This window comes from Abditibacteriota bacterium, assembly GCA_017552965.1.
Classification (GTDB): Bacteria; Armatimonadota; UBA5829; order UBA5829; family UBA5829; genus RGIG7931.
Genome location: JAFZNQ010000009.1, coordinates 173014 through 288356 on the forward strand (window position 1 = coordinate 173014; position 115343 = coordinate 288356).

The 115343-nt window shown below is 58.1% G+C and carries 88 protein-coding genes and 2 tRNA genes (2 of these 90 only partly in view); 31 read left to right on the plus strand and 59 right to left on the minus strand.

Annotation, left to right across the window (positions count from 1 at the left end; all coding sequences use genetic code 11):
* The 10 genes from IK083_01745 to IK083_01790 all read left to right on the plus strand — a co-directional run.
* A protein-coding gene (locus IK083_01745; protein MBR4748282.1) for an RNA polymerase sigma factor crosses the window boundary here: on the plus strand, positions 1-405 show its 3' portion. The gene continues 141 nt to the left of window position 1, outside the view; only the last 405 of its 546 coding nucleotides appear in the window; the start codon falls outside the window, past its left edge; it ends in the stop codon at positions 403-405.
* Positions 402-797 carry a zf-HC2 domain-containing protein gene (locus IK083_01750; protein MBR4748283.1) on the plus strand — a complete coding sequence of 132 codons (396 nt, stop codon included), beginning with the start codon at positions 402-404 and terminating at the stop codon, positions 795-797. Before IK083_01745 ends, IK083_01750 begins: the two co-directional genes overlap by 4 nt.
* 28 nt (positions 798-825) lie before the next feature.
* Entirely contained in the window at positions 826-1305 is a 480-nt protein-coding gene (locus tag IK083_01755; GenBank protein ID MBR4748284.1) for a hypothetical protein, read from the plus strand.
* Positions 1302-1871 (plus strand): Spy/CpxP family protein refolding chaperone, encoded by a 570-nt coding sequence (locus IK083_01760; GenBank protein MBR4748285.1) that lies wholly within the window; start codon positions 1302-1304, stop codon positions 1869-1871. The genes IK083_01755 and IK083_01760 overlap by 4 nt, the downstream gene beginning before the upstream one ends.
* A gap of 12 nt (positions 1872-1883) precedes the next feature.
* Positions 1884-2807 (plus strand): Spy/CpxP family protein refolding chaperone, encoded by a 924-nt coding sequence (locus IK083_01765; GenBank protein ID MBR4748286.1) that lies wholly within the window; start codon positions 1884-1886, stop codon positions 2805-2807.
* A gap of 98 nt (positions 2808-2905) precedes the next feature.
* Positions 2906-4642 carry an ankyrin repeat domain-containing protein gene (locus tag IK083_01770; protein ID MBR4748287.1) on the plus strand — a complete coding sequence of 579 codons (1737 nt, stop codon included), beginning with the start codon at positions 2906-2908 and terminating at the stop codon, positions 4640-4642.
* A gap of 137 nt (positions 4643-4779) precedes the next feature.
* Positions 4780-5001, plus strand: a complete 222-nt coding sequence (locus IK083_01775) for a DUF1858 domain-containing protein (protein ID MBR4748288.1) — start codon at positions 4780-4782, stop codon at positions 4999-5001.
* The gene (gene def / locus IK083_01780; protein MBR4748289.1) at positions 4988-5476 is read left to right on the plus strand and encodes a peptide deformylase; all 489 of its coding nucleotides are present in this window, start codon (positions 4988-4990) and stop codon (positions 5474-5476) included. Before IK083_01775 ends, def begins: the two co-directional genes overlap by 14 nt.
* Positions 5473-6381 carry a methionyl-tRNA formyltransferase gene (gene fmt, locus IK083_01785; protein MBR4748290.1) on the plus strand — a complete coding sequence of 303 codons (909 nt, stop codon included), beginning with the start codon at positions 5473-5475 and terminating at the stop codon, positions 6379-6381. The genes def and fmt overlap by 4 nt, the downstream gene beginning before the upstream one ends.
* Positions 6382-6420: 39 nt before the next feature.
* Positions 6421-7674, plus strand: a complete 1254-nt coding sequence (locus tag IK083_01790; GenBank protein ID MBR4748291.1) for an alkaline phosphatase — start codon at positions 6421-6423, stop codon at positions 7672-7674.
* 54 nt (positions 7675-7728) lie between these two features.
* On the opposite strand, the gene IK083_01795 is transcribed toward IK083_01790, so the two are convergent.
* From IK083_01795 to IK083_01845, 11 genes are all read right to left on the minus strand, one after another.
* Complete coding sequence (locus IK083_01795; protein MBR4748292.1) at positions 7729-8928, minus strand: hypothetical protein; 1200 nt, start codon at positions 8926-8928, stop codon at positions 7729-7731.
* Entirely contained in the window at positions 8929-9627 is a 699-nt protein-coding gene (locus IK083_01800; protein ID MBR4748293.1) for an HAD family hydrolase, read from the minus strand.
* Complete coding sequence (locus tag IK083_01805; protein MBR4748294.1) at positions 9615-10022, minus strand: dCMP deaminase family protein; 408 nt, start codon at positions 10020-10022, stop codon at positions 9615-9617. Before IK083_01805 ends, IK083_01800 begins: the two co-directional genes overlap by 13 nt.
* Before the next feature lie 31 nt (positions 10023-10053).
* On the minus strand, positions 10054-11178 hold the full coding sequence (locus IK083_01810) for an aminopeptidase (GenBank protein ID MBR4748295.1): 1125 nt from the start codon (positions 11176-11178) through the stop codon (positions 10054-10056).
* A gap of 93 nt (positions 11179-11271) precedes the next feature.
* Positions 11272-12921 (minus strand): alkaline phosphatase family protein, encoded by a 1650-nt coding sequence (locus IK083_01815; GenBank protein MBR4748296.1) that lies wholly within the window; start codon positions 12919-12921, stop codon positions 11272-11274.
* A gap of 26 nt (positions 12922-12947) precedes the next feature.
* Positions 12948-14921 carry a glycoside hydrolase family 127 protein gene (locus IK083_01820; GenBank protein ID MBR4748297.1) on the minus strand — a complete coding sequence of 658 codons (1974 nt, stop codon included), beginning with the start codon at positions 14919-14921 and terminating at the stop codon, positions 12948-12950.
* A gap of 234 nt (positions 14922-15155) precedes the next feature.
* Positions 15156-15959, minus strand: a complete 804-nt coding sequence (locus IK083_01825; protein ID MBR4748298.1) for a DUF1559 domain-containing protein — start codon at positions 15957-15959, stop codon at positions 15156-15158.
* 185 nt (positions 15960-16144) lie between these two features.
* Positions 16145-16501, minus strand: a complete 357-nt coding sequence (locus tag IK083_01830; protein MBR4748299.1) for a 6-carboxytetrahydropterin synthase — start codon at positions 16499-16501, stop codon at positions 16145-16147.
* Positions 16501-17766 (minus strand): diphosphate--fructose-6-phosphate 1-phosphotransferase, encoded by a 1266-nt coding sequence (locus IK083_01835; GenBank protein MBR4748300.1) that lies wholly within the window; start codon positions 17764-17766, stop codon positions 16501-16503. The genes IK083_01830 and IK083_01835 overlap by 1 nt, the downstream gene beginning before the upstream one ends.
* A 16-nt stretch (positions 17767-17782) precedes the next feature.
* A complete protein-coding gene (locus IK083_01840) occupies positions 17783-19936 on the minus strand; it encodes a hypothetical protein (protein MBR4748301.1) in 2154 nt (717 codons plus the stop codon).
* Positions 19933-21015 carry an LptF/LptG family permease gene (locus IK083_01845; protein ID MBR4748302.1) on the minus strand — a complete coding sequence of 361 codons (1083 nt, stop codon included), beginning with the start codon at positions 21013-21015 and terminating at the stop codon, positions 19933-19935. The genes IK083_01840 and IK083_01845 overlap by 4 nt, the downstream gene beginning before the upstream one ends.
* A 252-nt stretch (positions 21016-21267) precedes the next feature.
* Between IK083_01845 and IK083_01850 the strand changes: the two genes are divergently transcribed.
* The 10 genes from IK083_01850 (at position 21268) to IK083_01895 (ending at position 33873) form a co-directional block, all read left to right on the plus strand.
* Entirely contained in the window at positions 21268-21996 is a 729-nt protein-coding gene (locus IK083_01850) for a DeoR/GlpR transcriptional regulator (GenBank protein MBR4748303.1), read from the plus strand.
* Between the two features lie 159 nt (positions 21997-22155).
* Positions 22156-24324, plus strand: coding sequence for a hypothetical protein (locus IK083_01855; protein ID MBR4748304.1), 2169 nt, complete (start codon positions 22156-22158; stop codon positions 24322-24324).
* Positions 24325-24462: 138 nt separating this feature from the next.
* A complete protein-coding gene (gene rpsO, locus IK083_01860; GenBank protein MBR4748305.1) occupies positions 24463-24741 on the plus strand; it encodes a 30S ribosomal protein S15 in 279 nt (92 codons plus the stop codon).
* Positions 24742-24756: 15 nt separating this feature from the next.
* Entirely contained in the window at positions 24757-26949 is a 2193-nt protein-coding gene (locus IK083_01865; GenBank protein MBR4748306.1) for a polyribonucleotide nucleotidyltransferase, read from the plus strand.
* 35 nt (positions 26950-26984) lie between these two features.
* Positions 26985-27869, plus strand: a complete 885-nt coding sequence (locus IK083_01870) for an HAD family hydrolase (GenBank protein ID MBR4748307.1) — start codon at positions 26985-26987, stop codon at positions 27867-27869.
* A gap of 31 nt (positions 27870-27900) precedes the next feature.
* Positions 27901-28983: a hypothetical protein gene (locus tag IK083_01875; GenBank protein MBR4748308.1), complete on the plus strand. Its 1083-nt coding sequence runs from the start codon at positions 27901-27903 to the stop codon at positions 28981-28983.
* Positions 28976-29992 carry a carbohydrate kinase gene (locus IK083_01880; GenBank protein MBR4748309.1) on the plus strand — a complete coding sequence of 339 codons (1017 nt, stop codon included), beginning with the start codon at positions 28976-28978 and terminating at the stop codon, positions 29990-29992. Before IK083_01875 ends, IK083_01880 begins: the two co-directional genes overlap by 8 nt.
* 109 nt (positions 29993-30101) lie before the next feature.
* The gene (locus IK083_01885) at positions 30102-31055 is read left to right on the plus strand and encodes a hypothetical protein (protein MBR4748310.1); all 954 of its coding nucleotides are present in this window, start codon (positions 30102-30104) and stop codon (positions 31053-31055) included.
* 168 nt (positions 31056-31223) lie between these two features.
* Complete coding sequence (gene nrdR, locus IK083_01890) at positions 31224-31682, plus strand: transcriptional repressor NrdR (protein ID MBR4748311.1); 459 nt, start codon at positions 31224-31226, stop codon at positions 31680-31682.
* Positions 31672-33873: a vitamin B12-dependent ribonucleotide reductase gene (locus IK083_01895; protein MBR4748312.1), complete on the plus strand. Its 2202-nt coding sequence runs from the start codon at positions 31672-31674 to the stop codon at positions 33871-33873. Before nrdR ends, IK083_01895 begins: the two co-directional genes overlap by 11 nt.
* A gap of 73 nt (positions 33874-33946) precedes the next feature.
* Here IK083_01895 and IK083_01900 read toward each other — a convergent pair whose 3' ends face one another.
* From IK083_01900 to IK083_02010, 23 genes are all read right to left on the minus strand, one after another.
* A complete protein-coding gene (locus IK083_01900; GenBank protein ID MBR4748313.1) occupies positions 33947-35992 on the minus strand; it encodes a hypothetical protein in 2046 nt (681 codons plus the stop codon).
* Between the two features lie 173 nt (positions 35993-36165).
* Positions 36166-36654, minus strand: coding sequence for a hypothetical protein (locus IK083_01905; protein ID MBR4748314.1), 489 nt, complete (start codon positions 36652-36654; stop codon positions 36166-36168).
* An 82-nt stretch (positions 36655-36736) separates the two neighbouring features.
* Positions 36737-38023 (minus strand): leucine-rich repeat domain-containing protein, encoded by a 1287-nt coding sequence (locus IK083_01910; GenBank protein ID MBR4748315.1) that lies wholly within the window; start codon positions 38021-38023, stop codon positions 36737-36739.
* A gap of 1279 nt (positions 38024-39302) precedes the next feature.
* On the minus strand, positions 39303-39779 hold the full coding sequence (locus tag IK083_01915) for an HAD hydrolase family protein (protein ID MBR4748316.1): 477 nt from the start codon (positions 39777-39779) through the stop codon (positions 39303-39305).
* A complete protein-coding gene (locus IK083_01920; protein MBR4748317.1) occupies positions 39769-40425 on the minus strand; it encodes a DedA family protein in 657 nt (218 codons plus the stop codon). Before IK083_01920 ends, IK083_01915 begins: the two co-directional genes overlap by 11 nt.
* A gap of 8 nt (positions 40426-40433) precedes the next feature.
* The gene (locus tag IK083_01925; protein ID MBR4748318.1) at positions 40434-41273 is read right to left on the minus strand and encodes a YihY/virulence factor BrkB family protein; all 840 of its coding nucleotides are present in this window, start codon (positions 41271-41273) and stop codon (positions 40434-40436) included.
* On the minus strand, positions 41270-42682 hold the full coding sequence (locus IK083_01930) for a radical SAM protein (GenBank protein MBR4748319.1): 1413 nt from the start codon (positions 42680-42682) through the stop codon (positions 41270-41272). Before IK083_01930 ends, IK083_01925 begins: the two co-directional genes overlap by 4 nt.
* A gap of 69 nt (positions 42683-42751) precedes the next feature.
* On the minus strand, positions 42752-43012 hold the full coding sequence (locus tag IK083_01935) for a 30S ribosomal protein S20 (protein ID MBR4748320.1): 261 nt from the start codon (positions 43010-43012) through the stop codon (positions 42752-42754).
* Positions 43013-43099: 87 nt separating this feature from the next.
* Entirely contained in the window at positions 43100-45460 is a 2361-nt protein-coding gene (locus IK083_01940) for a hypothetical protein (GenBank protein ID MBR4748321.1), read from the minus strand.
* 55 nt (positions 45461-45515) lie between these two features.
* The gene (locus IK083_01945) at positions 45516-46646 is read right to left on the minus strand and encodes a SpoIID/LytB domain-containing protein (protein MBR4748322.1); all 1131 of its coding nucleotides are present in this window, start codon (positions 46644-46646) and stop codon (positions 45516-45518) included.
* Position 46647: 1 nt separating this feature from the next.
* A complete protein-coding gene (locus IK083_01950) occupies positions 46648-47922 on the minus strand; it encodes a DUF2088 domain-containing protein (GenBank protein ID MBR4748323.1) in 1275 nt (424 codons plus the stop codon).
* A gap of 57 nt (positions 47923-47979) precedes the next feature.
* Entirely contained in the window at positions 47980-49794 is a 1815-nt protein-coding gene (locus IK083_01955; GenBank protein MBR4748324.1) for a histone-lysine N-methyltransferase, read from the minus strand.
* A 73-nt stretch (positions 49795-49867) separates the two neighbouring features.
* A complete protein-coding gene (mutL, locus tag IK083_01960) occupies positions 49868-51718 on the minus strand; it encodes a DNA mismatch repair endonuclease MutL (GenBank protein ID MBR4748325.1) in 1851 nt (616 codons plus the stop codon).
* Complete coding sequence (gene mutS, locus IK083_01965) at positions 51705-54290, minus strand: DNA mismatch repair protein MutS (protein MBR4748326.1); 2586 nt, start codon at positions 54288-54290, stop codon at positions 51705-51707. The genes mutL and mutS overlap by 14 nt, the downstream gene beginning before the upstream one ends.
* A gap of 17 nt (positions 54291-54307) precedes the next feature.
* Positions 54308-55627: a tRNA (N6-isopentenyl adenosine(37)-C2)-methylthiotransferase MiaB gene (miaB, locus tag IK083_01970; protein ID MBR4748327.1), complete on the minus strand. Its 1320-nt coding sequence runs from the start codon at positions 55625-55627 to the stop codon at positions 54308-54310.
* A 6-nt stretch (positions 55628-55633) separates the two neighbouring features.
* Positions 55634-57148: a tetratricopeptide repeat protein gene (locus tag IK083_01975; GenBank protein MBR4748328.1), complete on the minus strand. Its 1515-nt coding sequence runs from the start codon at positions 57146-57148 to the stop codon at positions 55634-55636.
* Between the two features lie 5 nt (positions 57149-57153).
* On the minus strand, positions 57154-58359 hold the full coding sequence (locus IK083_01980; GenBank protein ID MBR4748329.1) for a hypothetical protein: 1206 nt from the start codon (positions 58357-58359) through the stop codon (positions 57154-57156).
* The gene (gene ruvB / locus IK083_01985; GenBank protein ID MBR4748330.1) at positions 58352-59419 is read right to left on the minus strand and encodes a Holliday junction branch migration DNA helicase RuvB; all 1068 of its coding nucleotides are present in this window, start codon (positions 59417-59419) and stop codon (positions 58352-58354) included. Before ruvB ends, IK083_01980 begins: the two co-directional genes overlap by 8 nt.
* A gap of 13 nt (positions 59420-59432) precedes the next feature.
* A complete protein-coding gene (gene ruvA / locus IK083_01990; protein MBR4748331.1) occupies positions 59433-60029 on the minus strand; it encodes a Holliday junction branch migration protein RuvA in 597 nt (198 codons plus the stop codon).
* Between the two features lie 23 nt (positions 60030-60052).
* Positions 60053-60922, minus strand: coding sequence for an ATP phosphoribosyltransferase (locus IK083_01995; GenBank protein ID MBR4748332.1), 870 nt, complete (start codon positions 60920-60922; stop codon positions 60053-60055).
* 2 nt (positions 60923-60924) lie between these two features.
* Positions 60925-62955, minus strand: coding sequence for a ribonuclease III (gene rnc, locus IK083_02000; GenBank protein ID MBR4748333.1), 2031 nt, complete (start codon positions 62953-62955; stop codon positions 60925-60927).
* The gene (locus IK083_02005) at positions 62955-64154 is read right to left on the minus strand and encodes a pyridoxal phosphate-dependent aminotransferase (GenBank protein MBR4748334.1); all 1200 of its coding nucleotides are present in this window, start codon (positions 64152-64154) and stop codon (positions 62955-62957) included. Before IK083_02005 ends, rnc begins: the two co-directional genes overlap by 1 nt.
* Positions 64155-64291: 137 nt before the next feature.
* Positions 64292-66094 carry a hypothetical protein gene (locus tag IK083_02010; GenBank protein ID MBR4748335.1) on the minus strand — a complete coding sequence of 601 codons (1803 nt, stop codon included), beginning with the start codon at positions 66092-66094 and terminating at the stop codon, positions 64292-64294.
* 153 nt (positions 66095-66247) lie between these two features.
* On the opposite strand from IK083_02010, the gene IK083_02015 reads away from it, so the two are divergent.
* The 5 genes from IK083_02015 (at position 66248) to IK083_02035 (ending at position 70240) form a co-directional block, all read left to right on the plus strand.
* Positions 66248-67360: a DegT/DnrJ/EryC1/StrS family aminotransferase gene (locus tag IK083_02015; GenBank protein ID MBR4748336.1), complete on the plus strand. Its 1113-nt coding sequence runs from the start codon at positions 66248-66250 to the stop codon at positions 67358-67360.
* Positions 67361-67395: 35 nt separating this feature from the next.
* Complete coding sequence (locus tag IK083_02020) at positions 67396-68661, plus strand: NTP transferase domain-containing protein (GenBank protein ID MBR4748337.1); 1266 nt, start codon at positions 67396-67398, stop codon at positions 68659-68661.
* 12 nt (positions 68662-68673) lie between these two features.
* Complete coding sequence (hisA, locus tag IK083_02025; protein MBR4748338.1) at positions 68674-69384, plus strand: 1-(5-phosphoribosyl)-5-[(5-phosphoribosylamino)methylideneamino]imidazole-4-carboxamide isomerase; 711 nt, start codon at positions 68674-68676, stop codon at positions 69382-69384.
* Complete coding sequence (locus IK083_02030; GenBank protein ID MBR4748339.1) at positions 69375-70100, plus strand: hypothetical protein; 726 nt, start codon at positions 69375-69377, stop codon at positions 70098-70100. The genes hisA and IK083_02030 overlap by 10 nt, the downstream gene beginning before the upstream one ends.
* A 57-nt stretch (positions 70101-70157) precedes the next feature.
* Positions 70158-70240: transfer RNA gene (locus tag IK083_02035), tRNA-Leu, on the plus strand.
* 45 nt (positions 70241-70285) lie between these two features.
* Here IK083_02035 and IK083_02040 read toward each other — a convergent pair.
* The 4 genes from IK083_02040 to IK083_02055 form a co-directional block, all read right to left on the minus strand.
* Positions 70286-70855 (minus strand): hypothetical protein, encoded by a 570-nt coding sequence (locus tag IK083_02040; GenBank protein MBR4748340.1) that lies wholly within the window; start codon positions 70853-70855, stop codon positions 70286-70288.
* 53 nt (positions 70856-70908) lie between these two features.
* Positions 70909-72078 (minus strand): acyl-CoA dehydrogenase family protein, encoded by a 1170-nt coding sequence (locus IK083_02045; protein MBR4748341.1) that lies wholly within the window; start codon positions 72076-72078, stop codon positions 70909-70911.
* Positions 72079-72156: 78 nt separating this feature from the next.
* Positions 72157-74487 carry a beta-galactosidase gene (locus tag IK083_02050; GenBank protein ID MBR4748342.1) on the minus strand — a complete coding sequence of 777 codons (2331 nt, stop codon included), beginning with the start codon at positions 74485-74487 and terminating at the stop codon, positions 72157-72159.
* A gap of 47 nt (positions 74488-74534) precedes the next feature.
* Positions 74535-76454 (minus strand): hypothetical protein, encoded by a 1920-nt coding sequence (locus IK083_02055; GenBank protein ID MBR4748343.1) that lies wholly within the window; start codon positions 76452-76454, stop codon positions 74535-74537.
* A 120-nt stretch (positions 76455-76574) separates the two neighbouring features.
* Here IK083_02055 and IK083_02060 point away from each other — a divergent pair, with 120 nt between their 5' ends.
* Together IK083_02060 and uvrA are read left to right on the plus strand one after the other, a co-directional pair.
* Positions 76575-79043 (plus strand): hypothetical protein, encoded by a 2469-nt coding sequence (locus IK083_02060; protein ID MBR4748344.1) that lies wholly within the window; start codon positions 76575-76577, stop codon positions 79041-79043.
* Positions 79044-79047: 4 nt separating this feature from the next.
* Positions 79048-81876 carry an excinuclease ABC subunit UvrA gene (gene uvrA / locus IK083_02065; protein MBR4748345.1) on the plus strand — a complete coding sequence of 943 codons (2829 nt, stop codon included), beginning with the start codon at positions 79048-79050 and terminating at the stop codon, positions 81874-81876.
* A gap of 47 nt (positions 81877-81923) precedes the next feature.
* Here uvrA and IK083_02070 read toward each other — a convergent pair whose 3' ends face one another.
* The 8 genes from IK083_02070 to IK083_02105 form a co-directional block, all read right to left on the minus strand.
* On the minus strand, positions 81924-83123 hold the full coding sequence (locus IK083_02070; GenBank protein ID MBR4748346.1) for an acetylornithine transaminase: 1200 nt from the start codon (positions 83121-83123) through the stop codon (positions 81924-81926).
* A 1-nt stretch (position 83124) separates the two neighbouring features.
* Complete coding sequence (argB, locus tag IK083_02075; protein MBR4748347.1) at positions 83125-83988, minus strand: acetylglutamate kinase; 864 nt, start codon at positions 83986-83988, stop codon at positions 83125-83127.
* Between the two features lie 71 nt (positions 83989-84059).
* Entirely contained in the window at positions 84060-85841 is a 1782-nt protein-coding gene (locus tag IK083_02080) for a family 10 glycosylhydrolase (protein ID MBR4748348.1), read from the minus strand.
* Between the two features lie 10 nt (positions 85842-85851).
* A complete protein-coding gene (locus tag IK083_02085) occupies positions 85852-87177 on the minus strand; it encodes a sugar ABC transporter substrate-binding protein (GenBank protein MBR4748349.1) in 1326 nt (441 codons plus the stop codon).
* A gap of 60 nt (positions 87178-87237) precedes the next feature.
* A complete protein-coding gene (locus tag IK083_02090; GenBank protein MBR4748350.1) occupies positions 87238-88470 on the minus strand; it encodes a mannitol dehydrogenase in 1233 nt (410 codons plus the stop codon).
* 33 nt (positions 88471-88503) lie between these two features.
* Positions 88504-89748 carry a PHP domain-containing protein gene (locus IK083_02095; GenBank protein MBR4748351.1) on the minus strand — a complete coding sequence of 415 codons (1245 nt, stop codon included), beginning with the start codon at positions 89746-89748 and terminating at the stop codon, positions 88504-88506.
* A 51-nt stretch (positions 89749-89799) separates the two neighbouring features.
* A complete protein-coding gene (locus IK083_02100) occupies positions 89800-90927 on the minus strand; it encodes a GGDEF domain-containing protein (protein MBR4748352.1) in 1128 nt (375 codons plus the stop codon).
* A 132-nt stretch (positions 90928-91059) separates the two neighbouring features.
* Positions 91060-91147: transfer RNA gene (locus IK083_02105), tRNA-Ser, on the minus strand.
* A gap of 191 nt (positions 91148-91338) precedes the next feature.
* Between IK083_02105 and IK083_02110 the strand changes: the two genes are divergently transcribed.
* From IK083_02110 to IK083_02125, 4 genes are all read left to right on the plus strand, one after another.
* Positions 91339-92937: an alkaline phosphatase family protein gene (locus tag IK083_02110; protein ID MBR4748353.1), complete on the plus strand. Its 1599-nt coding sequence runs from the start codon at positions 91339-91341 to the stop codon at positions 92935-92937.
* A 155-nt stretch (positions 92938-93092) separates the two neighbouring features.
* On the plus strand, positions 93093-96062 hold the full coding sequence (locus IK083_02115) for a response regulator (protein MBR4748354.1): 2970 nt from the start codon (positions 93093-93095) through the stop codon (positions 96060-96062).
* A 32-nt stretch (positions 96063-96094) separates the two neighbouring features.
* Entirely contained in the window at positions 96095-98926 is a 2832-nt protein-coding gene (locus IK083_02120) for an amino acid permease (protein MBR4748355.1), read from the plus strand.
* A gap of 72 nt (positions 98927-98998) precedes the next feature.
* On the plus strand, positions 98999-99919 hold the full coding sequence (locus tag IK083_02125) for a hypothetical protein (GenBank protein MBR4748356.1): 921 nt from the start codon (positions 98999-99001) through the stop codon (positions 99917-99919).
* Positions 99920-99976: 57 nt separating this feature from the next.
* Here IK083_02125 and IK083_02130 read toward each other — a convergent pair whose 3' ends face one another.
* From IK083_02130 to IK083_02190, 13 genes are all read right to left on the minus strand, one after another.
* Positions 99977-100885, minus strand: coding sequence for a hypothetical protein (locus IK083_02130; GenBank protein MBR4748357.1), 909 nt, complete (start codon positions 100883-100885; stop codon positions 99977-99979).
* Positions 100886-100945: 60 nt separating this feature from the next.
* Positions 100946-102178, minus strand: a complete 1233-nt coding sequence (locus IK083_02135; protein ID MBR4748358.1) for an acetate kinase — start codon at positions 102176-102178, stop codon at positions 100946-100948.
* 9 nt (positions 102179-102187) lie between these two features.
* The gene (gene pta / locus IK083_02140) at positions 102188-103192 is read right to left on the minus strand and encodes a phosphate acetyltransferase (GenBank protein MBR4748359.1); all 1005 of its coding nucleotides are present in this window, start codon (positions 103190-103192) and stop codon (positions 102188-102190) included.
* Between the two features lie 45 nt (positions 103193-103237).
* A complete protein-coding gene (locus tag IK083_02145) occupies positions 103238-103912 on the minus strand; it encodes a hypothetical protein (GenBank protein MBR4748360.1) in 675 nt (224 codons plus the stop codon).
* Positions 103913-103922: 10 nt separating this feature from the next.
* The gene (coaD, locus tag IK083_02150; GenBank protein ID MBR4748361.1) at positions 103923-104405 is read right to left on the minus strand and encodes a pantetheine-phosphate adenylyltransferase; all 483 of its coding nucleotides are present in this window, start codon (positions 104403-104405) and stop codon (positions 103923-103925) included.
* Between the two features lie 71 nt (positions 104406-104476).
* A complete protein-coding gene (locus IK083_02155) occupies positions 104477-105925 on the minus strand; it encodes a hypothetical protein (GenBank protein ID MBR4748362.1) in 1449 nt (482 codons plus the stop codon).
* A 57-nt stretch (positions 105926-105982) separates the two neighbouring features.
* A complete protein-coding gene (gene carB / locus IK083_02160) occupies positions 105983-109213 on the minus strand; it encodes a carbamoyl-phosphate synthase large subunit (GenBank protein ID MBR4748363.1) in 3231 nt (1076 codons plus the stop codon).
* A 1-nt stretch (position 109214) separates the two neighbouring features.
* Positions 109215-110186: a hypothetical protein gene (locus tag IK083_02165; protein ID MBR4748364.1), complete on the minus strand. Its 972-nt coding sequence runs from the start codon at positions 110184-110186 to the stop codon at positions 109215-109217.
* Positions 110187-110235: 49 nt separating this feature from the next.
* Entirely contained in the window at positions 110236-110712 is a 477-nt protein-coding gene (locus tag IK083_02170) for a GtrA family protein (protein ID MBR4748365.1), read from the minus strand.
* Between the two features lie 81 nt (positions 110713-110793).
* Positions 110794-111339, minus strand: coding sequence for an aminoacyl-tRNA hydrolase (locus IK083_02175; GenBank protein MBR4748366.1), 546 nt, complete (start codon positions 111337-111339; stop codon positions 110794-110796).
* A gap of 47 nt (positions 111340-111386) precedes the next feature.
* On the minus strand, positions 111387-112178 hold the full coding sequence (locus IK083_02180) for a sugar phosphate isomerase/epimerase (protein ID MBR4748367.1): 792 nt from the start codon (positions 112176-112178) through the stop codon (positions 111387-111389).
* Positions 112179-112282: 104 nt separating this feature from the next.
* Positions 112283-114118 carry a U32 family peptidase gene (locus IK083_02185; protein MBR4748368.1) on the minus strand — a complete coding sequence of 612 codons (1836 nt, stop codon included), beginning with the start codon at positions 114116-114118 and terminating at the stop codon, positions 112283-112285.
* Positions 114115-115343 carry the 3' portion of an MFS transporter gene (locus IK083_02190; protein ID MBR4748369.1) on the minus strand. It continues 37 nt past the right edge of the window, so only the last 1229 of its 1266 coding nucleotides appear in the window; the start codon falls outside the window, past its right edge; its stop codon occupies positions 114115-114117. The genes IK083_02185 and IK083_02190 overlap by 4 nt, the downstream gene beginning before the upstream one ends.

Sequence of the window (115343 nt, forward strand, 5' to 3'; positions counted from 1 at the left end):
GACGTGGTCATCGAGACCTTCGTCAGACTGTACGGCGGAGACTTGAGGATCAGACAAGATTTTTCTTCCTATTTTTACAGGATGGTGGTGAACAACTCCCTGAGCTACATGCGCAGACAACGGAGTCACGCGCCTCTGACAGACGACATATCGCCGGACCGGCAGCACAGCTCGGACCCCATGCATATGGCTCTGAAAAACGAAGCGGAAGAAGAAGCCCGCCGGGCCCTGGATGCTCTGCCCGACTCACAAAAAATGGCTTTTATTTTGATAAAATACGAAGGTTTGAGCTACAGGGAAGCGTCTTCTATTATGAAGGTCTCGGAAAAGGCTGTTGACTCACTCATGTCAAGAGCCAGGGCAGGTCTGAAAAAATATTTTGACAAAAAGGAGGACAAGCCATGAAATGCAGGTATTCAAGGCTCCTGGGACGCTATGCGGACAGAGAGCTGAAGCAGGCAGAGTACGACGCCATGACCCGGCATATAGAGAGCTGCGACGAATGCAGAGAGCTGCTCTCCGACATACTGCGCGCAGACAGTCTGGCAGCGGCGCTGACCACAGAGCCCTGCAGCGTGTCCTTCGCCGACCTGCAGCCGAGACTGAGACGGACGCCGTCCTTTCCCGTGCCCCGCTGGGGCATAGTAGCGGCGTCTTTGGTGATGCTGTCTCTGGGGATCGTGTTCGGCGCGGAGCTGTCAGACGTGAACTCGGGCGACACCGACACCAGCTACGTGTTGCTGGCCTCCGACAGGACGGCAAACAGCGGCTTTGTGTACAACTTCAGCGAGGAATAAGGCTATGTTCTGGAAATGGACTTCACTGGTGCTTTTTCTCATAATCATACTGATATGCTCGTGCATAGCCGGCCACTTTTTCAGGTTTGCCCGCTACAGGCATCACAGGCAAAAGCCTCTGGAGACCTTTGCTGCGGACTACTCTCTCACTGACAGCCAAAAGGCTGCCTACGAAAAGCTGGTCCGCCAGCACCGCAAGGTCCTGGAAGACAATTTCGTCAAGCTGGATGAGCTGCAGAAAAAGCTGGACGCCGAGACCGGCAGTTTTGCCGACAGAGAAAAGACCAAAAAGGTCAACCGGGAGATCACTCTCATAGAGCAGGCCAACAGGGACGCGTCCGTGGACCTCTTCTACGACATTTACGAGCTGCTGGACGACTCCCAGAAGGCCAGAATGAAAGCCAGGTTCAAAGAAAGAGCCCGCAAATTCGGGCACAAAAGGTTCAGACCGGGCCCTCCGGGACCCATGAGAAAATTTGACAAACCAAAAGAGGAGAAACGACCATGAAAAAACTTGTTTTGCTGTTGGTGCTGACTCTGTGCGCCTGCGTGGTGTTCGGAGCGACCACCACAAAAAAGAGCGCTCCTGCCCCCAAGAAGAGCGCCCCGGCAGCCACTGCGAAGAAGGCTCCCGGACCCCGGGGTATGGGTATGCCGGGGCTCAGCGACCCCAATATCCAGAAGCAGCTGAATCTCACCGCTGACCAGAAGAAGAAGCTTGCTGCCATTGACAAGAAATACCAGCCCAAGCTGGATGCCGCAGCCAAGAACATGCCCAGACCCAAGATGAACGGCAACAAGCCGGATATGTCCAAAAAGCCCACCCAGGCCGAGATGGACAAGATGCGCAAGAGCTTCGAGGCCATGGGCAAGCTGCGCAAGGAATACGTGACCGAATGCGAAAAGGTGCTGACCAAGGCTCAGAAGACCAAGTACGACCAGATCAAGCAAAAGCGCTTTGAGGAGATGGCTAAGAAGTTCGGCATGCCCACCGGCCGCGTTATGGGCGGACCCGGTGGACCCGGCGCCCCCAAACAGACCCAGCCCGTCAAGCCCAAGACGAGCAAGAAATAGGAGATGAGGATGATGAAAAAACTGTTTATCTTTGCGCTGTGCCTTATGGTCATGGCTGCAGCAGCCTTTGCTCAGGAAGGCGGTATGAGAGGCCCCGGCGGAGGACGCCAGGGCGGTATGAGAGGCCCGGGTGGTCCCGGCATGGGTCCCGGCGGCCCCGGTATGATGGGCGGCATGATGGCCGGAGGCATGATGAACCCCATGATGATGATGGGCAATCAGGGCTTTGACTTCGACAAGTCCTATCTGAAGCTCAAGGAAGAAGAAGTCAAAAAGGTGGACGCCCTCATAGCCAAATACAACAAAGCCCAGCAGGAAGCCTTTGAAGCCATGAGAAAACAAATGGAAGAAGCCCGCGCAAACGGCACGGGTCAGCCCGGCGCTCCCCGCGGGAACGGCTATAATCCCCAAGCCCAGAGAGAAGCTTTTGAGAAAGAGCTGAAGGCTCTCCTCACCAAGGAGCAGGGAGCCAGATACGACAATCTCTTGCTCAAAAACAGATTCTTTATGCAAATCGGCGTTTACAATCCTATGTCCAAGACCAGACTCGAAGACAAGCTGAATCTCACCGAAGAGCAGGACACCAAGATCGACGCCCTTCTCACTAAGTTCCAAAAGCCCACAGCCGAGATCGAAAAAGAAGGCCGCTCTCTCATGGAGAGTATGCGAAATACACAGGACAGAGAAGGCATGATGGCGAAGATGCAGCAGCTGAACGAGAAGTCCGCCAAAAATCTCACGGAGTTTGAAACGGAATACAAGACCCTTTTGACCTCCGAGCAGATCAACGCCTTCAATCAGTATGCCAAGTCTCTGCAGGAAGAGATCAGAAAGATGATGGAAGAGCGCCGGCCCGCCGGCGGTGACAGACGCCCCGGAGGCGGCGAGCGCCGACCGGGAGGCGGACAGCGCCAGAATGCGGACAACGCCGCATAATAGCTTGGCCGGATCTCTGTTTGAGATCCGGCTTTTTTTGTGGCATATCCCGGCAAAAGGTGCTATAATATAATTACCATATCTTTCGGGAGAGCTTTATGAAACGCCTTATTGTCCTCGTCATCCTTGTATTTGCGGCCTGCATCGCTTTTGCCCAGGCCCCGGCCGACACAGCTCCTCCCGAAGCTCCCGCCGACACTCCCTCCGAAACCCCCGCAGCTCCCGAAGAGCCCCTCAAGCCGGAGGATATGAAGGTCATTCTCTTCAACGCAGTCATGGACGGCGATCTGACCCACGTACAGCAGCTGATGAACAAAAAGGCGCCGGTGAATATCACCGACTCCAGCGGCTTCAGCCCCCTCCATTATTCTGTGTGCTTCAAAGACCTGGCCATCACCAAGCTGCTCATCAACAACAAGGCCAATCTGGACGCAAGGGATATAGAGGGCTATACTCCCATATATTACGCCGCCGAGAACGGCAGCGCAGAGATATTCAATCTGCTCCTCAAGAGAGGAGCGAGCACTGCCCCCACCGAAAAGACCAGCCTCCTGCATATGGCTGCCTACGGAGGCAACACGGATATCATCCGGGCCCTGCTGGACAAGCAGCTGAGCCCCACTGCCCGGGACAGCCAGGAGCTGCTGCCCATAGATTATGCGGCAGCCAGAAACAATGACGACGCTGTGCTGCTGCTGGCAGACCACATGCCCGAGGAAGCCATCAGCCTCAACACCCTTCTGCCGCTGCTGGTCGGCGAAAACAAAAAGGTGCTCCACGGCCTCTTTGCCAAAGTCGCAGACAAGGACCGCTTCAATTCGGAGCTGGATAGTCCCGCCAGGATAGTAGCCCACTACTCCACCGCCGACATGCTCTCCTTTCTGGAAGAAGAAGGCGTCAGCGTGACCTGGGTGTCTCCCTCCGGCAACAGCGCCCTGTTTGAAGCCGCTCTGGCCGGCAATATGGAGGTATTGAAGCTCCTCATCGATAAGGGCATGGACGTCAACTGCGTCCTCACGGACACAGGCTTTACCCCTATCATGACAGCCTGCTGCGCCGGCAACTCGGATATAGTCAAATATCTTGCCGAAAAGGGAGCCCGTCTGGACATGCCCTCCGCCAAAGGCACCTATCTGATACATGAGGCAGCCTTCAGAGGCAACCTGGAGCTGGTCATATTTTTCACAGACCGGCAGCAGGACGTGAATATGCCCGACTCCCGGGGTGTCACTCCCCTTTTTCACGCTCTGGACGCCAATCAGCCCGGCGTAGTGAGCTGGCTGCTGGAGCACGGGGCTGACCCCCGGCACAAGACCATGAACGGAGATACGGCGCTGCACTATGCCGCTCTGGCGGACAACGAGGCTCTGTTCAAGCAGATCATCCCTCTCACGGCCGGCTACGCCAACTTGCAGGACAAGGATGGAGTCACGCCGCTGATGTATGCCGCCATGACGGGCAACATGCCCGTGGTAAGGGCTCTCCTGGCTTTGGGCGCAAAGCCGGACGCCAGGGACGCCGAGGGCAACACGCTGCTGCACTTCGCGGTCCTGTCCAACAAGCCCGAGTCTGTCCGTCTGCTTTTGGAAAAGGGCGTCAACCCGGATACCCCCAACAGTCGTGGCGAGCTCCCTCTGGATATTGCGGAGAAGAACAAGTACGGCGACGTCATCGCCGTGCTGAAGCCTGCGCCGCCCGAGCAGGAGGCTGCTCCCGACACCCCAGAGGGTGACAGCCCTGCTGCCGAGGCTCCTCTTCCGGCCGAAGCCCCCGCCGCGCCCGGGCAGACGGCAGAACCAGCAGCCCCTTCCGAGACAGCTCCACCGAAGTCCTGATAACTGTTACGCCGCATATTTCCCCGATGGCGGGCCCGGTCCCGTCCTCTTTGTACGAGGGACCCGATCTCCAGGCGCTCTTTATAAATAGTGTAATATATGGTATAATAATCATAGTGTTTGTCCAAGGAGACCCCATGAACTACGTTGACAGCGATTCACTGATCTGCACCGTGCTGCAGGACTACCCCGAGACCGAGGCTGTGTTTGCAAAGCACGGCATGCACTGCCGCGACTGCATGGGCGCCACCGAAGGCACCATCAAGGACGGCGCTCTGATGCACAGCGTGTGCCTTGCAGAATTTCTGGCAGAGCTCAATAAAACCATAAAGGACAATATCAACAATGGCGATTCTTGACATAGTCAAATACGGCGACGACAGGCTGAGACAAAAATGCGAGCCCGTCACCGAGTTTGACGATAGCCTGAAGCAGCTCATCTCCGACATGGCCGACACCCTTCACGCAGCCAGGGGCATTGGTCTGGCCGCCCCTCAGGTGGGGGTCCTGAAGAGACTGTTCATATACGATCTGGGCGAAGATTCCGACGGCTGTCACGCCCTTATCAATCCCAGGATCATCAAAAAGACCGGCGCCGACACCTATTACGAAGGCTGCCTGTCGGTTCCGGGTCTTCAGGGCGAGGTGGAAAGAGCCTGCAAGGTAGTCATCACGGGCATCAACGAAGACGGTCAGCCCGTGAGGATCAAGGCCCACGACCTGCTGGCCCGCTGTTTTCAGCATGAGACCGACCATCTGGACGGAGTAGTCTTTATGGACATAGCCATCCCCGACACCATAGAGCCGGTGGACCTGGAAGACAAGGACAAATGAACGTAGTCTTCGCAGGCACCTCCGACTTTGCTCTGACCATCCTCAGAGGACTTGCGGATGCAGGTCACAGGATACTGTGCGTCATATGCCAGCCGGACAAGCCAAAGGGCCGCAAAAAGCTGCTGACCGTATGCCCTGTCAAGGAGTATGCTCTGGAGCGCAGTCTCCCGCTGCTGCAGCCCGAAAGGATATCCGACCCGGACAGCGTGAAGGAGATATTTCTTTTTGCGGCAGACGTCTTTGTGGTAGCCGCATACGGTCAGAAGATACCTTCTTCCCTTTTGCATTTTGCTCCTCTCGGAGCGGTCAACGTCCACGGCTCGCTGCTGCCGCAGCTGAGAGGCGCAGCGCCCATACAGAGAGCCATTATGAACGGACTGAAGACCACCGGGGTCACCACCATGCTCATGAATGAAGGCATGGACACGGGAGACATGCTCCTCAGGGCAGAGACTCCCATATATGACCATGACACCTACGGCAGCCTGTCCGGGAGACTCTCGGATATGGGCTCGGCGCTGCTCCTGGAGACCCTCGCGGGGCTTGCAGACGGCAGCATCCTGCCCGAGAGACAGGACGACAGCCTCTCTACCAAGGCGCCCTCCATCAAAAAAGAAGACACTCTGGCAGACTTCTCCCGGTCCGCCCGGGAGGTGTATGATCTCATCAGAGGTCTCAGTCCTTCCCCCTGCGCCAGAGGGATACTGGCGGGGACGGAGGTCAGGCTATTGGAAGCCCGTATCCCGGAAGAGGATCTGTCATTTGATACTCCGGGAGAGATAGTTTCCGCAGGCAAGGAAGGCATCAGGGTGGCCTGCGGCCGGGGCTCCGTCCTCATTACCAGACTGCAGCCCGCCGGGGGCAAGGTCATGGACGCCGGCGCCTTCGCCAACAGATTTCACTAAGCAATAAGGCTATACGCCATAACGAATAAGGAGCAAGCAATGTTTAAAAAAATCCTTCTGACCCTTGCGGTCTTAGCCATGACAGCGGCATGTTTTGCCGAAAAGAATGTCATCCTCATAGTCAGCGACGGCACCGGCATCAACGCTATCAGCATGTATGAGCAATTCGTGGGACACGACTCCATCATGCGGTCCTTCCCCACCCGGATGTTCTGCACTACTTATTCCCACGGTCTGGACTTTGACTCCTCCAAAGCCTGGAAGGATGCGGACGCTCAGATACCCGACATGGAAGACTACCTCAGAGCCTGCACCGACTCTGCTGCCTCTGCCACTGCCATCAACAGCGGCAGAAAGACCTACAACGGCCACGTCAATCTTTTCAGCGGCCTTGTCAACTATGACACCGTGGCGCTGGCAGCCAAGAGAGCCGGCTACAGGGTAGCCGACGTGACCACCGTCAGCTGGGCGGACGCCACTCCCGCAGGCGTCAGCTCCCACAGTATAGCCAGAGGCAGTTGGAACCCCATTTCCCACGAGCTGCTCTCCAACAGGATCAACGACGTGCTGGGCGGCGGAGGCAACCCCTGGTATCACACAGACGGCACCAAAAAGGAAGACCCTTCCTACAACGTGATATCCAAGGAAGACTGGGACGATGTGTCCAACGGCATCACCCGCTACAAGCTCCTGGAAAACAGGGAAGACATCCAGGCTCTGGCCAATGACAGGAAGGCCAAGGGCTTCTACGTGTTTTCTCCCAAGTGCTCCGGCGATATGCCCATTGCAGAGCACGTGCCCACCACTGCCGAGATGGCCATAGCCACCCTGAACGTCCTGAAGAACAACAGCGGCAAGGACGGCAAGGGCTTCTTCTTCATGCTGGAAGAGGGACGTCCCGACCATGCCAACCACGCCAACAACGGCGAGAACAACGTGGCTTTCATCAACGCCCTTGACGACGCTGTCCGCGCCATAGTCGCCTGGGTAAACAAGAACTCCAACTGGAAGGACACCATGCTCATCGTCACCGCAGACCATGAGACAGGCGGCATCAGGAACAGCGACAAGACCTATTTCATCACCTCCAACGGAGCCGGCAATATGCCCAACTATGAATACACCACCGGCGGACACACCAACACCCCCGTCCCCTTCTTCGTAAAGGGCGGCACCCCCGGACTCTACAATCAGTTCGTCCGCGGCGTTGACCCCGTGCTGGGCAAGTATATAGACAATACCGACATCTCCAAGGGCATCGAGGAATTCATGCACCTGAGGATGCTGAAGTAACCAAAACGACAAAAAAGGCAGGCGGATAGCCTGCCTTATTTTTTGCCTGAGCTGCTATTTGATCCACATACAGGGCCGTACTCCGTTGGAATCAAAGTGCACGGTGAAGCCGTTGGCGAACACGTCGCCCGCTTCGTTTACGTATACTGCGTTCTTGCTGCTGGCTCCGGGAGACCTGAGCCACCAGCGGCAGTATTCCCCTTCCCTGTAGATGTGCCGGGTCTTGGCGTAGGCCGTGGGCTTGCAGGCTCTTTGTTCGTAGCCCGCAAAGTATTTCTCCGCCTCGTCTCTGCTCAACAGGAATATTTTGTCCAGAGTATCAAAGCCTCCCCATACCGGGGGATCTCCGGCGCTGTTATTGTTGTTCACTTCTGTCTCCGCTATACGGGCCTTTTCGGCGGCATCGAAGGCCTCTTCAAAGAAAGCCCCGTTCAGCCAGCTTCTCAGAGTACATTTTTCCCAGGTGATATCCTCGTAGGTCTTGTTGTAGGGGGCGCAGTCAAGAGCCTGCTCGCTGATAACGAGCAGCTTGCCGTCCCGGGCGTCCAGTACGCGCCAGACGATCTCTTCGCCATGATAAAGCCCCAGCCTGATCCTGTCGCCGGGTCCTGAGGCAGCGGCGCCTGCGCCGGCCTCTGTCTTTCGCTCCTCTTTGGAAAAATGCCCTCTGGGGCCTCCCACGTTCACAAAGCCGGAATTGAAATTCCTGTAGAGAGACTTGTAGTCCTCTATCCTGTGCCACTTCTTGATGTAGCCCTCGGGCAGCTCGTCCCTGATCTCCACGTCATCCCAGCCTCTCACAAGAGGATACGAATAATAGGGATACTCTTCGGGCACGCCGGACACGTACACCACCTTAACGGGCTTCCGTTCCATCCGGGCCAGATACACCCGATGCATGCCGTCGTTGAGGATATTCACGGCGCTGCCGTCGGCCTCCCGGGACAGCTCCACTACCGGCGGCAGCACGTCTATCTGGTCTTCGCAGTCGTCCCGCCATATGGACACGTAGCCGTCCAGGTCAAACAGGTCTATCCCATGCTTCTCCAGAGCCCACTCCAGCTCTCTTGCCCGCAGCACGTTCTCAGCGAGCACGTATCTCTGGGCCGGCGCTATCAGGTCTGTGTGCATCCTCTCCAGAGTGATGTCACACCCTTCATAACATTTCACCTCGGGTCTTTTCAGCATGCTGACCCTGCGCATGTTGGCCATGAGCTCTTCTCGGGAATGTCTCTCTATTTTGATGATATTCATTTATCTCTCCTTATATATAGTATCCAATAATTTGTCGTCGGCCAGCTCCGCGAGAGCGCCTATGGTGACGTCCGGCGCCGGCTTGACCCGGTTGATCACGTCTATCACGTCCCGGCTCTCCTTTTCCGGCCGCCGCAGCAGCCAGCAGGTCTTCATGCCCATAGCTATGGCCGGCTCTATATCGTGGGAATAGGTGTCTCCCACCATGAGTATACGCCCCGGCTCTTCTCCCAGCTCTTTGCACACCAGGGAGAAATTGTGGGGGTCGGGCTTTTTGCAGCCCGTGAGAAAGCTGAGGACCCTCACGGGAGCCAGCCGCTCTATATCGGGCAGAGCCCGCTTGACTCCCTCGTAATAGGGGCGCCATATGTCGGACAGAAGGGCGAGCTTCACGCTGCGCTCCGCAAAAAACCGGAGGACCAGAGAAGACCCACCCAATTCCTCGCAGGCGGTGAACTGGCTGCGCCACAGCCGCTCCGTCTCCTGCCGCGCTTCCTCGGAAAAGACGACGCCCAGCTCCTTTTCCAGCCGGTCAACGAGAGCGTCGCTGCCGGAAAAATCGTGGCACATGATGATGTTGCTCACCGCTCTGTGGTCTTGAGTGCCCACAAGGGCGGCGATATGCTTGGCCGGGGCTACGGGCGGACCTTCCACCAGCGTGGCCCCTATATCAAAGACCACAGCCCTTAAGCCTTCCATTCCTCCACCTTTATGCCCTGAGACTCAAGGAGACTGATGCCGTCATTTTTGGTGTCGCTGTCCCTGCGGAATACTACTCTCTTTATGCCAGAAGCGGCTATGAGCTTGGCGCAGGTCAGGCATATGTTGGCGTTCACGTATATGGTGGCGCCGTCAAGGGCCAGGCCTCTCTTGGCGCACTGGGTAATGGCATTCTGCTCCGCATGGACGCAGATCTTGTAATCCTCATCATGCTGAGCATCCTTTTTGCATATGCCGGTGTCGGAGCAGTGCTCCATGCCGGACAGCACGCCGTTGTAGCCGTGGGACAGTATCCTGCGGTCCATGGTGATGACAGCCCCCACCCTTTTTCTCAGGCAGGTGGACCGACGGGCAATGATGTCCACTATATCCATATAGGTCTCGTCAAAGGTGGGCCGCTTCAAGTCAGAACTCCTTTGCGAAGGCGTCGGGATTCAGAGGCTGCAGATAATCGGGGACAAAGAGACCGTCCCTGCGGATGAGCTCGTCGTCAAACCATATCTCGCCGCCGCCGTATTCCGGGGTCTGTATCATGACCAGATCCCAGTGAACCAGCGAATCGTTGCCGTTGGGGGCGTCTTCGTAGGCTCTCCCCGGGGTCAGGTGTATGGACCCGGAGATCTTTTCGTCAAAAAGTATGTCCCTCATGGGCTTTTTGATAAAGGGATTGACCCCCAGAGAAAACTCGCCGAAATACCTGGCGCCGGGATCCTTGTCCAGTATGAAGTTGATGCCGTCCGGGTCGGAGCCCGTGGCGTCAACGATCCTGCCGTCCCTGATCTCAAAGCGCACGTGGTCAAACTCCTTGCCCTCGTAGCAGGTAGGCGCATTGTAGCGGATGACACCGTTTACGGAGTCTCTGACGGGGGCGGTGAACACTTCTCCGTCCGGTATGTTTCTGTCTCCGAAGCAGCTGACTGCGGGTATGCCCTTGATGCTGAAGGAGAGATCCGTCTCGCCGGGCCCCACCAGGCGCACCTTGTCCGCCTTGTCCATCCGCTGACGCAGCACCTCCTCGGCCTCTGCAAGCCTGGCATAATCAAGGGTGCACACGTCGAAATAAAAGTCTTCAAAGGCTTCCGTGCTCATGCCGGCTCTCTGGGCCATGGAGGGAGTAGGCCACCGGAGGACCACCCATTTGGTGTTGTTGACCCTCTCGTTCTGGACGTCGCTGCCATAATACTTGGCCACTATGGTCTTCTTGTCGTTGGGCACATCCGACCCTTCCTGGTCGTTGTCGGCGCCCCGTATGGCTATAAAGCAGTCCATCTGCTTCATCATGGCCAGGTCGGCCTCTCTGAGGAGCTCCATCCTTTCCTTTGAGGCCACCAGAGCCAGCTGCCTGTTGATGCGTCCGTTGGTCAGGTGATGAAAGGGGATGCCTCCCGCCCTGACCACCTGCCGGATCAGCTCGCAGTCCATCTCGGGCTCTATGGCCTGAGTGGATATATACACCTTTTCGCCGGGCTTGACGCTGACGGAATAGTTTACCAGCAGCTCTGCCAGCCTGCTCATTCTGGGATCAGTCATTTCACACACTCCGCTATGATATACATATTGATTATACCACAAAAAGGCCCTCGCAATCAAAAAAAACGGCCCCCGCAGGGGCCGGTAAGGGCATCACCTTTGCCTGTAGTATTCCCCGAGCCTTGACACTTCTTCAGAGCTCAGAGCTCCGTCAAACACCAGCAGATCGTCTGCCAGAAAATCCATGGAGGAGATGGTCTTTCGCGAGCCGTCGCAGCCTATGGTAAAGGGCAGACCCGAGTCAAAGGACACATCCCTCAGAGCGGCGCTCAGGGTATCGGCGCCCACTTCTTCAAAGTTGATATAGGCCCTCACGACGCCCTGCTCCCTGTCGGCGGCTATGATGACGTTGGTCCAGCGGCCGGGGAAATCATAGGGCATGGTGTACATATAGTCGCATCTGGCGTCGCTGCCGTTGCCCAGATTGAATTTGAAGGCCCCCAGGCTGGCCACTATAAAGCCGGTGTTGAAGCCGCTGCGCCAGTCCTTGTTGCCGAATATGGTAGGCTGGTTCACGCCGTAATCCCTGGCATTGAGCCACATGGACACGGAAAAGCTGTCCTTGCCAAAGGTCAATTCCGGCACGGAGACAAAGTTCTTGACGTTCACCCACAGGGCCTTGCCGAACATGCCGTCCCCGTATTTTTCCTCGCCGTTAAATTCTGCCTTATAGCTCCCGGCCAGAGGCTCCAGAGAGCCGTCAAAGCAGAAGGCCGAGCGCAGCTTTGACCGGTCGATATAATTGTACAGGCCCTCCGGGGAGTCGGCGGCGGGAGTAGCGAGAGACTTGTGCTTTTTGGGCTTTTGCTCCGCTTTTCTGGCATGAGGCTTGGGGTATTCCTCAAAGAGGCCGTCGGGCAGAAAGGCGTCCCACAGGGGATTGCCCTTGATACCCAGAGCATAGCACACCACGGCGGGCAGGTCTCTGGTATATATGTGCCCCAGGTCGGAGCCCTTGATGACCGTCTTCCCTTTCACGCCGAAAAACACAAAGGTTTCCTCGTCCGTAAATCCTCCGTGTCCTCCGTTCTTCACGCCTCCGTGGTCGGTGGTGATCAGTATGAGGGTGTCGTCGGCTATACCGGCGTCCTCCACTGCCGCGACCACTCTGCCCACGTAGCCGTCCATGGCCCGGACGGCCTCATAGTAGGGCTCGTTCAGATAGCCGCCTGCATGGCCCATGTGGTCCGGATTGCCAAAATAGACGAAGGTAAATACGGGCTTGTGCTCCTTGATAAAGGCCTCGGCCACTTTGCAGACGTCGGCTTCTTTGTCGCAGCTCGTGTTAAACTTCTCTACGCCAGGCAGGTCGTCCACCACTGATTTGTTCAGGGACGGCCAGTCCACAAAGGAGCCCATGACCGTGCCGGGAAAGGCCTTATCCACCAGAGCGAACACTGTGGGATACTTGTCGCCCATGGCGTAGGCCCGGGAGTCTATGTTGTGGTTGCCCACCTTGTGATAATAGGGCAGCACGCCGGTGAAGATGCTGGTCCAGTTTTCTCCGCTGATGGTGGGCTTCACGGCTTCTGCCCGGCAGGTAGAAGCGCCGCCGTCCACGAACAGGCGGTCTATATTGGGAGTGTCCGTATTCAGGTGAAAGGCTCCCAGACCGTCCACGCCTATAAACACCACGTGCTTATAGACAAAGTGCTTTTTCTCGGAGCCGGGATTAGCCTTGTCATAGGCCGCAAGACAGACCGAGCAGGCTATGAACAATATGATGCATATCAGTTTATTCATGGTCCTTATTCCTTGTGCTTAGAGCGTCATTTTTCCCTGTTGGCCAGATTGGGCACGTAGGTCACCCTGAGATTGGTGCAGCCGTGAGGCACCATGGTCACCATACGGGGAGTTTCCTCGGCCAGATGAAAGCTCCATTCTTCATAATTGCGGAACTGCCAGCAGCCTCTGCCTCCCGCGGCGTCGGTGCGGTACATGGGCACCTCCAGTACCACAGGCGGGTTTTCCCACACGTAGCCCTCCGCAGGCTTTTCCACCACCTTTATATCGCCGACCCTGGTTTTCTCGTCCAGCGCGTAGGCCCAAGGAGACCATTCGCCCAGGTTGGCAAAGTCGGGTCTGGCCTCATACCAGGGCCAGGTGTCCGTCTCGGGAGTGATCTTCAGGCCGGGATAGGTGTTCCAGGCAGCGGGCACGTCGATAGCGTAGACGATGGGTCCTCTCTCCACACACAGAGGATATCGCCGGGCCGTATAACGGTCGTCCACTCGGCTGATCTTTATCTTCATGGGGAATCTGAGGCTGATGAGGCTCCCTTCTCTGATATCGCCCTTCAGAGCGGCAAAGCCGGCGCCTGTCTTTTCGAGCTTTACCTTCTTGCCGTCCAGCTTCACCGAGGGAGCGGAGCACCACTCGGGGATGCGCAGATATATCCTGTCCGCAGAGCCCCGGGTGACCCTGATATCCACCGTGTCGCGGAAGGGATAGAGAGTGTCCACCTCAAAGTCCAGCTTCGGACTCTTGACGGAGGCGGGGCCGTAGCAGGTGAGATAGAGACAGCCCTCAGCGTCCTCATACACCATATCCCGCACGAATTCCGGCACGGCGCTCACTGCCTTGGTATTGCAGCAGGCCACGTAGAACACAGGTGCAAAGGCTCCCTTGTCCGGCACGTCGCCGTATTTGGAGGAGTCTCTGGTAGCGTAAAGCTGATTGGGAGCCACGTTGTACTGCACTCCCTTTTCGTCCTTGAGCCTGGCGCCCTGGATGCCGTTGAAGAGACAGCGCTCTATGTGGTCTGCCCAGGAAGCGTCGCCGGTGGCGGCTATGAGCCAGGAATAGGAATGGTTGTAGGTCATGAGGTTGCAGTATTCGCTCTCCAGCACCGAGCCCACGGGGCTCAGGAGCTCGCAGGAGGCGGAGGGAGCGCCTGTCTTCTGCACCTGCTTTTTGAGAGCCTTTACGAAGCCGTTAACGGAGGCCTTCCTGTATTCCTCGTTGCCGTTGACGCAGTATATGATGGCGGGATGCTTGGTGTCCTCTCCGTAGGCCACGGAATGCATGGAGCCGAAGATGAATTCGTCGGACAGCATCTGGGACACCCTGTTGCGATGCCGGGAATTGTTATTAAGCCATTCCTGCCAGTCTTCCGCCAGCTTCAGGAGCCGGGCGTCCCCGGTGTAGGCGTATACCACGCACAGTGATTCTATGATGGTAGGACCGGCGTAGTCGGTTTTTACGTCTTTGAATTTGTCGCAAAACCACAGAAGGCCCTTGTGCACGGCCTCCAATACGTCCTTCCTGCCGGTGGCCTCATAGTAGGACAGCAGGGCTCTGTAGCACCAGTTGGCGCTCCAGGGATTGTAGTCCACCATACGGTCCGTATCCTTGCCGTAGCCCCCCAGATAACCGTCGGGCTCCTGGTTGGCCAGCACCGCGTTCACCCACTTATCCGCCTTGGCTATGAGCTCGGGATCGTCCAGGGTAAAGGCCAGCTCCACCAGGCCCATCCAGTAGGTGCCGGATATCTCCGCAGACCACCCGGCAGCAAAGGTGGGATCATCGGGAGCAGCGTGATGAGGCAGCTGGTAAAAGCGGCCGTGATCCACAAAGGGCCGGGCTATCATGTCGGGCTCCAGCTCGTCCAGATGTCCTCCCATCCCTTCCTTGCTCCTCTCCAGCTGGTCCCTGATCCAGCCCCGGGCGGTCACACTGCCCAAAGGCAGCTTGGAAAGAGAATTGTAGGTTTTGATCTTGGAATATTCCCTTGAAATATTCATGCAAAAAACAGGCAGACATAAAAGCGTCAACAGCGCGGCGCACAAAAGCATTTTATACATTGCATCTCCTTCTATAAGATTTTCAACATTCTATTTATATTTTAGCAAAAAGCCTGTCCGGTGTAAACAGGGCAGGCTTAACACAAAAACGATAAGCAGTTTTCGGACAAACAGATCTTATCCGGTCCGCAAATCATTAACTTCTTCTATGTCTAAATCGGTTATTTATATCTTTTATCTGTTTGTATCTTTGGCTTCCAAACTGAAATAACCGACGTTATCATTATGAGCAGGCATACCGGTATCCCATCCCCTGTATGGCTGCCACGTAGCATATCCGCCCTGGGGACATGCATTTGACATTTTGCGCCAAACCTTGCTCAAGGGAGTTGCCGTTACATGTCCGTCTGTAAATATACATACGATTTTATCCTGTGGAGCCCAAAGACCCGTATAACCCGAATCCGAATATGTTTCCGTGTCATGAAAAGGAAAAGCCTCAAACAACATAACAAAATCCGCCGGATATTTTACCGTATTAATAGGACAAGGTGTACCTACGTACGGATTCGTTCCCGCACTTGTCCAAAAGATAGGGATGCGAAGGTTAAAATCACAATACCGCAATACTTTATCCAGCGCAAACGCTTTATCGCCTTGCGCATCGGAAGGGCATATCCACAAAGATCTGTTTTTTATATAGACGTCAAGCAGAGCCCTGAAAGAGTATTTTTGGATAAATTCCTTATAATTATTGTTTCCGGCCCATGGATTTGCCCATGCGCCATACCAGGCCTCTGTGGCATCTGGCGGAAGCCCATATGAATTCGCCGCTTCGTAACTCATCGCGGGAAAACATTCGTCCCAGTCGCTCGCATATAAAAACATTGCTGTTCCTATCTGTTTTGCATTGCTGATACACTGAGTCTGACGGGCTTTTTCTCTCGCCTGAGCAAAAACGGGAAACAATATAGCGGCAAGAATAGCGATGATCGCAATAACCACCAACAGTTCAATAAGAGTGAATCCTTTTTTCATGTTAGTCTCCTAGTAAGAATCTCTATTGAATTTGGGGCGAACTCCCAAATCCATCTTGATTATACTTCAGAAAAAAAAAAATGCAAACTATTGTCTAACGACGGTTTCAAAAAAAAGCCTGTCTCCGTGAAGGAGACAGGCGTAAACAAGTCTTTTCGGTCCCGGAGCCCTTTGACGGACGGCATTCATTCATAGTAGGTAGCGCAGGTGGTAGCAGACTCCCATACCGATACCGACCAGAGCTCAGGCACCTCTCTCTTAATACTGTCGTAGATATACCTGGCAATGTTTTCTGCCGTGGGATTCTTTTCCTTAAAAGCCTCCAGGTCATTGAGACAGGTGTGGTCCAAATAGTCCATGGTCCCGGCGGCGATACGCTTGGCCTCCACGAAGTCAAAGGATATCCCTGTATCGTCCTGGCTGTCCAGCTTGAATACGAGACCGGTTTTATAGCTGTGTCCGTGGAGACTGCTGCAGGGACCGTTGTAGCCCCTCAGATAATGGGCTGCGTTGAAATGCTGTTCTATATATATTTCGTACATCAGCTTAACTCGTACTCTTCCAGTTTTTTCTCCGCAAACACAGGCCTCAGGCGGGCAAAGCGCATCAGGCCGCCCACAATGGGCACGCTGACAAAATCATCGCCCATGAGAGGTCTGGCGTATTCCACAAAGCCGTCGGTCACGTCGCAGCGCGAGGGCGCTATCCACTCCCTGGGGAATTGCTTTTCGGAATTGGCCGCCTTTGACAGCAGCATATGGGTGTAACGCACCCGGTAGCCGGGACCCGGCTCCCTCACCAGAGAAGACATATAGCCGGTGCCCAGAGAGACTGCGTTTTCCACGGCCCTGACTCCCAGCTCTTCCGCCTCCTTCAGGTCCACAGTGGAGGCGTTGATGATGCTGTTGCGCTGATCGTTGCCCGGCACCTGACATCTGGCCATGCCCCTTACCGGGAGCCCCGCGTCGTTGAGATAATTGATCACTTCCTGGGCCACAGTGGTCCTGGAGGCAGAGAACTCCACGTGGCCAAAGGCGTCCCGGGCCTTGCCCACGTCGGTGATATCCATGCCCTCGTTGACCACGGCCACCACTCTGCCGTGCTGTCTGAGGCCGTCGTTCACCCTGTCGGCCAGCTCCGGGAGGGTCAGGCCGCTCTCTGCCAGATATATCTGCAGAGAAAACCGTCTTTCGGGGTCGGCCAGCCTGGCGGCGGCTCCGATAAAACCTATGCTCCGGCCCATGGCCTGAGCCACTATCACCGGATCGCAGGTGGAGGAGCCCACGTTCTCTTCGTTGAGACACTGTATATAATGGGCCCAGTATTTGGCGCAGGAGCCGTAGCCCGGTGTGTGGTCTATCTCTTCAAAGGTGCCTATGTCGTTGTCTATGGTCTTGGGCACTCCTGAGCACACCAGCTCCATGCCCTGCTCCCGGGCCAGCAGGCTGATCTTGTTGGCCGTATCCATGGAGTCATTGCCCCCTATGTAGAAAAACCAGCCTATGCCGTGGGCTCTCAGCACCTGCAGGATGCGGTCAAAATCTCTCTTGTTGTCATCCTTCAGCTTGTAGCGGCAGGTGCCTATGGCGCCGGCGGCGGGAGTGGTCCTCAGGAGCTCCAGCTCCTCCCTGTCCTGACAGGAGAGGTCCAGCAGTTCCTCAGTGAGTATGCCCTCAACTCCGTGCCAGGCACCGTACACCCGGCCAAACCTGCCTGGAAAAGCCTCGACGCCTCTCAGGATACCCAGGAGCGAAGCGTTTATGACGGGAGAAGGTCCTCCCGACTGGGCGATAAGTACGTTGTTCATGTTGTCCCCTTTCGAGCTAAAAATTCAGAGTGCCGACCCCTGTATCTATACCCGTGCCGTTGAGTCCGGCGGCAAAATCGTCGGCAGGCGGAAAGATGTCCAGCTTCACCGAGAGCATAAAGCTCTCGTCCGAATAGCTGCCGGTCTGCTTTCTGTACAAAAAAGACACGTCGTAGCAGTGATATCTCCGGGTCAGCTCCCCTATGATATAATCCAGCTCCTTTTCGTAGCCGTCATAGCTGAGATAGGCTCTGAGCCTCCAGCTCTTTCCCAGAGACAGGTCCCCGAGAGCCTTGACGCCGGTGAGCTTTTTGGACAGAGCGTTGTAATGGGCTCCCAGACTGAGGGTGCTGTCCTTGCCCATGGTCACCTGCCCTATGATGGTCTTGAGCCGGGACCTGTCGGGGCTGTAAGAGGCCGCCAGATACGCGGACAGACTGTCGGAGGGAGCATATTTGATCTTGGCGTTCACGTCCAGCCAGTCCCGGCCGGCGGAAGCAAAATCATAGCCTCCGAACACCTCGCAGTAGAGAGGAGCCAGATCGTATATCCATCTCAGATTGAGATAATTGTAGCGGCTGATGTAGTCCGAAGACACAGGAGAATACCCACGGGGCTGCTGATACCTGTAGTCCAGCCTCCACTTGTTGGGTCCGGCGCCCAGGTTGTAATACACGTTGCCCCCCAGAGAATATTTGGCCATATCGGAGGCGTAATACAGCTGTCTGTAGCGGGCGTTGGCGGAAATATAAGAGTCTGCGCCCAGGTCTATCCGATAATCAGGGAGCCCCGCCTCAAAGAGGATCCGGTCTGTAGTACTGCCCTCCGGCAGCTTCAATCTGGAATAGCCTGCCACCAGGTCCAGCCCGTAGCTGCCGGTGATGCCCAGCCGGGCCGTATCGGAGGACAGTATGAGCTCGGGCCTTTTTTCCGTGCCCCGGTAGCCCGAGCCGGACAGCTCGTCATACAGGAGAGCCCCCAGAGACCAGTCCACAGGCTGCTCGCTGCCCTCCAAAGTGAGCTTTGAGGTCACCAGCTCCCGCCGGTAGGCAGTATAGCTGAAATCGGAATAGCTCACGGTGCCAGCAAATTTCATGCGGGAGCTGAGTTTGTGCTTCAGGGAAAGAGTCACCAGATCGTTTTCGGTCTTGTATCCAGTGTCCGATATGATCCTGGACCAGTCCAGCAAAGCGTCGGTGGCCGTGGTCTTGTAGCCCAGCCGGGCAGACATAAAATATCTTTTTACGTCGTCTCTGCCCTTGTAGGCAGTGTTTCTGCCCTCGAGGGAAGCGTTGAAATAGAGAGGTCCCTTTTCCCCGGTGTGCCTGAAGTTGAAGGTGGAATAGTTGCCTTCGCCGAAGGTGTTTATGATGTGATAGACGCCGGCCTGGCCCTTCACGTTGCCTCCTGAGTTGCCGTAGTCCTGACGGACCCCCAGTCCGAAGCCCTTTTTGGACATGACGTCAAAGAGCAGGAGCCCGTAATAGCGCTCGCTGCGGGGATTGTAGGGATAGGCCAGCTTGGCAAACCAGCCCTCCGTGTCCGAAAAACCGGTCCTGGGGGTGGCTCTTGGGTCGTCGTAGCGGTCGTCAAGAGGCACGCTCACGTAGGGCAGAGTCATCACGTGACGCCCCCTCCAGAAAAAGGCGGCCGACTTCAGCACTATGCGGCGGCCGGGATATACGGTCATCTCCCTGCACTGCAGGAGGTAGTGGGGCTCGCCGCTGTCACAGCCTGTAAAGGATGCTCCGCCGGCGGTATACACGCCTCCCGCCCGGGAGAGAGAGCCGGACTTCACGAAGACGGGAGCAGCCAGAGTCCCCTTTGTCCCGGCAGGCAGCAGCGTCAGACTGCCCGCTCCGCTCCTGATGTCTCCCGTGTTCATATTCACGGTGACAGAATCCCCGGAGCCCTCAAAGCTGTCGGAGGTCACCTGCAGATCTTCCCAAAAAGAGGCGTCTCCCGAAGCGTAGTCCACGTGGCCCTTGCCGGAGGTGATGACCATATCCCTTATGCCGGCCTTTACGTCTCCTTCCAGATAGGCCTCCCGGGGACGGGCTCCGTCATACAGGATGTCTATGCTGCCGGCTGACAGCTCCACCTTTTCCGCCGCAAGGGCGCCGGCTGACAGCCACAGAGCGCAAAGGATCACAGCAAGGATGGCTTTCATCTGTTCACCACCGCCATCAGGATCGTTCCGCACACGCCGAAGCATATGACTATGCTCCAGCCTGCCAGATAGGGATCTATCCCTCCGGTCTGTCCCAGCACCCGGGCAAACCACATGATATTCCAATAGACGAAAAACACTGCTATGCCGGCCACCAGAGAGTTGCCGGCGCTTTTTTGAGGGAGCATGAGGCACAGAGGGGCAAGACACAGCAATATGGCCAGAGAGGACAGAGGCAGCGCCTGCTTGAAGGCGTATTCCAGCTCTGCGTCTCCCGGCTTGATGCCGGCCTTTTTGAGCTCTCTCACCTTGTCCCGGAGCTGGAGACAGCTGTAGGAAGCGTTGTCCCTGCGGGAGCCCACGAGAGAGGCGAATACGGAGGTATCTATCTGCAGCTCCATAGTCTCAAAGGCTATGGCCGCGCCGGGAAGCCCGTTGTCGTCAAACATATAGCTGCAGCCGTTCCTGAGAGTCCACACTCCCCGGTCGCCGGTGGCGGAGGAGGCGGTGACGAGAGCGGGATAATCGCCGGAGCGGTCCAGGGAAAACAGCATGACCCGGTGATAGACTATGACGCCGTCTCTGCGCTCTATGTTGGCCACTCTGATGCAATAATCACCTGACTTGACGAATATGTCGGGCTCGATGGGCAGATCTCCGGGCACGGAATATATACGCTTCATGATGCTGTCCGCCGCAGACTCCGATCTGACCACGGCATATTCCTGAAAGGCGTACCCCAGGACCGTAAGTATGACGCCGAAGCACAGAGCCGCCCGGAGTATCCTGCCGGGACGGATGCCGCCTATGCCGATGGCGGTGAGCTCGTTTTCCCTGGCCAGCCTGCCCAGTCCCATGCAGGTGCCGAATATGGCGCCGGCCGGCAGGCTGATCAGCACGCAGCCGGGGAGACGGCACAGCAAATAGCAGGCAACCAGTCTCCACTGGGGAAGACGGCTCACGATAAGATTGAGGTTGGCATACACTATATTGCCGAACACGAGAATGAGAATGAGGAAAAAGCCCAGCAAAAAGGGGCCGGCCATTTCCCTTATCAGATATTTATCCAGTAAACGCATCGGGACAGTCCTTTGATACTACAATTATATTATAACATAAATCGCGGAGAATGGGCGGCCGCGGAGCCGCGCTGCCCCCGCTGCGGGGCCATAAAAAATAATTCATAAAATTAACGCCAAAAAGCAGGGTATTTCCAAAAAACGTATTGACATAAACATCGGAATAACATATAATGTAGTTGAACAGTTTTATCAATCACTTGTGAGGTTATTGTGTTAAAAAGAGAACGACAAGATTATCTGCTGAGTCTTTTGAAGGCAGAGGGTGTGATCCGCATTTCCGAACTGGTACCCAAGGTAGCCAGCTCCATGATGACTATCAGACGCGATCTGGACGAGATGGAGAGCCGGGGCCTTCTGACCCGTATCCATGGCGGAGCCGTACTGGCCAAGGAGAGCAAAAAGGACTCTCTGCAGCCTTCCTTCCAGCAAAGGATGGAGGAGCACATCAAAGAAAAGAAGCACATAGCCAGGCTGGCGGCGCGCATGGTGGAAAACGGCGATATATTGTATCTTGACGGAGGCACCACTCCTTATCTGATGCTGGACTTTATCGATCCGGACATCTGCTTTACAGTCATCACCACTGCTCTGATGACCGCTACCAAGGCGTCATCCTTCAGCAACGCGAACGTGATCTGTATCGGAGGCAGCATCCACAAGAGCTCCTATTCCACCACCGGCACCATAGCCATAGAGAACATCGACAAGTTTCATGCCAACAAGGCGTTCATCAGCACCAAGGCTTTTGCTCTGCCTCTGGGCTGCTACGAGGCCGACATGAATCTCATCGAGACCAAGAAGGCCATAGTCCGCAATGCCGACGAGATCATTTTGCTGGCTGACTTTTCCAAGTTCAGCGGCAAATCACTGTGCCCCTCGGTGACTCTTTCCAGCATCAACAAGGTGGTCACCGACGCCGCTACCGACGCCAACATCCTCAAGACCCTGACGGACAAAGGCATCGAAGTGGTCAAATAACAAAAGACCCACAAGTCCCCGGCCCCGCCGGGGATTTTTTTGTCCCTGGCAGACGGCCCCCTCTCGCCTCTTTTTTGCAGGATTTTCTTTTCTCCCTTGCCCGTGGCCGCCGGTAAGTGCTATAATAGATATATCACTACTCGCAGGAGAAGCGTCACCATGAAAATAATATTGCTCCTTTTCTCACTTGTCATCATATCGGGCTGCGCCTTTGCGGCGGATATCCCCGACGAATTCATATCCTTTACGGTGCCGGGCCACGACAATGAAATGCGTCAGATACGGCAGATATACTACGACGCATACATGAATCCCGTAGCCACTCCCGGCGCCTCCTATATAGACGTGTGGGCGCCCGTGCCTCTCATGAGCGTGGCTCCTCTGAAAAAGGACATGATGAGCGTGTGGAAGGACACCTTCCTCCATCGCGGCATCAACAAGGACGGCTACGTGACCTGCAATCAGCATTTCAGCCACGCCCTGGACGACGGCTGGCCTTTCCCTCTCTTCCCTCAGATACAGGGGGATTATGAGGGCAAGACCTTTGGCTTCCTGTTTCAGGACAGCCCCTCGGACATCACCATGATGCTGGCTCCCTCCGCCCCCGCTCTCGACAATAAGGGCTATATGGGCGAAAAGGCTGCCGCCAGATGGGTCGTCCACGACATGGAGGATCTGGGCATCATAGACGACACCTGGCAGATCAAGGTCACCGGTCCCGATCCCTGGATAGAGACCCGGGACGGCTTCAAGTGCGAAGCCTTCATGTGTCCCTTCATCAGCTTCCGCTCCTATATCAGCACCGACAAGCCCATGACAGCCACTATCCAGTGGCAGCGCAGCGAAGACAAGGACTGGTCTGCCCGCAGGTCCGTCAGATTTGACCTGCAGACTCCCGACCCCTTTATGGGCAGCGTCATGAGGTTCTGCGCTGCAGAGCCCTCCAAATCCAAAGAATGGAGCGGCACCGTCACCCGGCTGAGGATCCGCTTCCCCGCCGAGGAGGGACTGGGCTTTGGCATCAATTCCATATTCTCTGCCTTCAACACCAGACATCAGATGAACGCCTGCAACTTTCTCATAGGCTCCATCAACACCTTCAATCAGACCGGAGACACCGGGTTCCTCACTCAGAACATCGACCGTATGAGGCAGGTGTTCCGCTACGCACAGAAGGAGCTCTACGACAGCAAGGCGGGCATGATACGGGTACGCTATCAGGGCCATGACGGCATCCCGGGCTACGTGACTGACGAAAACGGTCACCGCACCTACAATTTCGGTCACTCCATCGGAGGCAACTACTGGGATATACTGCCCTTCGGCAATCTGGAGACATACACCTCCTACTATTACGTCTATACCCTGAGGATGATGGCCGACCTGGAAGACTATATCGCTTCCCATCCCGAGCTGGATCTGGGCAAGAGCCCCATGAAGCCCGCAGCCATGAGGAGAGAAGCCGACATCATAGTGAAGACCCTCAACAGCCGTCTGTGGAACCCGGACAACGGCAGGTTCTACGGCGCCGAGGACGTGAACGGAGACAAATGGGACTTTGGCTTCACCTTCCTCAACACCGAGGCCATATACTACGGCGCTGCCACGCCGGCCCACGCCAGGGAGATCATGGACTGGATAGACGGCAGGCGCACCGTAGCCGGCGACACCAGCAAGGGCGAGGACATCTACCGCTGGCGCCTGGCTCCCAGAGCCACCACCCTGCGCAACGACAAGTGGTATTTATGGGCCTGGGACTGCAACGCCTTCCCCTACGGACTGCAGGTCCAGGACGGAGGAGCCGTATTTGCCCAGAGCTTCAACGATATGATGAGCCGCATCAAGGTGTACGGGCCCGACAACGCCTGGCAGAGATTTGAAGGCATCCTGGACTGGTACACCGAAGTCGAGGAGGCGGGAGGCTACCGCGCCTACTATGCCGACGGCTCCAAAGGCAACACCATGCAGGGCTCCGGCACAGCCGGCGGCATCGGCATAGACATGGAATTCGTGGAGACGCTGCTGGTCCCCTACACCATGATCGAGGGCTTTATGGGCTTCAAGGCGAACCCGGAAGGCTTCAAATTGACGCCCAACCTGCCGGACAGCTGGCCCTCCTACGAGATCAAGGGGCTCCGCTACCGCAACTACGTGCTGGACCTGAAGGCCGCAAAGGATATGATCTCCATATCTGCCATGGGCCCCGCCGAAGACCTGATAGTCACCATCCCCGAAGGCTGGACTCTGACCGAGGGCAAAGACCTGGGCAGCGGCAGATGGCAGCTGGAGCTGGGCGAAGGCACCGTGTATGCGGTTAGATCGAGATGAGCCCCGCCGCTTGACGGGAGCTCCCGATAGTGTTATAATATAAGTGTCACATTTACATACTGCCGTTCCCGCGGTCGAGAGTTAGTGATCGGCGATCTAACAAACGGTCCTGGCGGTAAATAATTCTATATGGAGAAGATCACAATGGACAAAGCCAAAAAAAGCCAAATCATCAGCGAATATGCTCAGAAGGAAGGAGACACCGGTTCTCCCGAGGTACAGATAGCTCTTCTGACCAGCCGTATCAACACGCTGACAGAGCATCTGAAGACCCATCACAAGGACCATCATTCGAGAAGAGGCCTGCTCATGATGGTAGGTCACAGAAAGGGACTCCTGAAATATCTCTACAACAAGGACATTGCGAAATACAGAGAGCTCATCTCCCGTTTGGGCATAAGAGACATCAAGAAATAACACAAGGAAGATCGAATGCCCATATACAGAGTAGAAAAAGAGATTGCGGGCAAGACCTATATCATCGAGTCGGGCAAGCTGGCGGGCCAGGCCAACGGCGCCGTCACCGTCCGATGCAACGACACCATAGTTTTTGCCTCTGCTTGTATGACCAAAGAGCCAAAGGAAGGGATGAATTTCTTTCCTTTGACCGTGGATTTTGAAGAGAGAAAGTATGCCGTAGGCAAGATAGCCGGCGGCTTCAACAAACGGGACGGCAAGCCCTCCGAGAGAGCCATACTGATCTCGAGACTCATAGACAGACCCATGAGGCCCCTGTTCCCTCAGGGCATGAGGAATGACGTACAGATAGTGGTCATGCCTCTTGCCGCCGAGGAAGCCAGCCCTCTGGACCTGCTCAGCGTCATAGCCGCCTCCGCGGCCACCGCCATTTCCGACATCCCCTGGGACGGCCCTCTGGGCTGCGCCACCGTATGCCGGGTGGACGGCGAGTTCATAGCCAGCCCTTCCCGGTCCCAGCTGGAAGCCTCCGATATGGAGCTCTTTATAGCCGGCCGGGACAGCAAGCTGCTGGAGATCGAGCTGGAGGCCAAAGAGGTCTCCGAGGATGACCTGGAGGAAGCCCTCACCCTGGCTCACAGCGTCTGCGACCAGTTCGTGGCCCTGCAGAACGAGCTCATAGCCATGTGCGGCAAGCCCAAGGCCGAGATCCCCATTCTGGAGCCCGACCCCGAGTTCACCGAAGAGATCGCCCTCAAGGTCAACGACAAGATCATCGACGCCATCCGCAACCCCGAAGCGGCAGGCAAGGAGTCTGCCATATTCGACCTGCGTGACGAGCTGCAGGCTGAGCTGGCCGAAGAGTACGAAGAGAGAGCCGAGGAGATCCCCGACATTCTGGAAAAGCTCATCAAAAAGCAGGTGCGCCATATGGTCATCGACGAAGGCAAGCGCGCCGACGGCAGAGCCCTCGACGAGATCAGGCCTCTGTCCTGCGAAGTGGGAGTATTGCCCAGAGTCCATGGCAACGGTCTCTTTTCCAGAGGCCAGACCCAGGTGATGACCACCCTGACCATCGGCAGCCTGGACGACACCCAGCTTATCGACAATCTGGAAGAAGATTATGAGAAGCATTTTCTCCACTACTACAACTTCCCTCCTTACTCGGTAGGCGAGGTGCGCCCCATGAGAGGCGCCGGCAGGAGAGAGATAGGTCACGGCGCTCTGGCCGAGAAGGCCCTGCGGCCCGTGATGCCCTCCAAGGAAGAATTTCCCTATACCATGATACTGGTCTCCGACACCTTTGAGTCCAACGGCTCCACCTCCATGGCTTCCACCTGCGGTTCCACCCTGGCGCTCATGGACGGCGGTATCAAGATCAAGGCTCCCGTAGCCGGTATTTCCATCGGTCTCATGAGCGACGAAGAGCACGAGGTCATCCTCACCGACATACAGGGTCTGGAAGACTTTACCGGCGACATGGACTTCAAGGTAGCCGGCACCAGAGACGGCATCACCGCCATTCAGGTGGACACCAAGACCCACGGTCTGTCCCGCAGCGCAGTATCCAATGCCCTCATCGCGGCCAGGAAGGCCAGATACACCATTCTGGACCTCATCGAGAGCGTGATACCCGAGCCCAGAGCGGAAATGTCGCCCTACGCTCCCAGAGTCTATACCATCATGATCGATCCCGAAAAGATCGGCGACGTCATAGGCCCCGGCGGCAAGGTGATCAAGAAGATACAGGCCGACACAGGCGCCAAGATCTCCATCGAGGACGACGGCACCGTGTACGTGGCTTCCACAGACGCCGACGGCGCCGACAGAGCCATAGCCACCATCAAGACCCTGACCATGGTCCCCGAGCCCGGCATGATATTCGAAGGCCCGGTGGTGAGGATCGAGAGCTTCGGAGCCTTTGTGGAACTGGCCCCCGGCAAGGACGGCCTGTGCCATATATCCGAGCTCACTCCCGAACGTCTGGGCAAGACCGAGGATTATTGCTCCCTGGGCGACATCCTCAAGGTGAAGGTCAAGGAGATCAGCGATGACGGCAAGGTGCGCCTGACCCACAAGGAGTTTTGCGACACCAGCAAGATCAAGCACTCCTCCGGCCATTCCTCCGGACATTCCTCCGGCAAAAAGCCCGACCAGTCACGGAGAAACAAGGAAAAGCTGAATATCATCTTCAGAGAAAAGAAATAACAAAAGCCTCCGCGTGAGGCTTTTTTTTACAGGTCATGAACACAGATATTAGGATCGAAAACGATTTTTCCCACAAGTATCCCACGGACGTCAGGGGCGACTTTATCCCCTCCACCAACATCGAGGTGATCAGACAGTTCGAACGGGGCCGCTTCGGATACGCCCTGTTTGACTTTGACGGCACCATATCCCTCATCAGGGAGGGCTGGCAGTCGGTAATGGGCGACCTGATGCTGGAGGTCCTCTCCGACACTCCTCTCGGCAGAGAGGAGCCGGGGCTGGGCGCCTATATAGACCGTCTCATAGCCGAGACCACCGGCAAGCAGACCATCTATCAGATGATCGCCCTGGCGGAGGAGGTCAGCAAGCGGGGCAAGGAGCCTCTGGAGCCGGCTGAATACAAGGCAGAATATCTGAGAAGGCTGCTGGAAAAGATCGGCGAAAGGCGGGAGAGCCTCCGCTGCGGAGCCGCCCGGCCCGAGGACTATCTGGTGCCCGGCGCCAAAGAGTTTCTCCTGGAGCTGAAGGACCTGGGCCTCTCACTGTATCTGGCCAGCGGCACCGATCAGGAATATGTGGAGGAGGAGAGCAGCCTGCTGGACGTGGGCCGCATCTTCGAGGGCAACGTCTTCGGCGCCCGGGACGACTACAAGAGCTTTTCCAAGGCCATAGTGATACAGCAGATACTGTCCGATACCGGCATAGAGGGCCACAGGCTCCTGGGCTTTGGCGACGGCTTTGTGGAGATAGACAACACCAAGAGCGCCGGGGGCATCGCCATAGGCGCCGCCACCAACGAAAAGGACCCCGCCTTCCCGGACGAGGGCAAACGCCTGAGACTGCTGGCGGTGGGAGCGGACGTCATCATCCCCAGCTTTTCCTGCCACAGCGCCCTGTGCCGATATCTCATGGGAGAATAAAGTGAAGCAGTTCGACAGAGATTGCATACGCATGTTCCCTCTCTCAGAGAGAAAAAACGATCTGGATATACGCCACATCGCCCTGGACCCGGACATGACCCCCCGGGTCCCTCAAAACGAAGCCTTGCAGATCCGTCGTCTGGCAGCAGAGCTGGCCAGGGCCCGTCAAGAGGGCAAAAGCCGCATGCTCACCTACGGAGCCCATCTCATAAAAAACGGCTGCGGCCCCATCGTGATCAGGCTGCTGCAGGAGGGCTGGCTCACCCACGTGGCCACCAACGGAGCGGGCTCCATCCACGACTGGGAATTTGCCTGGATGGGCATGAGCTCCGAGAACGTCAGGGAAAACGTGGCCCGGGGCCGGTTCGGCACCTGGGACGAGACAGGCAGATACATCAATCTGGCCGTCACTGCGGGAGCGGTGGACGGTCTGGGCTACGGGGAGTCCGTGGGCCGGATGATAGCCGATGACGGCATCCATATCCCCGACCCGGATACCCTCAGAGAGCTGATAAACGAGGGTCTGGAGGGCGGAGATGCTGACAGGGCCGCAGCAGCCATGGACCTGCTGGGCGTCATACGCCGCTATGATATACCCCCGGGCTTTCTCTCCGTGAGGCACTCCTGCAAGGAATATTCTGTCCAGCGGGCCGCGTGGGAGTCGGGCGTCCCCTTTACGGTGCATCCGGGCATAGGCTACGACATCATATACACCCATCCAATGAACCGGCCGGCCGCCATAGGCAGGGCCGCAGGCAGGGACTTTCTGGCCTTTGCCGAGGCCGTGTCCGGGCTCCCGGAAGGCGGAGTCACCATGTCTGTGGGCTGCGCCATCATGTCCCCCATGGTGTTTGAAAAGAGCATGTCCATAGCCAACAACCGGGCCATCCTCGAAGGCAGAGGCCCCGCCCGGGATTTCACCGTGGCCATAGTGGACCTGCAGGACGGCGGGGGCTGGGACTGGAGCGCAGGCGAGCCTCCCAAGGACAACCCGGCCTATTACCTCAGATTCTGCAAGTCCTTTTATCGCATGGGAGGTCGGCTGGACTACGTATGTCTGGACAACCGGCTGTTTCTCGCCGGTCTTTACAAGGAGCTATCACAATATGGATAGAAAGCGTTTTCTGGAGCTGTCGGGTCAGTTTGGCTCCCGGACCATAGCGGTCATAGGCGACTTTTTTCTGGACAGATATCTCTATTTTGACGAGAGTCTACGGGAGGAGTCGAGAGAGACGGGTCTTGCTGCCAATCAGGTGATACGGGTCGTTCACAGCCCCGGCGCCGCCGGCAACATACTCACCAATCTGGTGAAGATGGGCGCAGGACGGGTCATTGCCGTGGGCTACACCGGCGACGACGGAGAGGGCTATGAGCTCAGACAGGACGTCAGGCAGCTGGGCTGCAGCGACGAATACATGCTGCTCTTTGACAGACACACCTGCACCTACACCAAGCCTCAGAACGCCGCTCTCCCCGGACTCTCCGGGGAAAAGGAGCGCTACGACATCAAAAACAGGACCCCCTTTACACCGGCGGAGGAAGAGCGTCTGACAGACAAGATCGCCGCAGCCGTGGAAGAGGCGGACGGAGTGGTGATAGCCGACCAGTCCGAGGTGGAGGAGGAAGGCTGCGGCCTCATCACCCCCCGGGTCCGGGAGGCTCTCCATGACCTGACGGTCAAATACCCCGCCAAGGTCTTTTGGGTGGACTCCCGGCTGAGAGGACATCTGTTTGCCAATATGATAGTAAAGCCCAACGCCGCCGAAGCGGTGGGCTGTATGATGAAGGATGCTCCCCTGACTGAGGACAACCTGCTGCTGGCGGGAAAAGCTCTCGCCGAAAGGACCGGCAAGCCCGTATTCCTCACCCGGTCCGAGCAGGGCGTCAGCATCTTTGACTCCCGGGGCGTCACCCTCGTGCCGGCGAGACAGGTGGAGGGCGAGATAGACCCCACCGGCGCGGGAGACAGCTTCACCGCCGGGGCAGTGCTGACTCTGGCGGCAGGAGGAACCTGCCGAGAGGCGGCGGAGACCGGGTGTCTCACAGCCTCCGTCAGCGTGAAAATGCTGGGCCGGACAGGCTATGCCACCTGCGGGGATATCCTTGGACTTTTGTCCCGATAGGAGTATCCATCCCGCAGATATTATGCTATAATATATAGTGATATGGGCGGCAGCTTGCCGCCTGCACCCTGTCTGCCTCCGGCAGTCACTTATTTTTCGGAGACTATATATGACACACAAAGAACGTTTTATAGCAGCCCTGGAGCGAAAGCCCATCACCGGCAGAGTACCCACCTTTGAGCTGGTGTTCTTTCTGACCATGGAAGCCTTTGGCAAGCTGCATCCCTCCATGAGAGCCTTCGGCCAGTGGCAGCAGATGAGCGAGCATGAGCGGCAGCTGCACCGTCAGGACATAGTGGACACCTATCGCATGACCGTGGAGCAATACGAGCATGACGCCCTGTTCTTCCACCCCAATCCCGGCTCCCGGGAAGAAATGGTCCGCTCCATCAACATGTTCAACGAGCAGACCAACAACGAGTATTTCGTCATGATCCATGGCGACGCCACCTACGCCATCCCCGACGGCAACCATATGATGGAGTTTTCCTACAGGCTCATTGACGAGCCCGACAAGGTAAAGGACGAAGCCGAGAGAAGCGTGGACAACGCTCTCAGGAACGCCGAGTTCTTGAAGGAGAACACGGATCTGGCCGGCTTTGCCCTGTGCTCGGACTACTGCCTCAACACCGGGCCCTTCCTGTCCCCTGCCCAGTTTGCCGAGTTCGTCACTCCTTATCTGAAGCGGCTTATCGCCGGCTACAGGGACCTGGGCTTCTACACCATCAAGCACACAGACGGCAACATCATGCCCATCCTCGACCAGCTGGTGGACTGCAACCCCCACGCTCTCCACTCCATAGACCCTCAGGCAAACGTGGATATCGCCGAGGTAAAGAGGCTCTATGGCGACAGAGTGTGCCTCTGCGGCAACGTGAACTGCGGCTTGCTGCAGACCGGCACCGATGAGGAATGCATCGAGTCTGCCCGCTATTGCCTGAAGCACGGCATGCCCGGCGGCGGCTACATCTTCTGCACCTCCAACTGCGCCTACACGGGCATGGCTCTGGAGAGATACGAGCTCATCTGGAAGGTGTGGCACGAGGAAGGCATCTACAAATAAAGCACACACGCGAAGCGCTGCCATGCAGCGCTTTTTTTTTGCGTCTGCGCCCTGCTCTCCCGGCTCTCTGTTGGGTGAGATTTTTTCCGGTTTTTTCACGCGCCTCATAGACTTCTTTTATATAGTGTGTTATAATTGATATATACACCATATAAGAGGTAGTCACACATGATATGTCCTTTTTGCGGATCCAGCAGCGACAAGGTCCTCGAATCCCGATCCGGCAAAAACAAAGCCGAGCTCCGTCGGCGCCGTGAGTGTCTGTCCTGCGGCAGACGCTTTACCACCAAGGAGACGGTAGTCAACATCTCGCCCATGATAGTCAAGCGCAACGGCCAGCGGGAGATCTTCAGTCAGGACAAGCTCATCAGAGGCATACAGATAGCCTGCAACAAGAGACCCGTGTCCAGCGAGACCATCGCCGGTATAGCCAAGGAGCTGGAGCAAAGGTGCATCCAATGCGGAGACTCAGAGGTCACCAGCGGCACTCTGGGCAAATGGGTATCCGAAGAACTGAAAAAGACAGATATGGTGGCCTATATCAGATTTATGTCTGTATATATGCACTTTGAGAGCATAGAGCAATTCAGCAAACTTATCAACAGCGGAGAAGACGATGAAGCTTAGCGAGAACGCGATCACTGTATTGGAAAAAAGATATCTGACCAAGGACGAGGAGGGCAATCTGAAGGAGACCCCTCAGGGCCTGTTTGAGAGGGTGGCCACTGCCGTGGCCGGAGCCGAGTCCGACCCCTCCATGAGGGAGAAGATGACAGAGAGGTTTCTCCGGCTGCTCTGTGACCTGGACTTTATGCCCAACTCCCCTACTCTCATGAATGCAGGCAAGGACCTGGGCCAGCTGTCCGCCTGCTTTGTGCTGCCCATAGAGGACAGCATGGACTCCATCTTTGAGACCATCAAAAACACTGCCCTCATTCACAAGAGCGGCGGCGGCACCGGCTTTTCCTTTTCCCGGCTGAGGCCCGCCAGCGACATAGTCCGCTCCACCAACGGCGTATCCAGCGGCCCCGTGTCCTTTATGGACGTGTTCAACTCCGCCACCGAAGCCATCAAGCAGGGCGGCACCCGCCGGGGGGCCAATATGGGGTGTCTGCGGGTGGACCATCCCAACATACTGGAATTTATCACCTGCAAGAACGACCTCACACGGTTCACCAACTTCAATATATCGGTGCTCCTCACCGAAAAGTTTATGGAAGCGGTCAAGGCAGGCGAGGACTACGAGCTCATCAATCCCCGCACCGGCCAGTGCGTCCGCACCGTGAACGCCTCCAAGGTCTTTGACCTCATAGTCAATATGGCCTGGAAAAACGGGGAGCCCGGCATCATCTTCATAGACCGCATCAACAAGGACAACCCCACTCCCCACAAGGGAGAGATAGAGAGCACCAACCCCTGCGGCGAGCAGCCCCTGCTGCCCTACGAGGCCTGCAATCTGGGCTCCATCAATCTGGCCCACATGGTGAAGACCGACGGCGGCAGGACCGTGGTGGACTTTGACAAGCTGGCCGACACGGCCCGGACGGCAGTCAGATTTCTCGACAACGTCATCGAGATCAACAAATATCCCATCCCCGAGATAGCCAGGACTACCTGCGCCAACCGCAAGATAGGTCTGGGTATCATGGGCTTTGCGGACATGCTGTTTCAGCTGATGGTCCCCTATGACAGCGAGGAAGGCTGCCAAATAGCCGAGCAGGTCATGGACTGCATCAGGACCGCCGGCCGGGAGGCCTCCATGGAGCTGGCCCGGGAGAGAGGCACCTTCCCCAACTACGAGGGCAGCATATACGAAAAGGCGGACATGCCCCTCAGAAACGCCACCATCACCACCATCGCCCCTACCGGCACTCTGAGCATCATCGCCTCCTGCTCCGGCGGCTGCGAGCCCGTGTTTGGCATCAGCTACTTCAAGAGAGTGCTGGACAACAACAAGCTCTTTGAGGTCAACCCCTATTTTGAAAAGGCAGCCAGAGACAGAGGCATATATTCGGAAGAGCTGATGGAAAAGATATCAGAGCAGGGCTCTCTGGCAGGCATAGACGAGGTGCCCGAGGACCTGAAGCGGGTATTCAAGACAGCTCTGGACATCACACCTGAATGGCATATACGCATGCAGGCGGCTTTTCAGAAATTCACGGACAACGCCGTATCCAAGACTGTGAACTTCCCGAAGGAGGCCACCAAGGAGGACGTGCGGGACGCCTTCCGCTTTGCCTATGAGCTGGGCTGCAAGGGCTGCACCATATACCGCTATGGCTCCCGGGACGCCCAGGTGCTCAACATCGGCAAGGAGGACAAAAAGGACGAGAAGCCCGGCGGAGTCAGGGCCCGCCCGGACGTGACCACGGGACGCACCGAACGGATACAGACCGGCTGCGGCCACCTTTACGTGACCATCAACGAGGACGAAAACGGCGCCTTTGAGATCTTTACCCAGATAGGCAAAGCCGGCGGCTGCGCCTCCAGCCAGCTGGAAGCCATCAGCAGGCTCTGCTCCCTGGCCCTGCGCTCCGGAGTGGACATCACCGCCATACGCAAGCACCTGCGGGGCATCAGATGTCCCAACCCTGCCTGGGGCAAGGGCGGACAGGTGCTGTCCTGCAGCGATGCCATAGGCATCGCCATAGACCACTACCTGGAATACAAAAACCCGGGCAAGGACGCCCCCGACGCCGGGGACGATGCCGAAACGGCAGAGAATATCATCGGCGCCTGCCCCGACTGCGGCGGCGAAGTGGACCATGAGTCCGGCTGTCTGGTGTGCCGCTTCTGCGGCTGGAGCAAATGCGGATAGACTATCATATGTGATATCGGCGGCGAGGGCCTATGGCCCTCGCCGCCGAATACTTATTGCAGAGACAAGTCCTTTAGTCCAGAGGGTGGAGCCTCTTGTATCTCAGGGAGAACTCTCCCGGGCCCGACAGGGGCACCCGGGCCTCCACATACTGCCCGGAGCCCTTCACGTCCACAAAGGTGACCGACTCCGCTGCGCCGTCCAAAGACACCTCCACCGAGCGCCCCAGCTCCGGATAATCGGGATTGTTGTGGTATATCCTGAAGCCCTTCCCCACTCTGCCGAAGCCAAAGGTCCGCCAGATCTCCTCCGGGTTGTCCACCGAATACGCAAAGGTGTCGGAGCTGCCGAAGGGCTGTGCAAATACCATGTATTCCTGATCTGCCAGCCAGCCCTGATAGAAGAAGGGACGGAAGACCAGCTCGAGGTTGTGGCCCTGCAGGTCCCCCTCCGGGTCCAGCAGCTTTATCCTGTGGGTCTTGCCTGCCAGAGTGTGCTTCAGGCCTATCCTGAAGGCCTTGCCGTCCACCATGGCGGTGACGCGCTTTTCCCAGCTGATGATGGCGTCGTTTCTCAGTATATTTGTGATCTCGCCGTAGTATTCGTTGGGACGCCACTCTGCGGGAAACTGCACGTCCCTGCCGTCTATCAACAGCGTATAGCAGCGGTGTTTGGCCAGGGGCTCCAGCCCCAGCCTCTCCGCCATATAGTCCCATTTGGCGGGAACGTGTCTGTGAGGGTCATTGCCCCAAAAGAGAGTGTTGCCGCTGGCAGCCGTCACCGACAGCTGGTCCGGGTCTCCGGGCCAGCCTGTGCCGTCGGCAAAGGTGGCGCCGCCGTGGAGCTCCGATTTCACCGATCTGGGGTCGTGGCCGGCATGCTTTTGGGCGTAGAGATTGGGGCATTCCAGCTCGTAGGCGGTCTCCATAAAGGGTGACAGCCTGTGCCGGTGCTCGCACACTCTGAAATATTTGGTCTCGGCTATGAATATTTGCCCCATGTCCGATGTCTCCTTGTCCTCGGTCACGTAGGACCAGGCGGGAGTGAAATAGCGGCCGTCGGGCTCCCGGGCCGTATCGTTGAAATATATGACGGAGTTGGGAGCCTCGGGACAGGGCCATTTTTCCTCGTACCACTTGAGGAACTCCAGAGAAGCCACGGGCTTCCAGCCCCTGGCAAGCAGCAGGTCCACCAGATTTTTCAGTATAGCTTGCTTGATATGCCTGTCATCCGTATCCGACATGGGGTCGCTTATGAGCTCGCCCTCCAGAGCTATGCTGATGTGGGCGTAGGGGATATAGCCCTTGTCCAGATTGTCTTCCCACTCTCTTATCTCGTTTTCCCAATACCAGATATTGTCGGGATAGGCCCTTTTGCGGCTGCCGGGGCCCACCAGCACGTCCCCGGGATGGGTGGAATACTGAAAACAATAGCGGTCATATTCGGACCAGGGGGAGCGGGTCAGCCAAAAGAGGTCCAATGGCGCGCCGGTTTCCCGCAGCTCCCTGTTGGTCTTGCAGCTCTTTCGGGGGTCTTCGCTCCGCAGCTGGGTATAATAGGGCATGAAGGGCCTGCCCTCCCAGTTGTGGCCCAGGTCTATGGTCTCGCCGATGAGAGAGTCCCCCTCCAATACGGCGTTGAACTGAGTCTTCACTCCAAAGCCGGCAAAGTATTTGGTGTATTCCGGCTTTTCCTCCAGCTCCCAGTTCATATTGGCCGTCACCGGGAATCCGCCGAAATAGTCGGATATTTCCTTCATCCTTTGGTCCGGGATGGCGTTGGCCACTCCCAGCTCGCAATTGCCTCTCTCCAGCATCCTGCGTATGATATTGCCATATTTCTCCGTGGTGGGAGCGTTGTAGAGGCCGATGGTTTGAGGCATATACCGGGGCAGCTCCGGCCGGTCCTTCCGGGCCCGCGCCAGGCAGTCCGTGAATATCCGGTCGGCGTTGACAAGGCCCCGGTAGTTGGTCTCCGAATTGATCCAATGCCCCAGGGGCGCATCGTTGCCGGGGAAATCCCTGATGAGCCAGGCCACGGAGAAAAACTTGTCCCCGGACCCCGCATACAGGGCTCCGGAGCAGAGAATAATGAGCAGCAAAAGGATAAAGGTTTTCATAAGCGTCTCTCACAATAATAATTGCGGCAAGGCGGCGGTAATGCCGCTAAACTTGCTGCCACAATCATTATAGCATATTCCGCCGTCAGGCATACGCCCGGCCGCGGCTTTTGCGCATCGGGAAAGGCGGCTTCCACACACATCCGGAGACGTCAGCTTTATAAGCGCTGATCTTAATACTCAATGGCGGGAATATATTCGGGAAAGCCGTCCAGGTGCATTTTAGTCACTGTGTAAAGCTCGCCGCTGCAACTGATATGCCCCCTGTCAAACTTGTATGCCTTATTCGCATAACAATATTCTAAATATTTTTCGTCTTTACACTCGCACAGTCTGGTGATATCGAGAACTGCTTCCCATAAATCTCCATACTTATCAGAACAAAACAGTCTTCTCCTTATTGTATATAGTATATTATCATGACATACCTCTTTCGGCATATTATGCATATAAATATTCACTTCATACTTGATGATCTTACTGTAATCTACTTTATATCCATTATCAAGCAGAATATCTATACCTTTATTTTCTATATCACTATTTACGGGAACAACATCACCTTTAACACATAAATCATAAGGCGACCGCCACTTAATTCCTGTCTGCTCATCTCGCCACCAGTTACCCCCACCCCATCTCTCTTCACGATTCAAACGCATATCAGTACTCCTTTATACCATGCTCATTTTTCCAAGGGACACTCTCTGTTTCCGTTTTGCCTGCCGGGCCGGCGCGGCAGTCTCACTGCTTCCGGCCCACGGTCCACGGGAGCCCGTGATTTTTCGCATACTCTATGGCCACGGGATTATTTGTCACTATCGTCAGACTATCGCAGCAATCTTCAAAAGCCCCTTCCCCTATTTCCTCCACGCTGTCCGGGATCACCACAGACTCAAGAGTCGGACATTCGGAAAAAGCCCAACGGCCTATCTCCCGGACCCCTTCGGGGATCACAATGGAGACAAGAGTCGGACATTCGGAAAAAACCCCATCCTCTATCACCTCCACCTCCGGGGGAAGCGTCAGCATCTCCGGACAGACGCCGTTGTAGTCCTCCAGGCGGCCGTCCGTGATGCACAGGGAAAACTCTGCCCCCGGGACGTTCCGAAAAGCGCCTTCCCGGATCCCGGCTCCCCGGGGGACTGACAGGTCCGTCAGACTCACGCAATCCGCAAAAGCCAGATCGTCTATTTCCTTCACCGTATCCGGGATCGCTGCCGAGACAAGATTTGAGCAGGCTCTGAAGGCGCCGCCATAGATCTTCAGGAGGCCCTCCGGCAGGACTATCCGCCTGATATGGTCGGTATCGAAGTCGCAGTATATACGTTTCACATCGGGAGGGAACACTATCTCTTCCGGTATGTCTCCGGTCCAGCCTACGACGGTATCGTTCCGTATATTCAGGGAAAAAGGGACCCCCGGGGCGTCCGCAAAGGCATAGACCCCCATCCGGGCGCTCTTCGGAAGGGACACCTTCGTCAGCTGATGGCACCAGGCAAAGGCGCAGTCGCCAATCCTCTTCACGCTGTCCGGGAGCACCACCTCGGTAAGGTATTCGCAATGGACAAAGCTCTCCCTGCCGATGGAAGTGAGCCCCTCGGGGAACACTATCCGGGTAAAGATCTGACCCTCAAACAAGCCCCGGGCCACAGACCTGACGCCGGCGGGTATCACCAATTCCTCCGGACAGACCCCGTGATAGCCCATCAGCACGCCGTCGGTGACGCAGAGGGAAAAGGGAACGCCCGGCGCGTCGGCAAAGGCGTCGGTCCCCAGCCTTATCCCCTCAGGCAGACTGACCTCGGTCAGACGGTCGCACCACATAAAGGCTCCCTGCCCTATCTCCTTCACGGAGTCGGGAATGCGCACACTCACTATATCTCTGCACCAAAAGGCGTAGTCGCCTATGACCTCTATGTCCTCCGGCAGCTCCGGCGCCCGGTCCTTCCCTCTGTATTTGGTCAGCGCCCGCCGGCCCAGCCGGTCTGTTTTGATCTCAAAGAGATCTTCTCTCTTTGCTTCTTCCATTGTTTACTCCTATATTAATTGATGACATCGTATGCCTGCCGAGCTTCCTTCTAATCAAGCAGACTCTTGATAAGACAAATAAGCATTAAAACACCGAATATGTATGACATAACACCTCTCCTCACTCATCCGAATCGTTTGATCCGTTGTCTCTGCCCGGTTTGCGTCAGAACCGGTGCCAAAGCCGTCTCACAATATCGCCGCACCACAAAAAGTACCAGACACACAGCGCCGGGAGAGCCGGCCGGCCCAGGGCCTTTACCGCAGCCTCCGGCAACCCTGCGCAGAGACACATCTCTAAAAATATGATGCACAAAGTGAAAAAGGCGCACAAGAGAAGGAGCCATATAAGCCGCCTGACAGCCTTGCGTTTATCCGGACCGGGCGCAGTGAGAAACAGCGCAGCGACCAGAATACCCGCATATCGCCCCAGCCACACTACACCCCAAAAGCCAAAGACCGCAAATACGATATTGCTGCTGAGCTGAGCTGTCCTGACGGCACACATAGATATGCCAAATACTATTGTTGCTATACATAAATCAATGAGCCATACGCGGATATAGCAGGCGGCTACGCTTTGCCGCGTTTGCCGCAGCCTCCCCCAAAAAGCTTTATTCACTTCTTTCTCCTTTATATCTCATCTGAGTCTGGTGCCGCACACGGGGCAGCGCAGATCAGACTCTCTGCACACTTCTCCGCAGACCGGACACTTAAAATATCTTTCACGGTCTCCATGGTCGACCCGGGTGAGCAGGGAAAGGTATAAGAACAACGCTATAAAACCCAAGGGATGGGCGCTGCACAAGCCAAGGAAAAAAAACAGCGTCATGCATGACCACACATTCCACAAACACCCCATAACAAGCCTCCTCCGTATAGTTGAACACCCAAAGGGCCCTGACGCCTCGGCGCCCGGGTCTCCGCAGCCCGGACGACGCGCAAGGCCTCCGCAGGATCACAGATCCCGCAGATCAAACAGTCCCACGCAGCGCGGACAACAGACAGACCCTGCAGTCTGCTCTATGCAATATGTTTTGTCGTTGGAAACCGGCAAGGCGCCCATGGCCCTGCCGCCAAAGGTGGAAGGTAAAGTGTGACAACGAGTGTCATAGAGGTACTCCTTTATCTTTAGTTGTCTTTATATCGGTTGTTGTTTTCAGATCGGCATCCGGACGGCAGGTTCACTCCCGTCCGATCACTTTCATTTCCTTTCGGAGGGAAAATCGTCTATCATTTATTATACGCTTTTTCGGGCGTTTTTGTTCCCGGCCCCGGCTCAGTCCTCCAGCAGCCAGTCGATAAAGGTCCTCACGGCGCCGCTGCCGCCCACGTTGGGCGATACGAAGTCGCTGATCTCCTTTATCCCCTCCACCGAGTCCGCGGGGCAGCCGCAGAGTCCACCCGACCGCTTCAGGGCCAGCATCACTTCCAGGTCGTTGAGGTCGTTGCCTATGTAGGCGCAGTCGGCGAGGGTCAGTGAGTATTTTGCCGCCAGGGCTTCGGCCACGGCTGTCTTGTCCGTGACTCCCTGATATATCTCCTGCACCTTCAGCTCCTTGCCGAACCTGTTGATCACTATGTCGCTGGTCCTGCCGGTGACTATGGCGGGGATCAGCCCGCGCTTCAGGGCGTTCATCAGGCCGTAGCCGTCCTTGTCGCTGAAGGCCTTCATGACCTCGCCTGTCTGCCCCATGTAGATCTTGCCGTCGGTCAGAGTGCCGTCCACGTCCATCATGAGTATCTTAGCCTTCATCCCCGTCCTCCTTCATCTCCTTTACGTGGTGCCATATATAGGAGGCCAGGCCTATGAGGATCAGGCCGCCTATGATATAGTGGGCGTAGTGAGATATGGGAGAGTTCTCCACGTATTCCCAGGCGGGGGTGTCGGGAAATTTGGCAGTCAGCACCCAGCCTATATAGGCAAGACCCATGCACCAGGGCACGGAGCCCAGAAAGGTGAACAGGATAAACTTGCCAAAGGGCACCCGGCTAACGCCGGCGGGAAAGGATATAAAGGTGCGGATAATGGGCAGCACTCTGCCTATGAACACGGCAAAATCGCCGAATCTCTCGAAAAACCGGTCGGCCCGGTCCAGCGACTTTTTGTTCATCAGTATGTATTTGCCGTATTTGATGACAAAATGCCTGCCGCCTTTTCTTCCGGCCCAGTATGCCAGAGCGGAGCCCCACACGTTGCCTATGGCGCCGGCCAGACCTATGCCTACCACGTTGAAATTGTCATAGGTGGCGGCCAGATAGCCGCCGTAGGGCATGATGATCTCTGAGGGCACGGGAATGCAGGCGCTTTCTATGCCCATGAGTATGATGATGCCCCAATACCCCAGAGGGTCCAGCACGTTGATGATAAAGCCGGTCAGGGCCTGTATGATCGCTTCCATTTATCCACCTAACTGTGATTGCATCTGAGGTTGACGGCGTAGCCCACCTCGGCGCAAAAGATTATAATGACTACCGAAAAATACATCCAGATCAGAAAGACCATGATGCCCGCCACAGGACCGTATATGCGGGAATACTGGGCAAAGCTGATCAGAAACCAGGAAAATATGCTTTTTGACACGCCCCATATCACGGCCCCCGCCAGTGAGGCGGCTATGACGGACTGCACCGCCACCTGTATCCGCACCAGGAACCAGTATATAAAGAGGAAGGCCAGAAAATACACCAGATAAGAGCCCACTATGGCCAGTATCCTCAATATCTCCGGATATGCAAAATACTCCTGGAGGCTCTTGGCCGAAAAGGCGGAAAAGAGAGAGGTGGCGTAGAGCATGGCAAAGAGCACAAAGAGCAATATGAGGCTCACCACCCGGCGCATCACGGGATTGCGGTTGATGGTCAGCTTCCAGGCGGCGTTGATGCTGTGCTCCAGAGCGCAGATGCCGTTCAGGGCTATCCACACCAGACTGACTATACCTACTCCGATAGCGGTGCCTCTCACGGATATGACTTCGTCTATGGTGAGCCGTATCTGGGCCTTGTAGGCGGAAGAAAGCTCCGGAGAAAACTTGTCCACGTACACCATCACCCAGTTGTAGGCCTCCTGAGTGGAGCCGAAGACGGTGGTGCACACGGAGACCGCCGTGACTAATATGGGCAGGATAGCCAGGAACATATAGTAGGTCACCGCGGCGGAATGGGTAGGTCCGTCATCACGGAAATAGCCCACCACTGCGTCGTAGATCACTTCATATACGTTTCTCAGTACAGTAATAGTCCGGTTCATTTGTCCAAAGATCCAGCGTATCTCAGGCCCGCTCTGTAGCCGCCTTCAAGACAGCGCAGCAGCAGCTCTCTGCCCAGCTCCTCATCGGCCTGCGCCAGCAGCCATTGTATCCTGGCCAGCCTGGGCGATTCGCAGGTGACGTCGCAGCCTCTCAGATATCTCTTTTTCAATATATCCAGCCGTCTCGTGAGCTCCTTCAGAGGGGGCTGCGTTTCGTCGGCAAAGGGCGTCCGGGGCTTGGGGACAAAGATGCCCGCAGAGGCGGACAGGCTCAGGGAAGGATGCTCTTCGTGCAGCCGGGAGACAAGAGTCTGTATGCCCTCTATGTCCTCGTCGGTCTCCCCGGGAAGGCCTGTCATAAAATACATCTTCAGCCGCCTGAAGCCCGCCTGCTCCACCAGCTCCGCAGCATGGAATATGCGTTCGTCCGGGCAGCTCTTGCCCAGTATGTCCCGCAGCCTTTCCGTGCCTGCCTCCGGCGCTATGGTCACAGTCTCCACGCCTCCCTGCTTCATCAGGGACAGCTTTTCCGCGTCCAGAGTCTCCAGACGCAGTGAGGACAGGCTGAAGGATGCCTTTCTGCTCACAAAGCGCCTGCACAGCTCCACGCTGTAAGGGGAGTCAAACACGGCGGCCCCCACCATGCCGTAGCAGTGATACTCCGGCAGCTCCGGCCTGCGGATGCGCATGGGGCCGGTGGTATTGCCGGCGGCGCAAAAGCGGCACCTTCTGGCGCAGCCTCTGGCAGTCTCAAAGAGCAGAGTGTCTCCGAATCGGGCGTAGGGCGTGCATATGACAGAGTGTGGACAATACCTGTCCAGCTCGTGCTCCACCTGCCTTTCGCCGCGGACCCCCAGCAGAGGGGCTGTCATGCCCGGCACCCCGGAGAGCCGCTCCAGAGTCCCCTGCCGGCCCAGATCTCTTTTTTGGGCCAGTATGGCGCATATTTCTTCATACCGCGGCTCCAGGTCGCCCGTATAGACCAGATCCGCAAAGGAATAGAGAGGCTCGGGATTGATGAGCGTCACGCTGCCGCCTATGATGACCAGCGGGTCCTCCTCCCTCCTCTCCCGGGAGAGAAGAGGTATGTCGGAGCTTTGCAGCATCCCCAGCAGATTGACGTAGTCCATCTCAAAGGCCACGGAAAAGGCCAGCGCGTCCATGGACGCCAGGCTCAGCCCCTCTTCAAGAGTGACGGGGGCTCCCCCCTTTTCGGGCAAAAAAAACCGATAGACGGCCAGTCCCGGGCAGCAGGAAAAAAAGTGCCACACCAGCTGATAGCCCAGAGAAGCCATTCCCACGGTGTAGGTGTTGGGAAATCCTACTCCCACCCTGACGGCGGCCTTGCCGGCCGGGGCGTATTCAAAGAGATGCTTTTCCGCTGCAAGCAATGCCTGCGTGTCTTTCATCTGCACAAGCGGCGCGGGAGCGCAGGGCTCCACAAAACAATACCCCCGAAAGGGGGCATTATTTCAAAACTAATCAGCTTTCGCCAGCTTTTTCGCAAGCCTTGCTTTTCTGCGGGCCGCCTGGTTAGGATGAATAATGCCTCTCTTGGCTGCCTTGTCAATCACGCTGAATGACTCATTCATCAATGCGGCCACGTTGTCAGCCTTTTCGTCAATAGCAAGCTTGGTCTTTTTGGTAAGTGTCTTTATTCTGCTCTTTGTAGAAACATTGCGAAGATGATTCTCTCTGGACTTTTTGACGTCCTTCATCACAGATTTGATATTAGGCAAATTAGGTAACCCCCATCTGAAAGTGTATCTTATATATTATATCATATATGCGAATTTTATGCAACTGACCGGGCCCCGGCCGGCGTATTATTCTGCATCAGGCTCCAGTATCAGCCTGTCCGCAGGCTTTTCCAGGACAGAGTTGCCAAAGGGCTCTCCGTCGTCGGTGAGCTCCACCACCAGCACTCCTTCGGTGAGGTCCGGGTCGTCTCTGAAGGAGATGACTCTTTCCACAGTCTCGCCGGGATCCAGAGTCTTCTTTTTCTTCCCGGGCTCGGAGAGCAGGCCCTTGTAAAGGTCCTTTTTGATGAGGACCCCCTCGGGGCTGTAGAGGGATGCGGTGATGAAGGTGGTGGCCAGGGGCCATTTTCTGATGCCGGCGTTCCTGACGCCCAGAGTGACGGTCAGGTCGTCCCCGTTCTTTTCGGGAGCCTTCAGAGCGATGATGCGCTGATTGTCATCCCTGTCCGCCGTCAGCATGCGGTGCTCCCTGAGATCGACTCTCTTTTTCTTGTCCCCCAGAGTATATCTGATGACGCAGACGTGACCGGAGCCGGGAGAAATGAGTCTCAGCTTGCCTGTATCCAGATAGCCGTCAAAGGCGCCTATGGTGCCGTCGGGAGTGTCGTCTCTCAGCTCCAGTCTGGCCTTGGGCCCGGAGTATTCTTCCCTGCCGGAGCTGTCCAGCACGCACACCCTGGCCTCGGCATAGACGTTGTCCGGAGTCCAGCCCTCCAGAGTGGTGTTGCACACCTGGAGTATGACCCTGTAAGAGCCGCCGGGGGCCACCAGACAGGGCTCGTCCGCCGACACCACGTAAGGCTTGGGCGCTTGTTCCCTGAGCTCCTTCAGAGCCGCTTTGGACGCTGCGTCTTCGCCGGAGGGCGCGCTCTTCTGTATGACGGTCCTGAAGATGAAGGTGTCGCCGTCGGGCTTGGCCATGCTCTTGCCGTCCTCCTGAGTGATCAGGTCCAGCTCGCACACAGCCTCGCCTTCGGGAAGAGGCTTGCGCTTGTCGGACATGGGAGCCAGCGCCGTGTTCATCTGATACAGACCGCCGGGAGCCACGTCCTTCATGATGGGCACGGGCGCCAGACCCTCGGAAAAGAATCTGCCTCCCACGTACCACTTGTAGGCCAGGGCCGCCTCGCCGGACTTCCAGGTCAGAGTGCCGGTATTTTTGATGACGATAGAGGCCTGCCTGCCGGTCCGGGAGTCCAGAGCCGCGGGCATGGTCACGGAGCTGATGATATACGAATAGGCCTTTTTGGGCCGCTCTGCGGCGGATTCCGCCTTCAGGTCTGCTCCGGAGCGGAACACAGGCCTTCTGCCGAACAGCTCGGCAAACCTTCCGGCCAGCTCCTCATCGGGCTCGTCGGTATATACGGGATAGCCTATGTGGCCCTCGCTGTCCAGAGCCGTCCGCCTCAGCTGCTCGGGTATGGCGGAATAAAACGCCAGCAGGGCTCCCTCCGGGTCGTCGCAGCCAAACAGGGAGGGGCTGGCAGTGGCAGCGGCGGTCCCTTCGGCCAGACAGGCCTTCAGGGCCTCTGCTATTTGGCAAATAAAGGGATTGTCTGCGGGTATGACCAGAGCGTCGGCGCCTTCATTCTTCACCAGTCCGGCTATGCTCTCCTTCAGCCAGCCAGCTCTGCGGGGATCGTCCAGTATGCCCCGGGTGCCTTCGCGGGGATCGAATACCGCCGATCTGAGGGGCTGATCGGCAAATATCAGGGCGTAGGGGTCGTCGCCTTCCACCGGGACCTCTATGACGTAGGCCGTCCGGGAATACCACTCGTTTTCCTTGAGCTCGCCGTTGATCCTGGGCTCCGCCATATAGTGATTGGACACTATCTTGCGGGTGCCCTTGGTGCTCAGGGTGGAAAACTTCGAGAGCAGCAGGTCCCAGCATTTGTCCGGCTGCATAAAGGTGTCGGGGCCCGACAGACAGTAGGACTTGCCGCAGACCGTGATCCTGAAATCGATGCCTATGGACTTGTAGCTCATATTGGAGCCGCCCAGCTCGCTCCAGGGGATGGCCAGCTCTATGGAATAGCCCGAGTCGATGTTGCCCGGGTCGTTGAGATTGCCCTGCACGTCCACGCCGTATCTGTGGGAAAACAGCTTCTCCTGCTCCAGGGCTGTACCGTTGCCCCGCCTGAATTCAAAGCCGCCGGCAGCCGACACGGAGATATAGGCAGTCTTGTCCGTATAGGCTGCGGAGGTCCGGTCGTCGGAGAGGTTCAAAAAGAGCTCCAGGCCGTCGTCGCCCTCTGTGGGACTGTTGAACTCCTTGTGGACTGCCCGCAGGTCCGGCCCCTGGGCAGACACGGCCACGTAGAGCATCAGGTCGTCCCAGGTGGTATAGAATTTGATGGTGTCCGTCTGCTGGCAGTATGCAACGGCAGCGACACACAGCATACACATTATGATGAATATTTTTCTCAAGGCGTTTCTCCTGTTCTATTATAATTATAGCATATAATAGAATTCATTGGCAGTCTCATTTGCGGCCGGCAGCCTGCTTGTAGGTCCCTATATCCGTAATGACGATACCGTCGTAATACCAGGCGAGGATCCTTTTGTGATCCCAGCCCCGGCCGGCCAGCTCTGTGATGCCGGCCTGACACAGCCCCTTGCCGTGGCCGTAGCCCTTGCCGGAAAAGACCACGTCCTTCTCTATGACGGCCACCGTAAAGAAGGTGCTTTTCAGATTGGCATAGCCCAGCCTGGACCTCAGGTTGTCCCCGCTGATGCGGACGGTCTTGTCGGCGTCGCCGTCATATACGACCAGAGTCCTGATCCTGCCGGAGGGGGTGCACTCGGCGACAGTGATACGGGTGATGGTCCCCAGTCCCAGCAGGGCGGACAGCTTGCTCTTGGGATACACGTAGGTCCAGGACCTGTGCCCTTTCATGTCAGAGGGCTCCTTTTTGGACTTCAGATAGGGGGCGTTGCCCTGCTCGGTGACTCCCCCGCAATCCGCGGAATACATGGCTTCTATGGGCACGCCCTTGCAGAGCATCAGCTGACCCGCGGTGGCGGCTGCCGCCCCCGTGAGCTTTGGATTCTCGGTGACGCCTCTGAAATTCTGGCAGTGGGAAGAGTCGCACAGCTCTGTCTTTGCGGCCCGGCAGACAGCGTAGGTCCTGACAGCCACCGCCATGGCCTTCAGGGCCTCGGCGGGAGCCAGAGCGCCTATCTCGCAGGCCAGTACCCCGGCTGTATAGTCCTCCAGATCCGTGACGCACACGCCGGACAGGCGGCCCTTGGAGCATCTGATGCGGAGAGTGCCCGCGTAGATCCTGCTGTCTCCCCAGGCAAACTTGCCTGTGAGCTCCGCCGCGGTCTGTTTGAACTCCTGCCCGTTTATCCGGGCAAGGACCAGCTCACCGGAGGGGACAAAGCTGATCTGAGAGCCGGCGGGTATATCCCGCCGGGTATCTGCCAGCATCCCCTTGCAGGAGGATATGGTCTTCAGGGTATATCCCCCCGCCGGGAGGCAGGTGAGCTTGACGGGCACCGTATAGGCGTCGCTGCCGGCTCCCGGCAGCGCAGGCGCCGCAGCCACAGCAGCTGCCGCTGCCAGCGCCAACACCAGTATCGGCAGCCACACTGTCAGCCGTCGCAGCATATCAGAACCTGGCCACCTGCATATACACGGGCAGAGCCTTTCCGCCTTCTCCCAGCACTGCTATCCTGGCTCCGGGCCCCATGAGCTTCAGAGCCCGGTCCACGGCTCTCTGAGGCGTGGAAGAGAACTTGAAGCCCAGCTTGATCACCGTATCCCGTTCTATGCCGTTTTTCACCATGATACAGGAAGCCTTTTCCTTGATGAGACGGCCCACGTGGAGCAAATGGCTGAAGGCGGCAAAATCCGTGAGGATGCCGTTGTTCACTGCGGCCACGGTCTCGGACTCTCCGTGATAGCCCAGCTCTTCTATCTGACTGTGATCGGCGCTGACCCCCTCGGGACAGGGGCTCACCAGAATGATCACTCCCCCGTTTTTCACCATGACGCCGGCGGCAAACAGGGCCCTCGAAGCCTCCCACAGGTCCCTGTCATAGGGAAAGGAGGAGCATATGACTATGTCGGCATGCTCATGGAAATAGGCGCCGAACACGTTCTCCGCCATCTCGGCTCCCTTTTTGAAGGCCTCCACCGGGTCGCCGGCTATAAAGCCCACCGGCTCCCCTTCCGTGTTGATGATGCAGTTGACTATGAAGGAAAGCCCTGCCCTTTCGGCAGCCAGATCCATCTCCCGGCGTATGGGATTTTGGATATTGCCCAGTATCTCGCCCCCCGTATAGAGGCCGCTTTCCCAATAGAGGCGGTTGGCAGTCTCTTCTCCGGCCAGCCCGGGAAGCACCGCGTCCGCTCCCCCGGTGAAGCCGGATATGTGAGAAGGAGCGATCTGGCCTATGGATATGAGCAGGTCCGACTCGGTGGCAGTATTGCTGACGTAGATGCGGGTGCCGCTTTCGCTGTAGCCCAGGTCTCTCAGAGACAGGCTGTCGGCGGGAGTGTGATCCAGCACCGGATATTTGGCGCACAGCTTCCTGCCGAATCTCTTTTGTTTTTCGGCGTCGTCAAGGACCTGGGGCGAGGCGGTGATAAAGGCTATGTCCTGTATGCCCTCCGCTTCCAGCCGGGACACTATGAGAGGCGCTATGATCCTTACGGGAGTCTGAGGGTTGTCGTCGGCGACTATCACGGCCCTTCGCTTGCCCCTGGCCAGCCGGGCAAGACCCGGAGAAGCCACGGGCGCCTCTATAGCCTCCACGGCAGCGTCCCGGATGTCCTCATATTCTATGGGCTCGCGGTTGTTCTTGCTGTAGATGCTGATAAGGTTGCGGTCCGGCACTTCTGCCGGAGCAAAGGTTTCTCCGTATGGAAACTTGACGATCATGAGACTACTCCATGCCGGGCAGACGCCCCTGACACAAAAAAACGGCCGAAGCCGTTTTTAATCGTTGATAAGAGGCATCCTTGCCAGCGCCTCAAACTGGATATCTATACCCACCACGCCGATGAAATCATCGTCATCGTTGTATATGGGAGCAGACACGGTGATACACATCTCTCCCGTGTAGCGGGAGGTATAAAAATCGGTGATATATATCCCCTTGTTCTTCTTGGCCTCCACGAACCACTCCCTTTCGCTGAAGTTCTCGCTGCCGGTGGCGGAGACGTATTTTTCGTTCAGCTGACTGGGGTTGATGTTTTGGGTGATGCGTATGCCCTTGCTGTCCGTCACGTAGGCAAACTGTATGAAGTCGTGCTTTCTGACTATATTCGACAGCTTGGCCTCTATGCCGGACACGTTCATCTTCTGGGTGCAGGGGTCTTCCACTATCTCTTCTATGATCTTCTCGGTCAGGTCCAGAGCTCTGTTCTTGATGATATCAAAGTCGCTCTTGAAATAGTCGGGCAGATATATCCGGGCCTGAGCCAGCATCTCCGTATCCGATATGCTGGTCACCCTGCCGGCCTTGTACTGCTCGTGGACCCATTCGTTGATCTTGTAGAGACCCGGATGCTTTTTGTCTATGGCGTATTCGCTCTTCAGGCCCAGGAAGGCGTTGACCCAGTGGGCTATGCCGGCCAGTCCGGACTTGTCCGTGACGTTCACTCTGGCAGGCCTGTTCAGTATCTTGGCAGTATCGAAGATGTTGTATATCTCTTCGTTCTTCAGGATGCCGTCGGCGTGGACGCCGGCGCTGGTCACGTTGAAGTTGGAGCCCACGAAGGGATAGTTGTCCGGTATGGTGAGGCCCAGCTCCTCGGTGTAGTATTTGGCCACCTCGGTGATCATACGGGTATTGATGCCGCAGTCGGAGCCCTTCAGGGAGATGTAGTCAAAGATGGCCCCCTCCAGCGAAGGATTGCCGGTCCTCTCTCCGAAGCCGAAGAGAGACGCGTTGACGGCGGCTGCTCCGTAGAGCCAGGCGGTGGTGCCGTTGACGCCCACCTTGTGAAAATCGTTGTGTCCGTGCCATTCCAGCCACTTGCCGGGGACTCCGCACTCGTTCTTGAGAGTGTAGATCATCTTGGGCACCGACCTGGGGAGGGCAGCCTCGGCCCAGGGCACGCCGTAGCCCATGGTGTCACACAGGCGGATCTTCACTTCCCTGCCGGCTTCCTTTGCCACCTTCATCAGCTCGGTGACGTAGGGGATCACAAAGCCCTCAAAGTCGGCTCTGGTGATGTCCTCCAGATGGCACCGCACCGCGTCCAGACCGAAGTCAAAGGCGTCCCTGACGAGAGAGATATACTGCTCCTTCACCTGCGCCCGGTCCTTTTTCAGCTTCAGATAGATGTGATAGTCCGAGCAGGAGGTGAGAATGCCCGTTTCCTTCAGGCCCATCTGCTTTACTATCTCAAAATCCTTCTTGGTGGCCCTGATCCAGCCGGTGACCACCGGGAACTTGTGTCCCAGCTCCAGACACTTGTTGACGGCGTCCTTGTCCTTGTCGGAATACAGGAAAAACTCCGAAAATCTGATGATGCCGTTGGGGCCGCCTATCTGGCTGAGAAAGTCGTACAGCTTGACTATCTCGCCGGCGGTATAGGGAGGCCTGGCCTGCTGTCCGTCCCGGAAAGTGGTATCTGTGATATAATAATCCTCCACAGGGTCCATAGGCACGCTCATGCCGTCAAAGACTATGGCCGGGACCTCCGTATAAGGGAATTGCTCCCTCAGCAGGTTGGGCTCCCGGGGGTTGACGAGCTCGCTATGGTTTGCAAAGGTCTGAAGTCCGTTCGCTTTTTTGATTATCATCTTGTCCTCCTCTTGCGGGGGCGTCACAGACGCACCCTCTCTATTATATCACATACAGCCCCTCCGGGGCAACTCAGATCCTCTGAAAGGCCTTGTCCAGATCGTAGTCCGTGATGGACATGAGGATAGGCCTGCCGTGGGGACAGGTGTTGGGTATGCGGCACTTCACCAGCTCGTCCACCAGAGTCTGCATCTCTTCCTGCGACAGCTTGTCGCCGGCCTTGATGGCCATGCGGCAGCTGGCGTAAATGAGCACCCTCTCCGGCTTGATGACCAGCTTTTTGTCCCCCTGCTCCTCGGACATATCGCTTATGATCTCCTGCAGCACGCTCTTCGCGTTCTTTTCGGTGAGACAGGCGGGATAGCCGCGCATGATGAAGCTGCCGGCTCCAAAGTCCTCCAGCACGTAGCCGGCTCTGGACAGCTCCTCCATCCGGGCGTTCACTATGGCGGCGTCCTTCATGGAGCAGCTGATGGTCTCCGGCATGAGCATCAGCTGGGACCCGGTGTTCTCGGCGGAGCGCTCTTCAAAGCTCTCGTAGAGTATGCGCTCGTGGGCCACGTGCTGATCTATGACTATGATGCCCTTGTCGGAGGAGCATATGATATAGGTGTTCCTGTATTGTCCTATGACCTTCAGCTCGCCGGGGATGGGAGCCGGCGCCGGCTGCTCGGGCAGGCTGCCCCATGCAAAGGGGTCCCCTTCCTCCTTCCGGTCCGCCAGGTCTATCCTGAAGGTATCGGTCCCGCCGCTCATGGTCTTGGGCAGCTCCACCGGGGTCCGGCGGTATTCCCCCGCGGCCCGGCTCCTCTCCTGTCCTCCGGACTGCCCTGCGGACTGTCCCTGCTTCTCCGGCTCGGCGCCTGTCTGCAGGGCGCCCCGCTCGGCGGGTCTCAGGGAGCCGAGACTGCCGGAGACAGCCTTGGTCACTCCCTTGTGTATCAGCCCGGATATCTGGCTTTCGTTGCTGAAGTTCACCTCGCTCTTGGCGGGATGCACGTTCACGTCCACCAGCCCCGGCGGCAGCGTCACGAATATGACGGCGGCCGGATATTTGCCGGGAGCAAGAGTCTTGTAGGGCAGCTCTGCCATATACAGCATCTTTCTGTTTTTGACGCAGCGGCCGTTGACGTACATATATTCGTCTCTTCTGGAGCCCCGGCAGCCCTGGGCGGTGGACACGTAGCCGGACACGGTGGAGACTCCGTCCGTCTCGGAAAAATACACCATATCCCTGGCAGTATCCGCCCCCAGCACGGAGGTGATGGCGTTCAGCAGATTGCCTCCCGGAGCCGACAGCAGCAGCCTTCGCGGGGTGTATTCGCCCCTGTCCCTGCGTATGAGGTTCACCAGCTCAAAACGCCTGCCGGGCTCTCCTATGGCCAGCTGGCTGATGACGCCCAGTATGCCATTCTGCTCCGAAGACGCGGTCTTCATGAACTTGCGTCTGGCGGGCACGTTGTAAAACAGGTCCCTCACGGTGATGCGGGTCCCCCGGGAAAAAGCGATACGCTCCACGCTCTCCGGCTCCCCGCCGCTGACGGTGATGCGCACCCCGTTGCCCTCCGGATTGTCGCAGGTCTCTATGACCATCCTGCTGACGGAGGCTATGCTGGGCACCGCTTCCCCCCTGAAGCCCAGAGTGGTGATGTTTGACAGGTCGTCGGCAGAGCGTATCTTGCTGGTGGCGTGTCTGGAGAGGCACATCACCGCGTCGGTCTCGGACATGCCGCAGCCGTTGTCCGTGACCCTGATATAGGTCTGGCCGCCGTTTTCGATCTCTATCTTGATGGCGTCGGCTCCGGCGTCGATGGAATTCTCACAGAGCTCCTTGACCACGGAGAGAGGCCGCTCCACCACCTCGCCGGCAGCTATCTGGCTGGCGGTGATGTCGTCCAGTATGTTGATCTTAGCGTCGCTCATTGTCCAGCCTCTTCTTCCAGGTGTATATCAGATTGAGAGCCTCTATGGGAGACAGGGAGTCCGGATTGACGGCCCTGATCTCCTCGGTGACGGGATCCGGAGCGATGTCAAACAGCTTCAGCTGTATGTTCTCCGCAGCCGGGCCGATGGCCTTTTTGTCCGAGTCCTCGGCTTCCAGCCGGGCCAGTATGTCTCTGGCTCTCCCTATGACCGATGCGGGCAGGCCCGCCAGCCGGGCCACCTCCAGACCGTAGGATCTGTCAGTGCCGCCCTTCATGATCTTTCTGAGCCATATCACCCGGTCCTTTTCTTCCCGGACGGCCACTCTGTAATTGACCACTCCCTCCATATGCTGCTCCAGCTGGTTGAGCATATGGTAGTGGGTGGCAAAGAGGGCCTTGCAGCCGATCCTTTCCAGCTCCTCCAGCGACGCCCAGGCAATGGCCAGACCGTCGTGGGTGGAGGTGCCCCTGCCTATCTCGTCCAGTATCACCAGACTGTCGGAGGTGGCGTTGTTGATGATGTTCGCCGTCTCGTTCATCTCCACCATAAAGGTGCTCTGGCCCGTGGCCAGCTCGTCATGGGCCCCTATGCGGGTAAATATGCGGTCCACCACCCCTATATGGGCTTCCTCCGCCGGCACGTAGCAGCCTATCTGGGCCAGCAGCACTATAAGGGCCGTCTGGCGCATGTAGGTGGACTTGCCGGCCATATTGGGACCGGTGATCACCCATATCCTGCTGTCGGAGCCGTTGAGATGGGTGTCATTGGCCACAAAGGCTTCGGTACAGGTCTCTATGACAGGATGTCTGCCGCCCCTGATATCGATGCAGCCGCTGTCATTGACCTCCGGCTTCACATAATCGCTTTCGCCGGCCAGATAGGCAAAGGAGGACAGCACGTCCAGCCTGGCTATGCCGGAGGCGGCGGCCCCGATGCGGCGGGTCTCGTCACCCAGCTTGTCCAGCAGCCGGTCCCAGAGCTCCTTTTCCAGCTCCAGGGCCTTTTCGTCGGCTCCCAGCAGCTTTTCCTCTATGGCCTTCAGCTCCTCTGTGATGTATCTTTCGCAGTTCACCAGAGTCTGCTTGCGTATATACCGTTCGGGCACTGAGTCCTGCTCCTTGCGGCTGACCTCGATGTAATAGCCGAAGACGCTGTTATAGCCCACCTTGAGGGTCTTGCAGCCGGTCTGCTCCCTCTCCTCGGCTTCCAGCTGCAGTATCCAGCTCTGCCCCTGGCTTTTGGCGTTGCGCAGGGAATCCAGCTCCGGGTCGTAGCCGTCCCGGATGACGCCGCCGTCCCGTATGGAGGCGGAATGGTTTTCCATGACTGCGCTTTCGATGAGACCGGCGGTATCCTCAAAGCCCTCAAAGCCGGCGGCCAGCTCCCCGGGTCTGTCCTTCAGCAGCTCCGACAGGCGGGGCAGCTCCCGCAGGCTGGCGGCAAGTCCCAGCAGGTCCTTGGGGGAAGCCATCTTGGACACTATGCGGGACTGTATCCTCTCTATATCCATGATCTGCCCCAGGGACCTGCGGGTATCCTCCAGCAGCAGGCGGTCGGAGGCAAACACCTCCACCTTGTCCAGGCGGTCGTTGATATCCCGGCAGGACACCAGAGGCGCCTCTATCCAGCTGCGCAGCAGCCGGGCTCCCATGGCAGTCCTGGTCCTGTTCACCGTGGCCATGAGGGTCAGGCTTTTGTCCCCGGGCCCTGAGGGCTGGGTCAGCTCCAGATTCTGGCGTGTGGAAGCGTCCATCAGCATAAAGCCCCGGGGGTCATAGTTGGATATGGAGATGATGTTTTTCAGGATGTCGGGGCTGTTCTTGCGTATGTAGCTGAGTATCAGAGCCCCGGCCCACAGCCCTGCGTCATAGTCGTCCAGACCAAAGCCTCTCAGGGAGTCCGTGCGAAAATAGGACGACAGAGCCTCCCGGGGGGTCTCACCGGGCATAAGCCCTGCGTCTGTGAGCTCGTAGCGGGAGTTGGTGCAGCAAAGGAGCAGATTCTCAAAGTCTCTCCCGGACCGGTCGCTCACCAGTATCTCGGTGGGCGACAGCCGGGCCAGCTCGTCGGCGATGGTCTGCCTGGCCTCGCTCATGGGGAACTCGCACACGGCAAACTCTCCGGTGCTCACGTCCGCAAAGGCCATGCCCACCGACCTGTCCTCGCCGGCCAGGGCCACTATGAAGTTGTTGGCGTCTCCCTGCAGCATGCCTTCTTCGATGACGGTACCGGGAGTCACCACTCTGGTCACCCCTCTTTTGACCAGCTTTTTGGCCTTTTTGGGGTCCTCCAGCTGGTCGCAGACCGCCACCTTGTAGCCCTTGGCCACCAGCCGGGCGATGTATTTGTCTCTGGCGTGGAAGGGAAAGCCGCACATGGGCATGTCGGCGGCATAACCAGCCGAGCGCTTCGTGAGAGTGATCTCCAGCTCTTTGGAGGCGATCTTCGCATCCTCGCCGAACATCTCGTAAAAATCGCCCATTCTGTAAAACAGTATGATGTCCGGATACAGAGCCTTGACCCGGAGATACTGCTCTTCCATAGGGGTAGTCTTTTTGTCTGCTTTCATATCGTTTGAGGGCCTTGTCAGGGGAGCCTGCCCGTAAAGCCGTAGAGTCCGGCCTCGGTCACCACGGCTTCGGTCACAGAGCCAGTGGCGGGCTGAGCTCCCTCAAAATTAAAGGTCTTTCCCTGCTCCGTGAGACCTGTCCTCTGACCGGGCCGGGAAGCGTTGCCGTGGACCAGCACCCGCTCCGTCCTGCCGATGCGGGACCTGTTGATATCCACGGTGATGGCGTTCTGCAGGGCTATGAGACGCTCCAGTCTCCTGTTTTTATCCTTCATGGGCATCTGCCCCTCCATGGAGGCAGCGGGAGTACCGGGGATGGGATTGTAGCTGAACATAAAGGCAGCGTCAAACCTGATCTCCTCCACCAGCGCGAGGGTATGCTCAAACTGCTCCTCCGTCTCCCCCGGAAAGCCGGCTATGAGATCCGTGGTGACGGCCACGTCCTCCACGGCGCTCCTGAGGGCGGCTATGAGCTCTCTGATCCTGCGGGAGTCATACTTTCTGTTCATGTTCCGGAGCACCGTATCGTCTCCGCTCTGTATGGCCAGATGTATGTGCTTTTCCACCTTGGGCAGCCCCGCCATAGCGTCTATGAGAGCAGGGGTCAGATCCTTGGGGTGAGAAGTGGTAAAGCGTATCCTTTCTATGCCGTCTATATCGTTCACCAGCTCCAGCAGCCGGGGAAAGGTGACTCCGCCGGAGTAGGAGTTCACGTTCTGTCCCAGCAAGGTCACCTCTTTGGTGCCGCCCCGGGCCAGACGCTCTATCTCCTCCGTGATGTCGGCATAGTCCCTGCTCCTCTCTCTTCCTCTGGTGTAAGGCACTATGCAGTAGGAGCAAAAGTTGTTGCAGCCGAACATGATGGGCACGTATTCCCTCAGAGAGGGCTTTAGCCGCGGGGTCCTTTCGGGCACGGGCAGAGGCTCCCCCTGCTCCTTGTCCGGAAGCTCGAGGTCATAGAAAAACCCGTTGGGAGCGGCCTGAGCCCGGGCTATGAGGCCGGGTATGGCGGAGAGCCTGTGGGTGCCGCACACAAAGTTCAGCCAGGGCCTGCCCCGTCTCAGAGCCTTGCCCTGCCTCTGGGCCATGCAGCCGTAAACGCCTATGATCAGGCCGGGGTTGGCCTCCTGCTTGATGATGGCCAGCTCTCCCAGCTTGGACAGCACCTTGTTCTCGGGCTTCTGACGCACCGAACAGGTCACCAGCACCGCCGCCGCGGCCTCCTCGGGATTCCGGGTCTCCTCGTAGCCGGCCTTCCTGAGATAGTCGCCTATCTGGGCCGCGTCCTCCTCGTTCATCTGGCAGCCCCAGACGTAGAGTATATACTTCGGAGCCATGCCCTGCTATACGCCCGACTTGATCCTGCTCTCCGCCTGATCCGTAAAGTCCTGGGCGGCAGACAGGGATTCGTCGTCCCGGCTCTCATAAAAGTCGCCGTAGCCGGAGGCGGCGGAGTTCAGCAGATTGCCCACCAGCTTCAGATTGCCGAAATTGGTGTTCGGGTCCATCTGCGCCAGCTGGCTGATCACCAGGAGCAGGCTGTCTATCTTGTTCTTGTATTGCTTTATCTTGTCGTTGACCGAGCTCTTGCCGGGCTCCGTCTTGGCCACCGTGTAGCCAAAGCTCTTGATCTCGCCGGTGTATTTGGACAGGGCCGTGGACAGCAGCGCGTGCATGGTGGCGGAGCGTTTGGTGATGGCGTAGTATTCGCCGGTGGCGCCTCTGGCGTTCATGGTCTTCAGTACGGAGGCCGCCTCCATGTAGCGCTGGGAGTTGGTGTAGAGATACACCAGCCTCTCGTAGGGGCGCCAGTCGGAGGGATAGGACAGGACGACGGCATTGTATTTTTTGATAGCTTCGTCCGTGTTGCCCTGCAGCCACAGCTTGTCCGCCTCGGAGATGAGGGCGGACACCTGAGAGGACCGGGCGGGCGCTGGAGAAGGAGTCCTGACCGTGACGGAGTCGTCGCCTTTGTCGGGCTCGTCGGTGATATCAAAGCGCACCCTGCTCTCGTATTTGGTCTTCAGCTCGCCTATATCGATGCCTCTGTAGCCCATATTGATGGCGGCATAATAGCACTCCAGGGCATCCTTGAACATCTGCTTTTCATAGTATATCTCCGCCAGCTTCAGCCTCAGCTCCGGATCGTTGGGGTCCATGTCTATCATCCTGCGGACGATCCTGTAGGCTTCCGAGTAGTTTTTGTCCTTCATGGCGGCGGCGTTCAGCTTCGAGAGAGCCTTGGAGTCCAGCTCCGACAGGTCGGAGGAATTGTCGGGAGCCTTGGTCTCCCTGCCGGACTCGTCGGTCATGACCGTTTCGGCCTGGCCGGAATACACGGCGTTCACTCCGAGGGCTTCGGATATCACCTTGCTCATAATGCCGCTGCAGGCCGTGTGCAGGGAGTTGGACACGGGAGTGTCGTCCCCTTCGGCGATGGCGCAGGAAGCCTCGGAGGAATACACCGAATCGTCCTTCAGGCTGCACAGACTGAAGCTGATATATAGCTTGCCGTCCTTTCGGGAGACCTCGGATATGCCCGCATAGTCGTATTTCAGCTCCTTGGCCACCCTGATCCTGGAGGTGACGGGAGCGTTGGAGCTCACGTCGTCGGCGGTGATCCGGCCTCTGTTCAGGGCGAGCACCACCACGGGATGCTCCGGATTGAAGATGAGAGACGAGAACAGATTGCTCTTATCCGCATAAAAGCGCAGGGTCTTGGCCACGAGCCGGGAGTCGCTCTCCTTGGCTCCGCTGGAGAGATCCGCGTTGTACAAAAGCAGAGCGGGAAGAGAGTCCTGGGCGTATACGCAGCCCGCCAGCAAGAGAGCGGCGGCTATAAACAACAGCTTTTTCATAGGCTCTAATATCCCAATAGTGTATTGATAGTATCTATGTTTGATTTGCAGAACTCGGGCTTGTTGCCCTTGGCCCTTTCTTCCTGATATATTTCCTTGGCAGCGAGAGCGTTCTTGCGCATCTCTTCATAATTGCCCAAGTCTCCGGCCTTGATGGCGGACTTCAGCAGATTGTTGGCAGCCTTCAGCCTGGCAGAGGAGTCGTTCTTCGGCTTGTCCTCATCCTTGTCCCTGTCCGCGGGCTTGTCCCGCTCCACCTTCAGAGGGTTCACTCCCTCGCCGGAGCCGTCTTCGCCCTGAGCGGGCCTCAGCTCAAAATCGGTGTAGGGCACCTTGGAGTCGGACTTGGGCTGCTCTCTCCGGGAAGCGTACCAGTCGGACTTGGTGTCTCTCTCGTCCTGCTCCTTCCGGGGCTGAGAGCCTCCGGTCTTGATGTGGCTGCCCTTGTCCACCAGAGTATTGGGGTCCCTGACCACCCGCCGGTTGGCGTTGGCCTCCTGGCGCTGGGCCTCCAGCTGAGCCTTGTATTCGGGAGACTCGTAGGTGTAGGTCATCATGGGCCCCGTGTAGGGCTGGACCGGAGCCGGAGCGGGGGCAGAGGGCGCCGCAGCCTGAGGGGTCTCGGGGGCAAACTGCTTTATCTCCTCCCGAGCCCTGGCCTCCGCCATCCTTTTGGCCTCTTCGCGGCTGTGGTGGACCGAGACGGCGTAGGATATGACTCCCGCTGACACGAACACGCAGCAGGCCGCCGCTATGCACATGACCCTAAAGCGCTTTTGGTCCTTGTTCTCCCTGTACCAGAGAGCCGCCTTTTCCGACCAGCTGCCGAAGGCCTTTTTTATGTCTTCAAGGGGCGTCGGGGAGCCGGCGCGTTTTTTCGAGCCGTAGAGCTTTTGCTTCAGCCTTTCGGCCTTGACCTGCTCCGCCACGCTGTCGTGGGAGACCCGTATGATCTTCAGATAGTTTTCCAGAGCCCTGGAGAGATACTCTCTCTCCCCCTCCGTGTCTCCGGCCTCCCGGTTGGCGTCGGCCAGCTTTTCGTACACGAGAGCCAGCACCGACAGCGCGTTCACGTTCTCGGGACTGGTCTCCAGTATGCTCTCGGCCAGAGTGGCGCAGTCGGCGTATTCGCCTTCGTTGTACTGATCCCACAGCAGGTCCAGCAGCTGCTTTTCTTCGCCCGGATCCGAATACTTATAAGTGTCAGTCATGGTCATCCTCCTTCTCCGTGAAGGACAAAAGCCCTTTTTCTCTGAGATCTACACCCAGATGGTCGTAGGCCAGCCGGGTGGCCACCCGGCCTTTGGGAGTGCGGCTGATAAAGCCCTTCTGGATGAGATAGGGCTCATGGGCGTCCTCGATGGTATCCTTTTCCTCGCCTATGGCGGCAGACAGGGTGTCCATGCCCACGGGGCCGCCGTTAAACTTGTTGATGATAATGTCCAGGATGCGCCTGTCGGCGGCGTCCAGACCTTCTTCGTCTATCTCCAGTCTCCTGAGCCCTTCTCTGGCGCACTCCAGATCGATGGTGCCGTCCCCCATGACCTGAGCAAAGTCTCTCACCCTCTTCAGGGTGCGTATGGCTATCCTGGGTGTGCCCCGGCTCCTGGAGGCTATCTCCATGGAGCCGTCCTTGGTGATTTGGGTATCCAGCAGGCGGGCTGTCCTGTCCACTATGTGGCTGAGAGCATCCACGTCATAGAGATCGAAGTTGTGCACTATGCCGAATCTGCTCCTGAGAGGAGCCGTGATCAGCCCCGCCCGGGTGGTGGCGCCCACCAGGGTAAAGCGCTCCAGAGACACGTTGACCGTGTAGGCTCCGGCGCCCTTGCCCACCACGATGTCCAGCTTGTAGTCCTCCATGGCGGGATACAGTATCTCCTCCACTGCCCTGTTCAGCCTGTGGATCTCGTCTATGAACAGCACCGAGTTCTTTTCCAGATTGCTGAGTATGGCCGCCAGGTCCGCCGGCTTTTCTATGGCAGGCCCGGAGGTGGAGACGATATTCACGTCCATTTCGTTGGCGATGATATAAGCCAGAGTGGTCTTGCCCAGCCCCGGAGGTCCGTAGAGAAGCACGTGGTCCAGGGCCTCTCCTCTCTGTTTGGCAGCCTGTATGTATATATTCAGGTTGCTGACTATCTTGTCTCTGCCTATGAGCTCCGAAAAGCTGCGGGGACGGAGGGAAGATTCCTGCTCGCTGTCCTCGGGACGCCTTTCCGGCGCCACGAACCTGGGAGCCTCCGCTTCGTCATGGTGTTTGATAGACATATCCTGTGTAGCCCTATTTAGTCGATTTGCCTTTGCCCAGCTGCTTGAGGGCCTTGCTGATCAGGCCGGACAGGTCGTCCGCTCCTTCCGCAGCCATGATGTCATTCACGGCCTTCCCGGCGTTGCTTCTGGTAAAGCCCAGGCCCGTGAGGGCCTCCACCGCTCTGGCTATGAGCTGGGTATCCTTGTCGCCGGAGCCGGCGCCCGCCGGGGCGTCGCCCAGCTTGTCCTTCAGATCCAGTATGATCTGCTCCGTGATCTTTCTGCCTACGCCGGGTATGCGGGCCAGGGCTGCATTGTCCCCGGTGAGGACGGCGTTCACTATTTCGGCGCTGGTCATGACGGACAGGGCGCCCAAAGCTGTCCTGGCGCCTACCTTGTTCACAGACATGAGCTGCTCGAATATGGACTGGTCCTCCTCTGTGTCAAAGCCGAAAAGGGTGATGGCGTCCTCTCTCACCACCGTAGTGACAAAGAGCTCCGTCTCTCCCTCCGCTCTGGCCAGCAGGGGGGCCGGGCAGCAGACGCTGTAGCCTACTCCTCCCACGTCCAGGATCAGACTGTCCTGCCTGACAAGCAGCACCTTTCCTCTGAGATAACCTATCATCACAGCGCCTCCTTCGTATCAGCCGATCAATAGATCACCTTGTTCAGCGGGAATTCCACTATGCCTTCGGCTCCCGCCCTCTTTACCTGAGGGATCACGTTCCTCAGGGCCTTGTTGTCCACCACTATTTCCAGAGCCACCCAGTTCTTGTCTGTGAGCTCATTGATGGTGGGAGTATTCAGGGCCGGCAGCAGGGAGAGCACCGCGTCCAGCTTTTCTCTGGGCACGTTCATCTTCAGGCCCGAGAGGGTCTCCGCCGTCAGGGCAGCCTGCAGCATGGTGGCTATGTTTTCTATCTTTTCTCTCTTGGCAGGGTCCGCCCAGGCCTCCTTGTTGCAGATAAGGCGGGTGGTGGATACCAGTATCTCGTCCAGTATGGCCAGACCGTGGGCCTTCAGGGTGGAGCCCGTCTCTGTGCCCTCCACAATGGCGTCCACCAGCTCGGGCACCTTTACCTCGGTGGCTCCCCAGGAAAACTCCACCTTCACGTTGACCTTCCGGTCGGCAAAGTATTTTTTGGTCACGTTGACCAGCTCCGTGGCCACGGTCTTGCCCTCCAGGTCCTCCGCGCATTTGATGTCCGAATCCCTGGGAGCAGCCAGCACCCATCTGTAGGGCTTGGAGGTGGCCTTGGAATATATCAGCTCGCAGACCTCCACCACGTCGGCGGAGCACTCGCACACGTTGTCATACCCGGTGATGCCAAAGTCCACGGCTCCCATCTCCACGTATCTGGGGATCTCCTGCGCCCGCAGCAGTATGGCGTCCAGCTCGGGATCGTCCACGGCGGGGGTATAGGAACGGCTGCGCACGGAAAAGCTCCAGCCGGCTTTTTCAAAAAGGTTGAAGGTCGCTTCCTGCAGCGAACCTTTGGGCAAAGCTATCTTGACCAACATATTCACTCCTGTTTGTTGTCTGCCAGAGCCAGATATGGCTTCAGCAGAATATAATCCAATTTGTCCGGAGACACGTTTTGCTGTACCGAAAGGGCGGCGGCGGCTCCCGCAGCCTGACCCGTGGCTATGACGCAGGGCATGATCCTGGCGGCTCCCAGGCCTTCGTGAGTGGCGGATATGATCCTGCCGCAGCACAGCAGGCCGGGTATGCTCTTCACCGTGAGACATCTGTAGGGAATCTCGTACCAGTCTCCCGGCGGCGGAGCGGCGGACTTTTTGCCCGACTCTTTGAGGGTGTAGCCCTCGCCGGAGGCGGAATGCACGTCCACGGGATAGGCCAGCCGGCACACTCTGTCCCTGTGCTTCATGGAGCTGAGCACGTCCCTGTCCGAAAAGACGTAGTCCCCCACCACTCTGCGGCTTTCCCTGACGCCCAGTATTTTGGCCCGCTTCAGGAGATAGGCCTTTTCGAAGCCGGGCACTCTGTCCCGGACGAACCTCAGCACCTCCCGGAGCTGCTTTTGACACTCTCCGGTCCCCCGGGCTATGTCCCCGGGCGAGAGAGGGTCAGCGAGGGCGGCGTGGGTCTGATTGAACACCACGGCGTCATAGCGGGGGCTCTGAGTCTTGCGATAGATGTAAAATATCATGTCGCCTGGAAAGTCCGAGCCCTCTTCTTTGGCCTTGCCCACCAGTGAAAAATAGCCGGCGGGGCTGTAGTTGGAGAGGGCGGTCTCAATGACGTCCGTCCCGGGCTCCAGCTTAGGAAAGAGAAACTCCTCCGGGCGCTCCGCCACGTATGCAAGAGCCCGCCTGACGTCCACGCCTCCCACGTCAAACATGAGAGTGGCGGCCTGGACCTGTCCCTTGCTGTCACCCGTGCGGGTCTCTGCGCCGAGACAGGCGGCGACTTGCGCGTCTCCCGTGGCGTCGATGAGACGGCGGCACTCCAGAAATCTGCCTTCCAGAGCCACCGCAAAGGCGCCGTTCTGGCGTCTCACGGCGGACACGAAGCCGCAGCGGGGCAAAAAGGTCACCCCCGCTTCCCGGAGCATATCCAGCAGCGCTTCTCTCATGGCAGAGGAGTCAAAGCAGTTCTTCCTGAGAGCTCCCCGGTCCGCGAGACGCTGTCTCAATTCGTCAAACAGGCCTCCCACCAGGGGCTTGCCGTCGGAAGTGCAGTGGGTCATGAAGGGATTCACCAGACCATAGACTGCCATGCCTCCGGGTCCCGGCAGCCTGTCGCAGAGGAGCACCGAGGCCCCTGCCCGCGCGGCAGATACTGCCGCGCAGACTCCGGCCAGCCCGGCGCCTGCAACGCACACGTCATACACGGCGGCAAATTCCTCCCTGAGTATGCCCAGCGCCCGGGCGGCGGCATCTTTTTCCGCCGCTTTTTTGGAGGCGCCTGTTCCTCTGGCGAGCGTTCTCCCACTGAATAATACGCAATTTGTAAAGGTTTTGTTGTGGGGAGGCCCGGTCTCTTCCACCGTCTCGTAGGTGGGAGCCGAGTGGAACTTGTCCTGCAGCAGAGTCTGCAGGGCCGACTTGGTGTCCACGTCCTCTATGGCTTCCAGAGCAGACTCGATGCTCTCCGAGAGCTGCCCTCGCACAAAGGCTTCGCAGACCTCCCGGCCGCATGAGAGATATATGGCGGCTGTCAGGGCCTCAAAGGTGTCGCACAGCACCGAGGGCCGCATGACCAGCCCGGTCTTCTTTTCGTTTTCGGACACCTGTATGTATTCGTAGAGCTTCAGCCGGCGGGCAGCCTCGGCAAGACTGGGCTCGCCGATGACCACGGCCTTCATCCTGCTCAGGTCTCCCTCGCGGCAATCGGGGTATTTGTCAAAAAGGATCCGGGCGACTATCTCGCCCACTATGCTGTCCCCCAGGAACTCGAGCCTTTCGTTGTACTCGGCGTCAAGGCCGTCCTGCCGGACCGACTTGTGCACGAAGCACTGGTCCAGATAGGCGGACGGGACGAGAGGGACCCCGGCCCTTTCGGACAATTCCCCGATCTGTTTGTCGTCCATCAGCGCAGCTTGCTCACCGCTTCGGCTATCCTGGACACGCCTTCCTTAATGGCGTCCATGCCGGTGGCGTAGGACAGACGTATGTTGTTGGGAGCGCCGAAGCCGCTGCCTGCCACGCAGGCCACCAGAGCGTGCTCCAGCAGATAGGCGCACAGGTCGTCGGAGGAACCGATGGTCCATTTGTCATAGGCCTTGCCGAAGAGGGCCGACACGTTGGGCAGCACGTAAAAGGCTCCGTCGGGCTCCAGGCAGGTGACGCCTTCGATGTCGTTCAGCATGCGGCAGATCACGCCCCGCCTCTCCTCGAAGGCCTTTCTCATGTCCTCCAGAAAGCTCTGGTCCGCCGCCAGGGCGGCTTCGCCAGCAGCCTGGACAAAGGAGGTGGCGTTGGAGGTGGAGTGGCCCTGTATCTTGCTCATGGCGCTGATGATATCGGCTTCGGCAGCCGCGTAGCCCAGACGCCAGCCCGTCATGGAATAGGCCTTGGAATGGCCGTTGACGGTGATGGTCAGCTCCCTGATGCGGGGGTTGAGGGAGGCTATGGACACGTGCTTTGCTCCGCCGTATATGATCTTTTCGTATATCTCGTCGGACAGCACCATCACTCCGGCGTCGGCGCAGACGTCCGCTATCTCGGCTATGGTCTCCGGGGGATACACGGCTCCCGTGGGATTGGAGGGAGTATTCAGGACCAGCATTTTGGTCCTGGGGGTGATGGCAGCCCTGACCTGCTCTCCGGTGACGCAAAAGCCGGTGGACTCGTCTGCGGAGATATAGACGGGCGCGCCGCCGGCCATCTTCACTATCTCGGGATATGACACCCAGTAGGGCGCGGGGATGATCACCTCGTCGCCGGGGTCCACCGTGGCCATGATGGCGTTGTAAAGGGAGTGCTTGGCGCCGCAGGAGACCAGTATGTTCTCGGGGCCGTATTCCAGTTCGTTGTCTCTCTTCAGCTTGTTGATGATGGCCTTTTTGAGGCCGGGAGTCCCGCCTACGGGAGTGTACTTGGTAAAGCCGGCTTCGATGGACTTGAAGCAGGCTTCTTTGATGAATTCGGGGGTGTCGAAGTCGGGCTCGCCCGCTCCGAAGGATATGACGTCGATCCCGTCGGCCTTCATCTGCTTTGCCTTGGCCGAGATGGCCAGCGTAGGCGAAGGAGCGATGCCGAGGGCTCTCCTGGAAATAGATCCGGACATTGTTTACCTCTTTCAGATCATCGGGACTTGTCCCGATATATCGGGTGTATATCTATTATAATTATATCACAATATTCTCCGCAAGACAAATACGACGAAAGCCCGCCGGAGGCAGGCTTTCGTGATGCCGCAAAGGGCTAACGGGCGGGCAGCTCGGCGGGAAATGCGGCGTCCTCGTATTCGCCGGAGCCCAGGACGAAGACCGGAGCCTTTTTGTCGGATATGAGAGTGAAGCTCTTCAGAGCCCCGCTGAGAGTCCGGCCGTCGCGATTGTCGTCATAGACCTCCGCCGGCACCCAGCTCTTGATCCTGAATTCCACGTCCAGAGTGTTTTCCCTGCCGCTCTTCAGATCGCCCCTGACTTTGAAGGGGCCGGTCTTGTCCAGCGAGCAGACCTTCTTGCCGTTGACCCAGATGCCGTTGCCGGGGTCCTCGGCAAATTCGGGTATATACATCCATGCCTCGAAGGAGTATTTGGTGTTGGGCCTGACGGGCAGGTGCAGCACCGGCTCCTCCCCCATCCAGGAGGCCAGCACGTCCTCCCCGAAGCGGTTGATCATATTCTCATTGCCGTATATATCCCCGAAGTAGCTCACCACTCTGGGGCTGGCCACGTCGAATTTCAGGTTCCGGACCCCCTCGGGCAGAGCGGGAGGCTCGGCAGAGGGCAGATTGTCCCTGATCGCAGCGGCGGAGCCTATCATGTTGGACACCCGGAAGACCCGCTGGCTCACGTTGTCGGAGACCACGCAGGACAGGGCGTTTTTGCCTATAACTACCACGGGCATTTCCTTGTTGGTGCGGAAGGTGTTGCCGCGGATGAGGGCCGTGCCCTCGGCGATATCTATGCAGGGGCTTTGTTTATTCATGGTGTCCCATATGGCGAAGTGGCAGTCGGACACGGACACGATGCCCCGGGGAGCGTGCATCTCTATGGCCTTGTCCACCCCTCCCCAGAAGCCGCAGTTGACCAGAGTCACCTTGTCGGTCACGTCCTTGTTGATGAGGACTGCGTGATGGTCCTCCCCCTGGGTGGGCACTATCTGGGCGTTGGTGATCTGCAGGCCCGCGGGTCTGGTGGCGTTGACCAGTATGCAGGTGGAGCAGGCGTCGGCGCCTATGCCGATATAGTTGCCGCAGCCGCCGCCGTAGCCGTAGTCGGAGAACTTGTATCCCACTCCGTAGCCGTAGCAAAAGGTGTTGAGGCAGCTCTGCCAGTCGGTCTTGGCGAACTCGAAGGCCACGCCGTTTTCGCGGATCCACTCACAGTAGGGGTCGTCGCCCCTGTAGTCGCCGAAGGGCCAGAAATGGATGTTTTCCACCCGGCTGACGTCGTAGCATCTGTCGATAAAGAGGCCTCTTTTCTGGGGATATCCGCTGACGTTGCTCACGTACACTCTGCCCACCCTGTCAAAATGCAGGGCCTCGTAGGGATTGACGAACAGGCAGTCTATGACGTTGTGGTCGTCGCCCTCGGTGCCCGCCACGCAGGGAGGATAAGGGATGGGAGGCACGGGGGTCCTGGTCACCTCGGGATATCTGACCATGAAGCCCTTCAGGGTGACGTTGTGGCCCTTCATGGTGATAAAGGCGGGGTCCTCGGGCTTGTTGCGGCCTGCGTAGGCCAGCAGCACCGTACCGTAGCCCTGCTTGTCCAGCGAGGAAGGACGGGTGTCCGTAGGGATGGCTTCATAGGTCCCTATGAGCCCCACCCCGGAATACAGGGTGATATTGCCCTTGATCACGTAGTCTCCGGTGGGCACCTTTATATTGCCGCCGCCCACGGCCCTGACGGCCTCCACAGCCTTCTCGAAGGCTTCGGTGCAGTCGGTCTTGCCGTCGCCCACGGCGCCGAACTCGGTGACGTCAAAGTCCCGGGCGCGGACGGCGCCAGCCAGCAGCAGCACCAGCAAAAACAATAGAGCGAGATACTTCATCATGGGGTCTCCTTTTTCAAATCAATTGCATTATATCACAAGCCCGGCCCCTTATCAAGATGAATAAAAGGGCCTCAATTCAAAAAAAGTTGTAAGTTTTGCCCGAGGTGTGTTATAATATTATATGATAAGTATAAGATACACCAAGGAGCATCCATGATACCTTTAGCCAACCCCAAGAAGCAGGTCGAATCCCAAAAAAGAGATCTGCTGGAAGCCATCAGCCAGGTCTTTGACAAATGTCAGTTCATAGTAGGCGACAACGTAAAGGAGGCGGAAGCCAATTACGCCGCCAAGTGCGGAGCGTCCTACGGCATAGGAGTGAACTCCGGGACTGACGCGCTGGTGCTGGCCCTGGCTGCCTGCGGCGTGGGCAAGGATGACGAGGTCATCACGGTGCCATATACCTTCGTGGCCACCACCGAAGCCATTCTCATCAGAGGAGCAAGGCCTGTATTCGTGGACATTGAGCCCGGCACCTTCAATATAGACGTATCTCAGATCGAAGCAAAGATCACTCCCAGGACCAAAGCCATACTGCCGGTGTATCTCTATGGCCAGACCTGCGACACAGAGGCCATAGCGGACATAGCCCGCCGGCACGGTCTGAAGGTCATAGCCGATGCTGCTCAGGCCATCGGAGCCAAGAGGAACGGCGCTCCCATCGGCCGGCTGGCCGACGCCACCTGCATCAGCTTTTTCCCCACCAAGAATCTGGGGGCCTGCGGCGACGCCGGCATGATCGTCACCGACTGTCCCGAGACTGCCGAGACTGCCAGGAGCCTGCGTTTTCACGGCATGAAGCCCGGCACCTATTATTACGAACGGGTAGGCTACAACAGCCGTCTGGACGAGCTGCAGGCCGCCGTGCTGAACGTCAAGCTGCCCAGGCTGGACGAATGGAACGAAAAGCGCAGGGCCCACGCCCGCTGCTATCTGGAAGCCTTCTCAGGCACCTGTCTGCAGCTTCCTCTGGAGCAGCCCGGCAACTATCACATATACCATCAGTTCACCATTCGCTATCCCCAGCGGGACCGGCTGCGGGAGATGCTGGCCGAGCGCGGGATAGGCAGCGCGGTGTATTATCCCTTCCCTCTCCACCTGCAGCCCTGCTACGGCTTCCTGGGCTACAGGGAGGGCGACCTGCCGGTCACCGAGGCTGCGTGCAAAGAGGTCCTGTCCCTGCCGGTGTATCCCGAGCTTACAGACGAAGAGATCAGCGCAGTGGCCACCGGCGTCAGGGAATGCCTGAGCATACTGGAAAGCTAATACACATACCAAGGAGACACACTATGACCCCCGACATGCGAAACGTATCAGCCATAGTATTGGGCGGCGGAAAAGGCACCCGGCTCTTTCCTCTTACCAAAGAGCGTTCAAAGCCTGCAGTTCCGCTGGCGGGGCAATTCCGCCTCATAGACATACCTCTCAGCAACTGCATCAACAGCCACATCAACAAGATATACGTGGTGACCCAGTTCATGAGCCACTCCCTCAACAGGCACGTGCACAGCTCGTTCAAGTTCGACATATTCAACAAGGGCATGATCGACATTCTGGCAGCCAGCCAGAATATGAACAACACGGGCTGGTTTCAGGGGACGGCGGACGCCGTCAGACAGAACATGCAGACCGTGTTTGAGAACAACGAGGACGGCAGGGCTCTCATACTCTCCGGCGACCAGATATACAAGATGGACTTCCGCCGGCTGGTAGCTGACCATGAGGCAAAACAGAGCGACGTGACCATCGCCGTCACAGTCAAGCCTGCCTCCGAGGCCTATCATTTCGGCTGCATGAAGGTGGACAAGGATTTCCGCATCACCAAGTTCGTGGAGAAGCCTTCCACCGATGAGCAGCTCTCCGAGCTCATCATCAAGGGCAGCAAGCTGAAGGACCTGGGCGTCACCGACGACGGGGACTACGTGCTGATCAGCATGGGCATATATCTGTTTGAGACCCCCAGACTGGTGGAGAGCCTCAACAACGACATGCAGGACTTCGGCAAGAACATCATCCCCTGGGCCATCAACAACTTCAACGTGTTCGCCTATCCCTTCACGGGCTACTGGGAGGACATCGGGACCATCTCCGCCTTCTTCAACGCCAACATCAATCTGACGGACACGGTGCCCAAGTTCAACTTCTACGATGCTGACAAGCCCATATACACGGCCTGCAACTATCTGCCCTCCAGCAAGATCAACGGCCACTCGTCCTTTATGCAGACCATCATATCCGACGGGACCATCATAGAAAATTCCACCGTCACCAAATCCATCATCGGCATCAGGTCGGTGATACGGGAGGGCTGCATCCTCAACAAGGTGGTGATGATGGGTCAGGACGACTATGCTCCCGACGACAAGTATCCCATCCCCAGAGGCATAGGCAAGTATTGCCGGATCACCCGGGCCATCATAGACAAGAACGCCTGCATAGGCGACAACGTGATCATAGAGGACCAGACCGGCAAGCCCAACTGCGACGGTGAGTTTTACTACGTGAGAGACGGCATAGTCATCATACCGAAGCATGCCATAGTTCCCTCCGGCACCATTATCAAATAAAAGGAGCATATCGTGGAGCTTATCCCGGCCATAGACCTGATAGACGGACAGTGCGTCCGCCTGATCAAGGGCGATTTTTCCCAAAAGACCGTATATTCCGACGATCCCGCCCGGGTGGCAGCCAAATGGGCGAAGCACGCCCGTGTCATCCATCTGGTGGATCTGGAAGGCTCGAGACAGGGGCATCCCATAGAGCTCTCCACCCTGTCCTCCATCCGGGAGTCCGTATCCTGCCTGCTGGAATACGGCGGCGGAGTGCGCTCCGAGGAGGACATCAGGGCCATCCTGGACCACGGAGCCGACAGGGTCATTCTGGGCACCACGGCGGCGGCAGACGAAGCCTTTACCCGGGACATGCTCTCCAAATACGGGGACAGGCTGGTCATAGGCATTGACGCCCGGGACGGCCGGGTAGCCATCCACGGCTGGGAAAAGACCACCGAATACGCTCCCGAAGAGTTCGCTCTGAAGATGCAGTCCATGGGAGCGGCCCGCATCATATACACCGACATCTCCAGAGACGGGATGATGAAGGGGGCCAACGTCCCCGCCATGAAGGAAATGGCAGAGCTTTTGTCCATACCCGTCATAGCTTCGGGAGGCGTCAGCAGCTACGAGGACGTCAGGAGCCTGTCGGCCCTGGGTCTGCTGGAAGGCGCCATCATAGGCAAGGCTCTTTATACGGGAGCCATAGATCTCGAGGAGGCCAGCAAATGGAAATAATCCCCGGCATGGACATCATCAACGGCCAGGTGGTTTGCGCCGAAAACATCGACTGGGCAGGCAACGGCCCCATCGACCACGACCCCGTGAACGTGGCCCGTTATTGGAAGAGCCAGGGAGCCCGGCACCTCTATATCTCCGATCTGGAGGGAGCCCGCTACGGCAAGCCCATGCATCTGGACATAGTGGCCAACATCATCAAAAACGTCAACATCAAGGTGTATCTGGGAGGCGGCATCCGCAATGCCGACGCTGCGGCCCGGGCCTTTGACGCAGGCATAGAAAAGGCGGTCATCGGCACCTACGCCGCTCTGGAAAACGACTTTGCCAAATACATGTTCGACACCTACAAGGGCCGCATCATAGTATCTCTGGCCAACATGAACGGCTACGTGTCCATCCACGACTGGACCGCCAGGACCGAGGAGACCGTGTACGAGTTCGCCGGCCGCATGGAAAAGATGGGCGCCGGCACCATAGTGTACAACGACGTGAACAGAAAGGGAGCTCACGGAGGCATCAATCTCCACACCATACAGAGGATGCTCTCCTCCACCGCCCTGCCCATCATCATAGGCTGCGGCATATCGGACATAGACGACATCAGAGAGCTGAAGAAGTTCGGCGACAGGATATCCGGAGCCGTCATGGTCTCGGCCCTCTACAAAAATCTCATATCCTACAAGGATGCGGCCGCCGCTGCAAAAGAAGTCTGAAAAAAAGGGCTGCGGCTCTTTACAAACCCTCAAAAAAAGAGTATAATATATTTGTACGCCGAAGTGGTGGAATGGCAGACACGCATGGTTCAGGACCATGTGCCCGCAAGGGCATAGGAGTTCGACTCTCCTCTTCGGCATAAAAAGGACCTCTCTCGAGGTCCTTTTCTTTTTCACCGGTCTTTTTATTCGGGGGCGATCCTCATGGCGGGCCGCACTCCGCCGGAGGCGGTGCACACTATGCCGTCCACGCTGATGCTGCCCAGGTCTCTCACTCTGCATATACAGTCCCCGATCCTGGCGTTGGTCCTGAGCCACCACCAGCTGCAGCCGTCTATGCCTGCCCAGGCTCCGTGCTGCTCTCCGTAGGAGGTGGGCCTGGCGCGCCTGGCTTCGTCGTCCCGGAAGCACCTGACCGCCTCGTCGTAGGACAGGAGGAATATCCGGTCCTCCGTGGGCTCGTCGGCGCCGGTCCTGTAGTGAAAGTTGGGCTTGTTGTCTGCGGGGGTGAGGAGTATCCTCTGCCTTTCCTCCGCCGAAAAGGCGGTCTCCACAAACTCTTCGTTGAGCCAGCGTCTCAGCTCCGAGGAGCGCCAGGTGATGGTGGTGTCCTCCCCGTGAAAGGGGGCGCCGGCTATGACGGCGCAGGTCACCACCAGAAGCCCCAGGGCGTCCTGCTCCAGGACCTGCCATCCGATAGGCTCCGGCCGGCTGTCTTTTTGGGGGAAATGCCCCATAGTGATCATATCTTTCATCGCTCACAAAAAAAGCAAAGACAGGAGCCTTTGCTTTTATTTTCCTCGCAGGTCTATTTGTTCTTTCTGGCGGATTCCTGTACCAGGCCTCTGCCTATCTCGTCTCTCTGTATCTGGTTGGTGCCCTCATAGATCTGGGTGATCTTGGCGTCTCTCATCATCTTTTCCACCGGATATTCCTTCATGTAGCCGTAGCCTCCCAGCACCTGCACGGCGTCGGTGGTCACGCTCATGGCCATATCCGAAGCGAAGCACTTGGCCATGGCGGAATAGGTGGTGGTCTTGTCGCCGGGGCAGGCGTCCAGATAGCGGGCCACCGAGTAGACCAGGGCTCTGGAGGCCTCTACCCGCATGCCCATATCGGCCAGCAGAAAACGCAGGCCCTGATTGTTGTGGATAGGCGCGCCGAACTGTATCCTTTCGGTGGAATACTTGACGGCGTAGTCCAGAGCTCCCGCGGCGATGCCCACAGCCTGGGCTGCCACGCCGGGGCGGGACCTGTCAAAGGTCTTCATGGCGGTGATAAAGCCGGTGCCCTTGCGGCCCAGCATCTGGGACTTGTGGATCCGGCAGTCCTGAAACACCAGCTCTCTGGTGGCGGAGGCCCGGATACCCAGCTTGTTCTCCTTTTTGCCGAAAGTAAAACCGGGAGTCCCCTTTTCGATGATAAAGCAGCTGATGCCTCTGGCCCCTCTGGAGGGGTCGGTGACGGCGAATACGGAATAGATGTCCGCCTCGCCGGCGTTGGTGATCCACTGCTTGGTGCCGTTGAGGATATAGTAGTCCCCGTCCTCCACGGCCTTGGTCTGCATGCCGGCCACGTCGGAGCCCGCGTTGGCTTCCGTCAGTCCAAAGGCGGCCAGATGCTCGCCGGAGGCTATCATAGGCAGGTATTTTGCTTTTTGTTCTTCGTTTCCGGAAATGAGAATGGGAAACGTGCCCAGACCCGTGGCGGCAAAGGCGAGGGAAATGGCGCCGTCCACCTTGGAAAGCTCTTCCGTAGCCACCACCATATTCATAATAGGGGCGTCTTCCGCCATACCTTCGTATTCATTGGGAATAAGTATCCTGAAGATATCGGCCTGAGCCATCTTTTTGACTATGGGCCAGGCAAATTCGTTCTTTTCATCATATTCGGCAGAATAGGGCTTGATCTCGGTCTCGGCAAATTCCTTGCACACCGCCTTCAGCTCCTGCTGATATTCCGTCAGTAAATAATCCATCAGATCCTCCGATACACTATCGCATTTTAATGATGATACACTATATTATAGCACATTGGGCCGCAGCCCTTCAAGTCGTCAGAATTTGACTATGCAGAAGCTGTCGAACACGGGCTTTGCGGAGGGCCCCCGTTCGGTGACTATCTCCCGGGCCCCCGACAGGCCTTCCAGAGTGTTCTCCTCTCCGGACATATTCAGGGCGTATATGAGCAGCCGGCCCTCCTTGTCCCGGAGCCGCATCACCCGGCCTGTCCGGGAGAGCCTTATCCTGTCGGGCTGCAGCCCGTCCAGGACCCGGAGGCCTCTGTGGACTGCCCGGGCAGCCTCCTCCGACAGAGCGCCTATCTGCAGCATGGGAGGGGTATCCCCCGCCCTCTTGCGCCTTTCGGCTCCCCGGGCAAACTCCAGACCGTAGTCCTCCGTCTTCACCATATTCGGCGACGAGAGGGCCGCAGGACGGCGCACGCCGTATTTGTCATAGAGGCCGGCTCCCTTTACGCACACCAGGAGCCCCTCGTATCTGCTCAATACGTCAAAGGCCTCGTCCGGGATACGGGGCGCCTGAGGCAGTATCAGGGCGTCATAGTCTCCGAGGCTGACGCAGTCCAGCTCTCCAAAGGTCAATATGTCCGTCTCTATCTGCCTGTCTTCCAGCAGCTTGTACCAGCCCATAAAGCTTTTGGGGTCCGCCGACGCGTCGTCCTCCAGCCCGGGGAAAGGAGTCACGTATGGGTCCAGTATGGCCACCCTGGCCTCCGGCTTGAAGCCCTTTACCGCCTCCAGAGCGATCCGGGTCTCCTCCAGCAGGGACCTGATCTCCTCGGGAGTGTAGTAGGGTCTGTAGGCGTTCTCGTCGTAGCCCTCGTAGTTGCAAAACATGATATGATCGGCTCCGTGCATCACGGAGGTGTGGAGCATCTGCTTCACCTTGTCCATGGCGACCAGTCCGCCGCCGTTGAAGTCTATCAGGTCTATGTTGCACAGAGGCTTGCGGTATTTGCGGGCCAGGTCCATGCCGCAGGCTATCCTGTAGGGGTCGCCCTCGGCTCCCGGCAGCTGCATCCCCAGTATATCCAGGCTCTCGCCGGCGCGGAACACCTTGTCCGGCAAAAAGCCGGCGTTGGTGTTGTAGTCCCACTCGCCGAAGTAGGCAAAGGTCAGGGTCTGAAAGGACATGAGGAACCGGCTGCGGTCATACTTTTTCACCATAGCGGCCAGAGAGTTCAGATATTCCGCGGACAGCTCTTGCCAGAACTCCTGAAAATCGCAGGCCCGGACGGGACTGACCTCCTCCGCCTCCATGGGGTCGGTGCCTATGATCCAGGCGCTGCCCGAGCGCTCGCCCCGGGCGTCCGGAGTCTTGGTCCTGGGGTCAAAGACCATCATGTCGTCGGGCATGGTGATCTCCCCTTCGTCTCCCGTGATCCTGATATGGTCAAAGCGCGCTTCTCCGGAGCCCACCAGCAGCATATAGATGCTGAAGCCCACGGCGTTGTCGGGCCTGCGGGACCTGACCGTGACCAGGGTCCTGCCGTTCTGCTCCGTGAAATGGGCGCTCTCCGTTGAGGCTATAGGCACCAGGGAACCCTCCCTGAACCAGGCTATGGTGAGAAAGCTCCCGGAGCCGTTCACGTCCCTGTTGGTGATCTCCGCAGAGAATTCCAGCTGTTCTCCGGAATATTCGTAGGGCCGGGCGTTGTACCAGGCTATGTTGCGGGCTTCCCTTACGGGGGCATAGACCACTCCGGCCTTGTCCCCGCCGGCCACGTCCAGAGGGGGCGCCTGAGCCTCCTCTATGCTGCCGTAGTCAGTCCCCCAGGCGGCGTTGAGAGCCGCGGCGGACCCGTATTTCTTCTTCAGCCATTCCCGGAAACGGGCCAGGTCCGCAGCGCCGTAGCGGGTGGCCATATTGTGCCACCATTCCACCCCGGCCTCGTAGCCTATGACCGTGTGCTGAGGGTCTTTTTCCGCCAGATATTCTGTCAGGGCCCTGACCAGCCTCTCCTGAGCCTCCCTGCAAATGGGCGAGCTGGGCGAAGGCAGGGTGTCCTGCCCCGGCTGCCCGAAGCAGCCGGCGGTGGTCTCTCCCGCGGCCCTGACCTTGTCGTAGAGCCAGCCGGGCTTGCACACCGGATTGAACTCGATGATGAGTATCAGCCTGAAGCCCCAGCTGCGGGCCAGAGCCAGCTGCCGGTCCAGACAGCCAAAGTCATACTCTCCTTCTCTGGGCTCCACCACCGCCCAGGGGATACGGCTGTTCATGACGGTAGCCCCCAGCCCTTCCAGGTCGGCGGTGTAGGTGTCCTCGAAGGGATAATGCCAGATAAAGCCCACGCAGCTCTCCCGGGCAAGACAGACCGCGGGCAGGAGAAGGGTCAGAAAAAAGCAAAGGATGAATATTTTGTTCATGAGAGATACCAAAAAAAACGGGGCGGAAGCATCCGCCCCGCCGGGTGTTATTCGTAACAAAGGGTGATTGCCCTGCTGGGCACGTCGGCAAGCTCCTGATCGGCGTATGCCACAGTGACGAAGTATTTGAGAGAGCCGGTGGCAAACACTCCGGTGAGAGGCACGGGACCAAAGGTAAAGCCTCCGTCGGCCCTCACGGTCACCACCTCGCTCTTCAGGACTCCGGAGATGTTGAGTATGCCGGTCTTGTTGTTGGAATACATGACGGTGCATATCAGCATCCTGCCGGGCAGAGCCTTGCCGGTCACGGTGATATCCTTTACCCCCGCATTGTTGGCCGGGGACAGGATGTATATATCTCTGTCGTCCACGGCGGGAGCGGGAGCCTGAGAGTCGGCAGCGGCTCCGTCAATGAGCCCCGCGGTCACGGCGTCGGTCTCATCCTTGGGAGCGTCCACGGCAGGCGCCTCGGTGGCGGGAGCAGCGGGTGTCTCGGCCGCGGGAGCAGCGGGGGTCTCGGCTGCAGGTGCAGCGGGTGTCTCGGCTGCGGGAGCAGCGGGAGCCTCGGCCGCGGGAGCAGCGGGAGTCTCGGCCGCGGGAGCAGCGGGCGTCTCGGCCGCGGGAGCAGCGGGAGTCTCGGCTGCGGGAGCGGCGGGAGCCTCGGCTGCGGGAGCAGCAGGCGTCTCGGTTGCGGGAGCAGCAGGCGTCTCGGCTGCGGGAGCGGCGGGAGTCTCGGCTGCGGGAGCAGCGGGAGTCTCGGCCGCGGGAGCGGCGGAAGTCTCGGCCGCAGGAGCGGCGGGCGTCTCGGCCGCGGGAGCGGCAGGCGTCTCGGCCGCGGGAGCAGCGGGAGCCACGGGCGACAGTCTGGTGACCTTGCCTATCTTGCTCACCACGGCGTCCTTGCCGTTGACCGTCATCACGTATCCCGTATCGGAGGATATGTTGACGCCCCGACTGGACATATAGACCATGAGCTTTGCCTTATTGAGGGCCTTGGCAGGCACCTTCATAAAGCCCACGTAGCTGCCCTCCGACTCTTCTCTGAGCACGGTCTTGGTGCCGTCCACGTATCTCAGGTCGCAGGACACTCCCACGTGAGAGGTGCCCTTCACGTTCACCAGTATCAGGTCGCCGGTCTTCAGGGCGTCGGGAGAGCTGACCAGCACGTCGTCTATGCTGAGCTCCACAGGAGCAGTGTCCGGAGTCACCGCAGGCTGAGCAGGCTCTGTCTTGGCAGGCTCGGTCTTGGCAGGCTCGGTCTTGGCGGGCTCCGCAGGCTTCACGGGCTCCGTCTTGGCAGGCTCGGTCTTGTCGGGCTCCGCAGGCTTCACGGGCTCCGTCTTGGCGGGCTCTGTCTTGACAGGCTCCGCAGGCTTCACAGGCTCCGTCTTGGCGGGCTCGGTCTTGGCAGGCTCGGTCTTGACAGGCTCCGCAGGCTTCACGGGCTTCACGTCCTCAAAGCCCACCACGATCAGGGTCCATATATTCTTGTTGTCCGGATTGATCCTGGCGTAGAAGCTGTTGCCCACCTTCAGCTTGTCCACGGACACCAGCACGGAGGAGGACTCCAGGTATATGGAGCACTTGTCCGCCACCACGTATTCGGGAGTGGCTTCGCCGTCGTCCACCGTCAGGGTGCTGCCGTTGATGCCCACTATGGTGCCGGATATCATGTCAAAGGATGCGGCCGCCTTGGTGATGATGTTGTTGTCATTCACCTCGCAGGACACGGAGTCGCCGGGAGAATAGTCCAGAAGGCCCACCTCAAAGGGCTTGGTGTTCACCAGTCCTCTGGTCAGCCTGCTGGAGGCGTCCACCCGGACGGTCACGTCGCCGTCGGCTGTGGCTATGGTGATATTCTTGGAGCCGTTGTCCACGCTCCCGACCATACCGCTGACGGTCCTGGCGGAGACGCCGGTAGCCACTGCCAGCAAAAATATGCATACGCAGATCAAATATTTATTCATAAGCAGCCTGCCATCATAATGTATTTATGGAAATCGTTCCTATTTTAATGGTATAATATAAACGGAATAATTTCAAGGGGCGGACGGATTTTTTTGCCCGTCTTTCAAGGATAAACCGATATGAGACTCTGTAAATTCTATATATTTTCCCTGATACTTCTTCTTGCGGGGGCTGCCGCCTTTTCCCAGGGGAAGGTGACCACCAACGCCATCTATCAGGATTCCTCCGGCACCAAATACGAGTGGAAGATCATGGATTCGGGCAACATCATCTGGGACGGCATCTCCTACACCCCCTGCGGCGTCAGGGTGATCTTTGACAGCCTCTCTTCTCCCGACACCCACGCCCTCTCGGCCCGGGACAAGTCGGTGATAGGCGAGCTGGCTGCCTCCAACGTGGACTCTGTGATCATCTCCAACGGCTATCAGCTCACCAATTCCGATCCCGCCGTGCTCCAGCAGATCATGGACCTGCTGGACGAAAACGGCATCAGATACGGCATAGAGCTGGGTGAGGAGACCGGCGATCCCCTTGCGGGCTACCCGGTGGACCCTGCCCGCTGGAGGATAGACGGCCCCTACCCCGACAAGGTCATCACCGGCATGTGGAAAGACGTGGACTCCGGCCTCTACGTGGTGGTCAGCAAGTCCGACAGCTCCGTCATCGAGTCCGGCAGTCTGGAGGTCAACGCCAACGGGCAGGCCACGGTAAATCTGGAGCGCTCTCTGGGCCCGGACACGGCCCTGCTGGTATATCCCCACCAGACCCGTTTCGGCAGCTTTGACATATGGGAAGGCTATGACGCCCTGAGAGACGTGATAGTCAAATACTTCTCTCAGGTCAGGCCCGGAGAAGGTCTGAGATTCTTTTACAATCCGGTGAACGCCTACAAACTGGCCTTTGCCGCCGGCGACGGCAGCTTCGTGCCGGTGAGCTCCAAGTTCTCTCTGGAATTCGAAGGCTATCTCACCAAGAAGCATTTTCACAACGGCATGCTCTCCCACAAATGGGGCATCAGCCCCAATCTGCCGGAGATATCCGACTATCTCAGCCTGCTGCCCCTCTGGGCCCAGCTGCGCAACTCCTCCAGAGGTCTGGGCCAGATGTACGACCTGTCCGGCCGCAAGTTCCTCAGGGCCAACACCAACGGCTCCTACTGGCAGGACCTGACGGACTTCAGGACGGACTCGGTCCGGGAATACATGTCCTCCGCAGGTGACGTGCTGAGGAAGAACGTGGCCAACGTGCCCATCATATACTCCGCCTGCAGGGACCGGGTCAATCAGACCTATTTTATCAATGCGTCCTCCTCCAGCCCCGACGGCTTTGCCTACGTCTGCGACGGCGAGGACCGGGAGCTGGGCTACGACATATCCCTGCTCTACAATCTGAGCAACACCTATCCCAAGACCACCTGGATCGCGGCGGTGAACCCCGCCATGAGCGTCGACAGCCTCATAGATCTGGGTTACAAGGGCTTCTTTTTTGACTACAATGACGGCGCCGGCATCGCCAAAGCCAACGAGTTCAGGGGCAAGTGCCACAACATACAGGCCTACAGGCCCAACGTCATAGAGTATCCCACCTCTTCGGAGATAGGCATCACCCCTCAGCTGCTGGACGAGCAGGGGCACACCTACTGGCTCCCCTCTCCCAAGGGCGCAGACGTCATGCGCTTCGGCGAGGACGTATTTGGCTACAACATAGTGGGCACCGGCGACTACGTCATATGGGCCCGGGAGGACAACACCCAGATCACCTTCCCCGGCATCAAGAACACGGCTCCCAAGGCCGTCTTTCCCGCCGACGTGGAGATAAAGAAGGCCAAGGCTGCCTCGTCCAGGTCCAACCCTCTGTACACCATGACCATCGGCACCCGTCCCACCGTGCTGCGCAACATCAGCTTTTCCCTGTTTTTCCCCAGGGAGACGGCCGAGGCGGAGATAGCCAAGATGGAAAGGCTGGTCAAGTCCACTCCCATAGACGATGACACGGAGAAAAAGCTCATGGACCTGAGCATCAAGAACATCAAGGAAGTGCTGAAAAACGGCGCCTTCGGCACCGCCTTCAGCATGGCCCGGGAGATCATAGGCCAGACCAGCCGTCTCAGCGACGCCAGCCTGTGGATCGAGTCCAGCACCCTGACCCGCACTGCCTTCACCGGCTTCAGGGCCCGCAAGGGCGCCACCGACGGCACCGTGCTGCTGCTGGACGAGCAGGAGCGGGCTCCCCTGACGGACTACTACGCCTCCATGACCATCAACGTGCAGAACAACAAGTCCTACGAGCTCTGGATAGCCATGTCCCGGAGCGCCGACTCTTCTCCCTGCGAGATATCCAACAGCGGCAGCCCCTGGATGGCGCCGGACACCTCCACGGAGAGGCCTTACGGCGACGGCCTGGCCTGGTACAAGGTGGGCACCGCCAGCCTGTACGAGGGGCCCCAGACCATAGACGTAAAGGTCACCGGTCCCAATCAGGCCGGCAGATATTATCTGGCCATCGACGCCATCCTGCTGGTGGCGGAGGACGAAGACTTTGTCCCGCAGGCCGACAGCAAGCCCGCCTTTGTGAACATTCTGAGGTAGCGGGATGCCCAATGACAAGATCATCATCCGCGGCGCCAGGCAGAACAATCTGAAAAACATTTCTCTGGAGATACCGCGGGACAGATTCGTGGTAGTCACAGGACTTTCCGGCTCCGGAAAGTCCTCTATTGCCTTTGACACCCTCTACGCCGAGGGCCAGCGCAAATACGTGGAATCCCTGTCCTCCTACGCCCGCATGTTTCTGGGCCAGATGGACAAGCCGGACGTGGACGACATATCCGGCCTGTCTCCCGCCGTGTCCATAGACCAAAAATCCACCTCCCGCAATCCCCGCTCCACCGTGGGCACCGTCACGGAGATCTACGACTACATGAGGCTCCTGTGGGCCAGGGCCGGCAAGCCCCACTGCCCCAAATGCGGAGCCGCCGTGTCCTGCCAGTCCATAGACCAGATGGTGGACACGGTGCTGTCCTATCCGGAGGGCACCAGACTGCAGATACTGAGCCCCCTGGTCCGGGGCAAAAAGGGCAGATACCTGAAGCAGCTGGAGGACCTGAAGGCTCAGGGCTTTATCAGGGTGCGCATAGACGGCTCCCTCTATGACCTCACGGAAAGCACGGACATCATCCCCGATGCGGACAAGAACAAGAAGCACGACATAGACATCATCATAGACAGGCTGGTCATCAGGCCCGGCATCGAAAAAAGGGTCAGCGAGTCCATGGAGACCGCCCTGAAAAAGGGCGAAGGTCTGGCTGCTCTGGACGTCATAGGCTCCGGCGAGGTGCTCATGAGTGAGAACTTTGCCTGCACCGAGTGCGGCTACACCCTCACGGAGATAGCCCCCCGCAGCTTTTCCTTCAACACTCCCTACGGGGCCTGCCCGGAATGCCACGGCCTGGGCTATCACAAGGAGCTGGACCCCGCTCTCCTGATACCCAACAAAAAGCTGTCCATCAACGGCGGCGCCATAGCCAATTTTCCCGGTCTGAACGGCGACTGGGTCCGGTCGCTGCTCAACGCCTTTGCCGACAAGACCGGCGCCGACCTGGACGCTCCCGTAAAGGACTTTACCCGGGAGCAGATGGACGGCCTGCTCTACGGCTTCAGGGAGCCCATTCCCATCAACTACTATTCCAAGTCCCGCAGGCACGCCTACCGCTACAACTACAAATGGTCCGGCCTCATGGGCCTTCTGAAAAAGCGCTACGACACCTCCACCGCCGAGGACACCAGAGAGCTGGTGGAGCAGTATATGGCGGACGTGCCCTGCAGCCTGTGCCACGGACAGAGACTGAAGCCGGATTCGCTGGCGGTGACCGTGGGGGACAAAAACATCATAGAGGTCACGGACATGTCCATAGACCGGGCTCTGGAGTGGTTTGGCTCCCTCTCCCTCTCCGAAAGAGACATGATCATAGCCCGGCAGATACTCCGGGAGATCACGGCCCGGCTCAGATTCCTGCAGGACGTGGGGCTGGGCTATCTGACCCTTTCCCGTTCGGCAGCGGGCCTCTCCGGCGGCGAAGCCCAGCGCATCCGTCTGGCCACCCAGATAGGCAGCGGCCTTATGGGAGTCCTCTACGTGCTGGACGAGCCCTCCATAGGCCTCCATCAGAGGGACAACCGCAAGCTCATCAGCGCCCTCAAAAAGCTGAGGGACCTGGGCAACACCATCATAGTGGTGGAGCACGACAGAGAGACCATGGAATCGGCGGACTATCTCATAGACATAGGGCCCGGAGCCGGCGAACACGGCGGACGGGTGATATACGCGGGGCTGCCGGGAGACATCCGGGACTGCGGGGAGTCCCTCACGGGCAAATATCTCTCCGATGAGCTGACCATACCCGTCCCCACCGGCAGGAGAGAGGGCAACGGGCTGCAGCTGGAGCTAAGGGGAGCCTCCGCCAACAACCTGAAGCATATAGACGTGGACATACCTCTGGGCAAGATGGTGTGCATCACCGGGGTCTCCGGCTCCGGCAAGAGCTCACTGGTGCAGGACACCCTGTTCCCCCGGCTGCAGAGCGAGGTCAACGGAGCCGCCAGAGCCTGGGGCAAGCACGACTCTCTGGCCGGCATGGAGCACATAGACAAGGTCATCAACATAGACCAGAGCCCCATAGGCAGGACACCCCGCTCCAACACGGCCACCTACACGGGTCTCTTTGACATGATCAGGGCCCTCTTCAGCGAGACCCAGGACGCCAAAGTCAGGGGCTACTCCCCGGGCCGGTTCAGCTTCAACATCAAGGGAGGCCGCTGCGAGGCCTGTTCAGGCGACGGCATCACCCGCATAGAGATGCATTTTCTGCCGGACGTCTTCGTGCCCTGCGAGGTGTGCAAGGGCAAGCGCTACAACCGGGAGACCCTGAAGGTGCGCTACAAGGGCAAAAACATAGCCGACGTGCTGGACATGACCGTGAGCCAGGCTCTGGAGTTCTTTGACGCGGTCCCCAGGATCAAACGCAAGCTGCAGACCATAGCCGACGTGGGTCTGGACTACATCCGTCTGGGGCAGCCCGCCACCACCCTTTCGGGAGGCGAGGCCCAGAGGATGAAGCTGGCCAGCGAGCTGAGCCGCAGGAGCACCGGCAAGACTCTGTATATACTGGACGAGCCCACCACCGGCCTCCATTTCCACGACGTGAAAAAGCTCATCGAGGTCCTGAACGCTCTGGTGGACAACGGCAACAGCATGATCATCATAGAGCACAATCTGGACGTGATCAAGTCTGCGGACTACATCATAGACATGGGGCCCGAAGGAGGCGACGCCGGAGGCAGGGTCATATGCGCCGGCACCCCGGAGGAGGTGGCCGCAGCGGAAGACAGCTACACCGGCCGGTTCCTCAGGGAAATACTCTGACAAAAAAGTCCCCCCTCCCTTGCAGGAGGGGGGCTCTTGTTGCTGCTCTATTTGCCCGCGGCGGCCGCTATGGCGCGGCCTATCTTGTCCGCCGCTTCGTCGGCCTGCTCGGCTGTGAGGATGAGAGGAGGCACCAGCCTGATGATGCTGTCGCCTATGGCGTTCAGTATGACGCCGCAGCCAAAGCCTTCGGTCACTGTCTTTTTGGCCACCGGCTCCGACAGCACCAGACCTATCATGAGGCCTTTGCCCCTCACCAGGTCTATGCCTTGCGTCTGACTCAGCTTTTCCATGAGCCGGGCGCCTACTGCGGCGGCGTTGTCTCCCAGCCTGTCCCGCTCATATCTGCCGATGACGGCCAGAGCGGCGGCGCAGGCCAGAGGGTTGCCGCCGAAGGTGGATGCATGATCCCCGGGCGCAAAGACGTCGGCGTATTTTTCACCGGCGATACAGGCGCCTATGGGGAAGCCGCCGCCCAGCATCTTGGCCAGGGTGACTATATCCGGCTTGACGCCGTAGTGCTCGAAGGCAAAGGTCCGGCCCGTGCGGCCCATACCCGTCTGCACCTCGTCCAGTATCATGGCCGCATCGTATTTGTCGCACAGGCGGCGGACCGCTTCCAGAAACTCTCCGGTGGCGGGACGGACGCCGCTCTCGCCCTGTATGGGCTCCAGAATGACGGCGCAGGTGCGCTCCGACATGGCGGCCTCCAGTGCGGCGGCGTCGTTGTATTCGATATAGTCAAAATCCGGCACCAGCGGAGTAAAGCTCTTCTGATACTTGGTCTGGCCCGTAGCGGTGATGGCCCCCAGAGTCCTGCCGTGAAAAGAGTTCAGGGCTGCTATGATCTGGGTCTTGTCCCCGGGCCGGCCGTCTCTCTTGGCGGCCTTTCTCGCCAGCTTCAGGGCGGCCTCGTTGGCCTCTGCCCCGGAGTTGCAGAAGAAGGCTCTCTTCATGCCCGCTGCCCGGGCCAGCCATTCGGCCAGCCTGCCCTGCGGCTCCGTGTAAAACAGATTGCTGGTGTGCATCAGGGTCGCCGCCTGCCGCGCTATGGCCTCCGACAGCTCCCTGTCGCCGTAGCCCAGCATATTGACGGCTATGCCGGCCACCATATCCAGATAGCAGCGTCCTTCCGTGTCATAGACGTACACCCCGCTGCCCTTTTCCAGCACCATGGGAAAACGGCCGTAGGTATGCATGACCCAGGTGTCGTCCCTCTCTATTATGGTTCTTGTGATGTCTTTCATGCTATTCTTCCGATCCTTCTATCATGGTCCCTATGCCGCTGTCCGTGAGGACCTCCATCAGTATGGAGTGAGGTCTGGTGCCGTTGATGATGTGAGTGCCCGACACTCCCGCTTCCAGCGCGATGATGCAGGCCTCCACCTTGGGTATCATGCCCTTGGACACCAGTCCCGCCTCTATCAGGTCGCCGGCCTCCCGGGCTGTCAGACGGCTGATAAAGGTGGCGGGGTCCTTGATATCCTTGTATATGCCGTCCACGTCTGTCATCATGATCAGCTTTTCAGCCCTGACCGCAGCCGCCACTTCGCCGGCTATATGGTCGGCGTTGATGTTGTAGGCTTCGCCCTCGTCCCCCATGCCTATGGAGGATATGACCGGGATGTAGCCGTGGTCCAGCAGGTCGTAGAGCACCTTCGGATTGATCTCATCCACCCTGCCTACCCGGCCCAGCTTGGAGTTGAGCTGGGAAGCGCTTATCAGGTTGCCGTCCTTGCCGCTGAGGCCCACCGCATTGCCTCCCATGGAGTTGAGCAGGCCTACGATGCTCTTGTTGGTCTTGCCGGCCAGGACCATTTCCACTATTTCCATTGTGCCGTTGTCGGTGACTCTCTTGCCGTCCACGAATTCGGGCACCAGCCCCACCATGTCCATCATCCTGTTGATGTCCGGCCCTCCGCCGTGGACGAGAATGGGCCTCATGCCCACGTAGCTCATCAGCAGTATATCCTGGATGACCGAAGCCTTGATCTCTTCGCTGGTCATGGCGTGGCCGCCGTATTTGATGACGATGGTCTTGCCGTAATATCTCTGAATGTAGGGCAGCACCTCTACCAGCAGCTGCGCCTGCTCTTCTATGTTGTGTGTCATACGTGATCCGTTCTTTATAAATTCTATAATATATTATACTCTCTTCGGGCCCAAATGGCAAACGCCGGGCCTCAGTCGCCGAAGAAGCCGTTGCCAAAGCGCTCCAGCACGTGGAAGGAGCCGTAGGTCACGGACCAGCACAGGTTCTCCGTGTCGCCGCCTGCGTATCTGTTGCGGGTCATATTGATGCGCCATCTCTCTCCCGGCGCCGGCGTCCCTACGGCCATCTCGCCGAAGGGTATCCTGATCTCGCAGGTCCAGCCATCGGCTGTCTTGCGCACTGCAGACTGCCACTCCTTGTTCCAGGAAGCGTTGTATATCTGCTGGTCAAAATGGGTGTTCAGGGTGTTGACGGAAAAGTGATTGTATTTGACGCCCCGGGGGTCCATGTTGAGGAACACCTCCACCGAGTCGTCGTTGAAGGTGTAGCCGTCTCTTTCCGCAGCGTCTGCCTTCAGGGTGTCCATGGAGGGCTCGGCGCAGTCAAAGGCAAAGACCACCGCCTCGTCGTCATAGCAGGCCTTCACGGTGGTGCGCACCGTGGCCGGCCGGCCCGTATTGTCCCTGCTGATCTCTGCCGCGGGATAGTCCCCCCACTCCTCCAGACTGCCGTCTATGACCACGGGAGAGGTCATCCTCTTCACCGTGTAGTCGGGGACCGGGAGCAGCTCCCGGGGCAGGCTGATGGCAGGGGCTGTGTCCCGGACAAAGCCGTGGCTCAGAGTGTAGTCGTGTATCCTCTCCGACTGAGAGGAAGACCCTCTGAAGGGCAGCAGGGCCTTGTCCTTCCACACGGAGCCCGAGAGCAGGTCCCCCAGAGAGGCGGTATAGTACTGGCTGGCAAAGAGAGCCTGCCCCAGATAGGCGGTGCCCCTGGCCAGAGCTATCTGATCTATGTTCTTTTCCTCCCGGGCAGTAAAGTTCAGGCTGCCTATGCCCACGCAGGGGAACACCTTCCCCTCCAGCCGGGCCAGCTGCCGGGCCATGAGCTCTCCGAAGCGCTCGTCCGAGGAGGTGTAGGTCATGGGCACCAGCATATCCACCCAACTGTTGTCGGCCCAGTGCCCCCAGTTCTGACAATACATATATCTGGCCTCGTCGGGGTCCGCCGCCACGGCGGCAGACACTATCAGCTCCGGCTTGATCCTCTTGAGCCTCAGGGAGGTCTCCTGCACAAAGGTGTCCAGCATCATGGCTCTCAGGTCGATCCAGGAGAGATAGTCCCGGGACAGAAAGGCTATGTCGTGAGGGTCCGCGCCGTAGAGCCGGGCGTAGGCTGCGCAGGCCGCCTTGTTGTAGCCCCACAGGGCGGGCTGCTGGATCTCGTAGCGTATATAGTCCAGATGAAAGCCGTCTATGTCGTAGCGGGAGGCTATCTCCTCAAAGAGGCTCAGCATGAACTCTCTGGCCTCTCCTATGAAGGGGGATATCCACAAGCCTCCGTTGACGGAGAGGGTGTCGCCGTTCTTGCTGCAGTCTGTCCAGTCGGGATTGTTGGTGATGATGGCTCCCTGATCCTTGGTGTAGCCGGCCCTGAAGCACCACACCCAGGGATGGACCTCCATCCCCAGCCTGTGGGCCTCTCTGATGAGGGTCTGCAGCACGTCGTCCCTGTCCACGAATCTGGGGTCTCTCTGGAGTATGCGGCTGGGATACACCGCATAGCCTCTGCATATCATCTCGGGAAAGAGCAGGTTGAAGCCGGCTCTGTGATATTCCCTCACCATGTCCACGGCTTCCCGGTCCGTAAGAGGGACCTTGTCCGAGTTGATCCAGATGCCCCGTATCTCTGAGTCGGCCATACAGGCCGACAGAGTCAGGAGAGCCAGGAGCAGGGTATATAGTGCTTTCATAGTGCAGTCCTTATTTGATAAAGTAGGGGTTGTTGATATTGCGCTGGATGATGTCATCCACTCTCTTGGCTATTCTGTCGCAGGCCTCGTCCATGGACTGGCGCCCCAGCCACACGTTGCCTATCTCATAATTGGATATCTGATGAAAGTCCGTGGAGCTGATGTAGGGCGATATCTCCAGGGGCCTGGCTTCCTTCAGGTCGTCCAGCACGTTCTGATTCTCCGTTTCCTTGGGATAGTCGGGATTGAAGAGAAAGTTCTTGATGATGGGCTCCGTGTTGATGGAGGGCACCCCGTCTCCGTAGTCGGAGACCAGATTCTGATTGGCCTCCCCGAGGAGATGCACCAGAAAACGCACCGCCTCCGCCTTGTGTTTGCTGCCCTTGGGTATGCAGTAGCTCTTGGAAAGGAGTATATTGTTGGGACAGGGGCTCTTGGGCAGCCGGGCTATGCCGAACTCCAGGTCCGGGAAGTATTCCCGGAAATAGGTCACGTAGTCCCTGCCTCCTATGAACATGGCTATCTTGTTCTTGCCGAAGAGCATCCTGTCACCTCCTTCCCCGCCAAAGGCGTCCAGATTCATGATCTCGGAGGGCGAAGGCACCACCTTGTCCTTCATGCGCAGGGCTTCCCACTCCCTCATGCCCTTTTTGGCCTCGGGGCTGTTGATGAGACAGTGTTTGCCGTCCTGGGAATACAGATGGCCTCCGTACATCCACACGAAGAAATGACAGTCCTCAAACACCATGAGCCCCTTTTGCACCGACAGCTTTCTGTTGCCAAAGTCCTTGTAGAGGGTGAGGGCCCTGGCCGCCTTTTTCAGGTCCTCCCAGGTCCAGGTGGAGTCGGGATAGGCCATGCCCGCCCGGTCAAACAGGGTCTTGTTGTAAAATAGGCTCAGGGTGGACTGGTTCTCCGTGATGCCCACCAGCTTGCCGTCCACGAACAGATAATCCATCAGGGACGGGAAAAAGTCGTCTATGGGAATGTTGTATTGTTTGATGTAGGGGGTCAGGTCTTCCAGCTGGCCGTATCTGTAAAAGGTGCGAAAGGCCTCCACGTCATAGGCGGTGAAGATGTCCGGGCACACGTTGCCCGCCAGCTGGGTGAGTATCCTCTGCATGCCGGCGTCCACGTCGTTGATGACCCTAATATCGGGATTGAGGGACTCAAAATATTTGATGGTCTGGGCCCTGATGGGAGTGGCGCCCACCACCCAGCGGATGGTGGTGACGCCGGGACGCTCCGGATGCAGGGTGAGCCCCAGATAAATGCCGCAGGCGATGACTGCCAGAGCGAACAGGATCACTCCGACAAGGGATAGATATTGTCTCATACTCGTCACTATGCACCTCGGACAAACATATACCCCGCCGGAGCGGGGCATAGCGTTTATTTAAGCAAATCTGATGTATTCGGCGTGGGCCGCTATCTCGGACAGGTCCTTGCCCGCTTTCAGCATGCCGTAAAATTCTTCCACCAGAGAGATGACCCGGTCAACGTGGGGCAGGTCCGTCTCCTCGGTGATGCCGCAGAACTCCCGCAGGGATTCTCTGACTCCGTGCTCGGCGCAGTAGGAGGACACCTTGACGGCGGCCTCGTCGTCGGGCTGGGCAAAGAGCAGTCCGGCGGCTATGCCTATGCACACGTAGACAGGCAGGATGCCGTTAGCAAGGCAGCTCTTCACGGTGCCTATGAGCCTGTCGTTGTTGGACAGCTTGCGGACGGGGTCCTTGCCCACTCTGGCCACCGTGTCGCCCAGTCTGTGATTGGCAAAGCGGAACAAGAGCTCGTCGGCGTGGCTCGTGAGCTCGTCATAGGGGTAGTCGTACTGCTTGCACAGGGCGGCCACGGACTCGCCGAGGGCGTATTTGCATATGAGCTTGATGCCTGTGTCGGCCATAGACTCATAGGTGTAGGTGTAGCCCTTCAGAAAGCCCAGATAGGAGCAGACTGCGTGGGACATATTGTGTATGAACAGCTTGCGCTTGATAAAGAACTCAAAGGGAGCAAAGGGCTTCAGGTTGACTATGGCCGGTATCTCGCCCTTGAAGGCGTTCTTGTCCACGGGCAGCTCGCAGTAGGGCTCCACGAACACCACCAGAGGGTTCTTGGCCTTGGCCTCCGCGGGCACCATGGGCACCATTCTGCCTATGGAAGCCTCCACCAGACCTACTGTCTCCAGAAATCTGGCGTATTCTTCCTCGCTAAGCTCCTTCTTCATCAGGTCTCTGATAAAGCTGTCGGCTTCCAGCAGGTTTTCGGCGATGATGATGTTGAGGGGCTTGTCATTGCCTATCTCCCAGCGCTTTCTCAGGCCGGCGGCCACGGGCTTGATGATGTAGGGCAATACCCGGACGCCCACGGAGGTGGACATGAGATCGGCAGTGGCTATCTCATCGGCCACGGCTTCGATCACCTTGCCGTCCACGGCTCTGGCGCCTGTGATGGTGATCAGCTTTTCTTCCTTGTCGCTGACGATATTGATGGGGTAGCTCCTGTCCTTGTTGAACTGCTCGATAACGGCGTCCACCACGTCCACAAAGACCAGCTCATAACCCGACTGATGGAACAGCTGTCCCATGAAGCCGCGTCCTATGTTTCCCGCTCCGTAAAGTACTGCTTTCATATTATAACTCCTGATCGGGCCCGAAGGCCTTGTTTATGACTCGTTTTTCGCCAGTGCGGCGTAATGGGCTATCCTGTCCTCCAGGTCCGGCAGCCGCTCCCGGGTCCCGGGGGCGGTGATGGCCAGGGACAGGTCCCGGGTGGCCGCTTCCTCGTGGCCTATGAGGGCCCAGGTAGCGGTGATAAGGTTGGCAAACTCGGGGTTTTCCAGAGCCTTGCAGACAAAGCTCTGCCTGGACGAATTGATGTCCTCTCCGGATATCTGCATGAGACCGCGCAGGTCGCAGAGAGCCTTCACTCTCCTCAGCTGCTCCGGAGTGTTCCGGGAAGGCATGTAGGTCACTGCGTCAAAGCCCAGGTCCGAGAGGGTGTCAAAGAGCAGCTCCAGATAGCTGTCCTCGAAGGTCTGGGCCTTCTTGTCGCCGGTGACGCTCTCCCCCACGTCTCCCAGATAGGCGTAGGCGGATATGGCTCCTATGGACCGGGCAAAGTCTATGAGCTCCCTCACGGGAGGGCATTCCTCCCCCGCGGGGATGAAAAACCGGTCCATCAGGGAGGACTTGAACACTCCCAGCAGGTCATACTGCCCGTGTGGGTTGACGGGGTCCCCGAGCCTCTGTCTCTGAGTGGGCGAAAGGGCTATCCCCAGCCCCTGCTCCACGTAGTCCGTCAGGTCCCTGCCCAGAGGGTGCGCCGCCATGATCTTGCCCGCAAATGCAAAGAGGAGATGCCTCTCGGTCACCGTGCCTCCCTCCTCATAGCGGGAAATGGGCAGCACGTCCCGGTCAAAGTCCAGCTCTGCGCCCTCTGCCACCTCCGACAGCCGGGCCGTCATGAGCCGGTCTCTCTCGAGACGCAGCTTCCTGTAGGGCGCCAGATACCGGTCGCAGGCGTCTATCTGCGTGTGGGGGATGCCGTGGAGGGCCATGTAGGCCATGGTAGGCTGGTCCGGGTTGTTGATCCTTTTCCCTTCCAGAGGAGTGCCGGCAAAGGAAGCCCGCACCTCAAAGCCTATGGTGGTCCGGATGCCGACTATCCTGCCCGCCTCGATAAACTGCCGGGTCCCTGCCACCGAATCATGGTCCATGATGCCGCAGGTGGACAGGCCTGCCTGCTTGGACAGCAGTACGGCCTTGGCCGGCGTATAGGGCGAGAAGGAATACACCGTGTGGATGTGGTTGTTCACATACACGGGGGATGCGGGAGGAAACTCCGTGGCGGCCACCGCCGCCCTGAGGGCCTCCGGATCTTCAAGGGAATCGTGGATCGAGGGATTCATTCACACCTCCGGAAAATGGGATCCGAGTTTACAGACCGCCCCGTCGGGGCGTCATTTTTGCTTGTCTTCATACAGCTCCGAGTCCGCCAGATTGATCAGGTCGGGCACCGAGTCGGCCTTGCTGCCGGTGACGCTGCCCATGGAGGCGCTGATGGTATAGCCCTTGTGCTTGGTGATATCCAGTATCTGCAGCCGCCGGACCACGTCGCTCTTGATCTCGTCCAGCTCCTTTTTGATATCGCCGGTCCAGCTGTCCTTGACTATGACGAATTCGTCGCCGCCGTATCTGTAGGGTCTGGCGTTCTTGCCTCTGCACACCCGCTTCAGGACTCCGGCAAACAGCTGCAGGGCCACGTCGCCCTCATGATGGCCGTAGGTGTCGTTGATGGACTTGAAGCCGTCCAGGTCCAGCATGATGATGCCCCACTTCTTGTCCTCGGAGGCCTTGCGCTCCATATCCCTGAAGAGCTGGCGCCTGTTGTAGAGGTCCGTGAGCTCGTCCCGGGAGATATAGGCGGTGATGTTCTGGAAATAGCAGAGTATCATGCCCAGGGTGAGACCTATGGGCAGGAAGGCGGAGGCGGGCCACAGCACGTCCAGCAGTCCGAATACCACCAGGAGCAGGCAGAACTTGAGTATGTTGGCGTGGTCCTCTCTCTCGGAGTAGTGCTGCTTGTCAAAGTAGGCGATGCCGGAGTGGACTATCAGTATGAGACAGGGCAGCCCCAGAGGGACGTACCACAGGTTGTACAAGGGGGTCCTGGTATAGAAGTCGGACCAGAAGAGGGACAGCCTGACCGGGGTAAGGATGCACAGGACCAGAAAGATGAGATGCAGCAGCCAGGACAGCCTGACCATCATGGGAGCCTTGTCCTTGAAGGTAAAGAGGGCCCCGCCGAAAAACAGGCACACAGTGACGTAGAGAGAGGTCTTGAGAGCCAGATCGCAGACGTAATGCCACACCGGGGGCAGAGCGTCGCCCAGCCCGAACCACAGCAGCGAATCCAGGGTGTAGATCATGATGAGCACTGCCCCGGATATCATAAATCTTTTGTGCCGGCTCACCTGATCGGATACGCCCCCCATCTTAGCGTAGTGGGCGTACAGGAAAAAGACTATCACCAGACTCAGGAACAAGAGCTCCAGATATGGCACCAGCGGCATTTCAAAAGGGATCATACGGCCTGTCCTATATATTCTCCTTTATTTGCCGGCGCTGCCCGGAGGCAGCCGGCTCAGACTTACACATACTTATTATAGCATTTTTTCATCAAATACACAACAAAAAGCCCTCTCGCGAGGGCTTTTCGACGGAGTAGGTGGGATTCGAACCCACGAGCGAGGAATCCCGCTACGGCATTTCCAGTGCCGCTCCTTAGGCCAGCTCGGACACCACTCCATACTGCCGCCGGGGCCCTGCTGGGCCGCCGGCTTGGTTCTTATGCAATTCAATGATACCAAATATGCCCCTCGTTTGTCAAGCAGACACCGCCCCGGGAGGCAAATTTGCAAAAAAAACTCTTCAGGGGCCTGCTTGTGGTTTTTGCGGGGGTGTGCTATAATAAAGGCGCGGAATACAAGAGGTATTTGATGAAAACCAAGCTGTTTATTTTTCTCGTCTGCGCCGTCCTTGCCGCGGCAGCGGCCTCCTGGGGAGCCGACCGCTACGTGTACAAGCACGTGGTCATCGTGGGCATAGACGGAGCCGGCAGCTTCACGCTGCAGACCCCCACTCCGAATATGGACCGGATATTCCGGCAGGGCGCATACACCACCCGCTGCCGGGCGTCCATCCCCACCATCAGCGCCCAGAACTGGGGCTCCATGCTCCTGGGCGTCACACCGCAGACCCACGGTCTCACCAACGAGATCATCAGCGCCCGGACCTATGAGAACCGGGAGCATCCCACCATCTTCCGGATGGTGCGGGAGGCCATGCCCTCCGCCCGTCTGGGGTCCTTTTGCAACTGGAACCCCATCAACTACGGCATAGTGGAGCAGGATCAGGGCGTGACCTTTGCCACCGCGGACGACGCGGCTCTCACGGTCAGGATCACCGACTACATCCTGGAGCAAAAGCCCGAGCTGCTGTTTGTGCAGTTTGACAACGTGGACCACGCGGGCCACACCTGGGGCTACGGCTCGGAAAAATATCTCCGGACCCTTACTCAGACGGACGTCTTCGTAGGCATCATCCATGACGCCCTCAGGGGCGCCGGCATTCTGGAGGACACCCTCTTCATAGTCCTTGCCGACCACGGAGGCATCGGCACCGGCCACGGCGGCGTCACGGACGAAGAAAAATACGTGTTTTTCGGAGCGGCGGGCCGGACCGTATGCAGCAACAGCCGGCTGGACCTCTGCAGCAGGGACCTGGCCGCCATAGTCTGCCGGGCTCTGGGCGTCAGACCCCATCCCGTGTGGGATTCCTACGTGCCCAAAAAGCTGTTCCGGGACTATCCGTCTCCCCCGCAGAGGCCCCGGGCGCCGGCTCTCCGGCCCCGCAGCAGCGCCCCTACCCCCTCCGGCAGCCGGGCTCTGGACAAATATGCGGACACGGCGGCCCTCCGGTGCGCTCTCATGTTTGACAGCAGCCTCGGCTCCGCCTTCGGCCCGCTTCAGCCCGAAGTCCTCGGCAAGGCAGCCTATACGGAGGGCTGGTACGGACAGGCCTGCCGCCTGGACGAAAATAGCAGTCTCTCCTTTCCGGGCCTTTCCTTCGGCAGGGACAGCTTTGCCATATGTCTCTGGATGAAGACGGACCCGGGCCTGGAGGGAGACCCGGCGGTCTTTGGCAACAAGGACTGGGCCTCGGGCTACAACAGGGGCTTTGTGTATTGTTACAGAGGCGCCTTCAAGTTCAACGCCGGCGACGGAGACCGGGTCAGGTCCGACTTCGATTATTACGCCCCGGAGGCCCCCGAGGAGGGCTGGTCCCACGTGATACTGTCGGTGAACAGAGAGACCGGCAAAGTGGACTACTACTGCAATTTCGAGCTGCAGTCCTCTGACGCTCTCGCAGAGGACCTCATGCAGACATCCTTTGACTCGGGCCTGCCCTTCAGGCTGGGCTCCGACGGCACCGACAGCCCCCAATACAAGATGCGGGGCTCCTTTGACGACCTGCTCATATTTGACAGGGCCCTCACCCCCTCAGAGGTCGGCAGGCTGAAGGACTACTACATGTGACCCAGGGCCTCCGGGCCCTTTTTTCCTTTTTTCTCCCCGGTCCATAGACAGGACCGTCATATTTGTGTTATAATATTTATAAATAGATATTTATGGCCTGCCCCCGAGGGACCCGGGCCGACACCACACGCGAGAGGCATTGACACGACAATATCATGAAAAACAAAGCGCTCGTATACCTTATTATCGGCGGCGTCATCCTGGCCGCCATCATAGTCTTCGGCTCCCTCTGGATGAGGTCTGCCGCCGGCAAGGACACCAGGTCCGTCATCAGGAGCCTGAACTCCATGTATCTGGAGGAGCTGGCAGTCCGCCGCGAGCAGGTAGTGGAGAAAAACCTCAACGAGAACGTAAAGCTCATAGACATAGCCGTAGGCCTTATGACCGCCGAGGACCTCAGGGACACCGGGCACCTCATGGCTTATCAGTCCCGTATGAAAAAGCTCTTCAAGCTGGAGCGCTTTGCCTTCGTCAACACCTCGGGCCACATCTATACCTCCACCGGCGTCAAGTACGACATAGACGAGTATCCCTTTGACTACAAGACCATCAAAGGACCTCAGGTGGCCGTGAAAAACGTGGCGACCACTCACAAGACGGTGGTCATAGCCAAGCCGGTGGACAAGGAGATAGCCGTCAGCGGCGACCGGCTCACAGTCTGCTTTATGGAGCAGGACATGAGCGTGCTGCTGGAGGGCGCCTCCATGGACACCCATGACACCGAGTCCACCTTCTGCAACATCTACACCCGGGAAGGCATCCCCCTCAGCGAGCTGGTGCTGGGCGGCAAGGCCTCCGAGACCAATCTGCTGAACGCTCTGGCCAACGCAGACTTTGAACAGGGCTATTCCTACGAGCAGACCGTCCAGGATTTTCAGGGCGGCAAAAAGGGCATGATAGCCTTTTCCTACAAGGGCACCCGTGAGATGCTGGCCTTTGTGCCCGTCAAGGGCACCGACTGGCAGCTCACCTATCTGGTGCGCGAGAGCGTGGTCAGCTCCCGTATCGGCTCCGTGTTCAACACGGTGATAGCCAGGAGCCTGGTCCAGTCCGTGGCCTCCGCGGTATTGCTGCTCATACTCTTTGGCATCATCATCACCCAGATGGGCAGAAACGTGCGCCTGACCATGGAAAAGGCGTCTGCCGACCTGATCATGGCCCTCTCGCGGAACTACAAGTCCGTGTTCTACGTGGATCTGGACAATGACACCGCCGCCTGCTACAGGGAGGACTCGGTCCTCACCGACACTCCCCGTCTGAACCAGGTGGTCTCCTACAGACACGCCGTCACCACCTACTCCGCCAGACACGTGGCGCCGGAGGACAGGGACAAATTCAACGAGTTCGTGGAGCCGGACGCGGTGCGGACCAACGTGGCCAACAACAATCTGTCTCTCCGCTATCTGGAAATGACTCCCTCCGGCGAAAGATACACCATGCTGAAGATAGCAGGCGTATCCCACGGCCCCGGCAGCTCCGGCATAGTGTGCATGGGCTTTTCGGACGTGGACGAAGAGACCCGCCAGTCTCTCCTGCAGCAGCAGGCGCTGCAGACCGCCCTTGACACGGCGGAGGAGGCCAGCAAGGCCAAGACCACCTTCCTCTCCAGCATGAGCCATGAGATCCGCACCCCCATGAATGCCATCATCGGCCTGGACAGCCTGGCTCTCAGAAACAAGGACCTGCCGGAGGAGACCAGAGATTACCTGACCAAGATAGGCAGCAGCGCCAAGCATCTGCTGGGCCTCATCAACGACATACTGGACATGAGCCGCATAGAGTCCGGCAGGCTCACCCTGCGCAGCGAGGAGTTTTCCTTCAGGGACACCCTGGAGCAGATCAACACCATGGTCATGTCTCAGTGCTCGGACAAGGGACTGGAATACACCTGTCAGATGCTGGGAGGCGTCAGCGACTACTACATCGGCGACAACATGAAGCTGAAGCAGGTGCTGATCAACATACTCTCCAACGCCGTCAAGTTCACCGATGCCCCCGGCAGCATCCGCTTTACCGTGGAGCGCCGTGAGACCAACCAGAACCACAGCGTCCTGGTCTTCACCATCAAGGACACGGGCGCCGGCATGGACCAGGATTTCGTGGACCATGAGCTCTTCAAGCCCTTTACCCAGGCTGAGGCCGGCAAAAACAGCAAATACGGCTCCACCGGTCTGGGCATGGCCATCACCCAAACCATCGTGACTCTCATGAACGGCGAGATCCATGTGGATTCCAAGAAGGGCGTGGGCACCACCTTCACCGTGACCATCACCCTGAAAAACGCCGACAGCAATCACGTGGTCTCGGGCTATCTGGACCTGGCCGATATGAGAGTGCTGATAGTGGACGACGAAGAGGTATCCGCCGAGCACGCCCGCATGGTACTGGAGGAAGTGAGCATCAAAGCAGACGTGAGCTACAACGGCCCTGACGCCCTGCGCATGGTAGAGGTGGCCCACACCAAGCAGCAGCCCTACAATCTGGTGCTGCTGGACTGGAAGATGCCCGAGATGGACGGCCTGCAGGTAGCGGAGCAGATCAGGTCCCGCTACGACAGCGAGACCACGGTCATCATCCTCACCTCCTACAACTGGGAGGAGATCTATGACCAGGCTCTCCACGTAGGCGTGGACAGCTTTTTGGCCAAGCCTCTCTTTGCCTCCAATATCATCAGCGAATTTGAGACCATAGCCCGCAAGAACAATATGCAGCTCCGCAGGGAGAGGCCCAAGGCCGAACTGAAGGGCAGGCACATCCTGCTGGCAGAGGACATCCTCATCAACGCCGAGATCATGACAGAGCTGCTGGAGATCAGAGAGGTCCAGGTGGACCACGCCGAGAACGGCGAGGAAGCCCTGGCCCTGTTTGAAAACCATCCCTCCGGCTATTACAGCGCCATTCTCATGGACATACAGATGCCCAGGATGGACGGTCTGGAGGCTGCCAGAGCCATCAGAGCCTCCCTGCATGAGGATGCCAGGAGCATACCCATCATCGCCCTTACGGCCAACGCCTTTGACGAGGACGTGCAAAAGAGCCTGCAGGCAGGTATGAACGCCCACCTGAGCAAGCCGGTGGAGCCGGAGACTCTCTTTGAGACTCTGGAGACCCTGATCGTCGATTAGACCGGGGAAAGGATATCAAGCTGCAGATATACATGAGCCAAGAACACACACCGCAAGAGTATCACAGATACCTGTCACCCGTTGACGTCTGGGCGCTGGCCTTCGGCTGTATGGTGGGCTGGGGAGCCTTTGTCATGCCCGGCAACACCTTTCTTCCCGCCGCAGGGCCCGCAGGGACCATTTTGTCCCTGCTGCTGGGCGCCGCCATCATGATGGTCATAGCTCTCAATATGACCTATCTCATGAGGCGTTATCCCTCCACGGGAGGCATATACGCCTACACCAAGAACCTGCTTGGCAGGGACCACGCCTTTATCAGCTCCTGGTTCCTCACGGTGTCCTATATCACCATACTGTTTCTCAACGGCACCGCTCTGTTTCTCATATTGAGGACCATATTCGGCCCCTCGTTCCATGCCGGCGCCCACTACCACATAGCCGGCACGGACATTTACGTCAAGGAGGTGCTCACCTCGGTGCTGGCTCTGGCGGGAGTGGGCTCTATATTCATCTTTTCCAAGCCCTTCCTCCAGAAGCTGCACACGGTGCTGGCCATCTGCCTTTTTGCAGGCTTAGGGGCCCTCACGGTCATATGCCTCTCCCGGGGGGCAGTCACGCCGGACACTCTCTTTTCCTACGGGACCCTGGGCATCCACAAGGGCAATGCCATACTGGGCCTGATGGTCCTGGCTCCCTGGGCCTTCGTGGGCTTTGAGATCATCTCCTTTGACACGGCCCACTACAGCTTTAGCATCACCCGGAGCAACGCCGTGATCATCACAGCCATAGCGGCTGCGGCTCTGGCCTACATTGCCTGCGCCGTCATTTCCGTATCGGTGGTCCCGGACGGCTGCGCTTCCTGGCAGGAATACATCTCCGGCCTGGGCAGCAGGACGGGCGTGGAGTCGGTGCCCACCTTTTATGCGGCAAAGGCCGCGCTGGGCGACTGGGGGCTGGCTCTCGCCGGCTTTACGGCCCTGTGCGCCATCCTCACGGGCCTCATAGCCTCCTACCGGGGCAGCATGCGTCTCCTGTCCACCATGGCCGAGGACCAGATACTGGGCCACATATTCAACGACTCGGACGCCTGCATACTGTTTGTCATGGCCCTGTCCATCATATTGTCCTTCCTGGGGCGCAACACTCTCATCAGGTACGTGGACCTCACCTCCTTCGGAGCCATAGTCGCCTACGGCTACACCTGTCTCACGGCGATGCTGTCCGCCAGGGCCGACGGCAGGTCCGCATTCGCGCTCCTGGGATGGGTCGGCGTGGCGGTATCCGTCATACTGGGACTGGTGCAGCTGGTACCGGGCATCCTGCCTGCGGCTCTGGACCCCATGTGCAAGGAGTCCTTTCTGCTCCTGTCCCTTTGGTGTCTTCTGGGCTTCGCCTTTTACTGGCGCACCATCAACCGCAACACTCTGTCCGAATACAGAAACCTGTCCTATTCCGGCATCATACTGTTTGCCATACTGATGTATTCTGCCATCATATGGATGTCCAAGACCCTGTATCTCAACGGGGATCCCCGGCATATGCACGCTCTGATCCGCATATGCACCGTCACGGTGGTGGGCATCATCACGGCAGGCTCCCTGCTCATGTTTATCATACTGTCCTTCGTCAGAAAAAAGCAGATGGAGCTGGAGCACGAAAAGTTCAAGGCGGAGAACGCCCGCGAAAAAGCCCTGGAGGGCAGCAAGGCCAAGAGCCGCTTTTTGTTCAACATGTCCCATGACATACGCACTCCCATGAACGCCATACTGGGCTACACTGCCCTGGCCCGGAAGCAGGACTCTGCGGAGGTCATGAAGGGCTATCTGCAAAAGATAGACAAATCCGGCCGTCACCTGCTGGACCTCATCAACGACGTGCTGGAGATGAGCCGCATAGAAAACGACAAAAAGGAGCAGCAGCCGGAGCCCGTGGATATAGCGGAGCTCTTTGACGACCTGCGGGACCTCTTTGCCGAGCAGATGACCGACAAGGGACTGGCCTTCACCGTGGACAACTCGCGCATCAGAAACCGTTTTATCCGCTGCGACAAGATATGCCTCAACAGAGTGCTCATCAATCTGCTGGACAACTCCTACAAGTTCACCCCGGCCGGCACCGTGTCCGTCAGGGTCGAACAGACAGAGGACGCCCCCGCCGGCTCCGCTGCCTTTACCATCACTATCAGCGACACGGGCATAGGCATGTCCGAGGAGTTCGCCGCCAATATGTTCAGCTCCTTTGAAAGGGAGCGCACCTCCACCGTCAGCGGCATCCAGGGCACGGGACTGGGACTCTCCATCACCAAGAGCCTGGTGGAGCTCATGGGAGGCACCATTACCCCGGTCACCACCGCCGGCAAAGGCACCACCTTTGTCATTGACGGACTCGTCTTTCCTGTCCTGCCTGCCGATGAAGCGTCCGCTCTGGCCGGTGAAGAGGCGGACACTGCCAATGCGGACTTTTCCGGCAAGAGGCTGCTGCTGGTGGAGGACAACATCATCAACATGGAGATAGCCGAGGAGATACTGGGCGAGATGGGCTTTGACATCACCACTGCCGACAACGGACAGGCGGCCATCGACACCCTCACCTCTCCCGCCACGGGCCCCATAGATCTGATCCTGATGGACATACAGATGCCTGTGATGAACGGCTACGAAGCGGCGAGAGCCATCCGCTCCCTGGAGGACCCCGGCCTCTCGCGCATCCCCATCATAGCCATGACAGCCAACGCTTTTCAGGAAGATATACGGAACGCTATGGAGGCGGGCATGCAGGGGCATATAGCCAAGCCCATCGACGTGAAGGATATGACCCGGACCATCGCCAAAGTCCTGAAAGAGGGACCGGTGGCCGGCGCATAGAATTTTGCCCCAACACAACGGGAAACAGAGACGGAGCGTCGATGCTGCCGTATTTTACAAGGAAAAAATATCATGAGACATGTATTACAAGCCCTGCTGGCAGTCGGCCTTCTGGCCCTGGCCGCAGGAGCGTTCTGCAACACCGTGAAGGTCGCTGTCCCCGCAGATCCGGAAGCATTCGCCCGGACGACGGTCGGCGCTCCCGAATACTGTGAGGAATACGTCACGGACACAGATATCTATACCTATCTGATCAGGGAATACGCCGACGTGACGATCGTCGAAAAAAAGGTGAAGATGAGAATGTTCACAGAGGACGTGAGAAAGGTCAACACCGTGTCCAGTGACAAGCAGTTCCTCACAGGCAGCGCCGACAAAACAAAGTGGGTGTCCCTCGAGACTCCCGGCGCCGGAGTATGCCGGGACAGGATCTACAGCGTGACCAAAGACGGGGACACCGTCTCGGTCCTGGCCCTGCTGACCGCCTGGGGCAGCTCGCCTCTGCTGCGCGACGAAAACATAGCGCTGGACGAGATACAGAGCGGCAAAGCGGATGGAAGGACCGTGATACTGAGGACCATCCTGACCGCCCCCTTCTTTCAGTCCGACAACACAGGCAAGGTGACGCAGGTGCCCGACTCCGCCGAGATGATCGCTCCCGACGTGGTCCGTCTGTCCTATGCCGACGGAGCCGTGGAGCACTGGATGCTGAAGCCGGACAGGGTGTTTGTCGCCAACAACAGACAGGGCGACCGGGACCCCGACAGGATGCTGCTGTGGACCAACGGCGTGGGCAAGGGCACTCAGCGCTCCCTCAACCATCCGGCCGAGTCCTGCCGCTTTGACCCCGACGTCTCCCGCGAGCCCTCATACGACAAGCCACAGGGCTCCCCCGCTCCGGACAAAAAGGCCCGGGCGGATGCGCCGGGCATATGGTCGGCCCTGGTGGCGCATATCAACGCCTTTTTTGCCCATATCTTCCGGGCAGCCTGAGGCCCCATAAATACCGGCTCCCCGCGGCTGCGCCGCGGGGAGCGTGTTTTTACCGAGTCAGGGCATACACAGCATGAGAGTGGAGATGACGCCGCACACGATGCCCACCCACTGAAGGGGCTGCAGCTTCTCTCTGAAGAGTATCATACAGAAGATGATGGCGAGTATGAGGCCGACCCCGTTGACCACGGGGAAGAATACCGCCGCCTCCATGACTCCCGACAGGAACAGGTTGATGATGTTGTTGAGGGCGATACACAGGGCGCTGACTGCAAAGAGGCCGAACACGAAGCCCTTGGTTTTCCTGGCCGCGGGCATCAGCCCCGCCTTGACCTCGCCTGATTTGCTCACCAGGAAGAATATCTGGGAGAACACCCAGCTGAACACAAAGGCCACCACCAGAAAGGCCAGCAGCTCGTGCTTGTGAGGCGAATTCTGGTGTATCTTCTGCAGCACGCCTATGAGTCCCGTGGTCACGGCTCCCGTCAGGGCCAGCAGGAACCACACCAGATTGCCCTTCTTGCCGTCCTCATCCTTCTTCACCGACAACGCAAAGCACACCAGCATAAAGGCCATGCCTATGATCTTGACGGTAGTAAGGGTCTCACCGAAGAAGAAATACCCAGACAGGGCGCTGATCATGGTGCCCGCAGAAGTCAACACCGTGGTATAGGAAAAAGGCCCTATGACCAGGGCCCTGGTCACCGACACGTTCTGTATCATGGTCACAAAGCCGAATACCACCGACATGAGGATGGTGTAGGCCGACCATTCCAGCCGGAAGCCGCTGAAGGCGAAGATGAACACTGCGCTGAGGCCCGCGGTGGCTGCGCTGTAGAGATACAGCTCGCTGGAGCGGGTGCTGATGACAGACTTGCTGTAATAGTTTTTGAGAAGCCCCACCACAAGGCAGACTATCAGACTGAATATGAGCAGCCCTGTCTGGGGAAAAGCGTTGAGATCCATATATTCACACAAATTAAAAGGACTGCAAGAGTATTACAGTCCTTGTCGTCGATACCTGAGCTATTTGGCTCCTGCCACCACTTCCACTGATTCCATGGCTATCATCAGCTCTTCGTTGGTGGGGATGCGCAGGATGCTGCCGTTTTTCTTCACGGACAGGTCCACGTTGCCGTAGAAGACGTCCTTGGTGGGGTCCAGCTCGTAGGACAGCTGATGGTTCAGCTCCAGGTCCAGCTCTATGCCCAGGAACTCCAGGTCGGAGCATATCTGCTTGCGCTGGGGCTCGCTGTTCTCACCCACGCCGCCGGTAAACACTATGGCGTCCAGGCCGTTCATGGCGGCCGCATAGGAGCCTATGTATTTCTTGACTCTGTAGGCGAACATCCTGAAGGCCAGCATAGCCCTGGGGTCCGTCTCCTTGTTGTCTATGATGTCTCTCATGTCGGAGGAGCGCCCGGAGATGCCCAGGAGACCGCTTTCCTTGTTCATCAGAGTGTCCACTTCCTTGGGGCTCTTGCCCAGTGTCTCCTCTATGAAGGTGACCACAGAGGGGTCCAGGTCACCCGTGCGGGAGCCCATGACGCAGCCCGCCACGGGGGTGAAGCCCATGGTGGTGTCTATGACCTTGCCGCCCTTGACGGCAGCCATGGAGCAGCCGTTGCCCAGATGGCAGGTGACTATCTTGCTGTCCTCGGGTCTGACGCCCTTTTCCTTCAGCATTTCCATAGCCTGCTTTGCCACGAATTTGTGGCTGGTGCCGTGGAAGCCGTAGCGTCTGATGCCGTATTCCTTGTAGAGCTCGTAGGGCAGAGCGTACATATAGGCGTAGTCGGGCATGGTCTGATGGTAGGCAGTGTCAAACACAGCCACCTGAGGCACGCCCTTCATCACGGCCAGACAGGCCTCGATGCCCATGGCGTTGGCGGGATTGTGCAGAGGAGCCAGAGCGCTCAGCTCCTTGATATCCTGCAGCACGCTGTCTGTGACCAGCACGGGCTCGGAATACTTTTCGCCGCCGTGGACCACTCTGTGGCCCGCTATGTCTATCTCGGATATGTCGCCGATGACGCCCCTGTCGGGATCCGTGAGGAGCGAAAAGACCTTGTCCAGAGCCACCTTGTGGTCCGACAGATAGCCTTCGAATTTTTCTTTTTTGTCGGAGGTGTACGTGAGGGAGCTGCCGTCGATGCCTATGCGGTCGCAGAGCCCCTTGGCCATCACCTTGCCCGTGTCGGTGTCTATGAGCTGAAACTTCAGCGAAGACGAGCCGGAATTGAGTACCAGTACCTTCATCTTACCTTCCTATTTTGAATATATTGCCTGGCAGGCCGTAATGGCAGCCACGTTCATGATGTCGGAAGCCTTGCAGCCCCGGGACAGATCGTTGACGGGCTTGCGGAGACCCTGCAGCACAGGACCGTAGGCCTCGGCCTTGGCCAGCCTTTCGGTGAGCTTGTAGGCTATATTGCCGCAGTTCAGGTCGGGGAAGATGAGTATGTTGGCCTTGCCCGCCACGGGGCTGCCGGGAGCCTTGGACTTGCCGATGGCTTCGATGATGGCAGCGTCGGCCTGGAGCTCTCCGTCCAGCATGAGGCCGGGCTCTCTCTCCTTGGCTATCTCGGTGGCGCGGATCACCTTGTCTATGATCTCATGCTTGGCGGAGCCCTTGGTGGACAGGCTCAGCATAGCCACCCGGGGCTCTATGCCGCACAGGTTCTGCATGGTCTTGGCAGACTGGATGGCTATCTCTGCCAGCTCTTCGTCGGTGGGATCGATGACCAGACCCGAGTCGGCGTAGATGAACACACCGTCTTCGCCGTAGGGGCAATCGGGCACTATCATCAGGAAAAATGCGGACACGGTCTTGCAGCCGGGAGCCGCCTTGATGATCTGCAGAGCAGGACGTATGGTATCGGAGGTGGAGTGTGTAGCGCCGGACACCTGTCCGTCGGCATCGCCTTCGTTGACCATCATACAGCCGAAGTGCAGAGGATCCTTGATGACCTCCACGGCCTTCTCTTCGGTCATGCCCTTCTTCATGCGCAGCTCGTAAAAACGATGAGCATAGCGGTCAAAGTCGGGGCTGGACGCAGGATCGACTATCCTGCAGCCTGAAATGTCGGCGCCGCACTTCTTGACGGCTTCTTCGATTTTTTCGATAGGATTGATCAGAACTACCTTGGCAATCCCTTCCTTGACGATCATTTCAGCAGCCTGGATAGTCCTCACATCTTCTGCTTCGGGAAGACATATGGTGAGCTGTGCTTCCTTGGCTTTCTTGTAGATGCTTTCCATTACGTTTGGCATTATAGATACACTCCTTAGTTTGTATTCGCTTTTCTCAGGTGACGATCAGTCCTCTTCCTCGTCATAATCGTCTTCGTCATCGGCAGCTTCATCCTCCGCCTCATACTGAGCCTGCTCTCCTCCGGAGATCTCGGGAAAGCTGTTGCCTGAGGAGCCGTCGGGATAAGAGGCCTCTATCTCGCCTCTGCTCTCGATGGTCCCCTGGATGTTGTCGATGGTGGTGTTGATGCTGGCCAGATAGTTCTCTATCAGCTCTCTCAGGCTCCCCAGCACGTCCAGAGAGTAGTTGTTCAGCTCGGTCTGGGCGTCGGATATATTCACGTTGGCCTGATTGATCAGAGTGGCGGCTTCAAAGCGGGCTCTCTCGGTGATGGAGTCCTCGCTCACCAGGTTGTCGGCCCGCATCTGGGCGTCCTGCAGTATGTTGTTCTTTTCCCTCTCGGCCTGGCTGACTATTGCTTCAGCCTGATTCTCTGCCTGAGCAATAGTGATCTCGCTTTGCTTGATGATGCTCTTGGCCTGCTCCAGCTCCCCGGGCAGGTTGGCGCTGATCTTCTGTATCTGCGCCTTGACTTCGTCGCATTTTACGACACAATACCCCACCAGCGAGGGGCCGTTGAACAGGTTCTCCAGCTTTGCCAGCTCACTTCTGGCGTCGCTCTTGCCGGAGGAGGCTCCGGAAACCTTCTTGACTTTGATATCGTTGTAATTTTTGCTCATGGCGTTATCCCTACCGTTTGGAATTGATTTTTTCTTTTAATGGCTCGACGACACAGGGGGGAACAAGGGCGTCCAGAGGCGAATCAAAGCCGGCCAGCTCCTTGACCATGGAAGAGCTCAGAAACAAGTGCTCGGACCTGGTCATCATAAAAAAGGTCTCCACGTCCTCCGCCAGTCTCTTGTTCATGAGGGCCATCTGCAGCTCGTATTCAAAATCGCTGATGACCCTGAGCCCCTTGATGGCGACCTTCACACCGTGAGCCCTCATATAATCCACCAAAAGGCCCGTAAAATAATCCACGCGCACGTTGGGGAGATGCTCTGTGGCCTCCCTGATCAGCGCCTGCTTTTCTTCGATGGAAAACATGGACCTTTTTGAAGGATTCACCGCGCACAATATGATCACTTCGTCAAAGATGCGCGCAGCCCTCTCGATGATATCGAGATGACCACAGGTTATGGGATCGAAGCTCCCGGGATATACAGCAACCATTTTATACCCTGATGATTATTCATATACATAATTAATTATACTCTTATTTCGGGTATATGTAAAGACGCAGCCTAAGGGCCGTCGGTTTTTTCGGGGCGGGAAAAACGGCTGTTGTAGACCTCGGTCAGGGCCAGATACATCTCGATGGAATGGCTCTGTATGACCTTGGGCGAGGCGGCTCCGTCGTGGATGAACGCCCAGATGATACCGTCAAAATCCTTGGGCACCCTGACGGCGTCCTTCAGGTTGCCCTCCACCATGGCCTTGCCCATGGCCACGCAGAACTCGTAGGTGGTCATGGGAGTCACCTTTTTGATGATGCCCTTTTTTGAGTACACTATCTGATAAAAGGCCACGGGATTGGGGGCCAGACGGGTCAGGTCACCGATGATCTTGTTTTTTTCGGCCGCGGAAAAGCCCACGCATTTTACTCCGTCGGCTACCCGGGTGAAGACCTCCTTCAGCCGGGCCTTTTCGTCGGTGGAAAAGGAGCCGGAGTCTATGACGGCGCCGTCCACTCCGAAGTCCCACATGGGGATGCCCGGCACCAGGTCGCCTTCATACATAAAGCTGAAGCGGCCCGGCTTGTCTCTCATGGGATGTCTGGTGTAGTTGGGACAGGCGTACACGTAGCAAAACACCTTCTCAAAGCCCAGCTTGTCTATGCCCAGACTCATGATCTGAGCCACGGCCGCGCCTCTGGAATGGCCCGTCAGCATTATCACGCTGCCGGCGGGCAGAGGATGCTCCGAGAGATAGCGCTTCACTATGGCGCCTCCGTCCGCCGCAGCGGCGGTAAAGCCCTTGTGGGCCCCGGTGTCGCCTATGTCAAAGTTGGAAAACCATTCTCCGGCCACGGTCCCCCGGACCACGCACATCAGCAGCTCCCGCTCTTTGGAGCCGTCGTATATCTTCCTGTGGGCCAGATATATCCCGGCCCTGTCGCTGCGCTCGGTGTGCTCGGCGCCGTAATAATTGTATTTTTCCACGTCCCGGAAGCCCATGGACTCCAATAGTCCTCCCAGGGCCTCCGTGTCCTGCTTGCCGCCCCGCAGATAGCCGGCGCCGCAGAGCATGATGCCCAGCCGGCCCAGAGCGGGCTCGTAGTCCTCCGGCCTGCCTCCGAACATCTCGCCTCCGAAGGCAGCGTCTGCCGTGTATTCGGAGGACACGGAGCGGGACCCGTTGAGCCAGCCCGTATGCAGCAGCCGGACGCTGACGGGCGCGGGAGGGCTGATGAGCCGATCCGGACGGGATGCTCCGGTGCTGATGACCCTGAGACGCAGGGTCTCGCCGGGGACTATCTTTTCCCAGCTGATGACAGCCTCGCCGTCCCGGGAATAGGCCGACGCCACAAAGCCCTCGTTTTCCTCTACGGCGTCATCCCAGAGGGACACCTTGAAGGTCTCGCCCGGGTCTCTGACCACTATGCCCCGCTCCCTGTCATAGGTCACGGTCTCTGCCGCCATCAGGCTGCAGGCCGCTGCAATAAGGGCAAATACACACAGGATCTTTTTCATGCTGACTCCAAAAAGGGAGTCCCGCCCCTGCGGGCGGGATACTCCAGGTCTATAGCGTCACAGTCCCAGATATTTCTGGATGCTGCGCACTGTGGTTTGCTGATGTCTGGCTGTCTCCAGACCTATAAGGGTGGCTCTGGCTGCGGCCACCGTGGTGATGATGGGGATGCCCCTGGCTATGGCGCTGGCCCTTATCTGCACCTCGTCGCTCTTGGGCTTGCGGCCCGAAGGAGTGTTGATGATCAGATCCACCTGATTGTTGATGATCAGGTCGGTGGGGTCGGGGCGCCCGTTGCCTATCTTGCTCACGGTCTTGATGCCGTCGATACCGGCAGCGGCGAGCTCTCTCGCTGTCCCCTTGGTGGCGTAGATGGTGAAGCCCAGGCTCTGGAGCTTCGAAGCGATATACTCGGCGTGCTTCTGGTCCTTGTGGGCCAGAGACAGGAAGGCAGTCCCCTTTTCGGGTATGCGGTTGCCGGCGGCTATCTGAGCCTTCAGATAGGCCACGCCGAAGTTCTGGTCTATGCCCATGACCTCGCCGGTGGACTTCATCTCCGGGCCCAGCATGCAGTCCACTCCGGAGAACTTCACGAAGGGGAACACAGCTTCCTTGATGCACACGTGCTCGGGAGTCACCTCGGAGGTGATGCCCTGCTCCTTGAGGCTGACCCCCAGCATGATCCGGGTGGCTACCTTGGCCCACTGGACGCCGGTGGCCTTGGATACGAAGGGCACTGTCCTCGAAGCTCTGGGGTTGACCTCCAGTATGTAGATGTCGTCGCCCTTGACGGCAAACTGTATGTTCATCAGACCCCGCACGTTCAGCTCTTCGGCCAGCAGGTGGGTCTGCCTCTTGATCTCATCCACTATATATCTCTTCAGGGTCCAGGCCGGTATGGAGCAGGCCGAGTCGCCGGAGTGGACGCCTGCATATTCGATGTGCTCCATGACTCCGCACACGAGAGTGGTCTCGCCGTCGGAGATGGCGTCCACGTCGATCTCGATGGCGTCATCCAGGAACTTGTCTATGAGCACCGGCTTTTCGGGGCTGGCCACCACTGCGCTCTTCATGTAGTTGGTCAGGGTCTCGTCGTCATAGACTATCTCCATGGCCCTGCCGCCCAGCACGTAGGAGGGGCGCACCAGCACGGGATAGCCCACCTTGTGAGCGGCCTCGATGGCCTCCTCTATGTTGACGGCTATGCCGTTCTCGGTCTGCCTAAGACCCAGCTTCCGGAGCATCTCGGCAAAGAGCTCCCTGTCCTCTGCCCGGTCTATGGACTCGGGGCTGGTGCCCAGTATCCTGACGCCGGCCTTCTTCAGGGCCAGAGACAGATTCAGAGGAGTCTGTCCGCCCAGCTGGACTATGACGCCCGCGGGCTTTTCTATCTCCACTATATTCAGCACGTCTTCCCGGGTGAGAGGCTCAAAGTACAGCTTGTCCGAGGTGTCGAAGTCCGTGGACACGGTCTCGGGGTTGCAGTTGATGATGATGCTCTCGTAGCCCTGCTCCTTGAGGGCGTAGGAGGCGTGGACGCAGCAATAGTCAAATTCTATGCCCTGTCCGATCCTGTTGGGGCCGCCGCCCAGAATGATGACCTTTTTCTTGTTGTCCGTGGGATAGGCCTGATCCAGGGTCTCATAGGTAGAATAATAGTAGGGCTTCTCGGCCTCTATCTCGCCGGAGCAGGTGTCCACCTGATAATAGGTAGCGGAGGCTCCCTTTTTCTCTCTCAGATCCCGGATGGTCATCTCGTCCGTCTTCAGCAGGAAGGCCAGCTGTATGTCGGAGTAGCCCCATTCCTTGGCCGTCTTGATGAGGTCAAAGGGGACAGAGTCCACCGAGTATTTCAGGAGCTCGGTCTCCAGGTCCACCAGCTGGCGCACGTTTTCGATGAACCAGTGGTCTATCTTGCTCAGGTCGTATATCTCCTGAGTGGAGAAGCCGTTTTCGATGGCGTGCTTCAGATAGAAGATGCGGTCGGCGTTGGGCTGGCCCAGCTTTTGCTTGATCACGTCTCTGGGAGCGCCACTGCGGGGCAGCAGGTCCTTGCCGTCGGCTCCCAGACCGTAGCGGCCCGTCTCCAGGGAGCGGATGCCCTTCTGCAGAGCCTCCTTGAAGTTGCGGCCTATGGCCATGGACTCGCCCACGGCCTTCATCTGAGTATTCAGAGTGGGGTCGGCGCCGGCAAATTTTTCGAAGGCAAAGCGGCACACCTTCATGACTATGTAGTCGATGGAGGGCTCGAAGTCGCTCATGGTCTTGCCGGTGATGTCGTTGCGTATCTCGTCAAAGGTGAGCCCCACTGCCAGCTTGGCAGCCACACGGGCTATGGGGAAGCCGGTAGCCTTACTGGCCAGAGCGGAGGATCTGGACACCCTGGGGTTGATCTCGATGATGACCATCTCCCCGTTGTCCGGATTCAGACCAAACTGCACGTTGGTGCCGCCGCCCCGCACGTCGATGGCGCGGATGATCTTCCGAGCCACGTCCGCCAGACGGTTGATCTCCTCGGTGGAGGTGCTCATGGCGGGAGCCACCACGATGGAGTCGCCTGTGTGGACGCCCATGGGGTCTATGTTTTCCATGCTGGTGATGACGATGACGTTGTCCTCGCAGTCCCGCATGACTTCAAACTCTATCTCCTTCCAGCCCAGCACGGACTCTTCCACCAGAGTCTGATGCACGGGAGAGGTGGCCAGAGCCTTGGGGAGCATCTTCTGATACTCTTCCATATTGTAGGCGGTGGCGCCGCCGGCGCCGCCCATGGTAAAGGCAGGTCTCAGAATGGCGGGGAAGCCTATTTCCCTGATGATCTCCATGCCCTCTTCCACCGACTCGGCTATGCCGCTGCGGGGAGTCCGGACGCCTATGGATTCCATGGTCTCCTTGAAGAGCTTGCGGTCCTCTGCCTTGGCTATGGCTTTTTCGTCACAGCCCAGCAGCTCCACGCCGTATTTGTCCAGAATGCCCTCGCGCTTCAAAAAGGTGCCCATGTTGAGGCCCATCTGGCCGCCCAGAGTGGGCAGCAGGGCGTCGGGGCGTTCCTGTGCTATGATGGCTTCCAGGGATTCGATGGTCAGAGGCTCTATGTAGGTGGCGTCTGCCATCTGGGGGTCGGTCATGATAGTCGCGGGATTGGAGTTCACCAGGACTATCTCATAGCCCTCTTCCTTCAGAGCCTTGCAGGCCTGAGAGCCGGAGTAGTCAAACTCGCAGGCCTGGCCTATGACGATGGGTCCGGAGCCGATAATGAGTATTTTTTTGATATCTGTTCTTTTTGGCATTTTATTCCTCCCGTGTTTTGATAGCGCTCACCAGATCCTGGGGCTTGTAGCAGAAGCCCATGACCATACCGTCCTCGCTGACGAAGGCCTCGGGGCTCTTGTCATGGAGGTTGGCTGCGGTGATCCGTATCCCTTTTTGCTCTTCCACCACGTAGCAGTGGTTCTGACTGGTGATCAGATTCTTGCGGGATGTACCCGGCTTCACAGGGATATTGGTCCCGTGATGCCCCAGTCCCAGAGACTTGATGCGGTAGCCTGCCGCCGCCGCGGCCAGGGCTGCGCCGTCTCCGAAGCCCACTACGGGCTTGCCGCCGGCAGCCCCTCTGATGGACTCCAGCACTTCGTCGCTGTCCGCCAGAAAAGCGGGAGCGTTGGATACTATGAGGACGTCAAAGGGCTTGCCTTCGCCGGCCACGGCTATGCCGCTGTCGGCGAGCATGGAAAAGAAGGACTTGCCGGCCCCCAGATCCAGCACCGCTGCGGTCATGGCGGGAGATTTGACCTTCAGGGGCTTCATCACGGGAGTGTAGTCCACCTCGAAGGCCTTCAGCCGCTTTTTCAGCTCGGCCGCGGTGAGCTTTTTCTCCGACAGCACCGCCATCTGCTCGCCCTTTTCCCGCAGATGGACCAAGATGGCTCTGGTGTCAAAGCCTTCGCCAAAGGCCACGTCTGCCTTATCCACAAAGTCCAGCAGGGTCTCCTTGGCCCGGAAGTTGCTCATGGTGCGGCTGTACTCCTTGCAGATGATGCCTGCGGGACACACCACGTCGGACTCATTGTCCTCTCTGTTGATGCCCGTGGCGCCTATGATGGGAAAGGTGAACAGCATGATCTTTCCCGTGTTGGCAGGGTTCGTGATGACCTCTTCGTAGCCGAAGCCGCCGGTGTATATGCTCAAAAAGCCCGCGGTCTCCTGTACGCTGCCCAGACATTTGCCTTCAAATACGGCGCCGTCTTTGAGTGTTAAAAACATATGTGCCTCCTATCAAAAAAAAAGAACAAAGCCTATATCAGTGCTTCGTTCATTTTGCCTTGAATAACATATACTTCCTGGCGTAGAAGTTCCAGAAAAAGACAATGACAGTGACAACTATTTTGGAAAACCATACGTTGGCCTCATTGGGCACAAATGATTTGACGGTTTTGTCTGCGAGCTGTATGATCATATCTCTCACCGGACTGGTGTCCACCATTACATATAGCAGATAGGCGTGCAGCACGAGACCAATGACGCCTATGAGCAGAAAAAGTGTGAACTCAAGACGCCTGTCGGTCACGGACCTCTGTGTAAAGATCCACTTTACCGACAACACGTATGACAGCACGACGCCTGCCAGAAAGCCTATAGATGATGCGGGGATATAGCCATAATGAAAGGTAAATATACCGAGAAACACTGCTGTCACCGCAAAATCCACCGCTGTATTCAGCAGACCTGCCACAGCAAACCTGACCAGCTGGCCAAAGCTGCTGTCGGTCGGCTCCAGTAATCCGGCCATAGAAATACCTCTCAAAAATATTCCCTTATAATATTATAATACTCGGACACCGCCTTGTCAATATCATTTGGGAAAAAAATGTCAGTTGTATTTGTTCATCACATAGACAGGCCCTTCGGCTATCAGGTCCTCCAGGGCGTCGGCTGCGGCGCCGAAGGCCTCCTTCATCACCTCCTTCTCGGCGGCGGTGAATTTTTGCAGCACGTGGACCGCGGCGGAGCCTCCCCGGCCTATGCCCACCCGCAGGCGGCAAAAGTCGGAGGTGCCCAGGTATTCTATGATGGACAGCATGCCTCTGTGACCTCCCGCAGACCCCCGCTCTCTGAAACGGAGAGTCCCTGCAGGCAGATCCATGTCGTCATACACCACCACCAGGTCGGCAGGCTCTGCGCCAAAACGCCTCATCACCGGCCTGACAGCCTGACCCGAGTTGTTCATATAGGTCATAGGCTTCACCAGGACCAGCTTTTCGCCCCGCAGGTTGGTCTCGGACACCAGAGCGTTGCCGGCAGTCCTGAAACGGGCGGAGAGCCTGCCGGCCAGAGTATTGACCACCTCAAAGCCCACGTTGTGGCGGGTCCTGGCGTATTCCATGCCCGGATTGCCCAGGCCTGCTATTATTATCATGCCCTCTCTCAAAAAAGGCGTCCCGAAGGACGCCGCTCGATCGTGTGTTATTTGTGATTTCTCAGGAAGCGCGCCGCCATGGCTATATCGTCGGCAGGATTCTCCCCTACTTCTCTCTCTATGACAAAGGTGCCGTCAAAGCCCACCTTCTTCAGAGCGGCCAGGTATTCGTCCCAGCGCACGTCGCCCTGTCCCAGAGGCACTTCCTTGTAGCCGTCCTTGACGGAGCCCCGGATGCCGTCCTTGGCATGGGTCTGGATGATGAGGTCGGACAGGTCATATACGGCCTGCACCTCGTCAAAGCCGCACATACACAGGTTGGCGGGGTCAAAGTTCACTCTGATGCGCTCCAGCTTCAGACCTCTCAGATAGGCGGACAGGGTGTTGCCTGCCTCGGGGCCGGTCTCGGTGGCTATATACATATCTATGCTTCTGCCGTAGGCCTCCAGCTCCGTGAGGGAAGCGGTGAGATTCTTGTAGCCGGGACATTCCTTGTCCTCGGGCACGGAGCCTATATGCAGCTGGATGATCTTGGTGCCCAGCTTCACGCCGTTGTCCATGACCGTCTTCACCCGGGCCACTTTGGCAGCGGCCTCGGCGCTGTCCTGACAGTTGAATCCGCCCACTTCGCCGCAGATGGAGGATATGAACATATCTCTGTCTTCAAAGGCCTTGCGGATATAGGCTGCCTGCTCGTCGGATATAGGCTGAAATACGTCTATCCCGGGCACGTTGGCAAACTCCATCCCCACCAGACCCAGCTCCTTGGCCTTGTCCATGGCGGGGATAAACTCCATTCTGAAGGAGCTGATGAAGGCTCCGATCTTTAAGTTATTCACTGCATACTCCAGTTCACAAAAATATGGTCATCCGGCTTCCCGTATGACTTTTTTATATTGTATCACATATAGGCCGGAATATCAATAATTTCCGGACCTTTTTTTTATAAATTGCCCCGATGCCCCGGCTTATCCGCCGCATAGAGGCGCATGAGGCAATGCCCGCAGTCAAATACAGCCCTGAGCTTCACGTCCTGATTTTCGAGAGTGAGAGGCCGGTTCATGCTCTTGTCCTCCATACACAGCCCCAGCTCACGCCTCAGGCAGTAGGCGCACTCCATGACCTGCCTGCCCCGGAGGTCCGTCCCCGCCTCGGGAGCCGGCTCCACCTGCGGGACGCCCCTCCGGCGGTAGAACTCCCGGGACAGGGAGTTGGCTACGTTGGCTCTGTAATCCGTCGGCGCAGGGTCTCCGGAGGACAGCCGGCGCTCCGCCCTTTCCTCCGTCCTGCCGCGGGAGGCCAGGACAGAGGCGAGCCCGCTGTGGAGAGTCCTTCTGATCTCGTTGATGCGCCCTATGGGTATAAAGGGAGGCCGCTCCGTATCGGCCTCCACGCCGGCGCAGGTAAAAAAGCCTTCCTCGCTCCGTTTGCCCAGCTGCCGCTTCAGGGTGGCCAGGGCCTTTTCCCCATCCTTCGCCTCCTCATAGGGAGTGGCGTCAGTATAGGCAAAGCTGTGGCCGGAGCCGTCGTCTATGACGTATGCCAGCCCCTCCTCCGTCTGCCGGACACTTATAAAGACCGGGATATATCTCCTGTACACCGGGATGGTCTTTCGCCAGGCTGCGTCCAGATTGCGGTACAGGACGGCGCCCGGGGTCATGTATGCCGGGTCGTTCACCGTCACCGAGTCGGGGCTTTCCTGCAGGTTCACGTTGGTGCCCTTCAGGACCCCCTTGTAAAAGAAGGCCACGCCGTCGCCGCCTCTCAGCTCCGCCTGCCGGTCCAGGAACACTCTCTTGCCCCTCACCTTTTTTATCACCCCTATCTCCTCCCCCTTCATGGAGGGAGTGTCCATGGAGCTCACTCCTTTTTGCCGGCCGTCCAGCATATATTCGGTGAAGCCCCGGTTGAAGGTCTTGGCAGGGTCCGGCCTGAATTCCCTGTCCGGCACGGATACGCCCCGGGAGGCTCTTCCCGCCCCCTCTTCCTCCAGGACCCGGTCCAGGGCGGCCCGGTACCAGGCCACCGTGTTGGTGATATAGTCCGGACCCTTCAGCCGGCCCTCTATCTTGAAGCTGGTGATCCCCGCCCGCAGCAGGTCCTTCAGCCTGCCGGAGAGATCCAGATCCTTCAGGCTCAGCAGGTGCCCCCTGGCCAGCGTCGTCCCGTCGGCGTCCTTCAGCTCGTAGCGGTTGCGGCAGGGCTGGGCGCAGCAGCCCCGGTTGCCGCTGCGGCCCCCGATATACCAGCTGAGATAGCACTCGCCGGAACGGGCCACGCACAGAGCTCCGTGGACAAAGGCCTCCAGCTCCGCGTCTTCCGGAACGGCTGTCCGGATGGCGGCCATCTCCCCGAGAGACAGCTCCCGGGGGAGTATGAAGCGCCTTATCCCCGCGTCATAAAAGAGGCGTATCTTTTCCGGAGTGCCGCAGTTCATCTGGGTGCTGGCTATCAGCTTCACCGGCGGGAGCTCCATTTCCAGAATGGCCGGGTCCTGCAGGATGATGCCGTCCACTCCCGCCTCCCATAGCTCCAGTATCAGACGCCTGCAATCCTCCGTCTCCTTTTCGAAGAGGATGGTGTTCACGGTGGCGTAGACCCTGACGTCATACCTGTGGGCGTAGAGGCACAGGGCCCTGATATCCTCCGGGGAGTTCGCCGCCTTTTCCCGGGCGCCATAGCGGGAGGCGCCTATATACACGGCGTCCGCTCCCGCGTCCACTGCGGCTTTGCCGCAGACCAGATCCCCGGCGGGAGCCAGCAGCTCTGTCTTGATCATCTGCCGTCACCCTCCCCCGTCTGCTGCGCCGTTTGCCTGAAGCGGCTCGTGACTATCATCAGAGGCACGGCGCCGGAGAGCATCAAGACTATCACTATGACAAAGACGTATTTGAGATCTACGGCCATGCTGTCGATATAGCCTATCAGGAATACCCCCAGACAAATGCCTATGAGGATGCGTATGCCGCTCCAGAAGGCGTGGAAGGTCTGCACCCGTCTTTCGTTGCCCTCGCCCGCTATCTCCATCAGAGTGGTGAGCCAGCCCAGCTCCGTGCCTGCGGCGGACAGCCCCGAGAAAAAGCACCCGGGTATGAGCCACAGATAGCCCGGAGCAAAAAAGTAGTTGACCGGCAGAGCCAGAGCCGTCATGGTGGCCAGACCGAAGATCAGGGGAGCTCCCATTTTATCTATGAGCCGGCCCCAGAAGAGGTAGCCCGCCATGGCGGTGCCCGTGGTGATGACCGACAGGATGGACAGCTGGTCAGGAGTGATGCCCAGCACGTCCGACTGATAGATGGGCAGTATGATGTTCTGGACGCAGGCCGACACGCTGGTGATGGTGAGGAGCAGGACGAGACACATGTGTATCTTCTCCCTGCCCACGCTCATAGCCGACCGGATGCCGGCCAGCGGGGACAGCTGTTTTTCCTCGGCGTCGGGAGCCGGCACCTGCCACAGCAGATACAGCAGAGTGCCCGTGACATAGGCGGCGCCGCCCACCACGAATACGGTGCGCCAGTTGCCTCCCGCATGCATATACCTGCCCGAAAGGAACACGGTGAGGAGCCCCATCAGGGACACGTACAGACGGGCCAGGCCCATGAGCCTGCCCCGCAGATCTATGGGATACAGACGGGTCATCATGATGTTGTACCAGGGCCCGGGCACCGTGGTAAACAGATTGATAAAAAAGACCATCCAGCAGAATACGGGCGCCGCGTGGCAAAAGGCCATGACTATGATGAGCAGACGGGCCACGGAGTTGCTGATCACGTAGCCCACCTTTTCCTTGCCCTGAGGGATGATGCCGGTAGCGAACAGGCAGCACATGGCGCCCACCGCGCAGCCGGCAGTCATGATACCTATCAAAAACTCACTTGCCTGAAAGTCCTGCCGGGCTATCAGGGCGTGATACGGCCCAAAGCATCCGGAGCCTATGGCGACGAACGTCCCCGCCAGGAGCTCTATGGCAAAGGTGCGGCGCACCCGCGCGGGCAGATACA

Excerpts from the sequence above, each read along its gene's own strand:
- IK083_01750 (MBR4748283.1), top strand. The coding sequence starts at position 402 with ATGAAATGCAGGTATTCAAGGCTCCTGGGACGCTATGCGGACAGAGAG.
- IK083_01760 (MBR4748285.1), top strand. The coding sequence starts at position 1,302 with ATGAAAAAACTTGTTTTGCTGTTGGTGCTGACTCTGTGCGCCTGCGTG.
- IK083_01765 (MBR4748286.1), top strand. The coding sequence starts at position 1,884 with ATGAAAAAACTGTTTATCTTTGCGCTGTGCCTTATGGTCATGGCTGCA.
- IK083_01770 (MBR4748287.1), top strand. The coding sequence starts at position 2,906 with ATGAAACGCCTTATTGTCCTCGTCATCCTTGTATTTGCGGCCTGCATC.
- IK083_01775 (MBR4748288.1), top strand. The coding sequence starts at position 4,780 with ATGAACTACGTTGACAGCGATTCACTGATCTGCACCGTGCTGCAGGAC.
- def (MBR4748289.1), top strand. The coding sequence starts at position 4,988 with ATGGCGATTCTTGACATAGTCAAATACGGCGACGACAGGCTGAGACAA.
- fmt (MBR4748290.1), top strand. The coding sequence starts at position 5,473 with ATGAACGTAGTCTTCGCAGGCACCTCCGACTTTGCTCTGACCATCCTC.
- IK083_01790 (MBR4748291.1), top strand. The coding sequence starts at position 6,421 with ATGTTTAAAAAAATCCTTCTGACCCTTGCGGTCTTAGCCATGACAGCG.
- IK083_01795 (MBR4748292.1), bottom strand. The coding sequence starts at position 8,928 with ATGAATATCATCAAAATAGAGAGACATTCCCGAGAAGAGCTCATGGCC.
- IK083_01800 (MBR4748293.1), bottom strand. The coding sequence starts at position 9,627 with ATGGAAGGCTTAAGGGCTGTGGTCTTTGATATAGGGGCCACGCTGGTG.
- IK083_01805 (MBR4748294.1), bottom strand. The coding sequence starts at position 10,022 with ATGGATATAGTGGACATCATTGCCCGTCGGTCCACCTGCCTGAGAAAA.
- IK083_01810 (MBR4748295.1), bottom strand. The coding sequence starts at position 11,178 with ATGACTGATCCCAGAATGAGCAGGCTGGCAGAGCTGCTGGTAAACTAT.
- IK083_01815 (MBR4748296.1), bottom strand. The coding sequence starts at position 12,921 with ATGAATAAACTGATATGCATCATATTGTTCATAGCCTGCTCGGTCTGT.
- IK083_01820 (MBR4748297.1), bottom strand. The coding sequence starts at position 14,921 with ATGAATATTTCAAGGGAATATTCCAAGATCAAAACCTACAATTCTCTT.
- IK083_01825 (MBR4748298.1), bottom strand. The coding sequence starts at position 15,959 with ATGAAAAAAGGATTCACTCTTATTGAACTGTTGGTGGTTATTGCGATC.
- IK083_01830 (MBR4748299.1), bottom strand. The coding sequence starts at position 16,501 with ATGTACGAAATATATATAGAACAGCATTTCAACGCAGCCCATTATCTG.
- IK083_01835 (MBR4748300.1), bottom strand. The coding sequence starts at position 17,766 with ATGAACAACGTACTTATCGCCCAGTCGGGAGGACCTTCTCCCGTCATA.
- IK083_01840 (MBR4748301.1), bottom strand. The coding sequence starts at position 19,936 with ATGAAAGCCATCCTTGCTGTGATCCTTTGCGCTCTGTGGCTGTCAGCC.
- IK083_01845 (MBR4748302.1), bottom strand. The coding sequence starts at position 21,015 with ATGCGTTTACTGGATAAATATCTGATAAGGGAAATGGCCGGCCCCTTT.
- IK083_01855 (MBR4748304.1), top strand. The coding sequence starts at position 22,156 with ATGAAAATAATATTGCTCCTTTTCTCACTTGTCATCATATCGGGCTGC.
- IK083_01865 (MBR4748306.1), top strand. The coding sequence starts at position 24,757 with ATGCCCATATACAGAGTAGAAAAAGAGATTGCGGGCAAGACCTATATC.
- IK083_01870 (MBR4748307.1), top strand. The coding sequence starts at position 26,985 with ATGAACACAGATATTAGGATCGAAAACGATTTTTCCCACAAGTATCCC.
- IK083_01875 (MBR4748308.1), top strand. The coding sequence starts at position 27,901 with ATGTTCCCTCTCTCAGAGAGAAAAAACGATCTGGATATACGCCACATC.
- IK083_01880 (MBR4748309.1), top strand. The coding sequence starts at position 28,976 with ATGGATAGAAAGCGTTTTCTGGAGCTGTCGGGTCAGTTTGGCTCCCGG.
- IK083_01885 (MBR4748310.1), top strand. The coding sequence starts at position 30,102 with ATGACACACAAAGAACGTTTTATAGCAGCCCTGGAGCGAAAGCCCATC.
- nrdR (MBR4748311.1), top strand. The coding sequence starts at position 31,224 with ATGATATGTCCTTTTTGCGGATCCAGCAGCGACAAGGTCCTCGAATCC.
- IK083_01895 (MBR4748312.1), top strand. The coding sequence starts at position 31,672 with ATGAAGCTTAGCGAGAACGCGATCACTGTATTGGAAAAAAGATATCTG.
- IK083_01900 (MBR4748313.1), bottom strand. The coding sequence starts at position 35,992 with ATGAAAACCTTTATCCTTTTGCTGCTCATTATTCTCTGCTCCGGAGCC.
- IK083_01905 (MBR4748314.1), bottom strand. The coding sequence starts at position 36,654 with ATGCGTTTGAATCGTGAAGAGAGATGGGGTGGGGGTAACTGGTGGCGA.
- IK083_01910 (MBR4748315.1), bottom strand. The coding sequence starts at position 38,023 with ATGGAAGAAGCAAAGAGAGAAGATCTCTTTGAGATCAAAACAGACCGG.
- IK083_01915 (MBR4748316.1), bottom strand. The coding sequence starts at position 39,779 with ATGAAGGCTAAGATACTCATGATGGACGTGGACGGCACTCTGACCGAC.
- IK083_01920 (MBR4748317.1), bottom strand. The coding sequence starts at position 40,425 with ATGGAAGCGATCATACAGGCCCTGACCGGCTTTATCATCAACGTGCTG.
- IK083_01925 (MBR4748318.1), bottom strand. The coding sequence starts at position 41,273 with ATGAACCGGACTATTACTGTACTGAGAAACGTATATGAAGTGATCTAC.
- IK083_01930 (MBR4748319.1), bottom strand. The coding sequence starts at position 42,682 with ATGAAAGACACGCAGGCATTGCTTGCAGCGGAAAAGCATCTCTTTGAA.
- IK083_01945 (MBR4748322.1), bottom strand. The coding sequence starts at position 46,646 with ATGCTGCGACGGCTGACAGTGTGGCTGCCGATACTGGTGTTGGCGCTG.
- IK083_01950 (MBR4748323.1), bottom strand. The coding sequence starts at position 47,922 with ATGATCGTCAAGTTTCCATACGGAGAAACCTTTGCTCCGGCAGAAGTG.
- IK083_01955 (MBR4748324.1), bottom strand. The coding sequence starts at position 49,794 with ATGATAATCAAAAAAGCGAACGGACTTCAGACCTTTGCAAACCATAGC.
- mutL (MBR4748325.1), bottom strand. The coding sequence starts at position 51,718 with ATGAGCGACGCTAAGATCAACATACTGGACGACATCACCGCCAGCCAG.
- mutS (MBR4748326.1), bottom strand. The coding sequence starts at position 54,290 with ATGAAAGCAGACAAAAAGACTACCCCTATGGAAGAGCAGTATCTCCGG.
- miaB (MBR4748327.1), bottom strand. The coding sequence starts at position 55,627 with ATGGCTCCGAAGTATATACTCTACGTCTGGGGCTGCCAGATGAACGAG.
- IK083_01975 (MBR4748328.1), bottom strand. The coding sequence starts at position 57,148 with ATGAAAAAGCTGTTGTTTATAGCCGCCGCTCTCTTGCTGGCGGGCTGC.
- IK083_01980 (MBR4748329.1), bottom strand. The coding sequence starts at position 58,359 with ATGACTGACACTTATAAGTATTCGGATCCGGGCGAAGAAAAGCAGCTG.
- ruvB (MBR4748330.1), bottom strand. The coding sequence starts at position 59,419 with ATGTCTATCAAACACCATGACGAAGCGGAGGCTCCCAGGTTCGTGGCG.
- IK083_01995 (MBR4748332.1), bottom strand. The coding sequence starts at position 60,922 with ATGTTGGTCAAGATAGCTTTGCCCAAAGGTTCGCTGCAGGAAGCGACC.
- rnc (MBR4748333.1), bottom strand. The coding sequence starts at position 62,955 with ATGGACGACAAACAGATCGGGGAATTGTCCGAAAGGGCCGGGGTCCCT.
- IK083_02005 (MBR4748334.1), bottom strand. The coding sequence starts at position 64,154 with ATGTCCGGATCTATTTCCAGGAGAGCCCTCGGCATCGCTCCTTCGCCT.
- IK083_02010 (MBR4748335.1), bottom strand. The coding sequence starts at position 66,094 with ATGATGAAGTATCTCGCTCTATTGTTTTTGCTGGTGCTGCTGCTGGCT.
- IK083_02015 (MBR4748336.1), top strand. The coding sequence starts at position 66,248 with ATGATACCTTTAGCCAACCCCAAGAAGCAGGTCGAATCCCAAAAAAGA.
- IK083_02020 (MBR4748337.1), top strand. The coding sequence starts at position 67,396 with ATGCGAAACGTATCAGCCATAGTATTGGGCGGCGGAAAAGGCACCCGG.
- IK083_02030 (MBR4748339.1), top strand. The coding sequence starts at position 69,375 with ATGGAAATAATCCCCGGCATGGACATCATCAACGGCCAGGTGGTTTGC.
- IK083_02040 (MBR4748340.1), bottom strand. The coding sequence starts at position 70,855 with ATGAAAGATATGATCACTATGGGGCATTTCCCCCAAAAAGACAGCCGG.
- IK083_02045 (MBR4748341.1), bottom strand. The coding sequence starts at position 72,078 with ATGGATTATTTACTGACGGAATATCAGCAGGAGCTGAAGGCGGTGTGC.
- IK083_02050 (MBR4748342.1), bottom strand. The coding sequence starts at position 74,487 with ATGAACAAAATATTCATCCTTTGCTTTTTTCTGACCCTTCTCCTGCCC.
- IK083_02055 (MBR4748343.1), bottom strand. The coding sequence starts at position 76,454 with ATGAATAAATATTTGATCTGCGTATGCATATTTTTGCTGGCAGTGGCT.
- IK083_02060 (MBR4748344.1), top strand. The coding sequence starts at position 76,575 with ATGAGACTCTGTAAATTCTATATATTTTCCCTGATACTTCTTCTTGCG.
- uvrA (MBR4748345.1), top strand. The coding sequence starts at position 79,048 with ATGCCCAATGACAAGATCATCATCCGCGGCGCCAGGCAGAACAATCTG.
- IK083_02070 (MBR4748346.1), bottom strand. The coding sequence starts at position 83,123 with ATGAAAGACATCACAAGAACCATAATAGAGAGGGACGACACCTGGGTC.
- argB (MBR4748347.1), bottom strand. The coding sequence starts at position 83,988 with ATGACACACAACATAGAAGAGCAGGCGCAGCTGCTGGTAGAGGTGCTG.
- IK083_02080 (MBR4748348.1), bottom strand. The coding sequence starts at position 85,841 with ATGAAAGCACTATATACCCTGCTCCTGGCTCTCCTGACTCTGTCGGCC.
- IK083_02085 (MBR4748349.1), bottom strand. The coding sequence starts at position 87,177 with ATGAGACAATATCTATCCCTTGTCGGAGTGATCCTGTTCGCTCTGGCA.
- IK083_02090 (MBR4748350.1), bottom strand. The coding sequence starts at position 88,470 with ATGAAAGCAGTACTTTACGGAGCGGGAAACATAGGACGCGGCTTCATG.
- IK083_02095 (MBR4748351.1), bottom strand. The coding sequence starts at position 89,748 with ATGAATCCCTCGATCCACGATTCCCTTGAAGATCCGGAGGCCCTCAGG.
- IK083_02100 (MBR4748352.1), bottom strand. The coding sequence starts at position 90,927 with ATGATCCCTTTTGAAATGCCGCTGGTGCCATATCTGGAGCTCTTGTTC.
- IK083_02110 (MBR4748353.1), top strand. The coding sequence starts at position 91,339 with ATGAAAACCAAGCTGTTTATTTTTCTCGTCTGCGCCGTCCTTGCCGCG.
- IK083_02115 (MBR4748354.1), top strand. The coding sequence starts at position 93,093 with ATGAAAAACAAAGCGCTCGTATACCTTATTATCGGCGGCGTCATCCTG.
- IK083_02120 (MBR4748355.1), top strand. The coding sequence starts at position 96,095 with ATGAGCCAAGAACACACACCGCAAGAGTATCACAGATACCTGTCACCC.
- IK083_02125 (MBR4748356.1), top strand. The coding sequence starts at position 98,999 with ATGAGACATGTATTACAAGCCCTGCTGGCAGTCGGCCTTCTGGCCCTG.
- IK083_02130 (MBR4748357.1), bottom strand. The coding sequence starts at position 100,885 with ATGGATCTCAACGCTTTTCCCCAGACAGGGCTGCTCATATTCAGTCTG.
- IK083_02135 (MBR4748358.1), bottom strand. The coding sequence starts at position 102,178 with ATGAAGGTACTGGTACTCAATTCCGGCTCGTCTTCGCTGAAGTTTCAG.
- pta (MBR4748359.1), bottom strand. The coding sequence starts at position 103,192 with ATGCCAAACGTAATGGAAAGCATCTACAAGAAAGCCAAGGAAGCACAG.
- IK083_02145 (MBR4748360.1), bottom strand. The coding sequence starts at position 103,912 with ATGAGCAAAAATTACAACGATATCAAAGTCAAGAAGGTTTCCGGAGCC.
- coaD (MBR4748361.1), bottom strand. The coding sequence starts at position 104,405 with ATGGTTGCTGTATATCCCGGGAGCTTCGATCCCATAACCTGTGGTCAT.
- IK083_02155 (MBR4748362.1), bottom strand. The coding sequence starts at position 105,925 with ATGAAAAAGATCCTGTGTGTATTTGCCCTTATTGCAGCGGCCTGCAGC.
- carB (MBR4748363.1), bottom strand. The coding sequence starts at position 109,213 with ATGCCAAAAAGAACAGATATCAAAAAAATACTCATTATCGGCTCCGGA.
- IK083_02165 (MBR4748364.1), bottom strand. The coding sequence starts at position 110,186 with ATGTTTTTAACACTCAAAGACGGCGCCGTATTTGAAGGCAAATGTCTG.
- IK083_02170 (MBR4748365.1), bottom strand. The coding sequence starts at position 110,712 with ATGGCCGGATTACTGGAGCCGACCGACAGCAGCTTTGGCCAGCTGGTC.
- IK083_02175 (MBR4748366.1), bottom strand. The coding sequence starts at position 111,339 with ATGATAATAATAGCAGGCCTGGGCAATCCGGGCATGGAATACGCCAGG.
- IK083_02185 (MBR4748368.1), bottom strand. The coding sequence starts at position 114,118 with ATGATCAAGACAGAGCTGCTGGCTCCCGCCGGGGATCTGGTCTGCGGC.